General features: G+C 58.2%; 113 protein-coding genes and 2 pseudogenes (2 of these 115 running past the window's edge). 51 read left to right on the top strand and 64 right to left on the bottom strand.

Annotated elements, in window-relative coordinates:
- From HF327_RS13275 to chrA, 4 genes are all read left to right on the top strand, one after another.
- On the top strand, window positions 1-161 hold the 3' end of the coding sequence (locus tag HF327_RS13275) for a site-specific integrase (RefSeq protein WP_042438374.1). 832 nt of this gene lie to the left of the window's left edge; only the last 161 of its 993 coding nucleotides appear in the window; its start codon lies off the left edge, out of view; its stop codon occupies window positions 159-161.
- A 341-nt stretch (window positions 162-502) separates the two neighbouring features.
- Window positions 503-1,144 carry a LysE family translocator gene (locus HF327_RS13270; protein WP_198460619.1) on the top strand — a complete coding sequence of 214 codons (642 nt, stop codon included), beginning with the start codon at window positions 503-505 and terminating at the stop codon, window positions 1,142-1,144.
- Window positions 1,145-1,483: 339 nt separating this feature from the next.
- Window positions 1,484-1,813, top strand: a complete 330-nt coding sequence (locus tag HF327_RS13265; RefSeq protein WP_003052407.1) for a PadR family transcriptional regulator — start codon at window positions 1,484-1,486, stop codon at window positions 1,811-1,813.
- Window positions 1,810-3,039 (top strand): chromate efflux transporter, encoded by a 1,230-nt coding sequence (gene chrA, locus HF327_RS13260; RefSeq protein WP_046462827.1) that lies wholly within the window; start codon window positions 1,810-1,812, stop codon window positions 3,037-3,039. The genes HF327_RS13265 and chrA overlap by 4 nt, the downstream gene beginning before the upstream one ends.
- Before the next feature lie 647 nt (window positions 3,040-3,686).
- Here the strand turns inward: chrA and HF327_RS13255 are convergent.
- From HF327_RS13255 to guaB, 12 genes and pseudogenes are all read right to left on the bottom strand, one after another.
- Window positions 3,687-4,769, bottom strand: a complete 1,083-nt coding sequence (locus HF327_RS13255; RefSeq protein ID WP_328701821.1) for a hypothetical protein — start codon at window positions 4,767-4,769, stop codon at window positions 3,687-3,689.
- Window positions 4,770-5,180: 411 nt separating this feature from the next.
- Complete coding sequence (locus HF327_RS13250; protein ID WP_003074898.1) at window positions 5,181-6,266, bottom strand: hypothetical protein; 1,086 nt, start codon at window positions 6,264-6,266, stop codon at window positions 5,181-5,183.
- Entirely contained in the window at window positions 6,263-6,505 is a 243-nt protein-coding gene (locus HF327_RS13245; protein ID WP_042438310.1) for a helix-turn-helix transcriptional regulator, read from the bottom strand. The genes HF327_RS13250 and HF327_RS13245 overlap by 4 nt, the downstream gene beginning before the upstream one ends.
- 179 nt (window positions 6,506-6,684) lie before the next feature.
- Complete coding sequence (locus HF327_RS13240; protein ID WP_138983846.1) at window positions 6,685-7,356, bottom strand: hypothetical protein; 672 nt, start codon at window positions 7,354-7,356, stop codon at window positions 6,685-6,687.
- 10 nt (window positions 7,357-7,366) lie between these two features.
- Window positions 7,367-8,203: pseudogene (locus HF327_RS13235) on the bottom strand (tyrosine-type recombinase/integrase); the annotation flags it as partial.
- A gap of 36 nt (window positions 8,204-8,239) precedes the next feature.
- A protein-coding gene (locus HF327_RS13230; RefSeq protein ID WP_145914892.1) for an IS3 family transposase occupies window positions 8,240-9,327 on the bottom strand; the annotation gives its coding sequence in 2 pieces (ribosomal slippage) (window positions 8,240-9,075 and window positions 9,075-9,327; 1,089 coding nt in all).
- A 32-nt stretch (window positions 9,328-9,359) separates the two neighbouring features.
- A complete protein-coding gene (locus HF327_RS13225; protein WP_198460617.1) occupies window positions 9,360-9,887 on the bottom strand; it encodes an integrase arm-type DNA-binding domain-containing protein in 528 nt (175 codons plus the stop codon).
- Window positions 9,888-10,098: 211 nt separating this feature from the next.
- Complete coding sequence (guaA, locus tag HF327_RS13220) at window positions 10,099-11,715, bottom strand: glutamine-hydrolyzing GMP synthase (protein WP_198460616.1); 1,617 nt, start codon at window positions 11,713-11,715, stop codon at window positions 10,099-10,101.
- A gap of 32 nt (window positions 11,716-11,747) precedes the next feature.
- A complete protein-coding gene (locus HF327_RS13215) occupies window positions 11,748-12,188 on the bottom strand; it encodes a type II toxin-antitoxin system VapC family toxin (RefSeq protein ID WP_198460615.1) in 441 nt (146 codons plus the stop codon).
- The gene (locus tag HF327_RS13210; RefSeq protein WP_198460614.1) at window positions 12,185-12,445 is read right to left on the bottom strand and encodes a type II toxin-antitoxin system Phd/YefM family antitoxin; all 261 of its coding nucleotides are present in this window, start codon (window positions 12,443-12,445) and stop codon (window positions 12,185-12,187) included. The genes HF327_RS13215 and HF327_RS13210 overlap by 4 nt, the downstream gene beginning before the upstream one ends.
- Window positions 12,446-12,736: 291 nt before the next feature.
- Window positions 12,737-13,189: a DIP1984 family protein gene (locus HF327_RS13205; RefSeq protein WP_198460613.1), complete on the bottom strand. Its 453-nt coding sequence runs from the start codon at window positions 13,187-13,189 to the stop codon at window positions 12,737-12,739.
- Between the two features lie 68 nt (window positions 13,190-13,257).
- Complete coding sequence (gene guaB, locus HF327_RS13200) at window positions 13,258-14,733, bottom strand: IMP dehydrogenase (protein WP_198460612.1); 1,476 nt, start codon at window positions 14,731-14,733, stop codon at window positions 13,258-13,260.
- A gap of 98 nt (window positions 14,734-14,831) precedes the next feature.
- On the opposite strand from guaB, the gene HF327_RS13195 reads away from it, so the two are divergent.
- Window positions 14,832-15,350: a DUF4124 domain-containing protein gene (locus tag HF327_RS13195; protein ID WP_198460611.1), complete on the top strand. Its 519-nt coding sequence runs from the start codon at window positions 14,832-14,834 to the stop codon at window positions 15,348-15,350.
- Between the two features lie 62 nt (window positions 15,351-15,412).
- Here the strand turns inward: HF327_RS13195 and HF327_RS13190 are convergent, their stop codons facing one another.
- Together HF327_RS13190 and HF327_RS13185 are read right to left on the bottom strand one after the other, a co-directional pair.
- Window positions 15,413-15,766: an RnfH family protein gene (locus tag HF327_RS13190; RefSeq protein WP_198460610.1), complete on the bottom strand. Its 354-nt coding sequence runs from the start codon at window positions 15,764-15,766 to the stop codon at window positions 15,413-15,415.
- Window positions 15,759-16,211, bottom strand: coding sequence for a type II toxin-antitoxin system RatA family toxin (locus HF327_RS13185; RefSeq protein ID WP_198460609.1), 453 nt, complete (start codon window positions 16,209-16,211; stop codon window positions 15,759-15,761). The genes HF327_RS13190 and HF327_RS13185 overlap by 8 nt, the downstream gene beginning before the upstream one ends.
- Window positions 16,212-16,370: 159 nt before the next feature.
- Here HF327_RS13185 and smpB point away from each other — a divergent pair, with 159 nt between their 5' ends.
- Together smpB and HF327_RS13175 are read left to right on the top strand one after the other, a co-directional pair.
- Entirely contained in the window at window positions 16,371-16,844 is a 474-nt protein-coding gene (smpB, locus tag HF327_RS13180; RefSeq protein WP_198460608.1) for an SsrA-binding protein SmpB, read from the top strand.
- Between the two features lie 99 nt (window positions 16,845-16,943).
- On the top strand, window positions 16,944-17,330 hold the full coding sequence (locus HF327_RS13175) for a DUF4259 domain-containing protein (RefSeq protein ID WP_198460607.1): 387 nt from the start codon (window positions 16,944-16,946) through the stop codon (window positions 17,328-17,330).
- A gap of 57 nt (window positions 17,331-17,387) precedes the next feature.
- Here the strand turns inward: HF327_RS13175 and HF327_RS13170 are convergent, their stop codons facing one another.
- Window positions 17,388-17,696 (bottom strand): hypothetical protein, encoded by a 309-nt coding sequence (locus HF327_RS13170; RefSeq protein WP_236024177.1) that lies wholly within the window; start codon window positions 17,694-17,696, stop codon window positions 17,388-17,390.
- A gap of 206 nt (window positions 17,697-17,902) precedes the next feature.
- On the opposite strand from HF327_RS13170, the gene alaS reads away from it, so the two are divergent.
- On the top strand, window positions 17,903-20,527 hold the full coding sequence (gene alaS, locus HF327_RS13165) for an alanine--tRNA ligase (protein ID WP_198460606.1): 2,625 nt from the start codon (window positions 17,903-17,905) through the stop codon (window positions 20,525-20,527).
- Window positions 20,528-20,743: 216 nt separating this feature from the next.
- Here the strand turns inward: alaS and trmB are convergent, their stop codons facing one another.
- The 4 genes from trmB to HF327_RS13145 form a co-directional block, all read right to left on the bottom strand.
- Window positions 20,744-21,490, bottom strand: coding sequence for a tRNA (guanosine(46)-N7)-methyltransferase TrmB (gene trmB, locus HF327_RS13160; RefSeq protein WP_198460627.1), 747 nt, complete (start codon window positions 21,488-21,490; stop codon window positions 20,744-20,746).
- A gap of 29 nt (window positions 21,491-21,519) precedes the next feature.
- Window positions 21,520-22,584: a tRNA glutamyl-Q(34) synthetase GluQRS gene (gene gluQRS / locus HF327_RS13155; protein WP_198460605.1), complete on the bottom strand. Its 1,065-nt coding sequence runs from the start codon at window positions 22,582-22,584 to the stop codon at window positions 21,520-21,522.
- Window positions 22,585-22,617: 33 nt separating this feature from the next.
- Window positions 22,618-23,730: an NAD(P)/FAD-dependent oxidoreductase gene (locus HF327_RS13150; RefSeq protein WP_198460604.1), complete on the bottom strand. Its 1,113-nt coding sequence runs from the start codon at window positions 23,728-23,730 to the stop codon at window positions 22,618-22,620.
- A 133-nt stretch (window positions 23,731-23,863) separates the two neighbouring features.
- Window positions 23,864-24,802 carry a LysR family transcriptional regulator gene (locus tag HF327_RS13145; protein WP_198460603.1) on the bottom strand — a complete coding sequence of 313 codons (939 nt, stop codon included), beginning with the start codon at window positions 24,800-24,802 and terminating at the stop codon, window positions 23,864-23,866.
- A 124-nt stretch (window positions 24,803-24,926) separates the two neighbouring features.
- Between HF327_RS13145 and HF327_RS13140 the strand changes: the two genes are divergently transcribed.
- The 3 genes and pseudogenes from HF327_RS13140 to HF327_RS13130 all read left to right on the top strand — a co-directional run bounded on the left by HF327_RS13140 (window position 24,927) and on the right by HF327_RS13130 (window position 26,832).
- The gene (locus tag HF327_RS13140; RefSeq protein ID WP_198460602.1) at window positions 24,927-25,628 is read left to right on the top strand and encodes a pirin family protein; all 702 of its coding nucleotides are present in this window, start codon (window positions 24,927-24,929) and stop codon (window positions 25,626-25,628) included.
- A 70-nt stretch (window positions 25,629-25,698) separates the two neighbouring features.
- Window positions 25,699-26,107, top strand: a pseudogene (locus HF327_RS13135) (DoxX family protein).
- 170 nt (window positions 26,108-26,277) lie between these two features.
- Window positions 26,278-26,832 (top strand): flavodoxin family protein, encoded by a 555-nt coding sequence (locus HF327_RS13130; RefSeq protein WP_198460601.1) that lies wholly within the window; start codon window positions 26,278-26,280, stop codon window positions 26,830-26,832.
- A 137-nt stretch (window positions 26,833-26,969) separates the two neighbouring features.
- Here HF327_RS13130 and HF327_RS13125 read toward each other — a convergent pair whose 3' ends face one another.
- The 11 genes from HF327_RS13125 to HF327_RS13075 all read right to left on the bottom strand — a co-directional run bounded on the left by HF327_RS13125 (window position 26,970) and on the right by HF327_RS13075 (window position 39,930).
- Window positions 26,970-27,743 (bottom strand): sulfurtransferase, encoded by a 774-nt coding sequence (locus HF327_RS13125; RefSeq protein ID WP_198460600.1) that lies wholly within the window; start codon window positions 27,741-27,743, stop codon window positions 26,970-26,972.
- 50 nt (window positions 27,744-27,793) lie between these two features.
- Complete coding sequence (locus HF327_RS13120) at window positions 27,794-28,645, bottom strand: MinD/ParA family protein (protein WP_198460599.1); 852 nt, start codon at window positions 28,643-28,645, stop codon at window positions 27,794-27,796.
- A gap of 4 nt (window positions 28,646-28,649) precedes the next feature.
- Window positions 28,650-29,447, bottom strand: coding sequence for a GGDEF domain-containing protein (locus HF327_RS13115; protein ID WP_198460598.1), 798 nt, complete (start codon window positions 29,445-29,447; stop codon window positions 28,650-28,652).
- A gap of 79 nt (window positions 29,448-29,526) precedes the next feature.
- Window positions 29,527-31,203: a SulP family inorganic anion transporter gene (locus HF327_RS13110; RefSeq protein ID WP_198460597.1), complete on the bottom strand. Its 1,677-nt coding sequence runs from the start codon at window positions 31,201-31,203 to the stop codon at window positions 29,527-29,529.
- 147 nt (window positions 31,204-31,350) lie between these two features.
- The gene (locus HF327_RS13105; protein WP_198460596.1) at window positions 31,351-32,724 is read right to left on the bottom strand and encodes a DUF1329 domain-containing protein; all 1,374 of its coding nucleotides are present in this window, start codon (window positions 32,722-32,724) and stop codon (window positions 31,351-31,353) included.
- 178 nt (window positions 32,725-32,902) lie between these two features.
- Window positions 32,903-34,378, bottom strand: a complete 1,476-nt coding sequence (locus HF327_RS13100; protein ID WP_198460595.1) for an amino acid permease — start codon at window positions 34,376-34,378, stop codon at window positions 32,903-32,905.
- A 539-nt stretch (window positions 34,379-34,917) separates the two neighbouring features.
- Window positions 34,918-35,712, bottom strand: a complete 795-nt coding sequence (locus tag HF327_RS13095) for an ABC transporter ATP-binding protein (protein WP_198460594.1) — start codon at window positions 35,710-35,712, stop codon at window positions 34,918-34,920.
- A 24-nt stretch (window positions 35,713-35,736) separates the two neighbouring features.
- On the bottom strand, window positions 35,737-36,621 hold the full coding sequence (locus HF327_RS13090) for an ABC transporter permease (RefSeq protein WP_198460593.1): 885 nt from the start codon (window positions 36,619-36,621) through the stop codon (window positions 35,737-35,739).
- 120 nt (window positions 36,622-36,741) lie between these two features.
- Window positions 36,742-37,710: an ABC transporter substrate-binding protein gene (locus HF327_RS13085; RefSeq protein WP_198460592.1), complete on the bottom strand. Its 969-nt coding sequence runs from the start codon at window positions 37,708-37,710 to the stop codon at window positions 36,742-36,744.
- Window positions 37,711-37,952: 242 nt separating this feature from the next.
- Entirely contained in the window at window positions 37,953-38,189 is a 237-nt protein-coding gene (locus HF327_RS13080; RefSeq protein WP_198460591.1) for a hypothetical protein, read from the bottom strand.
- A gap of 37 nt (window positions 38,190-38,226) precedes the next feature.
- On the bottom strand, window positions 38,227-39,930 hold the full coding sequence (locus HF327_RS13075; RefSeq protein WP_198460590.1) for an electron transfer flavoprotein-ubiquinone oxidoreductase: 1,704 nt from the start codon (window positions 39,928-39,930) through the stop codon (window positions 38,227-38,229).
- A 260-nt stretch (window positions 39,931-40,190) separates the two neighbouring features.
- Between HF327_RS13075 and HF327_RS13070 the strand changes: the two genes are divergently transcribed.
- The 4 genes from HF327_RS13070 (at window position 40,191) to HF327_RS13055 (ending at window position 45,528) form a co-directional block, all read left to right on the top strand.
- A complete protein-coding gene (locus HF327_RS13070) occupies window positions 40,191-40,625 on the top strand; it encodes an acyl-CoA thioesterase (RefSeq protein ID WP_198460589.1) in 435 nt (144 codons plus the stop codon).
- A gap of 326 nt (window positions 40,626-40,951) precedes the next feature.
- Entirely contained in the window at window positions 40,952-42,235 is a 1,284-nt protein-coding gene (locus HF327_RS13065; RefSeq protein ID WP_198460588.1) for a dicarboxylate/amino acid:cation symporter, read from the top strand.
- Window positions 42,236-42,306: 71 nt separating this feature from the next.
- The gene (locus tag HF327_RS13060; protein ID WP_198460587.1) at window positions 42,307-44,190 is read left to right on the top strand and encodes an ATP-binding protein; all 1,884 of its coding nucleotides are present in this window, start codon (window positions 42,307-42,309) and stop codon (window positions 44,188-44,190) included.
- A 12-nt stretch (window positions 44,191-44,202) separates the two neighbouring features.
- Window positions 44,203-45,528, top strand: a complete 1,326-nt coding sequence (locus tag HF327_RS13055; RefSeq protein ID WP_198460586.1) for a sigma-54-dependent transcriptional regulator — start codon at window positions 44,203-44,205, stop codon at window positions 45,526-45,528.
- A 51-nt stretch (window positions 45,529-45,579) separates the two neighbouring features.
- Here the strand turns inward: HF327_RS13055 and HF327_RS22310 are convergent, their stop codons facing one another.
- Window positions 45,580-45,705 carry a hypothetical protein gene (locus HF327_RS22310; protein WP_268904697.1) on the bottom strand — a complete coding sequence of 42 codons (126 nt, stop codon included), beginning with the start codon at window positions 45,703-45,705 and terminating at the stop codon, window positions 45,580-45,582.
- A gap of 299 nt (window positions 45,706-46,004) precedes the next feature.
- Between HF327_RS22310 and HF327_RS13050 the strand changes: the two genes are divergently transcribed.
- Window positions 46,005-47,468: a DUF1254 domain-containing protein gene (locus HF327_RS13050; protein ID WP_198460585.1), complete on the top strand. Its 1,464-nt coding sequence runs from the start codon at window positions 46,005-46,007 to the stop codon at window positions 47,466-47,468.
- A gap of 195 nt (window positions 47,469-47,663) precedes the next feature.
- Here the strand turns inward: HF327_RS13050 and HF327_RS13045 are convergent, their stop codons facing one another.
- The 4 genes from HF327_RS13045 to HF327_RS13030 all read right to left on the bottom strand — a co-directional run bounded on the left by HF327_RS13045 (window position 47,664) and on the right by HF327_RS13030 (window position 51,200).
- Window positions 47,664-47,921, bottom strand: coding sequence for a hypothetical protein (locus HF327_RS13045; RefSeq protein WP_198460584.1), 258 nt, complete (start codon window positions 47,919-47,921; stop codon window positions 47,664-47,666).
- 13 nt (window positions 47,922-47,934) lie between these two features.
- Window positions 47,935-48,516: a peroxidase-related enzyme gene (locus HF327_RS13040; protein ID WP_198460583.1), complete on the bottom strand. Its 582-nt coding sequence runs from the start codon at window positions 48,514-48,516 to the stop codon at window positions 47,935-47,937.
- Window positions 48,517-48,719: 203 nt separating this feature from the next.
- A complete protein-coding gene (locus HF327_RS13035) occupies window positions 48,720-49,862 on the bottom strand; it encodes a winged helix-turn-helix domain-containing protein (protein WP_198460582.1) in 1,143 nt (380 codons plus the stop codon).
- Between the two features lie 102 nt (window positions 49,863-49,964).
- Window positions 49,965-51,200, bottom strand: a complete 1,236-nt coding sequence (locus tag HF327_RS13030; protein WP_198460581.1) for a lipase family protein — start codon at window positions 51,198-51,200, stop codon at window positions 49,965-49,967.
- Window positions 51,201-51,357: 157 nt separating this feature from the next.
- Between HF327_RS13030 and HF327_RS13025 the strand changes: the two genes are divergently transcribed.
- Window positions 51,358-51,864: a DUF6882 domain-containing protein gene (locus HF327_RS13025; protein ID WP_198460580.1), complete on the top strand. Its 507-nt coding sequence runs from the start codon at window positions 51,358-51,360 to the stop codon at window positions 51,862-51,864.
- Between the two features lie 48 nt (window positions 51,865-51,912).
- Here HF327_RS13025 and HF327_RS13020 read toward each other — a convergent pair whose 3' ends face one another.
- A complete protein-coding gene (locus HF327_RS13020; protein WP_198460579.1) occupies window positions 51,913-52,518 on the bottom strand; it encodes an IMPACT family protein in 606 nt (201 codons plus the stop codon).
- Between the two features lie 189 nt (window positions 52,519-52,707).
- Between HF327_RS13020 and HF327_RS13015 the strand changes: the two genes are divergently transcribed.
- The 6 genes from HF327_RS13015 (at window position 52,708) to HF327_RS12990 (ending at window position 59,582) form a co-directional block, all read left to right on the top strand.
- Window positions 52,708-52,875: a hypothetical protein gene (locus tag HF327_RS13015; protein WP_198460578.1), complete on the top strand. Its 168-nt coding sequence runs from the start codon at window positions 52,708-52,710 to the stop codon at window positions 52,873-52,875.
- A gap of 131 nt (window positions 52,876-53,006) precedes the next feature.
- Window positions 53,007-53,906: a helix-turn-helix transcriptional regulator gene (locus HF327_RS13010; protein WP_198460577.1), complete on the top strand. Its 900-nt coding sequence runs from the start codon at window positions 53,007-53,009 to the stop codon at window positions 53,904-53,906.
- Window positions 53,907-54,091: 185 nt separating this feature from the next.
- Window positions 54,092-55,789, top strand: coding sequence for an FAD-dependent monooxygenase (locus tag HF327_RS13005; protein ID WP_198460576.1), 1,698 nt, complete (start codon window positions 54,092-54,094; stop codon window positions 55,787-55,789).
- Between the two features lie 11 nt (window positions 55,790-55,800).
- Entirely contained in the window at window positions 55,801-55,992 is a 192-nt protein-coding gene (locus HF327_RS13000) for a DUF2783 domain-containing protein (RefSeq protein WP_198460575.1), read from the top strand.
- 220 nt (window positions 55,993-56,212) lie between these two features.
- A complete protein-coding gene (locus tag HF327_RS12995; RefSeq protein ID WP_198460574.1) occupies window positions 56,213-56,755 on the top strand; it encodes a PepSY domain-containing protein in 543 nt (180 codons plus the stop codon).
- Window positions 56,756-57,050: 295 nt separating this feature from the next.
- Window positions 57,051-59,582 (top strand): YgiQ family radical SAM protein, encoded by a 2,532-nt coding sequence (locus tag HF327_RS12990; RefSeq protein ID WP_198460573.1) that lies wholly within the window; start codon window positions 57,051-57,053, stop codon window positions 59,580-59,582.
- Window positions 59,583-59,670: 88 nt separating this feature from the next.
- Here HF327_RS12990 and HF327_RS12985 read toward each other — a convergent pair whose 3' ends face one another.
- From HF327_RS12985 to HF327_RS12975, 3 genes are all read right to left on the bottom strand, one after another.
- Window positions 59,671-62,139, bottom strand: coding sequence for a putative bifunctional diguanylate cyclase/phosphodiesterase (locus HF327_RS12985; RefSeq protein ID WP_198460572.1), 2,469 nt, complete (start codon window positions 62,137-62,139; stop codon window positions 59,671-59,673).
- A gap of 342 nt (window positions 62,140-62,481) precedes the next feature.
- Entirely contained in the window at window positions 62,482-63,042 is a 561-nt protein-coding gene (locus HF327_RS12980; protein WP_198460571.1) for an NUDIX hydrolase, read from the bottom strand.
- A 149-nt stretch (window positions 63,043-63,191) separates the two neighbouring features.
- Window positions 63,192-63,887, bottom strand: a complete 696-nt coding sequence (locus tag HF327_RS12975; RefSeq protein WP_198460570.1) for a fumarylacetoacetate hydrolase family protein — start codon at window positions 63,885-63,887, stop codon at window positions 63,192-63,194.
- 161 nt (window positions 63,888-64,048) lie between these two features.
- Here HF327_RS12975 and maiA point away from each other — a divergent pair, with 161 nt between their 5' ends.
- Window positions 64,049-64,714 carry a maleylacetoacetate isomerase gene (gene maiA / locus HF327_RS12970; RefSeq protein WP_198460569.1) on the top strand — a complete coding sequence of 222 codons (666 nt, stop codon included), beginning with the start codon at window positions 64,049-64,051 and terminating at the stop codon, window positions 64,712-64,714.
- A gap of 10 nt (window positions 64,715-64,724) precedes the next feature.
- Entirely contained in the window at window positions 64,725-65,645 is a 921-nt protein-coding gene (locus HF327_RS12965) for a polyphenol oxidase family protein (protein WP_236024175.1), read from the top strand.
- Here the strand turns inward: HF327_RS12965 and HF327_RS12960 are convergent.
- Window positions 65,562-65,888 (bottom strand): hypothetical protein, encoded by a 327-nt coding sequence (locus HF327_RS12960; protein WP_198460567.1) that lies wholly within the window; start codon window positions 65,886-65,888, stop codon window positions 65,562-65,564. The genes HF327_RS12965 and HF327_RS12960 overlap by 84 nt on opposite strands.
- A 203-nt stretch (window positions 65,889-66,091) precedes the next feature.
- Here HF327_RS12960 and HF327_RS12955 point away from each other — a divergent pair, with 203 nt between their 5' ends.
- The 3 genes from HF327_RS12955 to phbB all read left to right on the top strand — a co-directional run bounded on the left by HF327_RS12955 (window position 66,092) and on the right by phbB (window position 70,275).
- Entirely contained in the window at window positions 66,092-67,981 is a 1,890-nt protein-coding gene (locus tag HF327_RS12955) for a PHA/PHB synthase family protein (RefSeq protein WP_198460566.1), read from the top strand.
- Window positions 67,982-68,111: 130 nt separating this feature from the next.
- A complete protein-coding gene (locus HF327_RS12950) occupies window positions 68,112-69,293 on the top strand; it encodes an acetyl-CoA C-acetyltransferase (protein WP_198460565.1) in 1,182 nt (393 codons plus the stop codon).
- A gap of 244 nt (window positions 69,294-69,537) precedes the next feature.
- Window positions 69,538-70,275 carry an acetoacetyl-CoA reductase gene (phbB, locus tag HF327_RS12945; protein ID WP_198460564.1) on the top strand — a complete coding sequence of 246 codons (738 nt, stop codon included), beginning with the start codon at window positions 69,538-69,540 and terminating at the stop codon, window positions 70,273-70,275.
- Window positions 70,276-71,024: 749 nt separating this feature from the next.
- On the opposite strand, the gene HF327_RS12940 is transcribed toward phbB, so the two are convergent.
- Window positions 71,025-73,079 carry an ABC-F family ATP-binding cassette domain-containing protein gene (locus HF327_RS12940; protein WP_198460563.1) on the bottom strand — a complete coding sequence of 685 codons (2,055 nt, stop codon included), beginning with the start codon at window positions 73,077-73,079 and terminating at the stop codon, window positions 71,025-71,027.
- Between the two features lie 231 nt (window positions 73,080-73,310).
- On the opposite strand from HF327_RS12940, the gene HF327_RS12935 reads away from it, so the two are divergent.
- The gene (locus HF327_RS12935) at window positions 73,311-74,153 is read left to right on the top strand and encodes a ferritin-like domain-containing protein (protein ID WP_198460562.1); all 843 of its coding nucleotides are present in this window, start codon (window positions 73,311-73,313) and stop codon (window positions 74,151-74,153) included.
- Window positions 74,154-74,265: 112 nt separating this feature from the next.
- Here HF327_RS12935 and prmB read toward each other — a convergent pair whose 3' ends face one another.
- From prmB to dapC, 5 genes are all read right to left on the bottom strand, one after another.
- The gene (gene prmB / locus HF327_RS12930; protein ID WP_198460561.1) at window positions 74,266-75,204 is read right to left on the bottom strand and encodes a 50S ribosomal protein L3 N(5)-glutamine methyltransferase; all 939 of its coding nucleotides are present in this window, start codon (window positions 75,202-75,204) and stop codon (window positions 74,266-74,268) included.
- Window positions 75,201-76,415, bottom strand: a complete 1,215-nt coding sequence (gene dapE, locus HF327_RS12925) for a succinyl-diaminopimelate desuccinylase (protein ID WP_198460560.1) — start codon at window positions 76,413-76,415, stop codon at window positions 75,201-75,203. Before dapE ends, prmB begins: the two co-directional genes overlap by 4 nt.
- A gap of 66 nt (window positions 76,416-76,481) precedes the next feature.
- Complete coding sequence (locus HF327_RS12920; protein WP_198460559.1) at window positions 76,482-77,645, bottom strand: PilT/PilU family type 4a pilus ATPase; 1,164 nt, start codon at window positions 77,643-77,645, stop codon at window positions 76,482-76,484.
- A 166-nt stretch (window positions 77,646-77,811) separates the two neighbouring features.
- Window positions 77,812-78,645, bottom strand: a complete 834-nt coding sequence (gene dapD, locus HF327_RS12915) for a 2,3,4,5-tetrahydropyridine-2,6-dicarboxylate N-succinyltransferase (RefSeq protein ID WP_099737947.1) — start codon at window positions 78,643-78,645, stop codon at window positions 77,812-77,814.
- 82 nt (window positions 78,646-78,727) lie between these two features.
- Window positions 78,728-79,933, bottom strand: a complete 1,206-nt coding sequence (gene dapC, locus HF327_RS12910; RefSeq protein WP_198460558.1) for a succinyldiaminopimelate transaminase — start codon at window positions 79,931-79,933, stop codon at window positions 78,728-78,730.
- Between dapC and HF327_RS12905 the strand changes: the two genes are divergently transcribed.
- The gene (locus tag HF327_RS12905; protein ID WP_198460557.1) at window positions 79,932-80,156 is read left to right on the top strand and encodes a hypothetical protein; all 225 of its coding nucleotides are present in this window, start codon (window positions 79,932-79,934) and stop codon (window positions 80,154-80,156) included. The genes dapC and HF327_RS12905 overlap by 2 nt on opposite strands.
- A 26-nt stretch (window positions 80,157-80,182) precedes the next feature.
- On the opposite strand, the gene HF327_RS12900 is transcribed toward HF327_RS12905, so the two are convergent.
- The 3 genes from HF327_RS12900 to dusA form a co-directional block, all read right to left on the bottom strand.
- Complete coding sequence (locus HF327_RS12900) at window positions 80,183-80,857, bottom strand: RnfABCDGE type electron transport complex subunit B (RefSeq protein WP_198460556.1); 675 nt, start codon at window positions 80,855-80,857, stop codon at window positions 80,183-80,185.
- Window positions 80,858-80,874: 17 nt separating this feature from the next.
- Window positions 80,875-82,305 carry a polyhydroxyalkanoate depolymerase gene (locus HF327_RS12895; protein ID WP_198460555.1) on the bottom strand — a complete coding sequence of 477 codons (1,431 nt, stop codon included), beginning with the start codon at window positions 82,303-82,305 and terminating at the stop codon, window positions 80,875-80,877.
- Between the two features lie 179 nt (window positions 82,306-82,484).
- Window positions 82,485-83,495: a tRNA dihydrouridine(20/20a) synthase DusA gene (gene dusA / locus HF327_RS12890; protein ID WP_198460554.1), complete on the bottom strand. Its 1,011-nt coding sequence runs from the start codon at window positions 83,493-83,495 to the stop codon at window positions 82,485-82,487.
- 119 nt (window positions 83,496-83,614) lie between these two features.
- Here dusA and HF327_RS12885 point away from each other — a divergent pair, with 119 nt between their 5' ends.
- A complete protein-coding gene (locus tag HF327_RS12885; protein ID WP_198460553.1) occupies window positions 83,615-84,673 on the top strand; it encodes a site-specific integrase in 1,059 nt (352 codons plus the stop codon).
- Here the strand turns inward: HF327_RS12885 and HF327_RS12880 are convergent.
- From HF327_RS12880 to HF327_RS12820, 13 genes are all read right to left on the bottom strand, one after another.
- Complete coding sequence (locus tag HF327_RS12880) at window positions 84,661-84,915, bottom strand: pyocin activator PrtN family protein (protein ID WP_198460552.1); 255 nt, start codon at window positions 84,913-84,915, stop codon at window positions 84,661-84,663. The two genes, HF327_RS12885 and HF327_RS12880, sit on opposite strands and share 13 nt — an antisense overlap.
- Window positions 84,912-85,349, bottom strand: a complete 438-nt coding sequence (locus HF327_RS12875; RefSeq protein ID WP_206764418.1) for an ASCH domain-containing protein — start codon at window positions 85,347-85,349, stop codon at window positions 84,912-84,914. The genes HF327_RS12880 and HF327_RS12875 overlap by 4 nt, the downstream gene beginning before the upstream one ends.
- Window positions 85,350-85,352: 3 nt before the next feature.
- Window positions 85,353-87,518 (bottom strand): ParB/RepB/Spo0J family partition protein, encoded by a 2,166-nt coding sequence (locus HF327_RS12870; RefSeq protein ID WP_198460551.1) that lies wholly within the window; start codon window positions 87,516-87,518, stop codon window positions 85,353-85,355.
- The gene (locus HF327_RS12865) at window positions 87,518-87,742 is read right to left on the bottom strand and encodes a hypothetical protein (protein WP_198460550.1); all 225 of its coding nucleotides are present in this window, start codon (window positions 87,740-87,742) and stop codon (window positions 87,518-87,520) included. The genes HF327_RS12870 and HF327_RS12865 overlap by 1 nt, the downstream gene beginning before the upstream one ends.
- Window positions 87,739-88,026 carry a hypothetical protein gene (locus tag HF327_RS12860; RefSeq protein WP_198460549.1) on the bottom strand — a complete coding sequence of 96 codons (288 nt, stop codon included), beginning with the start codon at window positions 88,024-88,026 and terminating at the stop codon, window positions 87,739-87,741. Before HF327_RS12860 ends, HF327_RS12865 begins: the two co-directional genes overlap by 4 nt.
- Window positions 88,023-88,349 carry a hypothetical protein gene (locus HF327_RS12855; RefSeq protein WP_198460548.1) on the bottom strand — a complete coding sequence of 109 codons (327 nt, stop codon included), beginning with the start codon at window positions 88,347-88,349 and terminating at the stop codon, window positions 88,023-88,025. Before HF327_RS12855 ends, HF327_RS12860 begins: the two co-directional genes overlap by 4 nt.
- Window positions 88,349-88,528 carry a hypothetical protein gene (locus HF327_RS12850; RefSeq protein ID WP_198460547.1) on the bottom strand — a complete coding sequence of 60 codons (180 nt, stop codon included), beginning with the start codon at window positions 88,526-88,528 and terminating at the stop codon, window positions 88,349-88,351. The genes HF327_RS12855 and HF327_RS12850 overlap by 1 nt, the downstream gene beginning before the upstream one ends.
- Window positions 88,525-88,662 (bottom strand): hypothetical protein, encoded by a 138-nt coding sequence (locus tag HF327_RS12845; RefSeq protein ID WP_198460546.1) that lies wholly within the window; start codon window positions 88,660-88,662, stop codon window positions 88,525-88,527. The genes HF327_RS12850 and HF327_RS12845 overlap by 4 nt, the downstream gene beginning before the upstream one ends.
- A complete protein-coding gene (locus HF327_RS12840; RefSeq protein WP_198460545.1) occupies window positions 88,659-89,297 on the bottom strand; it encodes a hypothetical protein in 639 nt (212 codons plus the stop codon). Before HF327_RS12840 ends, HF327_RS12845 begins: the two co-directional genes overlap by 4 nt.
- Before the next feature lie 12 nt (window positions 89,298-89,309).
- Entirely contained in the window at window positions 89,310-90,038 is a 729-nt protein-coding gene (locus HF327_RS12835) for a hypothetical protein (RefSeq protein WP_198460544.1), read from the bottom strand.
- Entirely contained in the window at window positions 90,035-90,334 is a 300-nt protein-coding gene (locus HF327_RS12830; RefSeq protein WP_198460543.1) for a hypothetical protein, read from the bottom strand. The genes HF327_RS12835 and HF327_RS12830 overlap by 4 nt, the downstream gene beginning before the upstream one ends.
- Window positions 90,335-90,424: 90 nt before the next feature.
- Window positions 90,425-91,018 carry a hypothetical protein gene (locus tag HF327_RS12825; RefSeq protein WP_198460542.1) on the bottom strand — a complete coding sequence of 198 codons (594 nt, stop codon included), beginning with the start codon at window positions 91,016-91,018 and terminating at the stop codon, window positions 90,425-90,427.
- Window positions 91,019-91,096: 78 nt separating this feature from the next.
- A complete protein-coding gene (locus tag HF327_RS12820) occupies window positions 91,097-91,564 on the bottom strand; it encodes a hypothetical protein (protein WP_198460541.1) in 468 nt (155 codons plus the stop codon).
- 88 nt (window positions 91,565-91,652) lie between these two features.
- On the opposite strand from HF327_RS12820, the gene HF327_RS12815 reads away from it, so the two are divergent.
- Together HF327_RS12815 and HF327_RS12810 are read left to right on the top strand one after the other, a co-directional pair.
- Window positions 91,653-91,916 carry a transcriptional regulator gene (locus tag HF327_RS12815; protein ID WP_198460540.1) on the top strand — a complete coding sequence of 88 codons (264 nt, stop codon included), beginning with the start codon at window positions 91,653-91,655 and terminating at the stop codon, window positions 91,914-91,916.
- Entirely contained in the window at window positions 91,909-92,361 is a 453-nt protein-coding gene (locus HF327_RS12810) for a hypothetical protein (protein ID WP_198460539.1), read from the top strand. Before HF327_RS12815 ends, HF327_RS12810 begins: the two co-directional genes overlap by 8 nt.
- A 241-nt stretch (window positions 92,362-92,602) precedes the next feature.
- On the opposite strand, the gene HF327_RS12805 is transcribed toward HF327_RS12810, so the two are convergent.
- Window positions 92,603-92,830, bottom strand: a complete 228-nt coding sequence (locus tag HF327_RS12805; protein ID WP_198460538.1) for a hypothetical protein — start codon at window positions 92,828-92,830, stop codon at window positions 92,603-92,605.
- A gap of 376 nt (window positions 92,831-93,206) precedes the next feature.
- Here HF327_RS12805 and HF327_RS12800 point away from each other — a divergent pair, with 376 nt between their 5' ends.
- The 17 genes from HF327_RS12800 to HF327_RS12720 all read left to right on the top strand — a co-directional run bounded on the left by HF327_RS12800 (window position 93,207) and on the right by HF327_RS12720 (window position 107,949).
- Window positions 93,207-93,605: a hypothetical protein gene (locus tag HF327_RS12800; protein ID WP_198460537.1), complete on the top strand. Its 399-nt coding sequence runs from the start codon at window positions 93,207-93,209 to the stop codon at window positions 93,603-93,605.
- Complete coding sequence (locus tag HF327_RS12795; protein WP_198460536.1) at window positions 93,605-94,675, top strand: hypothetical protein; 1,071 nt, start codon at window positions 93,605-93,607, stop codon at window positions 94,673-94,675. The genes HF327_RS12800 and HF327_RS12795 overlap by 1 nt, the downstream gene beginning before the upstream one ends.
- Window positions 94,668-96,335: a primase-helicase family protein gene (locus tag HF327_RS12790; RefSeq protein WP_198460535.1), complete on the top strand. Its 1,668-nt coding sequence runs from the start codon at window positions 94,668-94,670 to the stop codon at window positions 96,333-96,335. The genes HF327_RS12795 and HF327_RS12790 overlap by 8 nt, the downstream gene beginning before the upstream one ends.
- A gap of 456 nt (window positions 96,336-96,791) precedes the next feature.
- The gene (locus HF327_RS12785; protein ID WP_198460534.1) at window positions 96,792-97,367 is read left to right on the top strand and encodes a hypothetical protein; all 576 of its coding nucleotides are present in this window, start codon (window positions 96,792-96,794) and stop codon (window positions 97,365-97,367) included.
- Window positions 97,364-99,562, top strand: coding sequence for a terminase gpA endonuclease subunit (locus HF327_RS12780; RefSeq protein WP_198460533.1), 2,199 nt, complete (start codon window positions 97,364-97,366; stop codon window positions 99,560-99,562). The genes HF327_RS12785 and HF327_RS12780 overlap by 4 nt, the downstream gene beginning before the upstream one ends.
- On the top strand, window positions 99,562-100,077 hold the full coding sequence (locus HF327_RS12775) for a hypothetical protein (RefSeq protein ID WP_198460532.1): 516 nt from the start codon (window positions 99,562-99,564) through the stop codon (window positions 100,075-100,077). Before HF327_RS12780 ends, HF327_RS12775 begins: the two co-directional genes overlap by 1 nt.
- Window positions 100,078-100,234: 157 nt before the next feature.
- A complete protein-coding gene (locus HF327_RS12770) occupies window positions 100,235-100,984 on the top strand; it encodes a hypothetical protein (RefSeq protein ID WP_198460531.1) in 750 nt (249 codons plus the stop codon).
- Entirely contained in the window at window positions 100,984-101,223 is a 240-nt protein-coding gene (locus tag HF327_RS12765) for a hypothetical protein (RefSeq protein WP_198460530.1), read from the top strand. Before HF327_RS12770 ends, HF327_RS12765 begins: the two co-directional genes overlap by 1 nt.
- Window position 101,224: 1 nt before the next feature.
- Window positions 101,225-102,835, top strand: coding sequence for a phage portal protein (locus HF327_RS12760; protein WP_198460529.1), 1,611 nt, complete (start codon window positions 101,225-101,227; stop codon window positions 102,833-102,835).
- Entirely contained in the window at window positions 102,832-103,125 is a 294-nt protein-coding gene (locus HF327_RS12755; RefSeq protein WP_198460528.1) for a hypothetical protein, read from the top strand. Before HF327_RS12760 ends, HF327_RS12755 begins: the two co-directional genes overlap by 4 nt.
- Complete coding sequence (locus HF327_RS12750; protein ID WP_198460527.1) at window positions 103,122-104,477, top strand: S49 family peptidase; 1,356 nt, start codon at window positions 103,122-103,124, stop codon at window positions 104,475-104,477. Before HF327_RS12755 ends, HF327_RS12750 begins: the two co-directional genes overlap by 4 nt.
- 30 nt (window positions 104,478-104,507) lie before the next feature.
- A complete protein-coding gene (locus HF327_RS12745) occupies window positions 104,508-104,864 on the top strand; it encodes a capsid cement protein (RefSeq protein WP_198460526.1) in 357 nt (118 codons plus the stop codon).
- Between the two features lie 37 nt (window positions 104,865-104,901).
- On the top strand, window positions 104,902-105,846 hold the full coding sequence (locus tag HF327_RS12740) for a major capsid protein (protein WP_198460525.1): 945 nt from the start codon (window positions 104,902-104,904) through the stop codon (window positions 105,844-105,846).
- A 3-nt stretch (window positions 105,847-105,849) separates the two neighbouring features.
- A complete protein-coding gene (locus tag HF327_RS12735; protein WP_198460524.1) occupies window positions 105,850-106,296 on the top strand; it encodes a hypothetical protein in 447 nt (148 codons plus the stop codon).
- A complete protein-coding gene (locus tag HF327_RS12730; RefSeq protein ID WP_198460523.1) occupies window positions 106,296-106,631 on the top strand; it encodes a hypothetical protein in 336 nt (111 codons plus the stop codon). The genes HF327_RS12735 and HF327_RS12730 overlap by 1 nt, the downstream gene beginning before the upstream one ends.
- Window positions 106,628-107,086: a hypothetical protein gene (locus HF327_RS12725; RefSeq protein WP_198460522.1), complete on the top strand. Its 459-nt coding sequence runs from the start codon at window positions 106,628-106,630 to the stop codon at window positions 107,084-107,086. Before HF327_RS12730 ends, HF327_RS12725 begins: the two co-directional genes overlap by 4 nt.
- A gap of 71 nt (window positions 107,087-107,157) precedes the next feature.
- Complete coding sequence (locus tag HF327_RS12720; protein ID WP_198460521.1) at window positions 107,158-107,949, top strand: phage tail tube protein; 792 nt, start codon at window positions 107,158-107,160, stop codon at window positions 107,947-107,949.
- Here HF327_RS12720 and HF327_RS12715 read toward each other — a convergent pair whose 3' ends face one another.
- Entirely contained in the window at window positions 107,950-108,132 is a 183-nt protein-coding gene (locus HF327_RS12715; RefSeq protein ID WP_198460520.1) for a hypothetical protein, read from the bottom strand. It lies immediately after the preceding gene.
- A 23-nt stretch (window positions 108,133-108,155) separates the two neighbouring features.
- Between HF327_RS12715 and HF327_RS12710 the strand changes: the two genes are divergently transcribed.
- Window positions 108,156-110,076 carry the 5' end (the start) of a tape measure protein gene (locus tag HF327_RS12710; RefSeq protein WP_198460519.1) on the top strand. 2,027 nt of this gene lie beyond the right edge of the window, so 1,921 of the gene's 3,948 nt are visible here — the first part of the coding sequence; its start codon is at window positions 108,156-108,158; its stop codon lies off the right edge, out of view.

The raw sequence follows: 110,076 nt of genomic DNA, 5'->3' as shown, positions 1-110,076 counted from the left end.
ACATCAGCGGCCACAGCTTGAGAGCTGGCTACTGCACCAGTGCAGCCGAACAAGGATTGCAGCCGTGGCAGATACGCGAGCAGACGGGGCACAAGTCAGATGTGACGCTGGTCAAGTACATACGCAGAACCACACAGCGGGCTATACCAAGCCTGCTTTGATGCGCCGTCCATCTGGTGTGAAGAACCTGCTCGCACAAGGCAACGGCAGCTGTGCAGCGATTGCGGAGGTTCATGTTGGCTGCCCGAACTGCCGGTTTCAGCCAGATAGCAGTCATCCCGAGTACATCGTCAGCTAATCCTCACTGGCTGGTTTCTGGTGTGTAGCTGACAGTGAGGGCAAGCAGCCAAGATGGAGCTCAAGGTCCGCTCTCATCTGATATGAAGGGGCGTTATCGACCCATAGCAGACATGCCAGTTAGATAAAAACGTGTTTCTCAGCACCAAGGACAAGGCTTAAGCACCGATTTGGTAGGCTCCAGCTTTGCATTTGAGATTTCTGCATGTTGGAAAGTTACGCTCTCTTTTTTACAGCCTCACTCTTGCTTCTTGTTGTGCCTGGACCAGATATGTTGGCCATCGTCAGCCGTGGCGTAAACATGGGAAAAAAAATGGCGTTTGTAACAACTATTGGCTATCTGATAGGGGACTTAATTCAGACGCTACTTGTTGCACTAGGTCTTGCCGCATTCCTTGCAGCACATCCAATGATGCTTGATATCTTGCGATTGGCTGGGGCGGCATATTTGGTTTATCTGGGGATAGCAAGCATTGTTCATCGCGGCACTCAGAGCCTGGGCCAACCAGGCACTTCACAAACAAACCACTGGGGACAGGTACTCCGCCAAAGCATCGTAGCCAGCGTAATAAATCCCAAAACTGCTTTATTTTTTATTGCATTCCTGCCGCAGTTCGTCAAGGCAGAGTTGGGGCATCCAACGCTTCAAATCTTAATGTTGGGCGTGCTATTTGCAGTGATAGCTTTTGCTGCATATGCACCTGTGGCTTGGTGTGCAGGCAGTCTAGGGCAATACTTGAATCGCTCCCCTCGTATCCAGCGCTGGTTACCTTGGGTATCTGGAAGCATCTTTATCGGCTTAGGGGTCACTCTAGCCTTCAATCCAAGCAACGTCTCAGAGAGCTAGTGGACGCATTAGGCATGTCTGCTTCTGGCCGACAGCGTGAGTTCAGTGTGCGCTCTGACAGCAGTCATTCGACTTGTGCTTAGGAATCGCTCGACAGGCCGCTATCGGCGGCCTGTACGAAGTGGTGCTCTCGGCCATTAGCAGTCTTTCAAAGTAGGGCCCCTGGGCAGAAGACCCTACCGTACCGTCCTAGTTACATCCAACTGATACAGCTCCAACTGCCAGCCTTAAGAAGCCAGACCTTAAAGCCCGCGTGATCTATCGGAAGAAGGGACATCGGCCAAACACACTAAGTGCTCATGCAAGAGTTATCATCGAATCTCGATATCGACATTCGATATGACAAAAAAACCAACACCAAACACACTAGAGCACCACGACCTTCTGTCCGGGTTTATTCGCCTGCATGTGCTGCACCATGCTGCCGAACAGGAAATTTATGGGCAATGGATGATCGACGAGCTAGCTCATCACGGCTACCGCCTGTCTCCTGGAACGCTCTACCCGATGCTGCACAAGATGGAGCGGGACGGCTACCTTGTCTCGCGGCAGGAGCGCGAAGGGCGCACGGTGCGCAAGCTCTACACGATCACGAGCAAGGGCAAAGAAGGCTTGGCGCTGGCCAAGGAGCGCATCCGGGAGTTCACCGGGGAGGCAATGCACAAATGACCGATTCCACCAACACCTTGTCGCACGAAACCACTCCCGCGCGGGGAACGACTGCCGAAGTCTTTGGCGCCTTTCTCAAACTAGGCCTGACCTCCTTTGGTGGACCCATCGCTCACCTAGGCTATTTCCGATCGGAGTTTGTCGAGCGCCGCCGCTGGCTGGATGACCGCAGCTATTCCGATCTGGTAGCCCTGTGCCAGTTCCTACCCGGACCGGCCAGCAGCCAAGTCGGAATGGCGCTGGGGCTAGGCCGCGCAGGCTGGTCTGGATTGCTGGCAGCCTGGGCGGGCTTTACTTTGCCGTCTGCTATTGCATTGATCCTGTTTGCCTTCGGCATCGCTGAATACCAGGGTCTGGCGCAGTCTGGCTGGGTACATGGACTCAAGGTTGTCGCCGTGGCCATCGTGGCGCAGGCTGTATGGGGTATGGCTAAGTCACTGTGTCCAGATCGACCCCGTGCTGCACTCGCAATTCTGGCAGCACTGCTGACCATGATCTTGCCCTCGGCGCTGGGACAGGTTGCCGCCATCGCGGTGGCGGGGTTGCTGGGATGGTGGCAATTAAAGATAGCTCAACCTGGCGGTGGCCAGGCACATAGCTACCCGGTTTCGCGCAAGCTGGGCATTGTTGCACTGCTGTTGTTTGCTGCACCGCTCGTCGGATTGCCATTGTGGGCAGCAGTCACGGGCTCGTCCACGATAGCTCTGCTGGAAGGGGTATATCGTTCCGGCGCACTGGTCTTCGGCGGTGGACACGTTGTCTTGCCACTGCTGCAAGCTGCGGTGGTGCCTAGCGGCATTGTGAGCAATGCCGACTTCTTGGCTGGCTACGGTGCAGCGCAGGCCGTGCCAGGACCATTGTTCACGTTCTCAGCCTACCTTGGCGCAGTCGCCTACGGCCCGCTGCATGGCTGGATTGGTGGTCTAGCGCTGCTGGCCACTATCTTTCTCCCCGCTTTTTTCATGCTCATAGGTGCGTTGCCATTCTGGGAAGGGCTGCGTCATCGCGCTGGCATTCAAACAGCCATGGCCGGCATCAACGCCGGGGTGGTAGGCATTCTGGTATCCGCCCTGTATGACCCGGTGTGGACGAGCGCGATCCATAGCAAGTCGGATTTTGGGCTGGCATTGCTGTCATTCGGGCTGCTGACTGTGGGGCGCGTTCCGCCAGCATTAGTGGTTCTGCTGGCCGGGCTGTCGGGCTGGGTCATGGCGATAGGCCTCTGAAACGTTCTTCACAGCAGACAGCCAAACAAGCCATGCCAACGTCGGCTCTGGGTCGACAGTTCTATTTCGACGCCTATGAAAGCAGTCACTCGGCCTAAGCCTGCTTTCAATGACGGCTTTGAAAGGTAGAGCGGACCTGCAATGACGAACCAGTGCAATGACGGCTTTCGTTGACAGCAGTCATTGCCCGTTTTGAGCTGAAAGACAGCAACCAGCCTAGAGCCGTCAGCCGCAGAAGCATCAACAGACAGCACCCCCCTAACGGAGCCGCTAACAACAAGCGGGGAAAACGACCACCGAATAATCGAGTCAACGCTAACCCACCCACCTATTGGTGCTTTCGTTTTCGACAAGACCGTCAAAAAACAGATGGGTCTTTTGGTTTCGGTCAACAGTCACTAATTGCACGCGAGATGACCACCATGGACCGACAGGACAGACCAACGCTCAAACCAGTTTTCGTCGCTTAGGTCAATGACGCTAGAAGCTGCCAGAACATTCGTGCCGCGTTTTTCTGCTATCGGCAATAGTGCGCGGCAATGCATATCAAAAGCGCTGCTGCACAGCAATAAAAATGGCCAGACAGCGCATGCCATCCAGCCATAGGATTCAGAGCAGCAACTATCCAGTTGCGCAACGCTGAGGCTCTACTTGCGGTTGTGGGGAGGCTCAAACGCAGCGGGCGGAAAAATTCTGGATTCCCGCAACGCTGCACAAGCCTGCTCCCACAGCTGCGCCGGCTGCCACCACGTAGCTTGGTGACTGCGCCAGTACTTGGGAACGCTGCGCGCGTACTCAGTGTGCTTGAACGCAGCCAGCGTGGCTTTCACGCCGTCTTGACGGCACATTGCCTGGAACGCTTTCTCGATGAGTGGAGGCAACTCGGAGCCAGCAGCAGATAGATCAGCGAAGCTAAAGCGCTCAAAGCGGTTGGTTTGCTGCGGCAGCTTCCACAAGGGAAGCCCCAGCATCTTCTTGCCACGCACTTCAACACGTGTGGTCTCGCAGCCGTTGATGGCTTTCTTGAGCTGTCTGATCCGGTTGGCTGTCAGCGGATCAGCGTTTGTGCCTGTGCTGCCTGTTCTTGCGATCTCCATGACCGCTGCATGTACGCGCTCAAGGTGCTTGTCATAGACAGTGGTTTGATAGTTGCTCTCGACGCTGCCAAAGTTGTAGCCTTCGATGATGCCCTTGGCGTTAACACGCTTACCGAACACCGTCATAAGTTGGCCGTTTTTGTACTGCACCAATACTTTGTCTAGGGCCAGGTACAGAATGTCGACAGCAACATGAAACACTTGGAGCAGCGGCTCACGCATCAAGCGGTTGTACTCACGGTGACCGATGATGCGACGCATGACCGCGTGAAGCTTTTCAACATCACCAGACTGCATTTTTGCGGGGTTGCATTCAATCCGTAGGCCGCATTTTTGGCGTACAGGGTCAACTGCCACGAGCTGAATTAGGGCATTACTTTTCCCATCAAACAGAACGTGGACATTGATGCAGTACTTAGGGCCTGCTAGAAAGGCCCATGCACAATTTCCAGCTTTGATCTCTGCTTTTACGTTGCTGAGGACGCTTTGATAGTCAGGGTGCTCGCGGTCATTGCTGCAGCGCCACTTCAGCTTCCATGCCAGACGATCCACGACAGGCATCAGGGGTTTGGGACGTAGTTTCATACCATTGCTTTTTGAACTTGGTGGACGAACTCGATGGCTGTCACGCACATCGATTGCATCTGGTGCATGGAGCTGTGGCCTGATCTCCGCCAGTTCGAGCGCTATGTCGCAGGCGTGCCCGCCGTAGCGGTTTGCGGGCGTGATGAGGCACAGAGCACCATGCTGTCGATGCTCAAGTTATTTACAGTTTTTGTTTGCGCTGAGTGCAGATGAGCACTGAACAGCGTTGGTGCACCGGATACAGCTTGCCTAGCCCGGTGGGGCTTGCGCCGTTTTGCCGAGCTGCTGTGATGGTGGTGGTGGGTAGCTCTATGCCGGTAGTAGTACAGCTATAGATCAGTACTCGTGCATATCTACATAGCTACAGCTATTGATTGCATACTTATTAGAGCTACCAGAAACATGGCTAGTCGAATGTGTTGGAACACTGATTGCACACAGAGCCCCAACACCAAGCTACTAACGATTTTTCTTCTTGGGTTTGGCGTCGTTGCGCGTGTTGCGCTCGTTGCGGCTGGCTCGTGCAACGGGTTTGACGCAATCCAAGTCGTCCAGATCATCACCGTCGTCATAGTCCTCGGACTCGGCAGTTTGATCATCGCCCGCAGAACCGGCGTCATCAGTGCCTTCGCTCTCAATGGGGTCCAGGCCGCATGCTTCAAGCCATTCGTCCAACATTCGAGCATCCCAACCCTTCGGCACGGAAGTAGAGACAAAGCTAAGCTTGCGGCTTACATTCGACTTATTGAGATTGACGATCTCGCCAATCTTCTCCAGGCTCCAATCGTCGGCTTTGAGAATTGCCATCAGCCGTGTTCTCAGGTCATCAGCAACGTAGGGGGTGATTTCAGATTCAAGACCATCATGACCCATCCGTATACAGCAGAGCACCTTGCCACTGGCTGGACTCAATGAACTCGCCAGTTGAGGACACGAGATTTCAAAGGCCTGCTCGTAGCCAGGGTTGGGATCACGTGGCGTGACCACGAAAATTTCGTTTGCGACAGATGAGTATTTATCACTGTCAACAACTCCTGGACAGAACATGATGACGCGAGTGTCATGCTCTTCGGCCATCCGATTCAGTTGCAGAAGGCCTCGAAAATCAGGCTCAGTACCTGAAGGCTGCGTCAGAAAAACATAGCCGCCAGACTTCAACGCCTTCAAATTGAGCAAGATGAAAACGGCTGCGGGACTGGTCCAATCCAAGACCGAAGAAGTCGCACGCTTCAAGAATTCGCACTTCTTGAGCTCCGATGCGATGAGGCCCAGTTTGGCACGAGTAGCGCTTAATTGTTCGAGTTGCCGTGCAGGCCCGCTATCCATGAAAAAAATGTTGTCGCGTTCAGGCGTAGGAACAGGCAAACACGACGATGCGTGAACCAGTGCCTTGACCATCGTTGCTTGACACAGAAGGGCTTGTCCGTCATTGATCGGCCCGACCATCAGTGTCACGCCAGATTTGAGGTCACAGTGCCCTGCTACAACCTGTGCCAAGGCACTCAGAATTTTTTCCTTTTTAAAGGGGAGGGTTTTGAGCTTCATGCCACACCGCCTTCTTGCTGACTGTCGCGTTTTGCGATGCAAGATTGAATGTAAGCGTCGATCTCGCTTGCTGGCCAGCCTTTCATACGCGGGCCAATCGGAACCCCCGGCGGAATTTTTCCAGCCTTAATGAAGGCATAGAAAGAACTGTTAGACATGCCCAGCAAACGCAGTACTTCACGCTTACGGAGCAGGGTTTCGCGCTTTTGTGCAAGCGCTTCTTGAATCAACTTCTGCATGGCTTTTTCCATCAATGCTATGAGCTTGCGATGGAGGCCAGGCGTCCCTGCTTGCATCCATCTGTATCGCGATGGATTAATTAGAAATTTAATGAAATAAAAAAAATACCGCAATTGCTGAAAAATAATCGCAATTGCGGTTGATTTTTTATTTTTTCAAGAAGTTGATTACTATATTTTTAGTTCATTATGTTATTCATCTTTTTAAACCACAATGCTAATGTTGAAGCACCTATAGGTATACTCGCATCCTTTTTTTTCACCCAATCTATAACAGCTTGAGGGCTGCGCTCTCCTTTTGAATTTCTATACTCTCCAACAGAATTTTCAAGTATCACGTCGAGAACATAAAGAACATTTTTCTCAAACTTTGCATTAGGTTCAAGAACAGGAGGGGCGGTGTCTAATTTCAATCCATTTCGCATCTCATGCATATCGACCCAATTTAATTTTTCAGCATATATGCAATACTCTGAGAGTTCAATATAATTTTCATTCGCCTTTTCTCCTGATTTCAAGTGATCTTCTACAACTCCTATTTCATACCCCATAAGAGTTGTCAGAATATCCATTCTATCTTTATATATTTGATAGCGATCAGGGGCGTGCTGTTTTAGAACACTCCTCACACTTGGGTGTGGCTCAATGTTCATCCCAAGCAAAGTAGCTTGCCATGGCCGAGCCAGTTTTCGTTGATACCAATGATCCCAGCGAGGCATTTTTAATGCATCTAATCCTGGTGGCGAGCTTTTTCGCTCTTCAAAAATAAAATCCTCAGAATCACGTTCAAGCGACAGCTGAAATCCATCAGGCGTATGCTTTAAAATATATATTTTTTCTTTGTTAGGCATTTTTATTCCATTAAATTTCCAGCTCAACGTTTGCAGCCAATATTTTTGCTTTGCGTACTATTTCACGCACACTCTCACCTTTACACCATGCATCAATCATGTCGGCCCATGCCTGTAGCATTACACGTCGCTGCTCCCCATATTCAGCTTTGTTGTAGATTCCGCGAATGCTCCCCTCCTCATGAGCTAGACATTTTTCAATCCAATCTCTATTGAAACCAGCTTCATTAAGTAGTGATGATGCTGTTCTTCTTAAATCATGAACTGTAAAATTTTCAAATTCTTCCCCTTGGGAATTTATTGATTTAACTGCTACTTCGATAACACGATTAAGTGTTGCATTGCTTATCGGCGTATTCATATCATAACGACCTGGATGAAGGTGGTTAGATGTTGAAAAGCAGGTTTTGAATGTAATAAGAATATCTTGTGCTTGATTGCTTAAATAAACTACATGCGCTTTTCCGGTCTTCATGCGCTCTTTGGGAATTGTCCAGGTCGCATTATCAAAATCAACCTCATCCCATGTGGAATTTATGAATTCGCCCTTGCGAACCATTGTCAACATGACGAAGCGTAAAGCTAGGCGGAGTGTTGCGGCAGTGGCTGTTGTATCTAAAGCTTCAAGAAATTTTCGTATTTCTCTTGGGCTTAGCGCACGATCTCTCGCTTTGAATGTCGCTATATCGCTGGGGCGAATGGCTTCCGCGGGGTTTGGCGCCGAAAATGACTTATCTTTTGCCGCCGCAAAGCGGTACACCAGCAAGACTATCTCGCGCACTTGAACAGCTGGTGCAGAAGCACCTTTTTCGCGAATGCTTTCGCAGTGTTTCATTAACTGCGCTGGTAATCCCCCCTTAAACCATTGCTCTGAGAAGTAGAGCTATGCGGCCATGGCAAGCCGCTGTTTGGGGGTGATGCCGCCCAATGCCATATTTGGGCGTTCATGGTTGTACCGCCACATCCATTGCGTGGCGTAATCTCGAACTTCATCAAGATTGCGCCAATGGTACTGCGACAGCCATTCATAGCGAACGGTCCTGTTGAAGCGCTCCACATAGGCATTTTGCTGAGGCTTGCCTGGCTGGATGTATTCCAAACGGATACCTTTGGCGCTCGCCCAGTTTTGCAGGGTTGCGCTGACGTATTCGGGCCCGTTGTCACAGCGAATCACTTGCGGCTTGCCACGCCACTGCATGATTTGCTCCAAGACCCGAATCACACGCTGCGCGGGCAATGAGAAGTCCACCTCAATACCCAGTGCTTCACGGTTGAAGTCATCAATGACGTTGAGCAGCCGGATACTGCGGCCATCTTCAAGCTGGTCATGCATAAAGTCCATTGACCAAACAACATCTGGGTTTGCTGGCACTGTCAGTGGCTCAGGTTTGGCACGCTCCAAGCGCTTGCGTGGCCGAATGCGCAAATTGAGCTCCAACTCCCGGTAAATCCGGTAAACCCGCTTGTGGTTCCATTTGAAGCCTCTGACGTTGCGCAAATACAGGAAGCACAAACCAAAGCCCCAATTGCGGTTGTTATCCGTCAGGCGCAGCAGCCACTGCGCAATCTCATCGTCCTCGATACAGCGCTGTGCCTTGTACCTGTAGCAGGCCTGACTAATTTGGAACGCTTGGCAAGCCAAGCGAATGCTCATCCCTCGGCGTATCACTGCAAGTTCTGCCATCTCGCGTCTGCGAGATGGCTTCACCACTTTTTTGCAAGCGCCTCCGCCACCACCTCTGCCTTGAGCTTTTCTTCGATGTACATCTTGCGCAGCCGGCGGTTCTCTTCTTCGAGCTCCTTCATACGAGCCATCAACGAGGCATCCATTCCGCCGAACTTGGCACGCCACTTGTAGAACGTAGCTGCACTGATGCCAAGTTCACGGCACAGCTCGGGCACAGCCAAGCCAGCCTCTGCACGCTTGAGCGCATCGATGATTTGGCTGTCTGTAAAACGTGACTTCTTCATAGTAGAGATTCTCCTTGCGAGGTCTCTACTTCTCAAGACGCTGGTTTTACGGGGGGATTACCCGCTGGCTTGATTTCGTCAAGCTTCAGCTTGCCAAAAGGGCCCTCCAGATAGCGTTTATAGACAGAGCGCCGCATGGCGATGGTCGAATCGGCCAAACGTGCACTGTTGTTGGGGTCCGCTTTGTCGGCGAAATAGCGCTCAGCCCAGCTTGAGAAAGTCAGCGCGTCTGCTGCTTCTTGTCGCTTTTCAACTTTGCTTCTGGATGGTGATTCACCCGCTTCGACGCTGCGTCTAGCTGTTGCAAGTAGCGCACGTGCTTCTGCCAGGGAAACGGATAGACCGAACTCAAGCTCGCTTGACTCACGGGAGGACTTTGATCCGAGAGACTCGTCATAGCGGCCAATGGTCAGCGTTTCACGTCTGCCATTGAGACGGTAGTCGTATCGGAACGACTTGGTTCCAGCAGGGGAGACCGAGACGTACATGCCGTCTCGGTCAGCAATTTTAAATGCCTTGTCTTTAGGGCGCAGTTTGCGCAGTTCTGTGTCTGTGAGCATGGCTGCCTTTCTTTAAAAACTTTACCGTCACAACACGTGTCGGTAAAGAAAAGCAGCGCCTCAGGAAATCACGGATTTACCGTCAAATTTGCCGTAAAACTATGTGGTTTTCGTTGCACCGTATAGGATTGCGAAAAACACTTAACTCTTTGAAATTCAAATAGTTATGCGAAATCCAAGACGCTGCTGGACGTCTTGGAATCACTGTAAATTATTCCCACTCGATGGTCGCTGGTGGCTTGGTGCTCACATCGTAGGTCACGCGGTTGATGCCGCGCACTTCGTTGATGATGCGCCCGGACACCTTCTTGAGCAGGCCGTAAGGCAGCTCGGCCCAGTCGGCGGTCATGAAGTCGCTGGTGACCACAGCGCGCAGGGCCACGACGTAGTCGTAGGTGCGGCCGTCGCCCATCACGCCCACGCTCTTGACGGGCAAGAACACCGTGAAGGCCTGGCTGGTCAGGTCGTACCAGCTTTTGCCAGTGGCTTCGTCGATCCAGTTGTTCAGCTCTTCGATGAAGATGGCGTCGGCGCGGCGCAGCAGGTCGGCGTATTCCTTCTTCACTTCACCCAGAATGCGCACACCCAGGCCTGGGCCGGGGAAGGGGTGGCGGTAAACCATGCCACGGGGGAGGCCCAGGGCCACACCCAGCTCGCGCACCTCGTCCTTGAACAGGTCGCGCAGGGGTTCCAGCAGCTTCAGGCCCAGTTGCTCAGGCAGACCGCCCACATTGTGGTGGCTCTTGATGACCACAGCCTTCTTGGATTTAGCGCCGCCGGACTCGATCACGTCGGGGTAAATCGTGCCCTGGGCCAGGAAGGTTGCGCCCTTGCTGCCGGCGTTGGCGGCCTTGAGCTTGGACGCTTCGGCCTTGAACACGTCCACAAACAGGCCGCCGATGATCTTGCGCTTGGCTTCGGGCTCGTTCACGCCGGCCAGCTTGCCCAGGAACAGGTCGGCGGCATCGACGCGGATGACCTTGGCGTGCAGCTTGCCTTCAAACATGTCCATGACCGCATCGCCCTCGTTCAGGCGCAGCAGGCCGTGGTCGACGAATACGCAGGTCAGCTGGTCGCCGATGGCGCGGTGGATCAAGGCTGCAGCGACGGAGGAATCCACGCCACCGGACAGACCCAGAATCACTTCCTCGTCACCCACTTGCTCGCGGATCTTGGCCACGGCTTCTTCGATGTAGTCGCCCATGATCCAGTCGGCTTGCGTGCCGCAGATGTCTTTGACAAAGCGGTTGAGCATGGCCGCGCCCTGCACGGTGTGCGTGACTTCGGGGTGGAACTGCACGGCGTAGTAGCGACGTGCTTCGTCGGCCATGCCGGCGATGGGGCACGATGGCGTGGAGGCCATGACCTTGAAGCCGGGTGGCAGCTCGGTGACCTTGTCGCCGTGGCTCATCCAGACCTTGAGCATGCCGTGACCTTCAGCCGTGGCGAAGTCTTCAATGCCTTCCAGCAGCTTGGTGTGGCCATGGGCGCGCACTTCGGCGTAGCCAAACTCACGGGTGTTGGAGCCTTCGACCTTGCCGCCCAGTTGGGTGGCCATGGTCTGCATGCCGTAGCAAATGCCCAGCACGGGCAGGTTCAGCTCGAACACGGCGTCTGGCGCGCGGTCGTCCACTTCGTAGACGGAGGCGTGGCTGCCGGACAGGATGATGCCCTTGAGCTTGCCGTCGGCGGCGAATTCGCGCACCCAGTCGCTGCTGACATCGCAGGGGTGCACTTCGCAGTACACATGGGCTTCGCGCACGCGGCGGGCAATCAGTTGGGTGACTTGCGAGCCGAAGTCCAGAATGAGAATCTTGTCGTGTTGCATGGTGTTCAAGGGCAAGAGGGTGACAAAAGGGATCAGAAATCTTCCGGTGCCAGCAACTGCACACCGCTTTTGCGGGCGGCAGCTATCTGGGCAGGGTCGAAAGTGGCTAAGGGCAGGCGCAGCGACTGCGCCAGCCACAGATAAGCGGCGTCGTAGGTGGGCAGGCCCGTGACCAGCGCCACATCCAGCACCGCCTTGTGCTGAGCGGGGGCCAGGTCGTGCAGCTCTACGCGGTGGCGTATGGCTTCCAGCACGCCCCACAGGCCTTCCACCGAGCTTTGCGGGATGCGGCCATTATTCACGCCCGAAGCAATCAGGTTGCCGCATTCCCACTGCCAGACATTGGGGGCGTGGGGGTCCACCTCATCGCGGCGGATGCGGGTGTAGAGGCGCTGGGTGTGTTCGCTTGCGTCATCGGGCAGCAGCCATGCAGCGGTGACGGAGGCATCGAGGATGAAAGCGCTGGCGATCATGCCTGGCTCCGGCCTGTATGGCGCAGATTCGCTATTGAATCAGTAGCTGCTTGCGCTTTTACTGTCTGCTGTAGAGCTGAAATTTGTTCTAACTCGCGTGCAATCTGCTCATCGGTAATGACGGGCTTGCGGCGTACGGGGAGCATGCGCACGACTTCTTTGCCGTGGCGCGTGATGCGCACTTCTTCGCCTTGCTCGACCATTTCGATCAGGGCGGAGAACCGTGTTTTCGCTTCGTAGATGCCGACAGATTGCATGGAGTGGAAATTGAAGAGGCTGAGCCGATATTTGAATCAGGCCAGATTTTAGCACTCTGACTAGAAATAAGAATTCTGGTCAAAATACTGTGGGTAAGGTGAGCGCTGCGTCAGTACAAGGTAGTGCGGGGTAATGTCTAACAGGTATGTAGTAAGCAGTAAGGGGCTGAATAGTCAGGTGGTTCTAGCACCAGCGTTGCCCGCCACGCTTTACATGAGAGACCAGCTTGTTTTCAACCTCCTGGTCTCACCGAGGTCTTTGCACTCGCCCGCAGCGCTCAAAAACGCAATCTAAATCTCAATGTGCCAGTTGGCTGCTTGAACGGTCACATTCACTTCGCGAATCTTGCGCGACAAATCATCGGCCTGCTTTTGCAAGCTGGCCACATCGATTTGGGCAATCCATTTGATTTCGCGCTGGCTGTAGCGGTCCACATCCTTGTGTGTTGCCGCAATGGCGGCGTTCAGCAGCGAATGCTGCGCAATCAAGGTATCGCGCAGTGCCAGTACATCGGCAAGCAGGCGGCCATCTGCCAGTCGGGTGGATTCGTTGGCGGCATTGATGGTGCGCACCAGTTTCTGCTGTTCTTCAAGCGCTGACGTTGCTTCAGCCAGCAAATCTTCCACTTTTTCTTTAGGCGTTTCGCCCTCTTGCACGATGGCGTTGCGGTTGATGCGCTCGCGCAGCGAGGCCAGCTTTTTATTCAGATCGGCTCTGAGCAACAAGGCTTCGGCAAGTTTCATGGGGGCCCCTGAAAAAACAATAGCAGGGTAGGCAATGCCGACCCTGCTGTGACTTGTCAATCGATCAATCAGTCAGCGCGGTAGTTAGGCGCTTCCTTGGTGATCTGCACATCATGCACGTGAGACTCACGGATGCCGGCAGCGGTGATCTCCACAAACTCGGCCTTCTCGTTCATCTCGGCAATCGTGGCGCAACCGCAGTAGCCCATGGAGGCGCGCACGCCGCCGGCCATTTGGTACACGATGGAAACCATGGAGCCCTTGTAAGGCACGCGGCCTTCAATGCCTTCGGGAACCAGCTTGTCGGCAGTAGGGTTTCCGGTAGACGATTCCTGGAAGTAACGGTCGGCAGAGCCTTGCTGCATGGCGCCAATGGAGCCCATGCCACGGTAGCTCTTGTACGAGCGGCCTTGGTACAGAATCACTTCACCGGGCGCTTCTTCGGTGCCTGCAAACATGCCGCCCATCATGATGGTGGATGCGCCAGCGGCCAGAGCCTTGGAGATATCACCAGAGAAGCGGATGCCGCCGTCACCGATCAAAGGCACGCCGGTGCCCTTCAGGGCTTGAGCCACGCCATCGATCGCCATGATCTGGGGTACGCCCACACCGGCCACGATGCGGGTGGTGCAGATGGAGCCAGGGCCGATGCCGACCTTGACAGCGTCAGCGCCTGCTTCGACCAGTGCCAGAGCCGCAGCGCCGGTGGCAATATTGCCGCCGATCACGTCGACTTGTGGGTAGTTCTGCTTGACCCAGCGCACGCGTTCAATCACGCCCTTGCTGTGGCCGTGGGCGGTGTCCACCACCAGCGCATCCACACCGGCTTTGACCAGCAGGTCCACACGTTCTTCCGTGCCAGCACCCACGCCGACGGCAGCGGCTACGCGCAGGCGGCCAGCGGCATCGCGTGCAGCGTTGGGGAAGGTGGTTTGCTTGTTGATGTCCTTGACGGTGATCAGGCCCTTGAGTTCAAAGGCATCGTTCACCACCAGAATACGTTCGAGCTTGTGCTTGTTCAGCAGCGCCTTGGCTTCAGCGGGCGTGGTACCGTCTTTTTCATTGACGGTAATCAGTTTCTCGCGGGGCGTCATGATCTGGCTGACCTTGACGTCGTAGCGCGTTTCAAAGCGCACGTCGCGGCTGGTCACAATGCCGACCACTTTGCCGCCGTCGCACACGGGAAAGCCCGAGATACCGCGTTCTTCCGACAGCTGCAATACTTGCAGCACGGTGTGCTCGGGGGTGATGACCACGGGGTCGTGCACCACACCGGATTCGTGGCGCTTGACCTTGGACACTTCAGCGGCTTGTTGCTCAGCTGTCATGTTCTTGTGGATCACGCCAATACCGCCTTCTTGCGCAATGGCAATGGCCAGGCGAGCTTCCGTCACCGTGTCCATGGCGGCAGACACCAGGGGCAGGTTCAGGCGAATATTGCGGGTGAATTGGGTGGCGAGAGTAACGTCCTTGGGCAGGACTTCGGAGTAGGCTGGGACGAGCAGAACGTCGTCGAAGGTCAGTGCTTTTCCGAGAAGGCGCATTGTGAAGGCTCCAAAAGAAAGATTGTAGCTGTGACTTGCCTCACAATGCTGGCTCGTGGCCCAGAACCCCTAACCACTGTCCAAGACTTATTGACTCCATGAATATCACCAAGTTCGCTTTGTTTGCTGCCCTTAGCTGCTGCTCCGTTTCCGCGATGGCGCAGTGGCAATGGATTGATGGGCAGGGGCGTAAAGTGTTCAGCGACAGGGCGCCACCTGCCGAAATTCCTGCCAAAAATGTTCTGCGCAGCCCGGGTGGTGCATCTTTGTCTAAAGCGACTGCGGTTCCTGACGCTGTACCTGCTCCAGCAGCGTTTGCCAAGCCTGCGGCCGATAAAGGCGTAGACAAGGGCCTTGAAGAGCAAAAGCGCAAGCAAGAGGAGCAGGAAGCGGCCAAAATTCAAGCAGAAAAAGTCAAAAAAGAAAAGGCACGCCTTGAGAACTGCAACCGTGCCAAGCAGGCCAAGGCGACGCTGACGTCGGGGCGCATGCTTTCCAACGTCAATGCGAATGGCGAACGGGGCTTCATGGATGAAGCATCGCGTGAAGCGGAGGTCAAGCGTGCTGATTCTGTGATCGCTTCTGAATGCGGGCCCGCGCCAGAGGGCGATCAGTAAGTTTTGAGAGACGCAATGTAAGAAGCACCTGTGAAAGGCGCTTCTTTTTTGGTAGCTGCTACCTAATATCCAGCCTTGGCTCCAGGCCTCTGGCGCTTGAAAAGTCCGCTGCTGCGTGCACCTTGGCGTGCAAAGCGCTCACGGCGCGCCACTTTGGGGTCCACAGTCAGGGGGCGGTAGATTTCAAGGCGGTCGCCGTTTTTCAGCAACTGCTCGGCACGCGCGGTCTTTCCCCAGATGCCAATCATGGCAGGGGCAAGTTGCTCAAGGTTTAATTCCAGCTCAGGAAGTCTGGCTGCTTCAGCCAAGGCTTGGGCCACAGTGCTGCCCGCAGGCAGTTGCAGGCTGGCTTCATGCGTGCTACCTGCTTGGGGTGAGGTGCAGATGGTGATCTGCAAATGGCCCAGCTCAGCCATAGACTTGCTCGGCGCGTTTGATGAAGGCGTCCACCATGGAGCCAGCGATGCGATCGAACACGGGGCCGATGATGGCGGCGACTGCGGCGTTGTCGAAACCGTAATCCAGTTGCAGCTCTACCTTGCAGGCGCGCTGGGATCCGTCGCCCACGGGGTGAAAGCGCCACTGGCCTTCAAGGCGGGAGAATGGGCCTTTGACCAGTCGCATGGCAACCTGTTTGCCACCGCTGTCCATGGTACTGTTCGTGTTGCGCGTCACAAAAGATTTGCGTAGCCCGCTGAACGAGATGCCGACCTCGGCGGTCATGCCTGTGGAGTCCTGTTCCAGAACCTTGGCATGATCGCACCAGGGCAGAAAATCGGCATAGTGGGCCACGTCCGTCACGAGGGCAAACATTTCTTCGGGGCTGTACCAGATCAGGACGGACTTGTTGACGTTTTTCATGAACAAAGAACAATCAGCATGGTGCAAGAGCAGGGAATTGGCGATCGCCAATGTCCTCAGTGATTCCATGCGAAACTAAAATCATCGCTCAGAGGCGAGACGGCAATCCAGTATTGTAGGGAGAGCTTTCATCTCCGGTCTGCCTGCAACTAATATTCCATGGCCAAGAAACCAGAAACATCGTCGCGCATTGCCGACAATAAAAAAGCAGCATTCAACTATTTCTTCGAGGAACGCCACGAGGCAGGAGTGGTCCTGCACGGTTGGGAAGTGAAGGCCTTGCGCGAAGGCAAGGTTCAGCTGACCGACGGCTATGTCCTCATTAAAGAGGGAGAGATGTACCTACTGGGTTGCCAGATCAACCCGTTGAAAACGGCTTCGACTCACGTCAACCCAGATAGTGCTCGCATTAAAAAGCTGCTGCTGAAAAAAGCGGATATCGAGCGCTTGACCATCAAAGTGGAGCAAAAAGGCTACACCCTGGTGCCGATCAACCTGCACTGGAAAAATGGTTATGTGAAGTGCGAGATTGCCCTGGCCAAGGGCAAGGCCGAGCACGACAAGCGTGACGTGATCAAGGACAGAGAAGGCAAGCGCGAGGTTGAGCGGGCCCTGAAAAGCCGCAATCGCTAAGCGTTGAAGGGCGCCCGAGCGTGCCCAGGCACGGTTTTGTCACGGAATTGACGTTGAAGCCCGCTATGTTGGCGGGCAATACTATCAAGGAGGCACACCATGGGGGTCTGGGCACACGGTAACTTCGACAACGACACGGCGCTGGACTGGCTGGGCGACATCACCGGCCAGTTGCTCGATGAAATCGCCGAGGCCATGGACTCGCCCGAATTGCTCGAAGCCGATGAGTTGGATGCCGATCTGGTGCCCTGCCGCATTGAGCTGCTGTGCGCCATGGCGGAAAAAGGCATGCCGCCGCAGTGGCCCGATGTGCAGTTGCTGGCACAGTGGAAGCAGATTTTCCTGCAGGCCTGGGACGCCAGCATTGACGAGCTGGAGCCTTCGGAAGACTACAAGCGCGAGCGCCGTGCCACGCTGGTGGCAACCTTTGATCGCATGCTGGCGCTGGCCCATCTGGCAGAAGAAGAGGGCGATACCGAGGAATAAGCGAAGAGCAGACGACGAATGAGCCGGGGCTGGTCGAGTCAGCCCCGTTACGCCAACTCAGGGGTTTTCGTTGTACTTTTGCTTGAAGGCCAGCTCCAGCCGGTCGCAGTCTTCCTGTGACTGAAACTCCTGGGTCTTGCGCTCGGCTTCAGGCTTGGCGATCTGCTTCCAGCAGATCTTGATGGTCTCGCTTTCCACCCAGCGCTGCTCGGCTTGCGGATCGTCCATGAATTTGCCGATCAGCATCAGCACGGCAAAGATGGCAACCGGCAGGGCGATCACCAGGGCAACCATGGGACTTTTCTTCGATGCGCTCTTCACGGAATTGGCAGCGTTGCTGCCTTCTGGGGAGGGTGTGGATGTCATAGAGGAGCTCCATTATCCGGATGTGGATGAAGCCTGGGTTAATGCAGCGCATGAAATCTGTCTATCGACATCAACGCCATAGCGCGGTACGGGTCTGCAGCCGCAAACCTATAATGTTTGGCTGATTTGCCTTTGCGCACGGTTTTGATCCAAAGCCGGGCCGTACTGATCGCAGGCGTCATGCTGGCGACTTCATACCAAACACCATGAGTACACCCACTTTTTCCGTAGCGGACATCCGCAAGACGTTCCTGGATTTTTACGCATCCAAGGGCCACGCCGTTGTCGCGTCCAGCTCTCTGGTTCCCGGCAATGACCCGACGCTGATGTTCACCAACTCGGGCATGGTGCAGTTCAAGGACGTGTTCCTCGGCTCGGACAAGCGCCCCTACAACCGCGCCACGTCGGTGCAGGCCTGCCTGCGCGCTGGCGGCAAGCACAACGATCTGGAGAACGTGGGTTACACCGCGCGTCACCACACTTTCTTTGAAATGCTGGGCAACTGGTCCTTTGGCGACTACTTCAAGAAAGAGTCGATCGAGTGGGGCTGGGAGCTGCTGACCAAGGTCTTTGGCCTGCCTGCTGAAAAGCTGCTGGCCACCGTCTACTACGAAGACGATGAAGCCTATGACATCTGGAAGAACGTCATCGGTCTGCCTGCAGAGCGCATCATCCGCATTGCCGACAACAAGGGCGGCAAGTACAAGAGCGATAACTTCTGGATGATGGCTGACACCGGTCCATGCGGTCCTTGCTCGGAAATCTTCTACGACCACGGCGAACACATTGCTGGCGGCCCTCCCGGCTCGCCGGATGAAGACGGCGACCGCTTCATCGAAATCTGGAACCATGTGTTCATGCAGTTCGACATGAAGGAAGACGGATCCGTAGTTAAGCTGCCCGCGCCTTGCGTGGACACCGGCATGGGTCTGGAGCGTCTGGCTGCCATCTTGCAGCATGTGCACAGCAACTATGAGATCGACCTGTTCCAGGCCCTGATCAAGGCTGCTGGTCGCGAAACGCACATCGAAGACCTGAGCACTCCATCGCTCAAGGTGATTGCTGACCATATTCGCGCAACCTCCTTCCTGGTGGCTGACGGTGTGATTCCTTCCAACGAAGGCCGTGGTTATGTGCAGCGCCGCATTATTCGCCGCGCGATTCGCCACGGTTACAAGCTGGGCCAGAAGACCCCGTTTTTCCACAAAATGGTGGCAGACCTGGTCGTGCAAATGGGCGATGCGTACCCCAAGCTCAAGGAGCAAGAAGCGCACATCACCAGCGTGCTGAAGGCCGAAGAAGAGCGCTTCTTCGAGACGCTGGCCAACGGCATGGAAATTCTGGACAGCGCGCTGGCCGGCGACGTCAAAGTGCTGCCAGGCGATGTGGCCTTCAAGCTGCACGATACCTACGGCTTCCCGCTCGACCTGTCCAACGACGTGGCGCGTGAGCGCGGCGTGACCGTGGACGAGGCCGGTTTCAAGGCTGCCATGGAGCACCAGAAGAGCACGGCCCGCGCTGCCGGCAAGTTCAAGATGGACCGCGCGCTGGAATACACGGGCGATGCCAATACTTTTGTCGGCTACGAAAAGCTGGCTGAAGCTGCAAAAATCGTAGCGCTGTATGCAGATGGTGTAAGCGTGAGCGAGCTGAAGGCTGGCCAAAACGGCGTCGTCGTGCTGGACACCACTCCGTTCTACGCTGAGTCCGGCGGTCAGGTGGGTGACCAGGGCGTGATCACGGCTGGCGATGCGCGCTTTGCGGTGGAAGACACGCTCAAGATCAAGGCCGATGTGTTCGGCCACCATGGCCAGTTGGAGTCTGGCAGCCTGAAGGTGGGCGATGCCGTTGAAGCACAGGTGGACACCGCCGTGCGCGCTGCCGTCATGCGCAATCACTCGGTCACCCACATCATGCACAAAGCCCTGCGCGAAGTGCTGGGCAGCCATGTGCAGCAAAAGGGCTCGCTGGTCAATGCCGACCGCACCCGTTTTGACTTTGCGCACAACAACCCCGTCACCGCAGAGCAGATCCTCGAAATTGAAGCCCGTGTGAACGCTGAAATTCTGGCCAACACCAGCACTGAAGCCCGCGTGATGGACATCGAAAGCGCACAGCAGACCGGCGCCATGATGCTGTTCGGCGAAAAGTACGGCGAAACCGTGCGCGTGCTCGACATTGGTTCCAGCCGCGAACTGTGCGGCGGCACCCACGTGCACCGCACGGGAGACATTGGCCTGTTCAAGGTAGTGGGCGAATCTGGCGTGGCCGCAGGCGTGCGCCGCATTGAAGCCATCACCGGTATCAACGCACTGGCCTATCTGCAGTCGCTGGAATCCACCGTCGATCAAGCTGCTGCTGCCTTCAAGGCACCTGCAGCCGAGCTGAACAACCGCATTGGTGGCGCTCTGGATCAGATCAAGGCACTGGAAAAAGAAATTGCTGCTTTGAAGGGCAAGCTGGCTTCCAATCAAGGCGACGAACTGGCGACGCAAGCGGCAGTGATCAACGGCGTGAAGGTTCTGGCGGCCAAGCTGGAAGGTGCCGATGCCAAGACCTTGCGCGACACCATGGACAAGCTCAAAGACAAGTTGGGTGCAGCCGTGATCGTGCTAGCTGCCGTCGATGGCGACAAGGTGCAACTGGCCGCAGGCGTGACCAAGGCAGAAACCGCCAAGGTCAAGGCGGGCGAGCTGGTGAACTTTGTGGCCCAGCAAGTGGGCGGCAAGGGCGGCGGCAAGCCTGACATGGCCATGGCTGGTGGTACTGACGCAGCGGCCGTGCCCGCAGCGCTGGCCAGCGTGCAAGCCTGGGTGACCGAGCGCCTGTAAGGCGAGCACCAAAAGGCAGTCCAGGCTGCCTGCCCCTAAGCAAAACGCTCCTCATTGAGGAGCGTTTTTTATGGCTTGGAGCGAAATCCTTGCGGCTGGCACTGACCAAGATCCGAGATGCCGAGCAAGAGCCGCCTCGCGGCGAAGGCATCGTCCCCCTTCCATAGCGCGAAGCGCGTAGAGAAAAGGGGAAGGCGCAGCGCGCCTCAGGGGGTATTAATTTTTCCTGAACACCAAGTCCCAGACACCATGGCCCAGGCGAATACCGCGGTTCTCAAACTTGGTCAGCGGGCGGTAGTCGGGCTTTTCAGTATAGGCTTCGGCCGTGTTCTGCAGTGTGGGCTCGGCGCTCAGCACTTCCAGAATCTGCACAGCATAGGGCTCCCAGTCGGTCGCGCAATGGATATAGCCACCGGGCTTGATGCGGGCGGCCAGCTTGGCGATCAGGGGGCTCTGAATCAGGCGGCGCTTGTTGTGCTTCTTCTTGTGCCAGGGGTCGGGGAAGAAGATGTGCACGCCATCAATCGATGCTTCTGGCAGCATGTTGTCGATGACTTCCACGGCATCGTGCTGCAGGATGCGGATGTTCGAGATATCTTGCTCGCCAATGCGCTTGAGCAGCGCGCCCACGCCGGGTTCGTGCACTTCGCAGCACAGGAAGTTGTCGTCAGGGCGCACGCGGGCGATATGGGCTGTGGCTTCACCCATGCCAAAGCCGATTTCAAGAATCAGCTTGCCATCGCGGCCGTAAGCAGCTGCGGCGTCCAGAGGCGCTTGCTGGTATTGCAGCAAAAAGCGTGGGCCCAGGTCTTCAAAAGCCTTGGCTTGACCAGTGGTGGTGCGGCCGGCGCGGCGTACAAAGCTTTTGATGACCTTGGGGTAGGCCACGCCTTCAGGCGCCTGGCCCTGGTCTTTGGGCGCTGGTGCTGCAGAAGCGTCAGCGGCGGGCACGTTGTCGGCCATATCGGAGGTAGGTGTTGGAATAGATGAAGTCACGGGGCAATATTGTAGGTTTGACGCCAGCAATTGACCCAGAAGCTCAGTGCCAAAGGCAAGGCGCTTGCGGGGCTTTCGTCATGGACGGGGGCGGTCATGGGCGCTTGTGGCAGGCCTAGCTGTATGGCGGCGTCGCTCAATGCGCGCAAGGGCTGGCTGACATCGACCGCAGGCGCACCATGTTGCTTGGAGAGTTTTTCACCGCTTTCCATAAACACGAGCGGCGTGTGCAGATAGCGCGGCTGGGGCAGGCCTAACGCGTGCTGCAGCAGCAACTGGCGCGGCGTGTTATCCGCCAGGTCTTCGCCGCGCACAACGTCGGTGATGCCTTGGTTTGCATCATCGACCACCACGGCCAGTTGATAGGCCCAGAGCCCGTCGGCACGGCGCAACACAAAGTCGCCCACGCTGGTCTGCACATTTTGCTGCTGGGCACCGAGCCTGCGATCAAGCCAGTGAAGCACGGGTGCATTGCATTCGAGTTGTTGTTGGCCGATTGCTATGGTTTGCGTAGCTGCTTGCGCTTGATTCGAAAGGGCTCGAGGGCTGTATTGATGTAAATCAGCAATCTGCTGCTCCAGCGCAAAGCGCCAGGCTCTCGCAGGTTTACCATGCAGGCCGCTGCGGCAGGTGCCGGGGTAGGGGCGCTCTACATGGCGTTCGTGCGTAAGTCCCTGGGCTTGCCAAGCGGCTTCAATGTCTTTGCGCGTGCAGCCGCAGGGGTAGGCCAGCTGGCAATTTTGTAGCTGCTGCAGTGCTTGCTCGTAAAGCGCATGGCGCTGCGACTGCCAGACCACGGGCGCATCGGAATGCAGGCCGCAGGCCGCCAGCTGGCGCAAAATTTCTTGATCGGCACCAACTTGGCAGCGTGGCGGGTCTATGTCTTCAATGCGAATCAGCCACTGGCCCTGGTGCGCACGGGCATCTAGCCAGCTGGCCAGTGCTGCGACCAGAGAACCTGCATGCAGCGGGCCGGTGGGTGATGGCGCAAATCTGCCGACATAGTGCCCTGAAGAAGAGGCGCTGTGAGAAGGAAAAGTGAGAGCGATGGCCGAAGTCATGAGGGACGCAATCTTACGCCCCTCATGTGGCTCTCAAACCAGTGCCAGAGCCATTTCCAGACCGGAGATAAAAGCGTCTTCCACCCGTGCACCTGTACACCAGTCGCCGCACAGGGCCAGGCCTGCTGATCGGTCATAGGCAAAGGACTGACCCAGCGGGGCCAGCGTCTGTGCGTTCTGCCAGAGATAGACGCTGGCATGGCGGGGAGCGACGCGAATGCCCGTGATCTCGCCAAAGGCCTTTTGCAGCTTGGAGAGCACGCGCGTGGCGTCGTCATGGCGGTGCTCGTTAGACCACAGCGGGTTGGCGTGAATTGTCCAGCGCTCGGTCTGTGCGCGACCGGGTTTGGAGGATTCGCGGGCCACCCATGAAATACGTTCATGCGTGCTGCGCGAGGCATTCCACTGCGGGCCCAGCGTGCTCAGGCCTGCCTGTGCGGCCATGGGGTAGGAGAGAGTCATGGCCCAGCAGGGTGCCATTTCGACGGTGGCCAGTGACTTGGCCAGCGCCGCGCCTTGCGGGGCGGTTTGCAGCAGTTGCAAGGCCACAGGGGCGGGCACGGCCAGCACCACGCAGTCAAAGCCATCGGCAATTTGCGGGCCGTGGTCTTCGGTGTCCAGCATCAAAGACCACTGGTGGTGGCTTTGGCCCTTGCCGTTGGCGATATGGTGGCTCATGGCCCGGACGGACTGACCCAGATGCAGCTTGCCGGCTTCCCACAGCGGTGTGGCCCATGCCAATGGCAGGGATTGCATGTCGGGTATGCCAACCCAATGGGTCTCACGCACGGGGGCGAGTTTGTCGATGCGGCGGCCGTGGGCGTTGCGCGTCTGTATGTTGTTCAGGCTCCAGGCGCGCAGATTGCCGGGCGTGGTGTCCAGCACTTTCTGAAAGCGGGGGTCGCGCACGGTGAAAAACTGGGCACCGATGTCAAAGCTGCCATAAGGACCGCTGACCGATCGCATGCGTCCACCGGCCTGTGTCAGGCGTTCGTAGACATGGACCTCGTGCCCGGCCTGTAGCAGCGTGCGGGCGCAGGCCAGGCCGGCGATACCCGCGCCTATGACGGCGATGCGCCGGGGCCGGGAGGTGGTTGAAGAAGAAGCAGAGGCCGTTGCGGAAGCAGGAGTACGGGAAGCGTTCATGTAAAAGCCTTTTCAACACCGTTTGACTTCTAGCGTAGCAGCTACTTTAAAGATAGCAAGTGCTGCTTGTGCTGAATTGTTGCAGCGCAATTCACTCTACATCGGCGCGCCGGGGCTGCAAGCAAGTCAGCACTTATTGGCGGTGATGGTTTTCCATAAGCGCCTTGCGCGTGGTGGGGCTTTCCAGCTGTGCCAGCCACCATTGCAGGGCGCGGCCGGGCGTGCGGTGAGATGCACCCTGCCAGGCGTAATGCAGGCGCAGATTGCGGCTTGCGCGCTGCACCTGGCGCGTGATGAGCAGGCCCGCATCGAGATAGGTCTGCACCATGCCACGTGGCAAAAAACCTGCGCCAATGCCGCGCACCTGGGCCTCGACCTTGGCGTGCATGCTGTCCACCGTCAGCACATCCTGCCCGCTGACAAGGCCGTAGCTGGTCTTGCTGCGCACGCCAGAATCTGCCACGGCAATCATGCGGTGCTGCAGCAACACTTCATCAGACAGCGGCTCATCGCACTGGGCCAGCGGGTGGTGCGGGGCCATGGCAAAGACAAAGTCCACCTCGCCCAGCTCGCGCGTTTGCAACTCGGAGACATTGCTGGTGTTGACTGCCACGCCAATGGCCAGATCGGCCTGGCCGCTGGTAAGCACCTCCAGCGTGCCGTTGAGAATGCCGTCTTTGAGCTTGAGGCTGGTGGGCGGGTTGAGGGCGTAGAAGGCCTCAACCAGCTCAAAGATGGGTGTGCGGGCCACGGCTCCGTCAATCACGAGGGTCAGCTGTGGCTCCCAGCCAGTGGCTACGCGCTTGACGCGGTGGGCTACGGCATCAATCTCCTGCAGCAGGCGCGCGCCCTCGTGCAGGAGGGTCTGACCGGCCTCGGTGGCCTGTGCATGGCGCGAGCTGCGGTCAAACAGCAGCACATCCAGTGCATCTTCAATCTGCCGCACCCGGTATGTCAGCGCACTGGGCACCAGGCCCAGAGAGCGAGCGGCAGCGGCAAAACTGCCGGTTTCAGCAATGGCCTGCAGCATGGCCAGGCTGTCGGGGGTGAGCACATCGCGGGAGCTGGGCATGGGGCGGTAGAGGGTTCAAAGAGTTTGAATGATGCCATCAACAGGCTTCAGCCACAGCGCGGGCGGCAACTTCTACAGTGGAGGCATACAGAAACAGAACCATCTGAACGAAAGGAAAAGCACCATGATGACTATGCGCAAATCCCAGGAACGCGGCTATGCCGACCACGGCTGGCTCAAGTCCTATCACAGCTTTTCGTTTGCCGGCTACCACGACCCACGGCATATGGGCTTTGGCAATTTGCGGGTGATCAATGAAGACCGTATTGCCCCTGGCACCGGCTTTGGCGCTCACGGCCACCGCGACATGGAAATCATCAGCTATGTGCTCGAAGGTGCGCTCTCGCACAAGGACAGCATGGGCAATGAAACCCCCATCCTGCCTGGCGAAGTGCAGCGCATGAGTGCCGGCTCTGGAGTGGTGCACAGCGAGCAGAACTACGCCCAAGACAAGACCACGCACTTTTTGCAGATCTGGCTGCTGCCCGCCCGCACCGGAATCGAACCAGGCTATGCCCAGAAGTCATTCAGCGAAGCGCAAAAACGCGGTCGCCTGTGTCTTGTGGCCTCGCCAGACGGTGCCGAAGGTTCGGTGACCCTGAATGCCGATGCGCGCTTGTTCGCCGGCCTGTTTGACGGCGCTGAATCTGCCGAAATGACGTTGCCCGCTGGGCGCAAGACCTATGTGCATCTGATTCGCGGGGAGTTGGACGTGAATGGACAAACCCTGACAAGCGGGGACGCTGCGCTTATTGAAAATGAGAAGCAGTTGCGCCTTGCCAACGGCCGGGCTGCGGAAGTTCTGGTGTTTGACCTGGAACCCTGAGGTTGCTCACCGCAGGGCTTGTGCAAAAGTAAACCAATGCGGCCCAGAGTCGCAAGGAATGGAGTGTGAAATGCTGAATCAACTGAAAAACCCGCTGGATCTGGTGGGCCGTATTCTGATTGCCTTGCTGTTTTTGCCGGCCGGCATTCAAAAAAATCAGTGGCTTTGCAGGCACTGTGGGCTATGCCACATCGGTGGGCATGCCCATGCCGACAGTCGCTGTCGGTCTGGGGCTGGTGATTGAAATTGCCGGTGGCCTGGCCATCTTGCTGGGTTGGCATACCCGTTGGGCAGCTTTGATTCTGGGCTTCTTCACGCTGGTAGCCAGCTTCTTTTTCCACAATTTCTGGGGTGTTCCTGCCGAGGCGGCCATGATGCAGCAGTTGCTGTTCTGGAAGAACATTGCTGTCGTCGGCGGTCTGCTCGGCTATGCAGCGCATGGCGCAGGTGCCTGGAGCGTGGATGGCCGCAAGGCTTAAATAGCGTTGTAGCCCAGATGCAGAGCGCGCAAGCAGCTATAAATTTGATACGCTAGTGCGCACGGTCAACAAGGCCCGCGGGTGAAAATCTGGCGGGCCTTGTTGCATACAGATTTACGCTGGCCGGGTGGTATGCCCGAGCCACTTCAAGTGAGCAAGAAAGAAAATTCATGAGCAATATCGTTGTGGTCTACCACTCGGGCTACGGTCATACCCAGCGCATGGCGCAATCTGTGGCGCAGGGCGCTGGCGCGCAACTGCTGGCCATTGATGCGGACGGCAATCTGCCTGAAGGTGGCTGGGAGCTGTTGGCAGCAGCCGATGCCATCGTGTTTGGTGCGCCGACCTATATGGGCGCACCGAGCTGGCAGTTCAAGAAATTTGCCGATGCCTCGTCCAAGGCCTGGTTTGTGCAGGCCTGGAAGGACAAGCTGTTCGCCGGTTTCACCAACAGCGCCAGTGTGCAGGGCGACAAGCAGGTCACGCTGGATTATTTCTACCATCTGTCCATGCAGCATGGCGGCGTGTGGGTGGGTCTGGGCCTGTTGCCGTCGAACACCAAGGCGGCACAACGCAACGATGTGAACTGGATGGGCAGCTTCAGCGGTGCCATGGCGCAGTCACCTTCGGATGCATCGGCCGGTGAAATGGCGGCGGGTGATCTGGAAACCGCACGCCAGTTTGGCGATCGCGTCGCCAAGGCAGCTGCACGCTGGGCCCAATAAGCTTTCATCCGCTATTTCATTCAAAGCGGCCAGCGCTTGTCATTCAAGGACTTCAGAGTGAAATAGCTATGAAGCCAAGTATGAACAGGCGCTGGCCGCTTTGTTTTTGATAGTGGTGTGCAGGGAGCTCGCGACTCTTATTCCATCAGGTGCTTTTTGATGGGGCGAGGGTGCACCAGATCCGTTCGCGCCAGATCGGTGCTCAGCGAGTCGCGGCCATCGAAGACAAAGCAGCCGCCGTCGTAGAACTTGCCATCGGTTTCCTCGAAGTATTTGAGGATGCCGCCCTCGAGCTGGTAGACGTTTTCAAGGCCTTCATCGCGCATCAGAATGGCGGCTTTTTCGCAGCGAATACCGCCTGTGCAGTAGCTGACCACGGTCTTGCCGGCAAATTCGGCCTTGTGCTCGCGCAGGGCAGGGGGGAATTCTGTGAACTTGGTCAGACGCCAGTCCACGGTACCGGCAAACGCGCCTTCGTCCACTTCGTAGTCGTTGCGTGTGTCCAGTGTCACCACTTCGCGGCCATCGTCGTCGTGGCCTTGCTCCAGCCAGCGCCGCAGCGTAGCGGGCGTAACCGATGGCGCGCGGCCATTGGCGGGTCGAATGGTGGGGTGGTCCATGCGAATGATTTCATTCTTGACCTTGACCAGCATCTTGCGAAATGGCACGGTCTCGGACCAGCTTTCCTTGGGTGCCAGGTCGGCAAAGCGCTCATCCTGGCGCAGTGCATCGACAAAGCGGTGGACGGCTTCGGCGGAGCCTGCCAGAAAGAAGTTGATGCCTTCTTCGGCCAGCAGCACCGTACCTTTGAGGTTCAGGGCTTGGGCGCGCTCATGCAGCGTCTCGCGTAGCTGAGCCGCATCGGGCAGGGGCGTGAATTTGTAGCAGGAGATGTTGAGTATGTCGGCCACGTCGGTATCCGGGTGCGGCCGCTCGGTGGCTGCGTCGAGGGTGACGCAGCTCAGACCGGGGCCGTCAGTGCTGCCTTGATTTTATTGGACAGCTGTGCCACTGCGAGAGAAGCGGGTGCTCCAGGCATGGATTGCAGCAGTAGCTGGCGGCGCATCACGGCTTCGCGCACGGCGGAGTCGACCGGAATATCGCCCCAGTGGGTAAGCTGTAGCGGCTCGCCGGACTCGGTGGTTACAAAACGGTTGAGCACCTGCTGCAGCTGGCTGGTGATGGCACGGCCATCGCCGGGGCGCTGTGCCTGGTTGATGACCAGGCGCACCTGCTGGCGCTTTTGCTGCAGTGCCAGCACCTTGATGGCGGCGTAAGCATCGGTCAGCGAGGTGGGCTCGGGCGTGGCCACGACCAGTACTTCGGTGGCCAAAGAGACCGAGAACAGCACGACATCAGAGATGCCTGCGCCGGTGTCGAGCAAGATGATGTCGTAGCGGGGGCGCAGCGTCTCGATGGTGCGCATGAACTGGGCGCGAATCTCGGGCGTCAGGCGCGAGTATTCGATCATTCCAGAGCCCGCCAGCAACACGGAGTAGCCGCCGGGCGTGGTCAGAATGGCTTCATCCAGCGTGGAGCGGCCCGTGAAGACGTCGTGCAGCGTGACCTTGGGATAGAGGTTGAGCACCACATCCAGGTTGGCAAGGCCCAGGTCTGCATCCAGCACCAATACATTGAAGCCGTGGCGCGTGAGGGCTGCAGCCAGATTGGCGGACACAAATGTTTTGCCTACACCGCCTTTGCCACTGGTGACAGCGATGATGTGGGCCAGTTTGGATCGGCTGGGCGCCCGTAATGCATCTTCCATGGAAATATGTGCGGGCAGTGTGGGGAGTGTGACCAAGGTATCCATCGTCTCAAGGCGTTATGACCTGGCGCTCGGCGTCGGTGTATACGTCTGGTGCTGTGTTGTGCACTGAGCCATTTTCCTCGAAGGTGGCGGTAGGTAAAGGGCTGAAAAGCAGGCTTTTTTCCTCGGCACTCACGGTACTGTCGGGTGGATCTTCCATGAATACGCAGTTGCGGCCCGCTGATTTGGCCAGATACAGCTGCCGGTCGGCACGTTCTGTCCATAGCTGGGTCGTGCTGCGAATCCATTGCTGTGCGTAGACACCGCCAATGCTCACAGTCATGTACAGGGTCTGGCCGGAGGAGATGCGGATGGGCGTGGACTCAATGGTTTGTCGCAGGCGTTCAGCCACTGCGTGGCCCTGATGGGCGGGGCAGGCAGGCAGAACAATGGCAAATTCTTCGCCGCCATAGCGGGACTGAGTGTCCATAGGGCGTATGCCTTCGGACAAGGTCTTCGCGACAGACTGCAGCACCATGTCGCCCGCGATGTGGCCATGCGTGTCATTGATCTGCTTGAAGTGATCAATGTCCAGCATGAGAAGCAGAGCCGTCTCGCCGGAGCGTGCCACGCGGTCCATTTCGCGCTCGATGACGGTGCGGAAATGGCGGCGGTTGGCAAGCCCCGTGAGGGGGTCGCGCAAAGACAGCTCGCACAGACCGTCAATCAGTGCTTGCAGGTAATGGGTGGGAGTGTCCGTGGGGAGGCGAATCTCGTCGCCGCCCGTGCGTGTCACCAGATTATGGGCGGTGGCAAGGCGCAGATCACGCAGAAACACGGATTGATGAGGTGCGGATGAAGTCACAACTTGCTATCAATGATGGCTATCAGTGTAGCAGTGCGCCTTGATTTTCTGTAACTGCAGGTTTATCCGTAGCGTTGATTTAGGTCAGCTTTGTGGGGAAATTGCCAAGGCTTTGCAAAAACTCGGCATCGGTTCGGTACAGCCTCACAGGGCTGCCTTTGCGGCCCAGCAGGCCTGCGCGCTGAAGGCGTTGCTCTGCGGGCAGCTTCAGGCCCACCACATGCAGCAAGCCACCGCGCAGAGCGACGAGCCGCTCCAGTCTGGCAAAAATTTCTACACCCGTAATGTCGATGCTGTTGATGGATTGCATCAGCAGTGCCAGGTCTTGGGTCTGGGGCGACTGCTGCAAGGCGTCGGCTGCATAGCGCTCAAGTGCGGTGGCGGTGGCAAAGTCCAGATCGGCATCCATGCGCAGGGCGATGAGTTGGGGCGCGAGCACCGGCAACTGCCAGAGTTGGCGGCTGCGCAGGCTGCCATCGGGGTGCAGGCCGACCTCAATAATACGCGGGTGCAGGTGCTGGTAAAGGTAGTAGGCCTGGCTGAGCATGATGCCGGCGAACACGCCCCAGTACATGCGTGGCGCGGTGGCAATCGTCAGCACCAGCGTAGCGACGCTGATGCAGGCCTCGACCCTGGAAATTTTGAACAGCTTGAGAATGGCGCTGGGCTTGACCAGATTGAGCACCGCCGTGATCACAATGGCTGCCAGCGCAGACTGGGGCACGTGGTATAGCCATGGAATAAACCAGAGCACCACCACAATCACCAGCAGAATGGAAAAGACATTGGCATAGCCCGTCTTGGCGCCCGCCAGCAGATTGACGGCTGAGCGTGAAAATGAGGCGCTGGTGGCAAAGCTGCCAAAAAGCCCGGCACTGATTTTGGACAGGCCCTGTGCAATCAAATCCTGATTCTCATTCCAGCGCGTACCGGCCTGCTGGTGCTCGACCTGCGCACTGGAGGCGGTTTCCAGAAAGCTGACCAGAGAAATGACCAGAACCGGCATGATGAGGCTGGCAAACTGCTCCCATTCCAGCATGCCAGGCCACTGAAAGTGCGGCAGACCGGCTGGCAGGTGGCCGATGACGGAGCCTCCGCCATCGGCAAACCCCGTCGCCCAACTAATGACACCGGTCAGCCCGATGATGAAAATGGCGGAGGGGAAGGCAGGACGCCATTTTTTGGCCAGCATCAGCAAGGCCATGCTGCACAGGCCGTAGGCGATGGATTGCCCGTTGAACAGATAAATAGAGGGCGAATGCCAGACGGTTCCCCAGTCCGAGCGCATGCCCAGCAGCGTGGGCAACTGTGACGCCAGAATCAGCAAAGCCGCCGCTTGCGTAAAGCCCGCCAGCACGGGCGAGGTGACGAGGTTGAGCAGCCAGCCCGCGCGCACCATGCCCAGACTCCACTGCAGCAGGCCCGAAAGAATGGCCATCCATGCGGCCAGAGCGACCCACTGGGCAGAACCTGGCTCGGCCATGCCCGTCAGCGATGCGCCAATCAGCAGCGCGCTGAGGGCCGTGGGCCCCACGCCCAGCCGGGGCGACGGGCTGAACAGCACGGCAATAGCCGCCGGAATGATGGAGGCGTAAATGCCCGTGATCAGCGGCATGCCGGCCAGTGCGGCATAGGCCACACCTTGCGGCAGCAGCATCAGGCCGACAGTCAGACCCGCCCAGAATTCACCGCGCAGCAGGGCGGATGTGGGTTTGGGCCAATTGAGAAAAGGGAGCCAGCGGGCCAAAGATTGCATGGGGGTCATTGTCCGCGAATGAAATCTCGCTAGACCCCTGAAGCTTAGCCGCTGATTGTTTTGATGAGATTAAAAAAGAGAGGCTCAAGGCCTCTCTTCCCACCTTTCGGTGTGGTGCGCGCAGTGGTTGAACCACCGGTCTATTTTTTAGTTACCCAGATTGCGAATCGCCTCGGGGGTGTACTGGCTGGGCTTGAGGTTGTCCTTGCCCAGAATCGGAGCCTTGGGGCGTTCCTGCACCAGATTCATGCTGACATAAGAGCCAGCATTCAAGTCGTAGTAGAACGAGGTGCCTGCATGCCACTTCTTGATGTCGTAGGCGTAGTAGTAGTTGATCTCGCCGTGCTGCCACAGCTGGCCGCGTGCATCGTAGAAGTCACCCGAGACGGCGTGGCCGGTATCTTCGTCAATGAACATCACGCGCTTGGAGTAAACGTGGCGGTAGCCGGGCTTGAGCTTGCCTTCCAGCACCCAGACGCGGCGCAACTCGTAACGGGTGTAGGCCGGGTTGGGGTGGCCGGGCTTGAGCAGGTCCGCGTACTTGATCTGCTGGTTGATGCGGAAGGTGTTCGCAGGGATGTACATCTCGCGCTTGCCTTGCATGGTCCACTCATAGCGCTCGGAGCCGCCGTTGAACAGGCGCTCTGAGTCGATGGTGGCCTTGCCGCTGGTGCCCGGGGAGGGCTGGTCATAGCCGAACTCGGGCAGTTGGCGCACGCGGCGGGTGCCGGGGTCATAGGCCCAGGCTAGGCGTTTGTCCGTGCCGAAGTTCATGGGCTCAATCGACAGAATTACACCCCCTTTTTCACGCTCGGGCAGCATGGAGAAGTTGGTCACATACGCATATTTGCCATCGTTGGGCTTGCCCAGGTTTTCCTTGGAGTCATAGCGGCTGAGCTGAATATAGCTGGTGCGGCCCCAGGCAATATCGCCACCCACGCCCACCAGCGCCATGTCACGCTCCACCTCTTCGGTACTGGCGCGGCTGGGGATCAGGTTGTTCCAGAACAGCTCAAGGCCAGTCTTGGGAATGGGGAAGGGCAGTGCACCCATGAACCCCTTGACGCCATTGCCTTCATTGACGACTTCGGCTTCCAGTGCGTTGCGCTTGATCACCGCGCAGATCTCGTCGTCATAACGGAAGTCGCGGTGACCCGGGTAGACGGGGATGCGCATGGTCGTGGGGAAGCGCTTGAGCAGCGCCTTCTGGCCATCGCTGAGCTTGTCTGCATACTGGGCCATATTGGCCGCCGTGATTTCTACGACCGGCTTTTCATTGGCGTAGATATCGGGCTGGAACTGGCCCACCGACTTGGTGAACTTCACACCGGGCGGTACACCCAGGATTTTTCCGGTAAAGGCGGGAATGCTGCCATCTGCATTACCTGCCTTGATGGCGCCGGTGCAGGTCAGCTCCTTGCCCAGCTTGTCGGCTTCTGCGGCGGGCACCTTGGCAAAGGCGGATCCGGCCATCAGACCCATGCACAGCATCAGGGCTGCGCTCATTTTTTTATCTTGCATCGCTCTCTTCCCCCCTCTAAAAATACATGCAGGTCGTTGCCTGTGATGGATGAATTCTGGGGATGTTTGTCATGACATGAATCGTCTGATAAGACTAATAAAAAGCTTCATATCTGTGTCAATAAAAAAGGCAGCACCGTTGCCGGAGCTGCCTTTGGGGGGAGAGTGCGGCTGAAAATCAATCCGAGCCGCGCAGATCCATCTCTTCGTATTTGACGATCTTTGTGCCCTTGATCCACTTGTAGCCAAACCAGATGGCCAGGAACAAGGGCAGGCCGATATAGGTAGCGATAGCTCCGATCCAGTCGATCTGGTCCTTGATCAGGTTTTCATAGTTCTGGCCCAGTGTGATGACCAGGCACAGCACAAAGGCAAAGATGGGACCGAAGGGGAAGGCCGCCGCCTTGTAAGGCAGCTGGTTCATGTCGAAGTTCTGCGCTTCGCAGCCCTTACGAAAGCGATAGTGGCTGATCGCAATGCCCAGCCAGGCCACAAAGCCGCACATGCCGGACAGGTTCAGCAGCCAGATATAGACCACTTCGGGGCTGAAGACATTGGTGAAGAAGCACATGGCGGCGATCAGCGTGGTGGCAATCAGAGCCATCACGGGTACCCCGCGCGAGTTCACCCGGGCAAACAGCTTGGGAGCCATGCCTTGTCTGGCCATGGCGTACAGCATGCGGGTCGAGGCATACATGCCCGAGTTACCGGCGGACAGCACAGAAGTCAGCACCACGGCATTCATCACGGCAGCTGCGCCGAGCAGACCCGCACGTTCAAACACCAGCGTGAAGGGGCTGACAGCGATGTCGCCCAGATCGTTGCGCAGCAGCTTGGGGTCGGTGTACGGAATCAGCATGCCGATGATGAGAATGGCGAAGACGTAGAACAGCAAAATGCGCCAGAACACCTTGCGCACGGCCTTGGGCACGTTCTTGCCCGGGTCTTCCGATTCGCCCGCTGCAATACCGATCAGCTCGGTACCCTGGAACGAAAATCCCACCACCATGGCCACGCCGATCAGCGCGGCAAAGCCGCCTGCAAAAGGCGCATCACCGGCGGTGAAGTTGGCGACATTGCCCCAGAATCCATCGGGCGCGCCGCCTTGCAAAATGCCAAAAATCATCAGCACACCAATGCCAATGAAGACTAGCACCGTGGTGACCTTGATGGCAGCGAACCAGAACTCCGACTCGCCAAAGCCTTTGGCTGAAAGAGCGTTGAGTCCAAACATCAGTGCCAGAAACAGGGCGCTCCAGAGCATGCCGTTGGTGCCAGGGAACCAATAGGCCATCACCAGCTGCGCGGCTACCAGGTCGACCGCAATGGTCACGGCCCAGTTGTACCAGTAGTTCCAGCCCAGGGCGAAGCCAAAGCCTTCGTCCACATACTTGGCACCATAGGTGGCAAACGAGCCGGACACGGGCATGTGTGCGGCCATTTCGCCCAGACTGGTCATCAAAAAGTAGACCATCAGGCCGACGACCATATAGGCCAGCAGGGCACCGCCAGGGCCGGCCTGAGAAATCGTCGCGCCCGAGGCCACGAAAAGGCCAGTGCCGATGGAGCCGCCGATGGCGATCATCGACATATGGCGGGCCTTGAGGGAACGGTGCAAGCCACCGTTGTCAGTTTTTGCTTGGCTATCGCTCATGAGAGATTCTGATTTTTGCAGCGCATGAAGCAGGTGGAAAGTGGCTTGCGTACAAGCCGTTGCTTCATGTGGTGATTTGCATTGTGATGTCCGGTTGAACCGGATATCAGCGCGGTCAGCGTGATGCGCGATGACATGCATCGTCCTCAGAGGCTGCCGACAGGGTGCCGATTGTGAGCGATTTGCGCCTGAACTGTGCAGCAGACTGGGCGGATGTTGGCGTTTGTCACCGGAATTGATGCCTAAGATGTTGATTTATATCGAGTAAATAAGCATTTTGCGGCTTTTTTAAATATCCTTAAACCTTCGTCAATTCGTCGTCTTTGTTGGAGGTGTCTTTGGCTGTTGAGGATCTTGGAGGCTGATATTTAGGCTGATTTATTGATCATTTCGTCAAATTTAAAAGTCAAATTGACTTTATTGTTGGACAATAGTTATTGGTCTTGATGTAAAAAAGCTGCCAGTGCTTGTGAATAAAGCGCTGGCAGCTTCTGTTTTGATAGCGATTTGCTCGCTGTGAAGTTCAATGTGCTGTTCGATCAGCTCAGCAGCAATGCATCATCCGACAGCTTTTCGCCGCGAACCTTCTCAAACATGTGTAGCAGGTCAGGCACATCCATCCTGGCGCGCTCTTCGCCGCTCACGTCCAGCACCACATTGCCTTGGTGCAGCATGACGGTGCGCGTGCCCACGTCGAGAGCCTGGCGCATGCTGTGCGTGACCATCATGGTGGTCAGTTTGGTTTCCTGCACGATGCGGTCGGTCAGTCGCAGCACAAAATCCGCGGTGCGGGGGTCCAGCGCCGCCGTATGCTCATCGAGCAGCAGAATGCGCGAGGGCTGCAGCGCAGCCATCAGCAGGCTCACGGCCTGACGCTGACCGCCAGACAGCAGGCCGATGCGATCGGACAGGCGATTTTCCAGGCCCAGCCCCAGCGTTGACAGGCGTTCGCGGTACAGGTCGCGGTTGGCGGCCTTCACGGCCTTGGACAGTCCGCGGAAGTTGCCACGCTCATGTGCCAGCGCCATGTTTTCTTCGATGGACAGGTCTTCGCAGGTACCGGCCATAGGGTCCTGAAACACGCGGGCGACCTGCTTGGAGCGGGACCAGACGGGCATGCGCGTCATGTCGATGCCGGCGATTTCAATCTTGCCTTTGTCCACGCTCTGATCGCCCGAGACGCAGTTCAAGAATGTGGACTTGCCCGCGCCATTGGAGCCGATGACGGTGACAAACTGGCCATCAGGAATGGACAGCGACAGGCCGCGCAGGGCGCGCGTCTCAATCGGCGTGCCGGGGTTGAAGGTGAGTTCGAGGTTCTGTGCGTTCAGCATGGTGTTCTCCGCAGTCCTTCTTCTTTATTTGCGCTTGCTCAGCTTTTTCTTGATTTGCGGAATGATCAGAGCGATGGTGACCAGCACCGCCGTCACCAAGTTTAAGTCCTGCGCCTTCAGGCCAATCGCGTCGATATTGAGCGCGGCGGCGATGAAGAAGCGGTAGACCACGGCGCCAATCACCACGGCCAGGGTTGCCCAGATGATCTTGCGCGAAGGCAGAATGGTTTCGCCCACGATCACTGCAGCCAGACCAATCACGATGGTGCCGATGCCCATGGAGATGTCAGAGCCGCCCTGTGTCTGCACAAACAGCGCGCCAGCCAGACCGACGAGGCCGTTGGAAATCGCCATGCCCAGCAAAATCATGGCACCGGTGTTGACGCCCTGTGCACGTGCCATGCGGGCGTTAGAGCCCGTGGAGCGAATGGCCAGACCACGTTCGGTGGCAAAGAACCAGTCCAGCGCCAGCTTGGCCACGATGACAAAGCCCAGCAAGATGATGGGGCGCATCACATAGTCTTCAATGTTGTCAGGCTGCAGCATGGTGAACAGCGTGGGCTCATTGATCAGCGGCACATTGGGGCCGCCCATGACGCGCAGATTGATCGAGTACAGGCCAATCATCATCAGGATAGAGGCCAGCAGATCCATGATTTTGAGCTTAACGTTGAGCCAGCCCGTGATGAAGCCTGCGACAGCACCTGCAGCCGTTCCGGCCAGCGTGGCCAGCCAGGGGTTGGTGCCTGTGGAAATCAGAATGGCGCAGACGGCACCACCCAGAGGGAAGCTGCCATCCACCGTCAGATCGGGGAAGCGCAGCAACCGAAAAGAGATGAAGACGCCCAGCGCCACCAGGCTGAAGATCAGGCCAATTTCAATGGCACCGAGAATGGAAAATAAAGACATAGAGGAAGCGACAGGCGCGGCAGACGTCTAAAAAAATCGGCAGGGCCATGTCGCCACGGCACCTGCCGCTGTGCTGGCGCTACAAGCCATGGGGCTGCAGCGCAAGTCACAGACCGGGATTTACTTGACCACGGTGGCTGCAGCCTTGACCAGAGCGTCAGACAGCTTCACGCCTTGCTTTTCAGCAGCGCCGGGGTTCACGAACAGTTCCATCTTGGTGGAAACTTCGGGCTTGATATCGCCAGCCTTCTCGCCCTTCAGGATACGCACGACCATGCGGCCGGTCTGCTCGCCCAGATCGCGGTAGTTGATGCCGTAGGCCGCCACAGCACCGCGCTTGACGGAGTCAGTGTCCGAAGCCACCAGAGGAATCTTGGCGTCCTGGCCGACCTTGACTAGCGACTCATAGGCTGACACCACGTTGTTGTCGGTGTTGGTATAGATCACATCGACCTTGCCCACCAGCGAGCGGGCGGCGCTGGAAACGTCCACCGAACGGGGAGCTGCTGCGGTCACCAGTGTCCAGCCCAGCTTGGGCAGCAGGGCCTGCAGTTCCTTCACGACCACGGCGGAGTTGGCTTCACCGGGGTTGTAGACCATGCCGATGCGCTTGGCATTGGGCACGACCTGTTTGACCAGATCCATCTGCTTGTCCAGAGCCAGCAGGTCGGACACACCGGTGACGTTGTTCTTGGAAGCTTCCCAGCTAGGCACCAGCTTGGCTGCTACGGGGTCTGTGACGGCGGAGAACACCACGGGCACTGTCTTGGTCGAGGCGATTACGGCCTGAGCGGAAGGCGTAGCGATGGCGACGATGGCATCAGGCTTGTCACCCACAAACTTGCGGGCGATCTGCGCTGCGGTGCCGGTGTTGCCTTGAGCGCTCTGGTATTGCCACTTCAGGCTCTTGCCTTCTTCGTAACCGGCGGCCTTCAGGGCGTCCTTGACGCCATCACGCACTGCATCCAGAGCAGGGTGCTCAACAATGGCGGTCACGGCCACGGACTTGGTGTCGGCGGCGTAGGCGCCCGTCATGGCGGAAATTGCCAGGGCCAGTGCGCCCATGCGTGCCAAGGACAGCTGCTTCATGTGTATCTCCAGCGTTTGTTGTAAGTTTCAGATGAATTAAGGCTGCAGTGCTTGAAGACACAGCGCCTCGCGGGAAAGTCTACTTCACGGACCTGCCTGTCTTCTCGCTTGCGATAACCCTGTTTATCCCTATACGTGGATTGCGAAAAAATGGCATGAAAGCTGCGCAAAGCGCTAAATGATTAGATTAAGAGTGCGGTAATCAAGTTGAATTGCGCGCAATATTGCGTCGATCATGCCTTCTATGGCTTTATTTTCTGCATTTTTCCTGCGCTGAAGGTGATCTGGCTGCTGAAATATTCGCGGAAGGCCTGAATTTGAAGATTGCCTTGTAGTGCATTCATAACTGCAGCAAGCAGCGAGCGCTGCGGTTTGGGCTGAATGTAAAACTTTGGCCAGCCAGCGCCTTGGCCGCATGTAAATCCGTCGTTTGATCTGCTTTGAATCCTGTTTGGGCATAAAAAAGCCTGCATAGGCATGACCCGTGCAGGCTCTTTCGATGAAATCCAGAGCAGCTTACATGCCTGAATAGTTAGGGCCGCCACCACCTTCTGGCGTCACCCAGACGATGTTCTGGGTCGGGTCCTTGATGTCGCAGGTCTTGCAGTGCACGCAGTTCTGGGCGTTGATCTGCAGGCGCTGCTTGCCAGCGTCGGAAGCATCTTCCACAAACTCGTATACGCCAGCGGGGCAGTAACGCTGCTCGGGGCCGGCAAATTTGGTCAGATTCACATTGACGGGGACGCTAGCATCTTTGAGCGTCAGGTGCGCTGGCTGGTTCTCCGCATGGTTGGTGCTGCTGATGAACACGCTGGAGAGGCGGTCAAAAGTCAGCTTGCCATCGGGCTTGGGGTATTCGATGGGGGTGCATTCGGCAGCGGGCTTTAGGTAAGCATGGTCGGGCTTGTTGCGGTGCAGCGTCCAAGGAATGTTGCCGCGCAGCACAAACTGCTCCAGGCCGTTCATGATCGAAGCGGTGGTCAGACCCTTCTTGAACCAGGCCTTGAAGTTACGTGCCTTCCACAGCTCTTCATACAGCCAGCTGTTTTCAAACGCATGGGTGTAGGCGTTGAGTTCGTCGTGCTGGCGACCCGCCACCAGCGCGGCATAGGCGGCTTCAGCGGCCAGCATGCCCGTCTTGATGGCAGCGTGGCTGCCTTTGATGCGACTGACGTTGAGGAAGCCGGCTTCACAGCCCACCAGTGCACCACCGGGGAACACAAAGCGGGGCAGGCTGGAGATGCCGCCAGCTGTGATGGCGCGGGCACCGTAGGAGATGCGCTTGCCGGGCTTGATGCCCTTGGCTTCGTCGCCTTCCAGGTAGTAGCGGATGTTGGGGTGGGTCTTCCAGCGCTGCATTTCCTCGAAAGGAGACAGATAGGGGTTGGAATAATCCAGACCCGTGATGAAGCCCAGCGTGACCAGATTGTCTTCCAGGTGGTACAGGAAGGCACCGCCATAGGTGTCGCTCTTCATGGGCCAGCCGGCGGTGTGCAGCACCATGCCGGGCTTGTGGCGTGCGGGGTCGATTTCCCACAGTTCCTTGATGCCCAGACCATAAGTCTGTGGGTCGCGGTTAGCGTCCAGCGAGTACTTGGTGATGATCTGCTTGCCCAGATGGCCACGTGCGCCTTCGGCAAAAATCGTGTACTTGCCGTGCAGTTCCATGCCCAGTTGGAAGTCGCCTGTGGGCTCGCCTTCCTTGCTGATGCCCATATTGCCGGTGGCCACACCCTTGACCGAGCCATCTTCGTTGTAGAGCACTTCAGCGGCGGTGAAGCCGGGAAAAATTTCCACGCCCAGCGCTTCAGCCTGCTCGGCCAGCCACTTGGTGACAAAGCCCAGGCGCACGATGTAGTTGCCTTCGTTGTGAAAGCACTTGGGCAGCAGCCAGTTGGGTGTTCGCAGCGAAGCCTTCTCGCCCAGGAACACCATGGCGTCCTCGGTCACGGGCTGGTTCAGGGGCGCGCCCTTTTCCTTCCAGTCGGGGATCAGCTCGCTCAGCGCGCGGGGGTCCATGATGGCACCCGACAAAGTGTGTGCGCCGGGTTCGGAGCCTTTTTCCAGAACGACAACTGAAACATCCTGACCTTTTTCAGCAGCCAGCTGCTTGAGGCGGATGGCGGTGGCTAGGCCGCCGGGGCCTCCGCCAACCACCACCACGTCATATTCCATGGCCTCGCGCGGGCCGTATTGGGCCAGGATTTCATCGTTCGTCATCGGGATAGTCTCGCTTGAATATTGAATGGGAAAACTAGCTTGCGCGGCTTTGCTTATGTCCTGTCACAAATGCCGCGATGCGGGCGATTCTATGCTGAGCGCTTCCCATGGCCGTGCAGAGAAGGTGACAGCGTATCAATCTGTATTGCGGCAAAGTCCATAGGCTAGTGCTCGCCCCTGTGGGTGCCATCCTCCAAAGAAACTAGAGCAGGATGACTATGAGCCACCTGCCGACACCGTTATTCAGGAGTGCCAGAGTCATGAGAATTGAGCTACCCGAGCAAAAAACGTGGGTCTATGAAACGCGCTTTGGCGTGCGCTGGGGCGATATGGATGCCATGGGCCACGTGAACAATGCCCAGTACTTTCGCTACCTGGAAACAGCACGCATTGACTGGATGAGCGGCTTTGGCCTCAAGCCAGGACTGAACCGGGAAGGTCAGGGTCAAGGCCCGGTAGTCGTCAACGCTTTCTGCAATTTTTATCAGCAACTTGCCTATCCGGATGAGGTGCTTCTCAAAATGTTCGTGAGTGATCCCGCTCGCACCACTTTTGAAACCTGGGCCACGATGGAGCGGGTGGCCCAGCCCGGTGTGGTCTGCGCAGCAGGCGGCGGTACGGTGATCTGGGTAGACTTTTCAAAGCAGAAAGCGACGGATTTGCCAGACTGGATTCGAAGCAAGGTCGGCGGCTAAGCCTGTTCGGAAATCCGTATGAATACAGTGGCTGTGTTCGGAAAATCGGCCAATGTTATGCAAAAAAGTATGATGAAAATAATTAAATCAAAGGTTTAGAAGGCGATATTTCATTGGCACGGTATGTGCTTTAAGACAGCCAGGCCGCGTGCGCGGTTGTGAGATGACAGGAGTGTGGTGCTTGTATGGCTGATAAGGAGTCGGCCAGGCAAGCGTCCAACTCTTGTTGTCGCTAGCAAAACTTCGGACTCGAACGGGGCGCTTCAGCCGCTTTATGGGCCGGGCTTTTGCCAGCAGTGAAGACAACACATACCAAGAATCCAAGAATGAAATCCAATCGCCTGACCATCATGGTTTTGCTGGCTATGGTCCTGGGCGTTGTGGTGGGCTATCTGGTCCACGCCAACGCTGCGAGCCCCGAGGCTGCCAAAGAGATCGCAAGCTATCTCGGCATACTCACCGACGTGTTTTTGCGCATGATCAAGATGATCATTGCGCCCCTGGTGTTCGCCACGCTGGTGGCTGGCCTTGCCAATATGGGCGACGCCCAGTCCGTGGGCCGTGTGGGTGGCCGCGCTTTGGGCTGGTTTATCGGCGCGTCCGTGTGTTCGCTGTTTCTGGGCCTGTTTTTTGCCAATGTGCTCAAGCCTGGCTATGGCCTGCATGTGGAATTACCGACCAGCGCTGAGGGGCTGGGGCTCAAGACTTCGGCCTTGAACTTCAAGGATTTCATCACCCACGTCTTCCCCAAGAACATTTTTGAGGCCATGGCGGCCAATGAAGTGCTGCAAATCCTTGTGTTTGCGCTGTTCTTCGGCATTGCTCTGGGGTATTTGAACCACCAGAAAAAGCACATGCTGGTGGACCTGATGGAAGAAACCTCGCACGTCATGCTGCGCGTGACCGAGTACGTGATGCGCTTTGCACCGCTGGGCGTGTTTGGCTCGGTGGCAGGCACCATCGCCACCCATGGCCTGGGCATGCTGATGGTGTTCGGCAAGTTCCTGCTGGGTTTCTACATTGCGCTGGCCGCGCTGTGGCTGCTGCTCATTGGTGCCGGCTATCTGGTGCTGGGCAAGGACGTGTTCCGCCTGCTGTCGCTGATTCGCGGCCCTGTGCTGGTGGGCTTTTTCACTGCCAGTAGTGAATCGACCCTGCCAAAGCTCATGGAGCAGCTGGAGAAATTCGGCATCAAGCCCCGCATTACCGGCTTTGTGCTGCCGCTGGGCTACTCGTTCAATCTTGATGGCTCGATGATTTACACCACCTTCCTGGCCATCTTTATTGCACAGGCCTATGGCATTGAGATGTCGCTGGCCGCGCAGTTCACCATGCTCGCGGTGCTGATGATCTCCAGCAAGGGGATTGCCGGTGTGCCACGCGCATCGCTGGTGGTGGTGGCGGCTGTTCTGCCTATGTTCGGTTTACCGGAAGCCGGCATCTTGCTGATTCTGGGTATCGACCATTTCCTGGATATGGGCCGCACGCTAACCAATGTGCTGGGTAACGCCATTGCCACCGCAGTGGTTGCCAAATGGGAAGGTGACGAGGGCGATGAGCCTGCGTCGGATGACGCTGCGCTGCCTCTGGCGCAAGCCAGCCACGCCTGAGTCTGATTCGCCCTGTGCGCTGGTGCCGGGATAGGTGCCTCAGGTGCCAGATAGCGCAGGGCGCTGCTACCATGGCTTGCACCATGCTCGCTTTTTTGCCATCCCGCCTGCGCGCCAGCCTACTGATCCTGCTTTGGCTGGCGGCAAGCAGTCTGGGTGGCTGGCTGGGTTATCAGGCTTTTGTGCGAGCGGGGCTGGAGACCGTGGCCACCGCAGGCAACAACCGGCTTGACCGGTATGTGGTCAGCCTGCAGCGAGAAATCGACAAATTCGCCTTTCTGCCCGATGTGGCGGCGCTGCAGCCCGAGGTTAAGGCTCTGCTGAAGTCGCCGGGCGATGCGCTGCTGCAATCCAGCGCCAACCTCTATCTGCAAGAGCTCAACCGCCGTGCAGGCACGCTGACCGTCTATCTGATTGGCCAGGATGGCCATGTGCTGGCTGCCAGCAACTGGCAGCGTGCCGACAGCTATGTGGGTGAAGATCTCAGCTTCAGGCCCTATGTACAGCAGGCACTGCGCGAGGGGCGTGGTCGTTACTTCGGCATTGGCACCACGCGTGGCGAGCCGGGCTACTACCTCACCACAACGCTTGGACAGGGTGCCCAGCAGGGGGTGGTCGTGGTCAAGGTCGGGCTGGCGCAGCTTGAAGAGTCCTGGGCCAGTGTGGAGTCTCCGGTGCTGGTCAGCGATGAAAACAGCGTGGTCATCCTTAGCAACGTTCCGGCCTGGCGCTTTGCCGCCTTGCAGCCGCTGGATGAAGAGCGGCGCAGCGCGCTGGAAGCTTCGCAAAAATATAACCGCCTGAGCCTGAACCCGCTGGGCTGGCAGACCTTGAAGCCTTTGAGTAGCGACGACGCTTTCAAGCAAGTGCGCATTGAGGCCGCCAAGGCTGCATCCGCGGACCAGCGCACAGGGCGCTTTCTGCTCCAGTCGCGCCCGCTGGCGGGCACGCCCTGGCAGATCACCGTGCTATCGCCATTGACGGCGGCACTGCAACTGGCGACCAGTCGCGCCTGGGTTGCGGGGGTGCTCATTGCCTTGGCCTTGCTGCTGGCGGCCTTGCTCTACCAGCGCCGCAAGCATGTGCGTGAGCAACTGGCGGCGCAACAAGCACTGAAGCAGGCCAACGAAGCGCTGGAGCACAAGGTGCAGCAGCGCACCGCTGACTTGCAAACTGCCAACCAGTCGCTACAGCAAGAAGTGGCAGAGCGCATTCAGGCCGAAGCCACGCTGCGCGCCGCGCAAGATGAGCTGGTGCAGGCGGGCAAGCTGGCCGTGATTGGGCAGCTTTCGACCGAAGTGGCACATGAGCTGAACCAGCCGCTGGCCGCTTTGCGGGCGTTGGCCGGCAACAGCCAGCGGTTTCTGGAGCGTGGCCAGCCCGAGATGGTGCAAAGCAATCTGCAGCGCATGGCCGATCTGGCCGACCGCATGGGCCAGATGACCGGCCAGTTACGCAACTTTGCGCGCAAATCAGTGGGTCAGCCCCAGCCTGTCGATCTGGAGAAGGTGATTGACGGCGCTTTGGCCCTGCTGGAGTCGCGCATTGCTCGCGCGGGTGCTGCTGTGCTCCGCCAGCCGTCGATGCCGGGTTTGCGGGCCAACTGTGACCCCAATCGCGTGCAGCAAGTGCTAGTCAATCTGATCAGCAATGCGCTGGATGCCATGCAGGGCGGCAGCCAGCACCCTATCGAGATAGCGTGCCTGCAGACCGGCGACTGGGCGCAGATTACCGTGCGGGACCATGGCCCTGGCTTGAGCGAGCAGGTGCTGCCGCATCTGTTCGAGCCGTTTTTCACCACCAAGCCTGAAAGTCAGGGGCTGGGCCTGGGTCTGTCACTGTCAGCCGATATTGCGCGGGCCAGTGGCGGCAGCCTGACGGGCGGCAACCATCCCGAAGGCGGGGCCATCTTCACGCTGAGCCTGCCGTTAGTGGATACTCTGCCGCTTTCCTGATTGCCGCCGCCCATGAATCACACCCTCCAAGTCCTGATCGTTGAAGACGATGCCGATGTCGCCATGGCCTGCGAGCAGACTTTGCGACTGGAGGGCATGGAGTGCAGCTGCGTAGCTACGGCTGAGCTGGCGCAGCAGCGCTTGTCGGCGGGCTTCGCGGGCGTGGTGGTCAGCGACATTCGCCTGCCGCAGATGAGCGGGCTGGAACTGCTTGGCGTCATCCATGCCATGGATGCTGAACTACCGGTGATCCTCATCACCGGCCATGGAGATATTTCCATGGCCGTGCAGGCCATGAAAGACGGAGCCGCCGATTTTCTGGAAAAGCCCTTTGCTCCCGAGCGTCTCGTCAAGACCGTGAGCCGAGCCCTGGAGCGCCGTCGACTGGTGCTGGAAGTGCGCAGCCTGCGCCAGCAACTGCAAAACCGAGATGTCGTGCAGCACCAGTTGCTGGGTCAGTCCCTGCCCATGCAGCAGTTGCGGCGAACGGTGCAGAGCCTGGCGGCCAGCGAGGCCGATGTGCTGGTTTGGGGTGAAACCGGCACCGGCAAAGAGCGCGTGGCGCGCAGCCTGCATGAAGCCAGTCGGCGCAAGAGTGGCAACTTTGTTGCCGTCAACTGCGGCGGTTTGCCTGAGACTCTCTTCGACAGCGAAATGTTCGGCAGCGAAGCCGGTGCTTTTACCGGCGCAGGCAAAAAACGCATTGGCAAGATCGAATATGCTAGCGGCGGCACGCTGTTTCTCGACGAAATCGAGAGCATGCCCATGGCCATGCAGATCAAGCTGCTGCGCGTGCTGCAAGAGCGCGTACTGGAGCGGCTGGGCTCCAACGCCAGCATAGCGCTGGATTGCCGCGTCATCGCCGCCACCAAGGTCGATTTACTTGAACTCAGTCGCCAAGGGCTGTTTCGCGCCGATCTGTATTACCGCCTCAACGTCGTCACCGTCACGCTGCCCACGCTGCGCGAGCGCCGCGAAGACATTCCCCGCCTGTTTGAATACTTTGCCCTGCAAGCCGCCGGGCGCCACCAAAGGCCGGTGGCCGAGCTGACTCCCCAGCGCCTGCAAACGCTGATGGCCCATGGCTGGCCGGGCAACGTGCGCGAGCTGCGCAACATGGCTGAGCGAATGACGCTGGGAATTGAGATGGGGCTGGGCGAGGCGGTGGCTGGCCCTGATTCGCAGAGTTCACTATCCGCCACCGTTGAATCCATAGAGCGCGCCCTGATCGCCGAAGCCCTGCGCGCCCATGATGGAAACCTGAGTCGTACAGCCGCGGCGCTGAATACGCCCAAGAGCACATTGCACGACAAGATTCGCAAATACGACTTAGGTTGAAAGTGGCCGTAGCGCTTGTATATCAAGCGCAAACAGCTACTTTTTTGATAGTCAGTCAATGTCCTCATCCGGCATGGGCGACAACTCGAACTGCGGGCCGATGAAGATTGCTGCGTCATACAGGGCCTGTAGCGGCGCAGGGGTGGCTATGGAATGGAGTGCAGTGGTGTCTGGCATCGCCGCATTGGAGCAACGCGGCGCTTGCCGACTGCATGAGTTCTTTAAAGAATGAACTAAAAAGGCTTCCAGAGCTTGATGGATAAGCGATAGAAGCTATGTTTTTTGATAGTTGTTTCAATGCGGCTCAGGGTTTTCCGCCAAACAGCCTTTGTTGACGATCCATCCTTCAAACGGAGGATGCGGATTTATTTCAATGAAAAAATACTGTCTTGGATTAATTTTAAAGAGTCTTTAGCATTTGAATTGGCTTTTGGAATTGATTCAATTAAAAATCAAATTGGAGACAGATAATTAATATGAATTCCGCCGTTTTTTATGATCAAGTTTTTGCCAAAAAAGAGGAGGCTAACAAATCAAAATTAGCAGCTCGCATGCGAAAATTCAATGCGATTTTGGTTTCAAGTTTTTCTGTTTTTTTGACGCAGGCGCTCATTCCTAGTACCGCTTTGGGTGCTGTGAAAGAGAAAGGTGTAGATGCTGCTTTAATAGAAGAAGCGTATAATTATATTTACCCATCGTATGCGCTTTCAACATTCCGCTGGAATGCTTTAAATGAGACCGGCGGTAGAACCAGTACCAAGCTTAATCAATTCGTCCATCAGCGTTCAATGACAACGCCTGCTGATACATGGGCGGCAAGCCCTCTGGTGGACTGTCTTTATTCAACCGCGTGGCTGGATTTATCTGCAGGCCCTGTCATCATTGAAACACCCGATACCGGTGATCGTTACTATGTACTGACGCTGATTGATTATTTCAGCGGCACCTTCAATTACGCAGGAGCAAGAACCACGGGGACTGCGGCGCAAAAGTACATGGTGGTTGCGCCCGACTGGCAAGGCACAGTACCAGAGGGCGTGAAGCTCGTGCGCTCACCTACTAAGGATGTATACATCAACCTGCGGGTTGCGATTGATGGAGTCGCCGATCAAGCTGCCGCGAATGCCGTGCAAGACGGTTTCTTGCTGAAGCAGCCGGAAGGCGGGGTTAGTTCAAGGCCTGCATCCATTAAACCGATTCCCGAGAGCATTGAAAATTACTTCGTTATGGTGAATCAGGCGCTTGCCTTTAATCCGGCGCCTGATCGAGATAAAGAAGTGATGAGCCGCCTGCGTACGGTAGGAATATGTGGTGCAGATTGCAAGTGGGAGAATCTTTCTGAAAGCGTGCGTGATGCCTGGCGCGCTAACTTCAAGCGCTTGACCCATCAGTTTGACCAAGCCCTCAACAGGCCGACCACAGGAAGTCCGAACTGGATTAACTATGCGCGCCCTGGATCAAAGATGGGAACTGCAGAGCGTTCAGATTTTTCTATGAGAGCCAGAGAAATTTCGCGGGGATTGGCTATGTTGGGGCTTTCCACGGATGAGGCTTCTTACTCTGCAGCAGGTTATGGCACAGACGGTCAGGCACTCGTCGGGTCAAAGAAATACAAACTTCATATTCCGGCTGGAGGCATTCCAGCGAAGGTCTTCTGGTCGGTGACGTTGTATGAATTCAAGGATGACAGCCAATTCCTGACGCCGAATCCTATTAACCGTCACCTTGTTAGCAGTAAGACACGAGATTTTGTGCGGAATGCTGATGGTTCCATGGATGTCTGGGTCCAATCTACGCCGCCAGAGGGCGAAAAAATCTCGAACTGGCTGCCTTCCCCGGCAAATGGCGAAAGATTCTGGTTTATCGCGCGCAGTTATGGGCCAAAGCCTGAAGTCAAGGATGGAACGTTCAGCCTTCCTTATGTTGAAACACTCCAGTAATTGGCGGGTTTGATCTGGTGGTGAATACTGCTTTTGCGAGTATTCAGAAGAAAAGCTGTCAGCGCTTGGTGGATAAGCGCTGGCAGCTATGATTTTTGATGCGTTAAGTTCGCCAAATTTTAGTGAAGGGGCTGGCGCAGGTTTTGCAGCAGCACAAGGCCTCGCCAGCTTTGCCAGAGTCCAAAGAGCACAGATTCACAGCAGGCCCTCGATACCCGTCATATGCATAAAGCACCAGGTGCTCAAGACGCAGAGGGGGAGTTCACCGAGCAGATTTGCGATGCCGCCCGTATAGCTTTGCAGCATGAAGATCGAAAAAATGGTGTCTGGCATGCGATTTGCGACATTGCTGAATCCCAGTGCATTGGCCAGCAGATAAAGCCCAAGCGCCAGCAGCGGAGCCAGCGCAATGGCGATCAGGGCGTAACCGGCGTTGGTGATCAGCCGGTTCATCTTCGAAAAAATTTCAGGCTTTTTTCTCGCGCGGCACGCGGCCCATCAGATAGAACTCGGGGTTGGGTGTCATGCCGGCAAAGCTGGCCATGCGGTTGGAGAGTCCGAAGAACGCCGTGATGGCGGCAATGTCCCAGATGTCTTCATCGTCAAAACCGTGGGGGTAGAGCGCTTCGTAGTCGGCGTCGTCAATCTCTTGGCTGCGCTGGCAGACCTTCATCGCAAAGTCCAGCATGGCGCGCTCGCGAGGGCTGATGTCGGCCTTGCGGTAGTTGACCGCGACCTGGTCGGCAATCAGCGGCTTTTTCTCGTAGATGCGCAAGATGGCACCGTGGGCCACCACGCAGTACAGACACTGGTTGGCGGCGCTGGTGGTGGTGACGATCATCTCGCGCTCGCCCTTGGTCAGGCTGCCTTCTTCCTTGAGCATCAAGGCATCGTGATAGGCAAAAAAGGCGCGCCATTCGGCCGGGCGGCGGGCGAAAGCCAGAAATACATTGGGCACAAAGCCGGATTTTTGCTGCACCTCGGTAATGCGCTGCTGGATGTCTTCGGGCAGATTGCTCAGGTCGGGAAAGGGGTAGCGGTTTTTCATGCGTCTTGTCTCCTTGGCGGTGTCTTGACTCTTTGCTCCACGGATCAAGCATGGCATGAGTGGGCGCGCGAAAGCTGTCGTTTGCGTTGCAGATGCTGCTATCTGATTGGTTTTGGCTTCCAGAGCTTGTGTATCAAGCGCTGGAAGCTATCAAATTGGGAGTTTTTCTGCAGCCCTGGGATGCAGGGTAAAAGCATTGCCCCTCATTGCCGGACCTGATTGCAGCCGCAAAACAGTGCCAGTTCATGAAAGGCTTGATTCAACTTCTCTGTAAATCGCGCGTCGGCGGTAATGGCCGTCTCCAGATGCAAGCTCAGCACGTCCAGCCGTTTGGTAGTCCGGTTGGCCTTGCAGTCCACTCGGCCCACAAAGCGCCCGCGCCACAGAACAGGCAGGCAAAAGTAGCCGTAGATGCGCTTGGCGGCGGGCGTGTAGCTCTCCAGCCGGTAGTTGAAGCCAAACAGCTGCTGCAACCGGTCGCGGTGAATGACGGCGTTGTCGAAAGGGGAGAGCAGTTGCACCTTGTCCGCTGGTTTGCGGTGGCTGCTGGGTGCCAGTGCAGAGGGCTGGAGATAGGTATCAGGCTGCGCCGAATCCGTGAGGCTTATCAGATGGCCTGCTGCAACTTGAGCATCCAGCAATTCACGCACGGCAGCACGCAGCGCCTTACCTGTGCGCAGGTGCACGAGTTGCGTCCAGGTCACCACGCCATGGGCGCGCAGGGCTTGCTCCAGCAGATGGGCGGCCATTTCTTGCACGCTGGGCTCGCTTAAGTCTGTATCGGCAGGCAGCAATTGCTCGGGCAGCACATAGATTTTTTCCATGCCTTTGCGCTCGCGGATCATGACATCGCCTTGCATGAAGAGCTTGTCCAGCGCGCGGCGGCCCGGGCCTTGATTCCACCATGCGCCTTGGTTGCGGTCCTTGAGGTCGCGGCTGCGCAGTTCGCCCTCGCCGCGCACGCGGGCCAGGATCTCGGCCATCAGCTTAGGCTCTACGCTCTTGAAGTACGGACTCTCACCGCGCTGGAAGGTCTGCATGCGCGGCAAGGCAAAGCGGTAGTCGCGCATGGGCAGGTAGGCGGCTGCGTGAAACCAGTATTCAAAAATCTGCCCCTGCGTGCAGAGCTGGTTGAGATGCTCAGGGGCATAGCCGGGCACCCGGCTCCAGAGCACATGGTGGTGGGCGCGCTCGATGACGGACAGAGTGTCAATCTGCACATAGCCCAGATGCTCTATGGCGCGCAGCGTTCCATCCAGTCCGCTGCCAAAGGCGGATTGAGCGCCTAGCCCTTGCTGTGAAAGCGCCAGCTGCTGTAAAAAAGTGAGCGCAATGGGGTGGGGCACGGCAGTGTTTGGGTGGCTGAAAGCATTTAACTGTATATAAATACAGTTATTTATGCAATCCCGTGAAATCGAGCCCTAATCGTGTCCCGAAGGCCTGCGTGCTTATCGGGAGGCCGTTGCGTGCGCGCGGCAATTGCCTTTGACTGCCTCCCCCTGAATCAGCTTGCGCGCAAACAGGCGCGAGTCCTGAAAGGAGCGGTTGACGGTCTGGGAGTGGTCGAGCCCGGGATAGGTATGCGCTTCGACGATGCTGCCTGCCTCGCAGCTTTGCTCGACCAGATCTTGCTGGAACTGTGTGGGCGCATCCACATCGGCTCCACCTATGCCCAGAAAGACGGGCGCGGCAAGTTTGAGGGTGGGGAATTTGCCCTGGTTGAAGGGCTTGGCGTAGTAGCTCATGAAGTCCGTCTTGAAGGTATTGGTCCAACTGAGCTGCTCGTTTTTCACCACGTCGAACATGGGCTGCACGCAGGTGGTCTCGGCGGCTTTCATGGCGGCAAGGCCCTTGTCGCTCAGCACGGACTGGGCGGGCAGGCTGGGGTCGGACTGGTTGGCGACGGCGGCGATATAGAGGATGTAGGCGATGGAGGTGTCCACGCGCTCTTGCTCGGCACGGCTGGCGCGGTATTGAATTTTGCCGTCTTTGGTGAGCTTGCCGGAATGGGGCGTGCCGGTGGCAACCGTGCCCAGAATCTTCAGCTCTGGCGCATAAGCCGAAGCAAAGCCTGCCGTGGCAAAGGCGGCTGCCGCGCCCTGAGACTGGCCGACGATGACGATTTTTTCGCTCAGTTGTAATGCCTTGTTACTCAGCGCTGCACGCAGGGAGTCAAGCGTGGAGTGGGCCGCCGCACGGCTGTTCAGATAGGCGTGGGGGCCGGGCGTGCCAAGGCCTTGATAGTCGGTGGCGACGATGGCATAGCCTTCTTTGAGCCAGCTGTTGAGGTACTCGGCATCGCGCTCAGAGCGCGGGTTGCGTGATGGGGCGCAGTTGTCGCCAATCCCCACTGTGCCGTGGGCCCAGGCCACCACAGGCCAGCCGCCCGCAGGCGCTGTGCCCTTGGGCAGAAATACCGCGCCGGACGTGACAAGCTGGCCTGCCTTGGCTGGGTCTGCGGCCATTCCATCGGTGGATGAGTACCAGATGGCATGGGCGCTGGCGGCGTCAGCCAGGCTGAAGGCTTGCGCCAACGGCTCCATGGCCAGCATGTGGCCCGGTGTTTGAGGGCTGACTTGCTGGGCAAAGGCGGCGGGGACGGTACTGGCAGCCAGCAGGCTCAGGGCGGCCATGGCGTGGCGCAGGGGCTTCGGTGGCGTCACTCTCGTGGGGGCAGGGGTCATGAATCAGTCTCCGTGTGGTTGTCATGCGCTGGAGCAGTCTGTGGCGGGCCGAGTGGGCGCTGAATCGTCCGAATGAAGTGGGTAGAAACGCAGAGGCTGGCTTCATGACCGACGCACTTGCCCGACAATGCAGCCCATTGACAGCAAGGGATATGCGATGAGCGAACAAGGAAAACCTTCAGCAGAACAGACCACTGACTGGGCCGCCTGGAGCCGCGAGGCCGTTGAAATGATGCAGGCCCGTAATGCCGAATGGCCCCAGCAATTGGGCCTGCAGGCCAACCCCAAGTACCGCTGGGACCTGGACCGGGCCTTGCTGGAGCTGCAAGGCCCGTTGCACGAGGTGATCGCCACCATCTGCCTGGTAGGGACCAGCAGCGAGGAAGAAGGCAGCTTTGTCTGGAGCTGGGCCAATGAGGCGATTCCCCGTCAGCATGGCGAAGCGCTGGAGGTAGTGCATGACTTTGGGCGTGAAAACCATTTGTCGCTGTTGACAACGGCCCGTATTCCCGGCGGTCGCCCCGAGGCGCTGGAATGCCTGTGCATCGCCGCCCGCCTGCAGCGTGCCGTGGGCACGTTTATTGATCAGCAAGGCGATGTGACGCTGTACTTCACGCTGCTGCATTTGCAGGCGGCGGTTGATCAGTCCTCGCTGGTGAATTGAGACCTGCTAGAAGCAGGCGTGGGGGCAGGGTGGGTTGCAGGCTTCGCGTCAGTCTTCAAGCGCGTCTGGCTTGATCCACCCGATACGCCCCTGACCGCTTTCGTTGAGCGCGCTGACGAAGGCGTCTGCAGTCGATTGCGGCATCTGCAGCTTGAACGTGACTACGCTGCCATGATCCACCTGCAGCAACTCGGCACCGTCCGCAGCATCCACCATGCGGCGAATCAACCCCTCCAGCGGATAAGGGGCTGTGCACTGCAATATCTGCATGCGCTGAATAGTGACTTTTTCGGCCTGCAGCAGCGCTTGCGCTACCGCATCGGTATAGGCGCGCACCAGCCCGCCAGCGCCCAGTTTGATGCCGCCAAAGTAACGCACCACAGTGGCCAGCACGCCTTCAAGGTCCTGATGGCGCAGCACATCCAGCATGGGGCGGCCTGCGGTGCCGCTGGGCTCACCGTCATCGACAGCGGCGGATTGCCCACCCGCCAGCAAGGCCCAGCAAACATGGGCAGCGCCCGGGTGCTGGCGCCACAGCGCATCGACCACAGCCTGCGCACTGGCCCGGTCCGTCATCGGCTGCACACAACCGATGAAACGGCTTTTCTTGATGATCAGTTCACTGGAGGCAGGGGCACGAAGAGTCTGAGGCATAGCGTGCGGCAGCATAACCGCAAAGATTGGGTCGCTTGCCGATACGGCGCAGTTTGCTGGATTGCTTCAGTCATGACGCTTTAATGACACGACGACGCGGCTTGTGGGGTTTGATCGACAGTGGTGTTAATCCGGTTCCTACAAGCTGGCGCAGCTCCCATGATTAAGCTACTTGCAAAGGAGGCGGTCATGAACATTCCCCAGCCACAGACCCTGAGCGAACACACGTTTGGCCATGAGCATTTCACCCCTCCGCCCCTGGCGCAGGAGTTGCTGGAGGCTCAGCCCCTGCAGGCCAGCACGCCTGAAGATGAATGGGACCTGCTGCAACGCATACGCAATGTAGGCGAGTGGTAAGCCACTGAACTCCTCTGAACTGAGGCATCCGGCAAACCGGCTGATCCCTGCAAGGATCGCCGGTTTTTTGCATCTGCAGTCACGCACCGGCTTGTGCAGTCAGAATCACGGCCTCTGCCTGTTTTCCGACCATGATTGCCTCGACCACATCGTTTGCTGATCCTTCCCACTGGATGCTGCTGCCCGCCGCTGCGCAGACGGCGGTGTTGCCTGTGGCGCTGGCCGATGTGACGGCGATGCTGGAGAAGGTGGGGCGGAGCAGCTTGAGTGGTGGCAGCAGCGATGCGGTGGCGGAACAGATCTTGCATTTACTCGGTCGCCAAGTACCACTGGCCCAATGCACCATTTTTTCATTTCAAGGCATGGCGCGGCCGCGCGTGGTGGGCATGGGCGACAGAGCGCGAACAGGTGCGCTGCCCATGATCTCGCAGGACTACAGTGAGCGCTTTTACCGGCTGGATGGCTCGCAGCGCATTATGAAAACGGAGCTGGCGCGGCTGGCCAAAGACCCGCATGCCAAGCCACGTGTGTGGTTGCACCGTCAAGCCCCGGAAGATGTGCGGCACCCCGAATACCGCCATGTGTGCTACACCCAGCCGCACATTGCCGAGCGGCTGTCGCTGCTGATGCTGCAGGAAAACGCGCGCTGGCTGTCCGTCAACCTGTACCGGGGTGAAGAGCATGGCCGCTTTGATGCTGCCGCCATTGCACAGATTGAAGCCTTTGCGCCGCTGGTCATGCAGGCCATGCGGCTGCATGACGCGGGGCAGACGCTGCAGGATGACTTGGTTGGGCTCGTGCTGGCCCGGCTGCAGCGTCGTTTTGAGCAGCTGACGCCGCGTGACCTGGATGTTGTCAGGGCGCTGGCGCAGGGGCTTGATGCAGAGGCGCTGGCACAGCGGCTGGGCATTACCGTCAGCAGTGCACGCACCTATGTAAAGCGAGTCTGCGCCAAGCTGGGCGTACAAGGCCAGAGAGAGCTATTTGCCTTGCTGATGGAGCCGGCGGACGCCGTAAACTCTCATTTTTGATAGCTTCCTGCGCTTATTTTTAAAGGGCTAGGGGCTTTTTTTGTTTGAAATGGTGTGGACACAAGAACATGTCCTCATTTGGTGACATGGGCGGGCTGCCGCTTTTCTACACTGCATCTCAAAGCCAGTGACTTGGGTGCCGAGTGCGCTGGCCGGATCAAAACAGCGCCCCGGAGACAAAAAACATGCATCAGCCTTACGCCGAGCCACGCCGCTCCATTTATTACCAGTACCAGGTTCACAAACCGTGGCTGGCGTCTCAGCATCCGGGTGAGCAGAACCACCCCGTGGTCATTGTCGGCACCGGCCCTGTGGGCCTGACCACGGCACTGGAAATGGCGCGCCACGGCCAACGCTGTGTGGTGCTTGAATCGGAGCTGCAGGTATCAGAAGGCAGCCGCGCCATTGTGTTTACGCGCCGCTCCATGGAAATTTTGCAGCAGGTGGGCGTGGCTCATCGCGTGACCGAAACCGGCTTGCCCTGGTGCTACGGCAACAGCATTTACCGCGGCCAGCGTGTGTACCGCATGGAAAATGCCCGAGTCGATGACGACCGCTTCTTCCCCATGATCAATCTGCAACAGCAGTTTCTGGAGGAATATCTGGTCGAAGCCGTGGAAGCCAACCCACTGATCGAGGTGCGCTGGGGCAATCGTGTCAACAAGGTCGAACAGAAAGGCGAGCAGGCGTTTGTCGAAGTCGATACGCCGGAAGGCCTATATGAGCTGCGCGCTGATTGGCTGGTAGCCTGTGATGGCGCGCGTTCGGGTATCCGCACAGCCATGAATCTGCTAATGGAAGGCGCGTCTTACGAAGGCCGCTTTGTGATTGCCGATATCCGCATCGACCTGCCGCTGCCCACCGAGCGTCTGGCATTTTTCGACCCCACGTGGAATCCCGGCAACACCATCCTTATGCACCGCGAGCCGCACGGTATCTGGCGTGTGGACTATCAGTTACCTGCGGGTGAAGACCCCGAAGACGCACTCAAACCCGAGTCGCTCAAGGCGCGCATTGATGCCCAGCTGGAGATGATCGGCTTTGGCGGCACGCCCTGGGAGATGGATTGGAGCTCGGTCTATTCGGCCCGCGCGCTGACCTTGCCGAACTATGTACACGGCTCGGTGATTTTTGCGGGCGATGCGGCCCACATGCTGCCCATTTTTGGCGTGCGCGGTGCCAATACCGGGTTTCAGGATGCGCAGGCGCTGGGCTGGCGGCTGGCGCTGGTGGCAAAGGGTGCGGCCAGCCGCAAGCTGCTGGACAGCTATAGCAGCGAGCGCGTGGGTGCAGCCCGCGAGATTGTGGAGGAAGCAGGCAAGAGCACGCGCTTCATGGCACCGCCCACGCGCGGTTTCAGGCTGCTGCGCGATGCCGTGCTGTCTCTGTCGCTGAGCCAGCCCTTTGTCGGCCCGCTCTACCACTGGCGCACCTCGCGCCCGCATGAGTATGCCCAGTCTCCGCTTAACAGCGTGGGTGACGATAACCTGCTTTTCAAAGCTGGCCCCGCCCACGGCGCACCGCCCGTCAATGTGCGCTTTGCGCCAGACAGCTATCTGCTCGACCAGCTGGGCGGCGGGTTTGACCTGCTGTACTTCACCGACGGCACAGCCATCCCGGCCGAGCTGCGTGCCGTGATCGATGGCATCAAAGCACGCCGCATTGGCGTGCGACTGATTGCGGTAAGCAGCCAGAACGTGGCCGCTATTGATGGTGCCGATGTGGTACTGGATGACAGCGAAGGCCGCTGCCGCACCCGCTACGGCGTGATGGCCAACGGCGCAGCCTACCTGCTGCGCCCCGATCAGCATGTCTGCGCGCGCTGGATGGCGCTGGACGCCAATCGCCTGCAAGCTGCATTCAAAGCCGCTTTGCCCGCCTGAGGAGAATCACCATGAACACTACAAACACTCTGGATATCGCTGGCCTTGAAACCGTATACGACCAGCTGGCCACCGCCATTGACACCGTGGGCGCTGAAAAATCGGAGCTGCTGCTGGTCAAGCTGGCGCTGCTGGCCGCCAATGAGTTGGGTAATGCTGGTCGGTTTGCTGAAATGCTGGCCGCTGCCCAGCGTGACTTGTAGCCTTCACTGGCTTGAACCAGAGGCCCGCCTATGGCGGGCCTTTTGCTTGAGAGGGCTTCGGTGGTTTCTTCGAGCCTGGAAATTCGAGGCATGATGGTTCGGATGCTTGATTCAGTACAAGCTGTCCCTAGATAAAAAGCCTAGGATATGTCTATGGCTGGCAGAACCTGCCGGCGCATCGGACATTGAAGACTGTTAACCAACCAGTAGGAGTCGAGTCATGAATCCATTTCGCGTAGTCGCTCTTTCCGCCGCTTTGTCGCTGTCTGCAGCCGCATTGCCCGCTCTGGCTAAATCCGGGGCTGAATGGCAAGCCCTCACCAGTCAGGCCAGTTTGTCCCTGGAGCAGGCCATTGAAAAGGCCGCCCAAACGGTACCGGGCAAACCTGTGGAAGCCGAGTTGGACAGGGATGGTCATGGCCAGCAGGGAGCGGGTTTGCATTACGAAGTCAAGCTGCTGACCCCGGCGAATGAAGAGGTGGATGTGCATGTCAATGCCACCAACGGCGAGGCGGCCCTGTACAAGAACAAGGGTAAGGCCAAGAACAAGGATGTGAAGCGGGTCGGCGAAGCCAAGGTGTCCTTGATTCAGGCCATTGCTGCGGCGACCGCCCATACGGCTGGCAAGGCTGTGGAAGCAGATCTGGACTCCGACTGGGGCAAGACCAGCTATAGCGTCAAGGTGCTGCAGGCGGATGGCCAAGTCATGAAGATCAAGCTCGATGCCCTGACCGGTCAGGTCACGGGTAGCAAGAAGGACTGACTGGTCTTGAACCGGTAGCGAGACCGGGCTGCCAATCTGCTCTGGCGGCCTGGTCTTTGCTGACTGCGCCATCAGGGTGGATCGGTTTTGCGCTATTAATATATTAGTGCGTGGCGATTTCCTAGAAACAGTTTTGAATACCTAAGCGTGGAAATCGCGCCAATACATGGCGCGTAGTGCTATGAATTACATAGTTCGCTAGCGGCGATTGCAAGACCTTGCCCGTGCAAGGCTGGGCCATGAAAAGTACACTGGCGGGCTCTTTCCCGTACAGGCTTACAGCCCACAAATCCACATGAACGCCCCGGTTGACGTTTCCTTTTTCCAGCGCGATGCCAAGCCGCTGACCAGCTACAAACCGTACTGGGCCAAGCGTTTCGGTGTGGCCAAATTTCTGCCGACCACGCGCGCGGAAATGGAGCAGCTCGGTTGGGACAGTTGCGACATTATTTTGGTGACGGGCGACGCCTATGTGGACCACCCCAGTTTTGGCATGGCCGTCATCGGCCGCGTGCTGGAGGCGCAAGGCTTTCGCGTGGGCATCATCGCCCAGCCCGAGTGGAATAGCGCCGAAGCCTTTAAGACACTGGGCAAGCCCAATCTGTTCTGGGGCGTGACGTCCGGCAATATGGATTCGATGATCAACCGTTACACGGCTGATCGCAAAATTCGCTCCGACGACGCCTACACGCCCGGCGATGTGGGCGGCAAGCGCCCGGATCGCGCCGCCATCGTCTACAGCCAGCGCTGCCGCGAGGCTTACAAAGATGTGCCCATCGTGCTGGGCGGCATTGAAGGTTCGCTGCGCCGTATCGCCCATTACGACTACTGGAGCGACAAGGTTCGCCGCTCCATCGTGGTGGATAGCAAGTGCGACATCTTGCTGTATGGCAACGCCGAGCGTGCGTTGGTCGAAGTGGCTCACCGTATTGCTGCACGCGAGCCGGTCGAGCAAATTACCGATGTGCGTGGCACGGCCTTCTTCCGCCGCGCTTCTGAGGAAGGTTGGTTCGAAGTCGATTCGACCACCGTGGACGAGCTGGGCGAGGTCGAACCCCACATCAACCCCTATATGACAACCAGCGAGCAGGCCGAGGCACAAGGCCAGAGCTGCTCCAAGGACGACGCCGAAAAAGCACAAGGACAACAAGCACAGGAGGCCATGGGCCCCGCATGCTCCAGCGGCCAGAACAAGGCGGGAGGTGCATCGGTCGCCAACGTGCAGCCGATTCAGTTCGTGCCCAATCTGTCGCTGCGCAGCAAATCCAAGCTGCCTCCGCGTGATCGCACCGTGCTGCGTCTGCCCAGCTACGAAGAAGTCAAGAGCGACCCGGTTCTGTACGCCCACGCCAACCGTGTGCTGCACCTGGAAACCAACCCTGGCAATGCCCGCGCATTGGTGCAAGCCCATGGCGAAGGCGCGACCGCACGCGATGTGTGGATGAACCCACCCCCCATCCCGCTCACAACCGCTGAGATGGATTGGGTGTTTGGCCTGCCGTACGCTCGCAGCCCACATCCGAGCTATGCCGACGAAAACGGCAGCCACGATGGCACGACCAAGATTCCCGCGTGGGAGATGATTCGCACTTCGGTCAACATCATGCGCGGCTGCTTTGGCGGCTGCACCTTCTGCTCGATCACCGAGCATGAGGGCCGCATCATCCAGAGCCGCTCGGAAGACTCCATCATCCATGAGCTGGAAGAGATCCGCGACAAGGTCAAGGGCTTCACCGGCACCATCTCTGACTTGGGGGGGCCCACAGCCAATATGTATCGCCTGGGCTGCAAGAGTCCGACGATTGAAGCTGCCTGCCGCAAGCCTAGTTGCGTATTCCCCGGCATCTGCCCGAACCTGCATACTGACCACGCGCCACTTATCAAGATCTATCGCCGTGCGCGCAAGCTACCCGGTATCAAGAAAATTTTGATTGGCTCCGGTCTGCGTTATGACTTGGCCGTCAAGTCGCCCGAGTACATCAAGGAGCTGGTGCAGCACCATGTGGGCGGCTACCTGAAGATTGCGCCTGAGCACACAGAAGCTGGGCCGCTGAACAAAATGATGAAGCCGGGCATCGGCAGCTATGAAAAGTTCAAACAGCTGTTTGAAAAATTCAGTGAAGAAGCCGGTAAGAAGCAGTTTCTGATTCCTTACTTCATCGCCGCTCACCCCGGCACCAGCGATGAAGACATGATGAATCTGGCCATCTGGCTGAAGAAAAACGGTTTCCGCGCTGATCAGGTGCAGACCTTCTACCCCAGCCCCATGGCCACGGCTACGGCCATGTACCACTCTGGCCGCAATACCCTGACTAAGGTGCGTCGCCAGATGCGTGACGAACAGGAAGAGCGCGTGGATATCGTGCGCGGTGAAAAGCGCCGCCGCTTGCATAAGGCCTTCTTGCGCTACCACGATCCAAACAACTGGCCCATGCTGCGTGACGCACTCAAGCACATGGGGCGCGCCGACCTGATTGGTAACGGCAAGCAGCATCTGATTCCGACCTTCCAGCCTTTGGTGGACGGCAGCTATCAGAGCGCTCGTAAGAAAAATAGCACCGGCAGCACTGCTGGTGTGGGCTACACCACCAATAAGGATGGCAAGGCGGTGGCAGTCCGTCGCCGCACGCAGGAAAACAACGAGCCGCAAGGTGATGTGCGTTTCCGCACTGCAGCGCCTAAGCCGGGCAAGATGCTGAGCCAGCACACAGGCCTGCCCCCGCGTGCGGGTGTCACTGGCAAGGCCAAGTCGGCTTTCAAGGCTGCAACTAAACCTGTAGCGAAATCTGGCAATTCTTCTGCTCAGACATCGCGCAAGCCGCGCTGATTGGGGCGGACGCCCACAAAACAAAAACGACGTATAAGCGTCGTTTTTTTTGCATTTTGAAGAGCGGATCTTCAGTAGATTGGTCGTGCTAGCTTAAAGCCAGTGTGCCGCACCACTGAGGCAGCTGGTTTTCTTGTGTGGGGGCAAAGTACGCGGCGGTCATAGGCTTGGGGCGGGCAATGGCATAGCCCTGTACATAGTCCACGCCCATGCGCATCAAGGCCTCAGCAATTTCGCGGCTTTCGACGAATTCGGCGACAGTCTTTTTGCCCAGCGTCTGACCGATGCGGTTGATCATCTCCACCATGGCATAGTCGCCCTTGTCCTGGAGCATGTCGCGCACAAAGCCGCCGTCGATCTTGAGATAGTCCACAGGCAGCTGTTTCAGATAGGTCAGCGATGACATGCCCACACCAAAATCATCCAGCGCAAAGCGGCAGCCCATGGCACGAAGGGCCTGAATCAGCCGGGTTGCATTGCTGAGGTTGCCAATGGCGCTGGTTTCGGTAATTTCAAAACACAATATATCGGGCGGAATGTTGTGCTCCACCATCTGGGCTTTGATGAATTCCAGCAAGTTTTCATCGTCCAGACTGGCGCCTGATAAGTTGATGGAGCAGGTGTCGATCACCTTGGCGTAGACCGGCTGCTGGGACAGTGTCTGCAGTGACTGGGAGATGACCCAGCGATCGATCGCTGGCATGAGGCCATAGCGCTCTGCCGCAGGAATAAAGGTGCCGGGTGCGAGAATCTGCCCGTTTTCATCGCGCAGGCGCAGCAATACTTCAAAGTGCATGCCACGGTGTTTGTTGCTTTGCTTGCTGGTCTGCAGCGGGGCAATGTTCTGGGCATATAGGCAAAAGCGATCTTCATCAAGTGCGGAGCGAATGCGTGTGGCCCATTCCATTTCGCTGACGTAGCGGCTGAGGATACCGTCTTCGGCAGTGTAGAAAAAGACCTTGTTGCGTCCGCGTTCCTTGGCTTGATAGCAGGCCATATCGGCCATGCGCAGCAGATCGGACGCGTTGGCTGAGTCGCCGGGAATATGCACGACGCCAATCGAAAAGCCGGTGCGCAGCGTTTTTTCCCCCCAGGTGATTTGCAGCTGCTGAGCGGCTGTGCGCAGTTTTTCGGCAATCGAGGAGACATGGGAAGGCGGGCAGTTTTCCAGCAGCACGGCAAACTCATCGCCGCCCATGCGTGCCAGGCAATCGGTTTCGCGAAGATTGTGCTGCAGCATTCGTGAGACTTCGCACAGCACCTCATCACCGGCGGAGTGGCCGCTGGTCTCATTGATGAGCTTGAATTGGTCGAGATCGATATAGAGCAGGGCGCAGGGCTTGACCTGGTGCAGCCCTTGCGTCAGCAGCTTTTGCAGATGGCGCTCAAACTCACCGCGGTTTTCCAGACCGGTCAGCGTGTCGTGGCGTGAGTTCCATGACAACTGGTCCATGTATTGCTGCTCGCGCGATACGTCACGCAGCACGAAGACGGCACCTGTGGCGTTGCCTTCGTGCTGCATGGTGGAGCCCAGCACCTTGACTGGAACGATGCTGTGATCGGTGCGGCGCACCCAGTGGGTTTGCTCATCACGCACGATTGTGGTTTCGCCCATCAGCTGGTTCAAAAGGGATTCGCTGTTGAAGGATGAGTCTGTGGTGTAGAACTGCAGCACCATCTTGATGGGCCTGCCGATATAGCTCTGCTTTTGTAGACCCAGCAACCCGATGGCGGCGGGGTTGATGTAGTTGACAACACCTTTTTGATCGGTGGTGATGACGGCATCGCCCAGTGCCGCCAGTGTGGTTTCGGCGCGCTCTTTTTCGGTGTTCATACCGATTTCCATTTGCTCGCGCAGCTGTACCAGTCTCCAGGTGTTCCAGACCCACAGGCCTACTAAAAGCAGTGCCAGGCTGCCATTGAGCGCGACCAGCAGCACAACCATGGAGCGCGAGCTTTTGCCTAAAGAATCGCTGAAGGCACGGGTGAGGGCGCTCACTCCTTGGTTGATGAGATCAATCTCTCGTTTCCAGGTGTTGATGGCTTGCGGGGTGACGCTGCCAACCTCGTAACTCTGTTTGATTTCACGGGCCAGCGCGTCAAGCTGCTCCAGGTACTGGTCCCCCATGGTCCAGTAGGCCACGGGTTCTTGCACCCAGCGGAAGTAGCGAAAGGTGCGCAGCAGCCAGATTAGGCTGTTGACATCATCGGGATGATTTTGACCCTGCTCTATGCCTTTGCGCGCCAGGTCAAGGCGCAGCGGCGTGTTGTAGAGGGCATTGCGTGCATCGGCGTCACCGCGAGGGACGAGTAAAGCCTTTTCATAACGCGCTAGATCGGCTGAGTTGCCTTCGTCAGCATAGCGGGAGAGAGAGTAAATCGCATCCTTTTGCGCCTTGGACCAGAGGCTCTCGCCGTTGACAAAGCCGCGCACGGCTGAAAGCAGATAAAAGCTGCAACTGGCGCTGAGCATCAGGATCAGCACCAGGAGCGTAACGGCCCAGATGCGCTGCAGCAGTTTTTGAGACTTCAGTGTGGGGCTTATGGATGCCTTCATGACGCCTCATTGAATGGGTTAGCTTTGAATGAAAAAATCAGACATTACAGAGGTGGCTGGCATTGATTGACTGCGCTGAATCAAAAGACCGAGATACCTAATATCTATAACCGGCCAATAACTCCCCGGAACCCTTTAAATGACCCAAGTCTCATGTGTAGAGACTCTTGAAACATCAAAAATAATGCAGGCTAATCAGTCGGCAAAATGTATGAATAAGTAATTTTTAGCCTGCAAAAGTGAATTTCACGTAAGACAAATGCTCTAGTTTTCCCAAGACTGTGCATAAGAGTTGCGCATTCAACCTGTGAATTAGATGTGCTTCACCGTGCTGTTTGCTCTTTAAGCAAGGTCGATGGCGTGCACTTGGGGTTGCTCCAGCAGGCCTGCTTTGCGGTCAGCAAAGAAGCGCTCCAGCGTGACTTTGACTGTTCTAAAGGCAATGTTTTCCCAAGGAATGTCAGCTTCGGAAAACAACTGGGCTTCCATGGTCTCGGGGCCGGGGTAGAACTGCGCGCTTTTGAGGCGGGCCAGGTAGAAGAAATGCACCTGACCGACTTGCGGCACGTTGATGATGGAGAACAGCTTGCCCATCTCGATATCGGCACCGGCTTCTTCATCGGTTTCACGCTGAGCGCCACCGGCGGTGGTTTCGGCCAGTTCCATAAAGCCAGCAGGTAAGGTCCATTTGCCCCGGCGCGGCTCGATGTTGCGCATGCACAGAAGCACGCGGCCGTCGTCCATGACTGGCAGGGTGCCGACGACGTTGAGCGGATTTTCGTAGTGGATGGTGTTGCACGCCGGGCAAACAGCACGCTCGCGCGTGTCCCCATCGTCAGGAACGCGGTAGGTGACTGCGGTGCCGCAGTTGCGGCAGAACTTGATGGGGTTGCGGAAAATCATTTCGCAACTATAAGCAAATCAGACCGCTAGCGCAGGTGGATTCTGCGCAATCAGCTATTAAAAAGGGAGTCAAACCGTTGACTCGGTTGACTCCCTTGGTGTGCAAGACACGCTAAATGCTGGAGCACTCAGCCGCATGCTCAGATTTTTCAGGCGATATGTACCTTGATGGGAGACAGACCGGTCACAGCGCCTTCCAGCACATCGCCCTTGACCACAGCGGCCACGCCTTCGGGGGTGCCGGTCATGATCAGGTCGCCGGGCTGCAGTTCCCAGGCGGCTGACAGATGCTCGATGGTTTCGGCAATGTTCCAGATCAGCTTGTTGATATGGCTGCGCTGGTGGTCTGCACCGTTGACCTGCAAAGAAATTTCGGCATTGACGATGTCACAGGCCTGATCTGCAGGCGTGATGGCGCCGATGGGGGCTGACTGCTCGAATGCCTTGCCAATGCACCATGGGCGGCCCTGCTTCTTCATTTCGTTTTGCAGGTCGCGGCGTGTCATGTCCAGGCCCACGGCGTAGCCATAGATGTACTGCAGTGCGTCGGCGGCCTTGATGTTCTTGCCAGCCTTGCCAATGGCAACGACCAGTTCGATTTCGTGGTGCAGGTTCTGCGTCAGCGTGGGGTAGGCGATCTGCGCGGTGCTGTCCGCATCTACCGGCACGGCGGCATCGGCAGGCTTCATGAAGAAGAAGGGCGGCTCGCGGCCAGTAAAGCCCATCTCCTTGGCGTGATCCTCATAGTTGCGGCCCACGCAGTAGATACGGTGGATGGGAAAACGCTCGCCACGGCCCACAACAGGCAGACTGGTAACGGCAGGGGGATTGAACACGTAACTCATGAAGTCCTCTACAGGAAAACGCGCTGAAATCAGCATGGCTTGATGTGGCAAACAGTGTGCCACGGCGCTGGTCGGGCAGATGCCTGGCGTATGTCGGCTATTACGTATGCGGCCCTCAACAGCCTTGTTGCTGCCGCGGCTCGCGCTATGCTGCATAGATCATGAAGCTGCATACCTACTTTCGCTCATCCGCCTCGTATCGCGTGCGCATTGCGCTGCAACTCAAAGGCCTGCCTTATGAATCTGTGCCCGTGCACTTAGTGCGCGGCGAGCAAAAGGCGCAGGCCTATGCAGCCCATGTGGGCGATGCGCTGGTGCCGGCACTAGTCACAGACGAGGGGCACTGGCTGACTCAGTCCATGGCCATCATCGAATATCTCGATGAGACCCATGCCGAAACGCCGTTGCTGCCGGGCGATGCGCTAGGCCGAGCCCATGTGCGGGCGCTGGCACAGATGGTGGCTTGCGAGATTCACCCGCTCAACAATCTGCGCGTGCTCAAGTATCTGGTACACAAGGTTGGCGTGAGCGATGAAGTCAAGACGGAGTGGTACGCCCACTGGGCGCGTTCAGGGCTGGAAGCTTTTGAGCGTCAGCTGGCGCTGCTGGATGCGGAGCGCCAGGTTGCTGGCCTGCCTGCCTCGCTGTTTTGCTGGGGCGGCACACCGACGCTGGCTGAGTGCTGCCTGATTCCGCAAATCTATAACGCCCAGCGTTTCAACATCAATCTGGATGGATTGCCGCGCCTGATGGGCGTGATGGAGCGTTGCAATGCGCTGCCCGCCTTTCAGCAGGCTCATCCATCGACCTGCCCTGATGCGGAGTGATCGGCGAGCCATGACGGACAAGCAAAACCACCCAGAATGCACAGAGGCATGGCCAGAGTCATGGCTGATTCCTGACTGGCCCCCTGTGCCGGGTGTGCATGCTGTCTGTACTTCCCGTGAGGGCGGGGTGAGCCAGGAGCCCTGGGGCAGCATGAACCTGGGCGACCATGTGAGTGATGATCCAGCTCATGTACACCGCAACCGCGAGCTGTTCAGCGCCGCCATCCAGTCGCAGACCCCCGGTGCCAGCACCGCATTTTTGCAGCAGGTGCATGGTGTGGATGTGCTGGCGCTGGATGCAAGCAACATCGCCCACTCTAATGGTGCAGCGTTTGATGCCTGTGTGACGGACGACGCTGGCGTGGTCTGCACCATCATGGTGGCAGACTGCCTGCCGGTGCTGCTGGCCCATGACTCGGGGCTGATCGTGGGTGCGGCCCATGCTGGCTGGCGCGGGCTGGCGGGTATGCCGCCTTCAAGAGCCACGGCTGATGGTCCCTTGGCAGGGGGCGTGCTGGAGAGTCTTTTTGAGTCTTTTTGCCAGAAAGTGCAAGCGCAGAAAGCGCTACCAGCTATTAAAAAAGAAGTGAGTCAGATTGCGGCCCACACGCAGGTCTGGCTAGGTCCTTGCATTGGTCCTGAGTTTTTTGAGGTGGGCGCTGAAGTCCGCGACATCTTTGTGTCCCATGACCCCGCTGCTGCCCAATGTTTTGTACCTATATCAGGACTTAATACCAAATATTTGGCCAATTTGCCGCTACTTGCACATCAACGGCTTAAGGCATTGGGCATGACTGCCATCTTTGGCAACGATGGCGGAAAGCCCTGGTGCACGGTCAGCAATGCATCACGTTTCTTCTCGCACCGGCGCGATGCGGGGCGTTTGGGAAGCAGCGGGCGACTGGCCGCCAGCATCTGGCGAGATGCCTGATTGAGAGCCTGGATTGGCACTTGCTGTGGCCTGCGCTGCAGCTAGTGCTTCCTGCTCCTGCAGGGCTTTGATACGGCGCTTGCGGCCCGGGGTTCCCAGGATATAGAGCAGGATGGAAAGCGGCAGCAGACCATAAAGCAGCAAGGTAAAAAACGCACCCAGCAGGGTGCCGCCGGGGCTGGCCGCTTCGGCAATTGTCATCATCACGACAACGTACATCCAGGCGATTGCAACGAGGTACATGGAGCTCCCATAAAGCACCAGCCCTGAAACGGGTGCATGTGTTGTTTGTGTCAAAACGGCTTCATATCGGCGAAATGCCAAAAATTCTCGTCAGAACTGACTGGCGCATAGGTGACAATCCCGCCGTGTGAGCCGTATTGCAGATTCCGCAAGCGTCCCTGACCCTGAGATCGCCGGTCGCTTGCCTTGATGAGGATGTAAGCATGAATTTTGACCCGAGCTGGGGCCAAGCAGGCCAATCTATTCAACAATTCTGGCAGGAGCAGTGGGGCAAAAGCCTCCAGACGCTTCAGCAATTGCAGGCAAGCGCCCCTGCAGGCCTGGCCAGCATGCCCGGTCTGGGTGGTGTGCCCCAGTCATGGGGCGGGATGATGGAAGCGCTGAAATCTGCCATGCCGCAAACGGCGGGCGCTGCCGGTCAGTCGGTGCAGTTTGACGCCCCCAAGCTGCAAAGCTTGCAGCAGGAATATGTCAAAGCTTTTCAGTCTTTGAGCGACGCTCAGACGATACAGGCCATGCTGGCCAAAGACAAGCGCTTTTCCAAGCCCGAGTGGAGCGCCAACCCCGTAGCAGCCATGGCCGCGGCCAACTATCTGCTGGGAAGCCGCATGCTGACCGGCATGGCCGAAGCCGTGCAGGGTGACGACAAAACCCGCAGCCGCGTGCGCTTTGCCGTAGAGCAATGGGTGGCTGCCATGGCACCCAGCAATTTTCTGGCGCTGAATGCGGATGCACTGAACAAGATTGTCGAGACCAAGGGCGAGAGTCTGGCTCAGGGGATTTCGAATCTACTGGCTGACATGCGTCAAGGCCATGTTTCGATGACGGACGAGAGTTTGTTCACCGTGGGCAAGAACGTGGCTACGACCGAAGGCGCGGTGGTGTTTGAGAACGAGCTGTTCCAACTCATCGAATACAAGCCGCTGACGACCAAGGTCTATGAAAAGCCGTTCTTGATGGTGCCCCCTTGCATCAACAAGTTCTACATTCTGGATCTGCAGCCTGACAACTCCGTCATTCGCTACGCGGTCAGCGAAGGGCATCACACGTTTGTGGTCAGCTGGCGCAACCCAGACGAGAGTCTGAGCGGCGCGACCTGGGACGATTACATCGAGAACGGCGTGCTTAAGGCCGTCAGCACGGTGCAGGACATTTGCGCTGTGCCGCAAATCAACGTGCTGGGCTTTTGCGTGGGCGGCACCATGCTGACCACGGCCATGGCGGTGCTGACAGCACGCTATACCCGTGAGCATGGTCAGCCTGCAGTCAAGCCCACTCGTAGCCGCAGCGCTGCGGCCAAGACGACCAGCAAGACCACGGTTAAAACCGAGGTCACACCTTTCCCGGTGGCCAGCATGACGCTGCTGACCACGCTGCTCGACTTTAGTGACACCGGTATTCTTGATATCTTTATCGACGAAAACATGGTGCGCCTGCGCGAGATGCAAATGGGCAAGGGTGGCTTGATGAAGGGCCAGGACATGGCCTCGACCTTCAGCTTTCTGCGCCCCAATGATCTGGTCTGGAACTATGTGGTGGGTAACTACCTCAAGGGCGAGACACCGCCTCCGTTCGACCTGCTGTACTGGAATAGCGACTCGACCAATTTGCCTGGTCCGTTCTACGCCTGGTATCTGCGCAACCTCTATCTGGAAAACAATTTGACCAAGTCCGGCGCGCTGACGGTGTGCGGCGAGACGGTGGACATCAGCGCGGTCAAGCTGCCTGTTTATGTGTATGGCTCGCGTGAAGACCATATCGTGCCGGTGAGCACGGCCTATGCCTCGACCCAGGTACTGGGTGGCGACCTGCGCTTTGTCATGGGGGCTTCGGGCCACATTGCAGGCGTGATCAACCCGCCTGCCAAGAACAAGCGCAGTCACTGGTTGCGTGAGGATGGTGAATTCCCGGCGACGTTTGACGACTGGACGGAAGGGGCGACGGAGTACCCTGGCAGCTGGTGGACGGACTGGAGCGCCTGGCTGGGCAGCCATGCAGGCAAGCAAGTCGCGGCCCCCAAGAACTATGGTCGTGCCAAAGCCTATGCCGCGATCGAAGATGCGCCGGGTCGCTACGTTTTGGCCAAAGTTTGAAGGCGCTACGGCTTCATGCCACAGTGCTGCAATAGCACTGTGGTAGATAAGAGGATGCGGGTTTTGCGATGAACAAAAAGCGGCCCGCAGCATGCATCACTTGTAAGAAACCTAGAAAGGTTCGTCAGCAATGGAAGACATCGTTATCGTTTCCGCCGTGCGTACGGCGGTGGGCAAGTTTGGTGGCTCTTTGGCCAAGATTCCTGCAACCCAGCTGGGTGCAACCGTGATTACCGAAGCCTTGGCGCGCGCCAATGTGGACAAGGATCAAGTGGGCGAAGTCATCATGGGCCAGGTGCTCACGGCTGGCGTGGGCCAGAACCCCGCTCGCCAGGCCATGATGGCTGCTGGCATTGCCAAGGAAACGCCTGCGCTGACGATCAATGCCGTTTGCGGCTCTGGTTTGAAAGCCGTGATGCTGGCCGCGCAGGCTGTGGCCACGGGCGACAGCGAAATTGTGGTGGCCGGTGGTCAGGAAAACATGAGCCTGTCTCCCCACGCCGTGCCCGGTTCGCGTGATGGACAGCGCATGGGCGACTGGAAGATGGTCGACACAATGATCGTCGACGGCCTGTGGGACGTCTACAACCAGTACCACATGGGCATTACCGCTGAGAACGTTGCCAAGGAAAAGAGCGTTAGCCGCGAGCAGCAAGATGCGCTGGCGCTGGCCAGCCAGCAAAAAGCGGCGGCTGCGCAGGACGCAGGCAAGTTTAAGAGCGAAATTGTTCCTGTGGTGATTCCCCAGCGCAAGGGCGACCCTGTTGTTTTTGATGCGGACGAATACATCAACCGCAAGACCAATGCCGATGTGCTGGCCACGTTGCGCCCCGCCTTCGACAAGGCCGGCTCGGTTACAGCAGGCAATGCATCCGGTCTGAACGACGGCGCAGCTGCGGTGGTGGTGATGACTGCTGCCAAGGCCAAGGCTTTAGGCCTGAAGCCTCTGGCTAAGATCGTCTCGTACGCCACCAGCGGCCTGGCTCCTGAAGTCATGGGGCTGGGTCCCATCTATGCCGCCCGCAAGGCGCTGGATCGCGCCGGCTGGAAGGCTGCCGATGTGGACCTGTTCGAGCTGAACGAAGCTTTTGCTGCTCAGGCCTGCGCCGTGAACAACGAGCTGGGTCTGGACAAGTCCAAGGTCAACGTCAACGGCGGTGCGATCGCCATTGGTCACCCTATCGGCGCATCTGGCTGCCGCATTCTGGTGACTTTGTTGCATGAGATGCAGCGCAGCGGCGCTAAGAAGGGCTTGGCGGGTCTGTGCATTGGCGGCGGCATGGGCGTCGCCATGGCTGTCGAAGCCTGCTAACCCTGTTTGAGAGCACGCCAGCTGGCGTGGTCTGAGCTGCCCGCTAACGGTCACTTAGTATCTACCTAAGGGAAGATCACGAGGCAAAAAAAGCTGTTGCGGGCGCATTCGGACGAACCACGTTGCATACTGGAATGGCCAGCGTGCAGGGTGTGTGGCGTCCATGGCGATAAACAAAAACTAAGAATGTTTATTGCCAATAGTGATCGTGAAATAACCATTGATTGATTGACAGGAGAGATGAATGGGTCAGAAAGTAGCGTACGTCACAGGTGGCATGGGCGGCATCGGGACCGCAATCTGCCAGCGTTTGCACAAAGACGGCTTCAAGGTCATCGCGGGCTGCGGCCCATCGCGTGATGCCGAGAAGTGGTTGAAAGAGCAAGCGGATTTGGGATACACGTTTTATGCGTCGGTCGGCAACGTAGGGGACTGGGAGTCCACCGTTGAAGCCTTTGAAAAGACCAAGGCCGAGCATGGAAACATTGATGTGCTGGTGAACAACGCGGGTATCACACGTGACCGCATGTTCATCAAGATGACTCCAGACGACTGGAAGCAAGTCATTGAAACCAACCTGAACTCCATGTTCAACGTCACCAAGCAAGTGGTGGCAGACATGTCGGAAAAGGGCTGGGGTCGCATCATCAACATCAGCTCGGTCAACGGCGCCAAGGGCCAGGCCGGTCAGACCAACTACTCGGCAGCCAAGGCCGGCATGCATGGCTTCACCATGGCGCTGGCGCAAGAGCTGGCGACCAAGGGTGTGACAGTGAATACGGTCAGCCCCGGCTATATCGGTACCGACATGGTCAAGGCCATTCGCCCCGATGTGCTGGACAAGATCGTGTCGGGCGTGCCCGTCAAGCGTCTGGGTGAGCCTTCTGAAATCGCCTCGATTATTTCGTGGCTGGCTTCAGATGAAGGTGGTTATTCCACCGGTGCAGACTTCTCCGTCAACGGCGGCCTGCACATGCACTAAGCCTTTTCAGGCATTGAACAAAAAGGAGCTTCGGCTCCTTTTTTTGTAGCTGCTTGCGCTGGTTATGTAAGCGCTAGAGGTCTAAAAGACTTAAATGCGGTGAATCAGATGCAGAAATGACAAAACCCGCAGAAATGATTCTTGCGGGTTTTGGCGGTTGTGCCACGTTGAGGTGGCTTGCAGAGCGGCAGTGAGGCTTGTGTTTCAGTGGCCTGTCAGTGCCGACTGCCTTGGCACCTGGCTGCAATAGTCAGCGCAAAAATGCGCCGTATTGCTGATGAGCGCTTAGCGCTTGCGATCGCGTTCGTCTTCGGGCCAGATGTTCATGATGTTGAGGATTTGCATGGGAAAGTTCTCCTGTATGCCTGTACAACGCTTGATAGATTCAGCTGGTTGACAGCTTTTGAAAATTTTTTAAATTATTTTTTCAAAGCGGGAATCACGCTGCGGAAGGGGCACGCTTGCGATCGCGTTCATCCCAAGGCCAAGCCATCAAGGACATAGCTACGGCAGCCTTTGCGGGCAGTGCTTGGGCGGTGTCGGTCACAGTGTTGGTCATTGCAGTTCACTCCTTTACGTGTTCAACGCGTGGTTCTGACTGCTGGTTGACAGCAAGCTGAATTAATTAAGCAAGTAAATGAAACCTGCGTTTAGTGATGTTTTTTGAATCATTAAAAAAATAGCGGCCTTCCTATGACTTGCATAGGTTGGCCGCTATTTTTAGGTCTGCAGGCTAAGGCTGCAGGTGCTTAGCAAACTTCGGTAGCCAGAGCCTCGATTTGTTCCGACAGCTCCAGCCAGCGCTCTTCCAGCTGCTCGATTTCGCCATTCACATTGCTCAGCAGCTTGCCGGCTTCGACGATATCGCCAGCGGGCAGGCCGGAGGTGGCCAGCTTTTCTTCCAGCGTGTTGCGCTGGGTGTTGAGCTGGGGCAGTTTTTTATCGATTTGTTCCAGCTCTTTCTTGAAGGGCTTGGTCTTGTCGGCTAGCTGCTGGCGCGCGGCGGCGGCCAGGCGGCGGGCTTCCTTGGGGTCAGCCATTGCGGCGGTTGCGCCTGCAGCGATAGCAATTGCTTCTACTTTAGGCGTTTCAACCGCTTGCACGACTGGAGCTACGGGCTCTGGAGCCTGAACTTCCGCAGGCTTTTCAGTGCGGGCATTGTTCTCTGCCTGACGGGCTTCCTCGCGTAGGCGCTTGGATTCGTCCAGCAGGTAGCGCTGGTAGTCGTCCAGCGTGCCATCGAAGGGACCCACAACGCCGCGGCCGACCATCCAGAAGTCTTCACAGACCGAGCGCAGCAGCGAACGGTCGTGGGATACCAGCATGACGGTGCCGTCAAAGTCGTTGATCGCCATTGCCAGCGCTTCGCGGGTGGCCAAGTCCAGGTGGTTGGTAGGTTCGTCAAGCAGCAGCAGGTTGGGGCGCTGCCAGACGATCATGGCCAGCACCAGGCGGGCTTTTTCGCCACCGCTCATGCTGCCCACGGCCTGTTTGACCATGTCGCCGCTGAAGTTGAAGGTGCCTAGCCAGGTGCGCAGATCTTGCTCGCGGCTGGCGGCAGGTGCTGCAGCGCCGAGTTCGCGGGCCAGACGGATCATGTGCTCCAGTGGATTTTCGCTGGGGCGCAGCACGTCCAGTTCTTGCTGGGCAAAGTAGCCAATGTTCAGGCCCTTGCCTTCGGTCACTTCACCGGCCAGCTGTTTCATCTCGCGGGCAATGGTCTTGACCAAGGTCGACTTACCCTGACCGTTGGCACCCAAAATACCGATGCGCTGACCGGCCAGCACCGAGCGGTTGACGCCGCGCAGGATGGTGGTCTGATTGCCTTCTTCATCGGTGTAACCAAAAGAGGCATCGCTGATGGCCAGCATGGGGTTGGGCAAGCTCGCTGGCTCTTTGAACTCGAAGGTGAATTCGGCTTCGGCCAGCACAGGGCCGATTTTTTCCATGCGCTCGAGCTGCTTGACCCGGCTTTGCGCCTGCTTGGCTTTGCTGGCCTTGGCCTTGAAGCGGTCAATAAACTTCTGCAGGTGGGCCATCTTCTCTTGCTGCTTGGCAAAGCTGGCGGCTTGCAGCTCCAGCTGCTGGGCACGCAGCTCTTCAAAGCGCGAGTAATTGCCGCCGTAGCGGTTGATCTGGCCGCCCTGAATTTGCAGGGTGACGTTGGTGATGGCGTCCAGGAACTCGCGGTCGTGGCTGATGACGATCATCGTGCCGCTGTAGCGCTTGAGCCAGGCTTCCAGCCAGACCAGAGCGTCCAAGTCCAAGTGGTTGGTTGGTTCGTCCAGCAGCAAGAGGTCGCTAGGCGCCATGAGCGCGCGGGCCAGTTGCAGGCGCATGCGCCAGCCGCCCGAGAAACTGTTGACGGGGTGGCTCAGCTCGGAGACCTTGAAGCCCAGACCCAGAATCAGCGCTTGGGCGCGTGCTTCCGCATCATGGGCACCGGCATCGCCCAAGTCGATATAGGCTTGGGCGATTTCCATGCCGTCTTCAGACGCTTCAGCTGCGGCAAGCTTGGCATTGAGCTCGGCCAAGCGTGTGTCGCCATCCAGCACAAACTGGGTAGCGGACTCGTCCGTCTCGGGCATGTGCTGGGCCACCTGGGCCATGCGCCATTGCGGGGGGATGAAGAAATCACCACCGTCTTCGCTGATGCTGCCGTTGAGCAGAGCAAACAGGCTGGACTTACCCGCACCGTTACGGCCGACGAGGCCCACGGATTCTCCCGGGTTGATGGTGGTGCTAACCTGGTCGAGCAGGACTTTGGTGCCGCGGCGCAGCGTGATGTTCTTGAGGCTGATCATGACTGGGGCTGATTATCCCAGTGATTGGATGTCAGCTTGCGGCCCCGTGAAATAAGCTGCCGTGATAAAGGCAGTGCTCAGCCGTCGATTTCGCAGGTACAAAGCCAGCAATAAAGCGTAGCTCAAATTGTTATTAGCCTGTAATGTCGGTGAAATCTGACGCAATAGAGGTGCTTGTCTTGTCAAGATCGCGTATCTTTTAGCCCGTTACAGCTCTGGGTTCAGCAACGAATGCAGCAAAACGTGTCATACACACCAAAGACCGCCGCACATTGGCGCGTCGAGGACATAGACTTTTCAGCCATTGATCGCACACTGGTTGCGGACAATGAAGATTTGTTCTTCTTGCTGATGAGTGCCTCGTTCATCGAAACAGGCTCAGATACCTATGCAGCGAATCTGGCCGAACATTACGCGGCCTGGCCTGAGATTGCGGACTGGCTCACCACCCAGTGGGAAGCGGAGGAGTTGCAGCACGGCAGAGCCTTGCGGGCCTATGTAGAGGCGGTGTGGCCCGCATTCCCTTGGCAGCAGGCCTATGACAGTTTTTTTGCCGAGTATTCGCAGCTGTGCACCATGGAAGAGCTCTATCCCGATCAGCGGCTTGAACTGGTAGCGCGCTGCGTGGTGGAGACCAGCACCACGGCTTACTACCATACGCTGCGCGATTTGAGTGACGAGCCGGTGCTGAGTCAGATGCTGGGGCATATTCGCAATGACGAGGTGAATCACTTCAAGCACTTTCTCAAGTTCTTCAAAGAGATGCAGGACGAATCCCCGGTGGGGCGCGCACGCATTGCCAGGGCGCTGTATGGGCGGCTCAAGGAGCTGCGCGATAGCGATACGGAGATTGCGCTGCGCCATGTTTGGGCGCACAAGGGGCAGTATTTTTCCGCTACAACGGGTCTCTTGGAAGAGAGGGCGCAACATATTTACGAGCTGATCAGCAGCCGCCTGCCAGCGGATCTGGCGGTGCGTATGTTGCTCAAGCCCATGCTGCTGCCGCAACGGGTGGAGGGGCTGATACGAACACCTATCTCGAAATTGGCGACGCGGGTGCTGGCACACGGTTAAGCGCTGCTGATCGTCATCAACGAGCTACATGTAAAAGGCCCGGTACCTCTGGCGAGTCCGGGCCTTTGGTTGCGTCTGATACCGCTATTTTGATAGCTGCAAGTGCTTATTTTTATTGCGGTAGAGCATTATTTGACCAGTGGCGCAGCGCTTCTTCGGTAATCAGCAGCACTTGCTCGTCGCCCGAGCTGGTATCGAGCCAGAAGATGGGTAGGTCTGGGAAGGCGGCTTCAAAGAACGGCTTTTCGTTGCCAATTTCCAGAATCACCACGGCGTCCTTGTTCAGACGCGCGGGCAGGTCTTGCAGCAGCTGGCGAATGAAGTCCATGCCATCTGTGCCACCGGCCAGGGCCAGTTCAGGCTCGGCCAGGTATTCGGCGGGCAGCTTGCCCATGCTGTCGGAGTTGACGTAAGGCGGGTTGCACAGCACCAGATCCCATGGGCCGGGCACGGCGCTCAGACCGTTGCTTTCCAGTAGGGTCACGCGCTCTTGCAGCCCATGCTTGTCGACGTTGATACGGGCCACAGCCAGTGCGTCGGTCGAGATGTCGGCACCTGTGACTTGTACATCGGGGTAGGCCATGGCGGCCAGACAGGCCAGCGAGCCGTTGCCGGTGCACAGGTCCAGCACTTGGGTGGTTTTGTCGCTCAGCCAGTCGTCGATGCTGCCGTCAGCCAGCAGCTCGGCAATAAAGCTGCGCGGGACGATGGAGCGCTCATCGACGTAGAAGGGGACGCCGACCAGCCAGGCTTCATTGGTCAGATAGGCGGCAGGCTTGCGCGTGCGGATGCGCTCCTCAAAAAGTGTAGCTATCTGCGCTTGCTGCTCTGGCGTTACGGCCTGACTGGATACGGATTCTGGCGCGCCGGGCGTGAGTTCGCTGTCCACTGGCAGCGCCAGCTTCCAGAGAACCAACCATGCGGCTTCGTCTTCGGCCGTGGCTGTGCCATGGCCAAAGGCCACGCCAGCCGCAGTCAGCGCCTGCGCGCCGCTGGCAATCAGTTCGGCAATGGTGTTGCCGGTGATGGCGGGGGAGGAGCTTGCGTTCATGGGGTGGTCGCTGCGTTGGGCGCGGTGGTGGTTTGCTGGCACTGAAGTTGTTCCAGCGTCTTGCGGTAAATGTTCTTGAGCGGCTCGATATCGGCCACAGCAATGTTTTCGTCGATTTTGTGGATGCTGGCGTTGGGCGGGCCCACTTCGATGACCTGCGCGCAGATTTGCGCGATGAAGCGACCGTCGCTGGTGCCGCCGGTGGTGGACAGCTCGGTATCCAGACCGGTTTCATCCTTGATGGCGGCTTGCACGGCCTTCACCAGTGTGCCGGGGGTGGTCAGGAAGGGCTGGCCGCCAATGGTCCAGACCAGCGAGTATTCAACGCCGTGGCGTTCCAGTACTTCATGCACGCGCTGCTGCAGAGAGTCCGCACTGGACTCGGTACAGAAGCGGAAGTTGAAGTCGATGACCACATGGCCGGGGATTACATTGCTTGCGCCTGTGCCGCCGTGGATGTTGCTGATCTGCCAGCTGGTGGGCGGAAAGAAGTCATTGCCACGGTCCCAGACGGTGGCAGCCAGCTCGGCCAGCGCGGGCAGGGCTTCGTGAATGGGGTTGCGTGCCAGTTGTGGATAGGCGATATGGCCTTGTACGCCGTTCACAGTGAGCTTGCCGCTCATGGTGCCGCGGCGGCCGTTCTTGATCATGTCACCGGTACGCTTGACGGAAGTGGGCTCGCCCACAATGCACCAATCCAGGCGCTCGCCGCGCTTGCGCAGTTCTTCAACCACGACCTTGGTGCCGTCAATGGAAGGGCCTTCCTCATCGCTGGTCAGCAGCAGTGCGATGTCGAATGCGGGCTCAGGCGTGCCCTTGAGGAACTCTTCCAGCGCCACGACAAAGGCGGCGATGGAGGTTTTCATGTCGCTGGCGCCCCGGCCGTAGAGGCGGCCATTGCGGTGTGTGGGCACAAATGGCGGGCTGTTCCATTCCTTGAGCGGGCCGGGTGGTACCACATCGGTATGGCCGGCAAACACGAGCACGGGTCTATCCGTTTCGATAGCGCCTTGCGCAGATGTTGTTTGCGCTGAAGCATGTTTTGCCCATAGGTTTTGCACGCGGAAGTCGGCGGGGCCGCTGTCCAGCCGCTCACAGGCAAAGCCCATGGGTTTCAGGGCATCGGTCAGCAGCTCAAGGCAGCCGGCATCTTCGGGGGTGACAGAAGGCAGGCTGATGAGCTGCTCGGTCAGTTGCAGGGTCCGGGACATGGGATTGGGGCTTCAAACTAAAACAATGTCAGGACTGCTGGCGCTGACTGCAGGGGCAGTGCAAGGTCAGGCGGTTTTGACATCGAGGGTGATTTCCGTGAAAGACGGCTGATCGTCTTCGTCGGGCAGCATCACATCGGTGACGACCATGGGGCTGACTGGTGCGCGGCTGGAATCATTATCCATACGCCACATCAGATTGGTAGGCGAGTCGGCATAGGACAGCGCTTCATTGCGCTCGATTGTGCCATTGCGCACCAAGGTCGCCAGCGCTTCTTCAAAGGTTTGTGAGCCTTCGGCCATGGATTTTTCCATGGATTCCTTCACGCCGCCAAAGTCACCCTTCTGAATCATGTCGCTGATGAGCTTGGTGTTGAGCATGACTTCTACCGCCGGCACGCGCGTGTGGTTGATGGAACGCACCAGACGCTGGGAGATCACGGCCTTGAGCGAGGCTGCCAGCTCACCCAGCATAGAGGGGCGCACTTCTTCCGGGAAGAAGGACAGGATACGGTTGAGCGCGTGGTAGCTGTTGTTGGCGTGCAGCGTGGCCAGACACAGATGGCCGGACTGGGCATAGGCCAGTGCGGCGGACATGGTCTCGCGGTCGCGAATTTCGCCGATCAGGATCACATCGGGTGCCTGGCGCAGCGCATTCTTGAGCGCGGTTGCCAGTGTGGCGGTATCGGTGCCGACTTCGCGCTGGTTGACGATAGATTTTTTGCTGCGGAACTGAAACTCGATGGGGTCTTCCACCGTCAGGATATGACCCGAGAGCTTTTCGTTGCGCTCTTCAATCATGGAGGCCAGCGTGGTGCTCTTGCCCGAGCCTGTGGCACCCACAACCAGGATCAGACCGCGCTTTTCCATGACCAAACTACTGACGACGGGCGGCAGGTTCAGGCTGTCGCGCGAGGGAATCTGATACGAGATAAAACGAATGACCACGGCATAGCTGCCGCGCTGGCGCATGGCGCTGATACGGAAACGGCCCACGTCCTGCAAGGGAATGGCCATATTCAGCTCGCCCGTCTGCTTGAGCTCCTCAATGGCTTCGGCGCTGACGACCTCGGCCAGCAGGGCCAGAGGAGCGTCAACCGGCAGTTCCTGGTTGTTGATGGGAACGCTGATGCCGTTGATCTTGATCATGGCTGGCGCCCGGGCCGACAGATATACGTCGGACGCCTTTTTGTCAGCCATCAGACGCAGAATTTTTTCCATGGTGCTCATTTTTTCCTCATCCCTTTACGCCGCTTGTACGCAGGCCCCTTAGTGTGCGCATGTTAGCGCCTTGTTATGCGAGGCGTGAGGGGCACTGGCCCGAGCCGTGATTTGGCGCATGAAAAAAGCCTGCGCGCTTTGAGGGCGGGCAGGCTTGTTCTCACGGAGTTATGAATCAGTCGCGCAGCAGGTCGTTGATGCTGGTCTTGGAGCGGGTTTGTGCATCCACGCGCTTGACGATGATGGCGGCGTACATGGAGTAGTCCTTGCCATCCTTGGTTTGCTTGGGGATGTTGCCGCTGACCACCACCGAGCCGCTAGGCACGCGTCCGTAGCTGATTTCACCGGTTTCGCGGTTGAACAGAGGCGTGGACTGACCGATGTACACGCCCATGCCCAGCACCGAGTTTTCTTCCACGATCACGCCTTCCACCACTTCGGAGCGCGCGCCGATAAAGCAGTTGTCTTCAATGATGGTGGGGTTGGCTTGCAGGGGTTCCAGCACGCCGCCCAGGCCCACGCCACCGGACAGGTGCACGTTTTTGCCCACTTGTGCGCAGGAGCCCACGGTGGCCCATGTATCGACCATGGTGCCTTCGTCCACATAGGCGCCGATGTTCACATAGGAAGGCATCAGAATCGCGCCTTTGGCGATGAAGGAGCCGCGACGGGCCACGGCTGGGGGCACCACGCGCACGCCGGTAGCGGCGATCTGGGCTTCAGTCATGCCTTCAAACTTGGTGGGGACCTTGTCGAAGAAGTTCAGCGCGCCGCCGTTGATCAGTGCGTTGTCTTTGAGGCGGAAGGACAGCAGCACGGCCTTCTTGATCCACTGGTGCACAGTCCACTGGCCCACGCCTTCGCGGGTCGCTACGCGCAGCTTGCCGTCGTTGAGTTCGGCAATCACGTGTTCCACGGCATCTGCCACTTCCTTGGAGGCGGAGGAAGGCGAGACATTGGCACGGTTGTCCCAAGCGGTGTCGATGATGGATTGCAGTTGTTGCGTCATGATTTTTTCGGTCAAAGATCGAAAGTTGAGGTGAATCGTTGAGTCATAAAAGGCCTGCGGGGGCAGGCCTTGTGAGGGAGTATTAGCGTGTACGGGCTTCAATGAATTGGGCAATGCGCTGAGCGGCTTCCAGACATTCTGCCGTTTCTGCCACCAGTGCCATGCGGATACGGTTGGCACCGGGGTTGAAGCCATTGGCTTCGCGGGCCAGATAACTGCCGGGTAAAACCGTAACACCTGTATGAATATACAGCTCTTTGGCGAATTGCGCATCATCCATGCCCAATTCGGTGGGAATACCTGCCCACAGGTAGAAGCTGGCGTCGGGCAGCTTCACATCCATGACCCTGGAGAGCACAGGCGTGACTTGCGCAAATTTTTCGCGGTACAGGCGGCGGTTTTCCTGCACATGGGCCTCGTCGTTCCACGCGGCTACGGATGCCGTCTGCACGACGGGGCTCATGGCACCGCCGTGGTAGGTTCGATAGAGCAAGAAGGATTTGAGCAGGGCGGCATCACCCGCCACAAAGCCGCTGCGCAGGCCAGGTACATTGCTGCGCTTGGACAGGCTGGTGAACATCACCAGATTCTTGAAATCATGGCGGCCCAGCTTTTTCGCCGCTTCCAGTCCGCCCAGCGGAGCTTCTTCCTGAAAGTAAATCTCGCTATAGCACTCGTCGCTGGCAATGACAAAGCCGTGCTTGTCAGACAGGGCAAACAGCTTTTCCCATTCAGACAGAGGCATCACCGCGCCCGTGGGGTTGCCGGGCGAGCAGACAAAAATCAACTGCGTGTTCTGCCACACATCCTCGGGTACGGCATCCCAGTTCACGGCAAAGTTACGCGATGCATCGCTGGCTGCGTAGAAAGGTGTGGCACCGGCCAGCAGCGTTGCGCCTTCATAGATTTGATAGAAGGGGTTGGGGCAGATGACGCGGGCACCGGGCTGGGTGTTGTCCACCACCACTTGCGTGAAGGCAAACAATGCCTCACGTGATCCATTGACGGGCAGCACCTGCGTGGCTGCATTGAGCTCAATACCGTAGCGCTGATTGGCCCACTTTGCACAGGCTTCGCGCAGCACAGGCATACCGGCGGTGGCGGGGTAAACCGACAGACCCTGTAGTTCGCTGCTCAGCGCCTGCTCAATAAACGCAGGCGTAGCGTGGCGCGGCTCACCAATCCCCAGACTGATGGGGCGCACACCTGCAGGAGGCTGTACGGAGGCAAACAGCTGGCGAAGGCGTTCAAACGGATAGGGTTGGAGTCGCGAGAGCAGGGGGTTCATGGATGCACATTATGGGCTGATGCCATTTCCGCATGGAAAATCAGGGCAGATAAGTGCCGGGTTTGCCGCTTTTCGTCGTCACTTTTTGTATTTTTCGTCGAAAGTGATGGCGAAAAGCCCGCTATCAAGGCAAAAAGTCAGATGCTTACGACAAAAGAAATGGGGTGTGAGTCAGCAGTCCAAAGGTATGAAGACTCATCAATTGATAGCTGCTAGCGCTTGATAGATAAGCGCTAGAGCCTGTTTTTATCAAAGACCGGCGCGCTGGGCTTTTGCCTTGGCCAAAATGGCGGCAATCGTCGCTTTTTTATCAGCCGCTGGCGCTGCGGGCTGCGGTGTATCTGTCGTGGCTTCAGTCACGGGTGCAAGGGCGGTGGTGCGAACGGGGGCGTTGGCCTTGCGGCCCGTGCGCTGCAGGTGGGCGCTGTAGCGATCGCGGGCATGGGCGGCCTGTGCGGAGCTCCATGCATCCCAGCCTGTGGCCTCGTCGCTCGCATTGATGAGCTCAATACAGTCCACGGGGCAGACGGGAATGCAGAGTTCGCATCCGGTGCAATGCTCGGTAATGACGGTGTGCATGCGCTTGTTGGCACCCAGAATGGCATCGGTAGGGCACGCCTTGATGCAGAGCGTGCAGCCAATGCACCAGGCTTCGTCAATGACGGCCAGTGTGCGTGGTGCATCGATGCCATGTTCGGCGCTCAATGGGATTTCGCTTTGGCCTGTGATGATCGAAAGGCGGCGAACGCCTTCCTGGCCGCCCGGTGGGCATTGATTGATGGGGGCTTCACCACTGGCAATGGCACCGGCATACGACGCGCAGTCGGGGTAACCGCAGCGCGTACATTGAGTCTGGGGCAGGGCTGCATCAATGTTCGCAGCCAGTGCTTGAAGCGGGGAGGCTGCGGACAGTGATGCGTTCATGCTGGTCTGTTAAGCCTTTAGGCCCTGGCGCGATGGTTGTTGCGCTGTTTAGGGGCGGGGGCGCTATTTTGACCTGTTTTTTCCGGCTTGGCCGGCTCGTAGTTTTCCATCAGGCTTTCAGGCGTGGGCGCATCGTCGCTCACACTGCTCAGGTGGCCTGCAGCGCTGGCGGCTGTGGCGGCTGCCGGCTGGTGGGAGTGGATGAAGGCCTGGACCTGCGGGTACACCGTCTTGCGCCAGCGGCTGCCGCTGAAGATACCGTAGTGGCCAGCGCCTTGCACTTCAATATGCTGGCGTGCCGATTCTTTGATGCCTGAGCACAGATCATGCGCAGCACGGGTCTGGCCGGACCCGGAGATATCGTCCAGCTCGCCCTCCACGGTCAGCAGCGCGGTGTTCTTGATATCTTGTGGGCGCACCAGTTCGGGCTGGCCTTGCTCGTTGCGTACATTCCAGGTGCCGTTGACCAGCTTGTATTCCTGGAACACCGTGGCGATGGTTTCGAGGTAGTAGTCCGCATCCATGTCCAGTACGGCGTTGTACTCGTCGTAGAACTTGCGGTGGTGCTCGGCACTGGCTTCGTCGCCCTTGATCAAATCCTTGAAGTAGTCGTAATGGCTGTTGGCATGGCGGTCGGGATTCATGGCCACAAAGCCCGAATACTGCAAGAAGCCGGGGTAGACGCGGCGGCCTGCGCCAGGGTAGTTGTTGGGCACTTCGTAGATGACGTTGCTCTCAAACCATTCAAAGCTGCGCGTTTCCGCCAGATTGTTCACGGCCGTGGGCGAGCGGCGGGCATCGATAGGGCCGCCCATCATGGTCATGGACAAAGGCGTGCTCTCGCCGCGACTGGCCATGAGCGATACCGCTGCCAGCACGGGCACGGTGGGCTGGCAGACGCTGACCACGTGGCACTGACCATAGCGGCCCTGCAGGTAGCGAATGAACTCCTGCACATAGTTCACATAGTCGTCAAGGTGGAACTCACCGTCGGACAATGGCACGGTACGCGCATTCTTCCAGTCAGTGATGTAGACCTTGTGGCCGCTGAGCATGCTTTGCACGGTGTCGCGCAGCAAGGTAGCGTAGTGACCGGAGAGGGGCGCGACGATCAGCACCACGGGCTGGCTGAGCATGGCTTCCAGCGTATGCGGGTCATCAGAGAAGCGCTTGAAGCGGCGCAGTTCGCAAAATGGCTTGTCGACTTCCACGCGCTCGCGGATGGTTACATCAACGCCATCGACTTCGACGTTGTGCAAATCGAACTGAGGCTTTTCATAATCTTTGCCCAGTCGATACACGAGATTGAAACCCGCCGCCATACGCTGGGCCATGGGCACCTTGCTGAAGACGGAATGCGGATTGTTGTAAAACTTGGAGGCGGCTTGGGCAAAGTCTGCAAATGGCTCGACCATTGCGCGTTGCATTTCGTAGATCTGATAGAGCATGTGGCACTTTTGCGGTTATGTTGCAGTGCAATATAACAGCGACAGTTGACAAGCGAAGTAGTAAATTGACTTCTCATGCTTCATCTGATGGCAATGCACAACGCGGGCTTTCGTGCCACTTGCATGAAAGAAAAAAGCTGACACTGTCAGCTTCTTCCGGTAATGGTTTCAGTGGGTGCTCAGTCCGTTTCGCCGGGCTTGGTGCGGGCCAGCTTCATCACTTCATGAGGCGGCTGGGTTTTCATGCGGTGATCGCTCCAGACTTGACGCCAGCGGCGTGCGCCGGCCAAACCATTGCGCAAGCCCAGCATGTGACGGGCAATTGAATACCAGTTCGTACCATGCTCGCGCGCTTCGCACTCCATATAGAGCACCATCTGCTCCTCAATGGCTTCACGTGTGCGCTCCTTGCTCTCATCCTGATAGTAAAGGCCGTCCCAAGAGGCCATCCACCAAGGGTTGTGATAGGCCTCGCGGCCTACCATCACACCATCAACCAGCCCGAGTTGCTGTTGTACCACTTCGTCGGTCTTGATGCCGCCATTGACAGCAATCGTCAGGGCCGGGAAGTCGCGCTTGAGCTGGGCCACTATTTCATAGCGCAACGGCGGGACTTCGCGGTTTTCCTTGGGCGACAGGCCTTTGAGCCATGCATTACGGGCGTGAACCACAAACACATTGCAGCCTGCTTCAGCCACGGTGCCGACAAAGTCACGCACAAAGTCATAGCTTTCAATCTTGTCAATGCCGATGCGGTGCTTGACGGTCACAGGCACAGAAACAACATCGACCATGGCCTTGACGCAATCGGCCACCAAAGAGGCTTCATTCATCAAGCAAGCCCCAAACGCGCCGCGCTGCACACGCTCGCTAGGGCAGCCGCAGTTGAGGTTGATCTCGTCATAGCCCCACTGCTCGCCCAGACGCGCGCTGTGCGCCAGATCGCCAGGCTCAGATCCGCCCAGCTGTAGCGCAACAGGGTGCTCTTGTGCTTCAAAACGCAGGTGGCGAGCCACATCGCCATGTACTAGTGCGCCGGTTGTCACCATCTCGGTGTAGAGCAAGGTGTGTTGGCTGAGCAGTCGGTGAAAGTAGCGGCAGTGTTTATCTGTCCAGTCCATCATTGGCGCAACTGACATGCGCCACATGCTGCTATCTTGTTGATTTGTTTGTGTTATTTGCTTGTTCATGGCTTCAAAATGCCTGTCCGTAGCACCGATATAGCACCCCAAAACACCCCGAAAAACCCCCTGTTTCGCCTAGCGGTGCTACAGTGAGTGCTACGCCAAAGGCTTGTAGCACTGACATCATGGGAACTATTTCAAAGAGGAAACGTGCGGACGGCACGGAGGCTTACACGGCGCAGATTCGCCTTAAAGAAAACGGCGTAATTGTGCACACAGAAGCTCAAACTTTCACAAAGAAGGCTTTGGCCCAGGCCTGGCTGACCAAGCGTGAAGCCAGCTTGCAAGAGGCCAGAGCCCGTGGGGAGTTGGGGCGAAATAAAGTGACGGTGGGCGATCTGCTGGATTACTACGTGCAGCAAGCCAAAGGTGTGACAGTGTGGGGGCGCTCCAAGACCTCAGATATCAAGCGGTTGAGAGAAGGAGGGCTGGCTAGCAAAGACGCGCGCTTGTTGACGACTGCTGATTTGATTGAGTACGCCAAGCGTCGTCGCGTGGTTGATGGTGCTGGACCAGCAACTGTGCTTAACGACATTGTGTGGCTGCGTCAGGCATTCTTATCTGGACATGCTATGTTTGACATTGCTCAGCCGTTGGCCGCAGTGACCGCTGCCAAGCAAGAGTTGTTGCGCACCAAGACGATCTCTAAGCCTGTGCAGCGCAAGCGCCGGTTAAACAAGGTGGAAGAGGAAGAGCTGCATGCTTATTTCGGAAGCCGAGATAATCGTGCGCAAATACCGATGGCAGTTATTTTTAGCTTTGCTCTTTTATCTGCACGGCGACAGGAAGAAATATGCCGCTTGAAATGGGTGGATGTGGATTTTGATAAGCGGATTGGTTGGCTTGATGATGTAAAGCACCCAACGCAAAAAACAGGAAATCGGCGCGACTTTCGTATCTTGAAAGAGGCCTTGGAGATCATCCAGCTGCAACCGCGAACTAGCGAATATGTGTTTCCGTACAACCCTAAGAGCGTTGGTTCGGCGTTTACCCGAGCTTGCCAAGTTTTGGGTTTGGAAGACTTGCATTTTCACGACTTGCGCCATGAGGCGACAAGCCGCTTGTTTGAGCGCGGGTATAGCATTCAAGAGGTTGCGCAGTTCACATTGCATGAATCGTGGGCAACATTGAAGCGCTACACGCATTTAAAGGCTGAGAACGTCCCCGAGCGTCAAGCAGTGTGAATACGATGCCAGTCGTTTTCTGCTTCGATTTTTTTCCTGTCGATGTATTCGGCCAGCTTGATTGCATCTACCAGCCAAGGGCTACGTGAACCGCCTAACTTATATGTAGGCACTGGCAAATCCTGGCGGCATGCGCGCTCATTTGCTTTTTTTGGCTCCATTCCGAAGAAGTCTTTGCAGACCTTATCCAGTGGAATATTGACGTCGCCGAATTTGGCCAGCAATGCGAAGTGCGTGTTCATGTGGTGGCCCTCTCTTCTTTCACATGAGCAAGTCGCTGCTCTTCGCCTGAAAACACATCGTTGGGCACGTTGAAGAACTGGAGCTTTCCCTTCCAGGGGTGAAAAGGGATTGGGCGGCTGTCGCGCAGCACAAAGCCCCAGCTGCCTTCCTGCTTCCACTTCGAGCTGGACTCCTGCACGCAGCCGACCACATGCGTCCAGCCGACAAACCCGCCGCGCTGCAGATCTTCAAAGGCGGGAAGGTCTGCGGGCAGCAGGCCCATGCCGTCCAGCTCCTGCACGACCTGGTCGTAGTAGGCGCGGGTCATGGTCAGACCTGCGTGGATGAGCAGGCGGCCGCGAAAGTTGGTGGGCCAGTCGCGGTTTTCTATGTCTTTGTGGCCGTTGACGATGAGCCAGGCCCAGGGCTGGCGAATGCTCAGTGCGGGGATCATTTCTTAGGCCTCGCTTTCTTCCAGTGCCTGGATTTCGGTGTAATCGGCGCTCGGCTGCCAGCGCATAGCGGCGTCCATGTCATCTAGCGATACGTGGGGGTCTTGCGGCAGCTCCAGCCACCAGGTGCGGTCTCCCATCTTTTCGGTGATGTATGCGATCCGGTCTTTGGTGGGCAGCAACTGGCCGCCGGGGCCGCGCAGATCTCGCAGAATGCGAACCTTCTGCAGCTCCTGAAAGCCGTTGGTTTGCTGGGCTTCAGCAGCCTGCATGGCCTTGGCGATAGCCGCGCTGGCTTCCTGTTGCTTGACCTTGGGCTCGGGCTTCTTGCCTGTGGACTTGGCCGGTGTCTTGCCTGCGCGCTGTGCGGCTTCGGTCTTCATCTCGACTTGCACCTGGTTCTGTATGCCTTCCAGGTGGAATTCGGCCAGGTTCTGCAGCTCTTCTAGGTAGTAGAAGACGGTGGGCTTGTCGGTCCTCAGGTCCTGGGTGCAGACCATCTGCATGATGGTGATCAACTTGGCTGGTAGCGGCGCTTCTGAGGCGTTGGACAGCGCTTCAGAAAGCGCATCGTCGTAGTACTTGTCATCGGCGATGTCAAAGATGGCCATCAACTGCGCCTTGGGGACGTCTGCGGCCAGCTTTTCCAGCACATGCAGCGAGATCCACGATGGCAGGTAGTCCACGGCCTCATCAGGGCATGTGGCCAGCCCGGCGATCGTGGCTGTGACAGCCCTCTCACGCCAGCGGCGTTCGTATTCGGCCTGCAGCGTGGCGCGGTCGGGCGCGGGGGCTTGTGCTTCCTTGCCCTTGGGCTTGTCCGCCTTGGGTGCTGTCTTGGCTTCCTGTGCCTTTTCCTGCACTGCCTCGCTGGCGGCGTGCACGGGCACGGCTTCGGTAAAGCTGCCACTGGGGGTCTCGATCAGCACCACGCGGCTGGCGGGGACTTCCTGGCCCAGCACCTGGCGAGTTTCGGCCTTGCTGCCCTGGCTCGCCTTGTCCAGCGCGATATAGCCGCGCATGGAGCCAGTCTCAGTCGGCATGATGTCGCGCGCTGCCTTGCCGCTGATGATCTGGCGACCGGCTTGCACGGCGTCGGCCTTCACGCGGGCTAGGTGGGCCTCTTTCTTTTCGGCAAAGCAGGTGGTGTCGGTGCAGGCGTCCGGGCCTTGCTTGTCCCACAGCTCGGGCGTGGCACCTGTGCGCTTGGGGCAGTGGGTGCAGGCACCGGCCTGGGGGCAGAGCAGGGCGTCCGTCAGGTCGAACGGAGCCTTGTCCAGCTCGGTCATGTAGTTGCGGCGGGCAAGGTCTTGCGCGCTGCGCAGACTCATGGTGCCGCCGTCTGCACCGCCTGTCAGCACACGCTCGGTAAATTCTTCCTGCATGGCTAGCGTGGGGCGCTGCAGCACCAGCAGTGCCAGGCTGCGGGGCATGCGGCCTTCCTTCAGCGCGGCCATGGCCTTGGGTGACAGCGACAGCAGGCGCAGCGTCTCATAGACATGGCTGCGGCCCTTGCCAATGGCATCTGCGGCGGCTTCGCGGGTCAGGCTGAACTCTTCAATCAGGCGATGCAGGCCATGGGCTTCCTCCAGCGGGTTCAGGTCTTGGCGGTGCAGATTCTCGATCAGCTGGATCTGCAGCGCCTCCAGCCCTTCGGCGTTGCGCAGCAGGTAGGGAATGGTGCGCAGCCCGGCAATGGCCGCAGCGCGCCAGCGGCGCTCGCCCGCGATGATTTCATAGGCGGCCTTACGCGTTTCGGGGTTCTCGAAGGTGTCCTGCAGTCGTTCATGCGGCAGCTTGCGCACGATGATGGGCTGCAGCACGCCATAGGCCTTAATGGTGGCGGCCAGCGCGTGCAGCTCGTCGTTCTCGACCACGGTGCGGTTGGTGCGGCTGGGCGCAAACTGGTGCAGCGCGGCCTGGGGCTGCTCGGCTTCGCCTGCCGTGGCCTTGAGCTGGGGCATGACGCCGTCCAGCGTCATCAGCGTGAAATCGGCCATCGGCAGGTTGACCAGTGCGCCGTCGCAGTCCAGTTGGTACTGGCGGCCGTTGGGCGTCTTGCCCACCACCTTGGCTTTTAGGCCCGCCTGCGGAAGCGGGTTGCCCTTGTTGGTGGTTGCGTCCTGATTGATGACGACTTCGCGGTCGATTAGTGGGTCTTTGGTTGCCATTACTTGGCTCCCTTCATTTGCTTGATGGCTGCAGCGGCAGCGGCGCGGCGGGCCTCGACCTGGTCGGCGGGCAGCTCTGTGTAATGCGGGCAGTGGCTCTCGGCGCTGACAAAGCGCCAGCTCACCTTCAGGCGCTTGCAGCTGGCATAGCCCTGCTGCAGCATGCGCGGCGGTGTGGATTCGGGTTGCCAAAGCTGGCAGCTCTTGCAGCGCCCGGTGCTCATTGCTGGCTGTCCTTGCGGTGGGTGCGCTGGCCCATCAGCACGCTTGGCAGGCGCAAGGCGTCCGTCGCTCCAGCGCGGGTGCTTTGCATCAGCTCGCCGCCGGTATAGGTTTCGCGGGTCGTTCCGTTGCGAATGGGGGCTGTTGCCACCTGCAGGCGCTCTTCCTGGCGGCGCTGGTGCAAGGCCTTGGCGCTGGGCTCGGGCTTTGCCAGCGGCGACTGGCCGCGCTTGCTGGCACCAAAATGGGCGGCCATGTTGATGGGCTTTAGGTTGCTGCGGCTCATGAGTGAATGTCCTTGCGCTCGGGCGTAGAGGGTTCAAAGGCAATGTGGTGGGCTGTGCAGTCCAGGCGCTGGCGTGCAAAGCGTGGGTCAGTGGCATACAGCTCGGCCTGCTTGCCCTTGAGCTGGCGGGCCAGATGGCTTGCCGCGTGGTGGCTGGCCGGACTTTTGTTGGGATAGGTGTGAATGGCGCGCACCAACTGCTGGCCGGGTGCTGCCAGCTTGATTTCGAGCTGGGCGTGGCCGGTGGTCGTGGTGCGACAAATGCAGTCCGTCACCACGCCCTTGATGCGCAGCTGCATGTCGGCGGTGGCTGAGGTGTCCATCACAGGCACCCCCAGCGCAGGCAGATATAGAGCGAAGCCCAGAAGGGTGCTGTGACCGTCAGGGCCAGCAGCAGCGCAAGCGCGGCAGTCATGCCCAGCACTACGCGGCGCTGGCGGCGCAACTCTTGCGCGTTAGCAGTGTCGTACCGAGTGATGAAGTGAGTAGGGCGGCTGTTCATGGCTGCACCGGCTTTGCTTGGGCGCTGTGGATGCCAAAGAGGCACTGAGCCAGGAGGATGGCCACGCAGGCCGAGGTGTACTCGCCGTAATAGGGGCGAGCGCCAGGGCGCAGGACTTTGTAGAGCTGGGTCATACGGCCTCCAATGCGTCAGAGACCTGGTGAGCCTTCAAGATGTTCTTTAGTCCGATGGCACGCTCAAGACGCTGAGAGAAGGACAGCAAAAGGTCATCGCTCTTTGTCAGCCTTAGATGATTTTTGGCCTGGACAACAAACCATCGACGATCACAAGAGTCACCCAAAAAGTCCACAGACCCCGAGGAAAAGACGATGTTCATGCGGTTGACGCATGTAGCGTCGAGGCAGCTCTCGCGTTTGATCTGCACGTATGGCGCAGAGATCAGATCCTTGATGATGGCTTTGGTCGAACGCTTGCGTTCAGTTCTCGCATCCAAATCGGTGCCGTCATGAAAAATTGAAAGCAGTTGCGTGTGAGGTGTGAAAGCGGAATAGGGGTCGTGCAGACGTTGTGTAAATACACGAGTGGCGGCGTGGTGGTACACGTCTTCAAGAATCTCCGCCAGCAAGTGAGATCCGCTTTGCACATAGCCATTGAGCAGCAGACCTTTGCGCAGCTTGGTGCCGGGGTGCTGGAGCGGTATTGCCATCCAGTCCAGTAGTTGCTGAGTGATGACTTCATTGCCGCAAGCAAGTTGGCGTATCAGGCCCTGAATTGCGTTTTCATGATCGGGAAGAGAGGTGCGGGTCATGCTGGGCCTCGTTCAGAGTGAAGCGGATGAGTTGGTGGATTCGGTGCTTAGTACAGGCGTCTGTACGTCGCTGCAGGCGGCGATGCTGGCGCGCTCTTGGCGCACGTCCTCGAGGGCGGATTCGGCGGACTTGAGGACAGGAGGCAGAGAGAACTGGTTTGGCCTGCCCGCCTCGTGCCATTCCCTAGGGCGGATCAGGTTTTCCAGCTCCTCCAGCCGCAGCGTGGTGGTGGCGACGTTGTCATCCAGGAAGCTCGTTCCATCCCACGCGGGAAGAGAGTCAAAGAACCAAATGCAGCTCACAGCCTCGGCGTTGTCGGGGTGGCGCAGTTCGGCTATTTGGGCCTCGGTGCCGTAAACCAGTACAGGGCGCTCGTCTTGCCATCCGAGGGATGACCACTGGGGGAAGATTTCGGAATCCCCTGCGCCCACCCGAACATAGTCATCGGTCACGTAGGCAGACATGGCGTGCGTGCCATCCATCAGCCAGGCGCAGAAATGGCCTGGCTGGCTGATGCAGTGGCTCATTGCTTTCAGGATTTCGCCTGCCTGTTCGGGGCTTGAGACAGGGGTGTCTCTGGGGCGTGTGCCGTGGTGGCCACACTGCCATTCGTAAAAGCGCAGCACCAGCTGCTGCGCTGCTTTGAACTCGGCGTACTGGGCCAGTTTGTGCTGGGTCTCTTCCAGTACCTTGTCGAGCTTGGTCGTGTCGACCTGGACGGTGAGTGGAGTGCTGCTCATGGCTGCACCCCCGGCTCTTGGGGTTTGATCGCAGCGTCGGCGTCGGGCTGACCAGGCTCAAACTGAAAGAGCTTTTTAGTTGCCCAAGAATCGCTGATGTTGCTGTTGGCGATGCGGCAGGCCATCTGCACGCGCAGGGTATCGATTGCAATCAGCGTGACCTGGATCTGGGTGCGCAGCTTGGTCAGCAGCTCGGTGACTGCGGGCTGCTGAGCTGCGTCGTCTTTAAAGCTGGCGACGAATTGCTCGGCTTCTTGTAGCGCCTCCAGCTGCGCTACCAATGGATTCAAATGCATAAAACCTCCGCAACCCGGTATGGGTTCGGAGGTATATTACTAATTGGTAATTAGTTTTGCAATACCAAATGGTAATTTATTTGTTCGCAGCTACGTTCCTGCATCAATAGGTTTAGGACACATGGCGCGGTCCATCTGGAAAGCTTCATAGTGTTTGCTTGCAGACTCGAACTTCTCTTGAGCGAGAACGTCACCAAGTTTCGCGGGGTTCTGCATGAAGACAAGGATGCCGTCGATCGTGAAATCCATGCCAGATATCAGTTCAGTCTTGCCATGTTCTAAGCAGGGCGGAACAGTCAGTTCTTTTGCGTCACGCCTTATCGCTTGCAGAGTAGCCAGCGGCCCAGAAAGGGCCATGCGACTAGTACTTCCAGCAACATTGCGGGCGTCTTGCCAGCGTGCGTAAGTGTCATCAACAGATTTCAGCGAGGTTGCCAGCGGGTCAGGGCGCTTGGCAGCAGCAAGCGCAGCCTGTTTTTCCAAGGCCTGTCGCTCTTCTTCGGCCCGCTTTGCTTTGGCCTCTTCTTCAGCTCGTTGTGATACGAGTCCGCTTTGTCTGGCGTCACGCTCGGCACTGCGACTTCGTTCTTTGACAAAAATGGCTATGCCCATGGCAAGAACAAGCGCAATCAGTACAACTGCGACAAGGCTGCGCCCACCTTCATTGCGATATCGCTGATTCACTTTTCCCTCTTCAATTCTTATGGTTTTATGCCGCCCAGCGTCCGTGGGTGAGACGGAAATTGGTAAATGCGTGCAGCTTTAAGCTGCGGCACTTTTATCAATGTTTGTCTCCACGCGGCGCTCCCACTTGATGATGGTTGACTCAAGCATTTCCTCCATGTCATTGAGTGCGTCGGTGAATTTCTGCTCGCCTAGGTTGCGCCGGAGCGCTGTAAGTCGTTCAGGTGTGACTTTTTTAAATGGCCAATTACCTGACTTGACTGATTCTTTCTCAGGGGTGATCTGGGGTAAGTGGGCGAAAGAGCTTATCTCGTTGGCATCCAAGTACCCGATAGGCATCCGAGACTGCCGTTCAAGAGCACGAGCGCGCTTTTCCCCAAAGGATTTGCTCCGTAGTAGTCCTGATAGTTCACCTTGATTAATTTGCCTTTCGCCATCGTTGGTGGAGGCGATGAAAAGCTTCTGGGACCCGTCACAGTTCGTGTCGATCCAGAGCTTGAGCCTGCGGCGTCGGTTTGCGACGACTGGGTCTTCGGTATCACTCATAACGACACCGATTCTCATGAGGCATTACCGTTAAGTAAAACACCAAAAAGTATTTACTTTGAATTACTAAATGGTAATATGCAGGCCTATGAAGCAACTCACCATTTACCTTAACGGATTGACCAAGCAAGAGCAGGCCGATTTCGCTGGGCGATGTGGCACTACTGTCGGGTACATGCGCAAGGTTTGTTCTTTGGGTGGGTTGCTGCGCGAAAAGGTTTGCGCACTGGCCGAAGCGCACTCGGCTGGTGCAGTTACGCGTAAGGATCTTCGCCCAGATGACTGGACGGAAATTTGGCCCGAGCTTCAGGCCAAGCAAGCAATCACAACCACGGAGACCACCAATGTCTAAATCCCAAAAGCCAACACCCATGCCCAGCGCAGTGCAAGCAGGCGCTATCGACGCGTTTACTGAGTGGCGGCAAAGCAAGAAGTTTGTAGTGGGCGGGCCGTTGCTTTCACGCAAGGGGCTGAAGGCCAGTGCGCGAGCGCTGAGGCAGCGCATTGCGCCTGAGACAGTAAAGGGCTGCGTTACGCGCCGTGCTTCCATGGCTGGCCTTGCGGCATTGCTGTGGTCTGCAGCAATGCCGGTGAAGGCGCAGCAGATTGTCGTTGTGAACGGCGTGGAGCTGGTGTTTCTGTCTGACGAGTTGCAGCCGCTGGTGCTGGACCTTACTGCTCTCGCGCTACCACAACAGCGATCACTGGCGGGTCTTGCTGAAAAAACTCTATCAGCTGAACAACTCTCACAGGTACTGGAGCTTTGGAGACGGGGTCGACGAGGAATGGCCGGGTGATGACCTCGTTTTCCTCTGGCAGGGTTGAGCCGTCCCAAAGCCCATCGATGTAAGTAATTCGACCTTGGTCTGCCGGGTGGGCAGCCCATTGGACCCTTGTGTTGCTGGGTATCAATTTCACCAATTTTGTCTCCTGTGAGGTTTGTGATGGATGTGACTTTTTCTGCGTTCGCTGACGACTTTGAGGCTCGGTACAGCGGCTGGCGTGAGTCCAAGCGGTTTGTTGTTGCCGCTCCGGCAATCAGCTGGCCGCAGCCGTTGCCGCTCTGTGCAGGTCGAGTAGCAGGGTCTCGGTCGCCAGATCGCCGCGCTTCTCTTCCAGTTTGGCTAGGCGCGCCAGATCGTTGGCAAAAGCTGTTTGCTTGTCTTCTGGCAGTTGTCGCACGGTTGCGAACACAAGCGCGCCGAGGGCGTTGACGATGGCGTTCATTGATTCGGCGTTCATTGGAATTTGGGTTTCGTTGCTCAAGGGTTCCTCCTGTTTTGATTTCGTGGGTACCTCGGGGCGTAGTGCCTCCGAGGGCATTGTCCGTCACCAGGCAGCTGTGCCTGGTGGCGGTTTTTTTGCGTGGATCACTCGGGTTGGTGTGCATGGGTCGCAGTTTTGCCCCACTGCAACGGAAAGTCATTCCGACACGTTCCGATTTTTTCGGAACGCGTCGGAACCCTTTGCCTATAGAGCACGAATTTCGTGTCCCATTTTTCGTGACGCAAATCAAGGTTTTGCTATGCCTTTTTGCGTCGTGTTCGGCTTGCAGCTTGCGTTTGCGGGCATTTCGTGGGTGTTCCGACAAATTCGGAACCCGTCGGAACCTGTCGGCGCTCACTTACAAGAGGGCTAGACGATGGATATCGGCCTGGATTACGAGGATGAACTGGACGCCGCGCGTGAGGCGGTGCGCCATGCGGGTGGGCCTAAAAAGGTGGGGCCGCAGATGTTTCCTGATAAGTCGGTGGACGCTGCTGCGCGCTATTTGATGGATGCCTTGAACCCTGCCCGTGCCGAGCGCCTGATGCCGTCACAGGTGCTGATGCTGATGCGGATGTCGCGTGAGGCGGGCTTTCATGGCTTTGCGACCTGGTGGATGCGTCAGGCTGGCTACCAGGCACCAGTGCCAATTGCGCCGGTGTCTGAGGCTGCTGTGATAGCGGACAGGATCGGCGTGCTGGTCCCGCAGCTGCAGGGTCTGCTGGTGCAGGCGCAGCGTCTGCAGCAGGCCAATCTGAAGGATGGGTCGGTCTGATGGAGAACTACCAGAAGGTGCTGGACCAGATGGCGGTCTTTGGGATCGAGCTGCGCGATAAAGATTTAGCTCAACTGCCCTACAAGATTGACAGCGGCAAGCGGGTGACATGCGGCAAGGGCGGCAAGGATTGGTACAAGCTGTACTTGTTCCAGCCCAGAAATACCAGCAAGAAATGGGTGACGGGCACCTTTGGCACCTACCGCAACGGTGGTGCCTGGTGCAAGGTGGAGCAGGACTGGGCAGAACTGAGCCAGGCCGAACGCGACCGCATGGTGGCAGAGCGTGAGGCCGCAAAAGCGGCTGCTGCGATCGAGCGCGCCAAAGAAATTGCGAACGCCAGTGCAGATGCCCTGACGATATGGCGCAAGGCTGTGCCCACACAGACCACGCTATACCTGGAACGCAAGCAGGTCATCGGTGAGACCTGCCGCATGCTCGATCAGAGCCTGACGCTGCGCTGGCCTGCCCAGCGCAAGGGCGAGGATGACACGGTGTGGACGCTGCCCGCCGGCACGCTGGTGCTGCCGCTGATGCGCTACGACATGCCGCGCGCCGAGGCGATGCGGGGCGTGCAGTTCATCAAGCCTGACGGCTCCAAGATTTACCTGCGCCAGTTTGACAAGCCGGGCTGCTGCATTCGCCTGGGTGAGGTCAATGCCGACACGGCGTTGATGCTGGTGGTGGAGGGCTATGCCACGGGCGGCACGGCCCGCCGCGCCACGGCCTACGCCTGGCCCGTTTTCGTGGCCATGGATGCCGGCAACCTGGCCCATGTGGTGCCGCTGCTGCGCGAGCTGTATCCCGATGTCCGCATGCTGATCCTGGCTGACGACGATTACCGCACGCGTGACAAGCGCACAGGCCAGCTGAATAACCCCGGTCGCACGGCTGCAAAGGCCGTGGCCCGCAAGACGGAGCGCTGCGATTTCGTCTGGCCTATTTTCAATCCCACGAACCGTGGTCCCAAGGACACGGACTTTAACGACCTGCATGTCCTGGAGGGGCTGGGCGCGGTGAGCGACCAGCTGATGGGCGTGATTCAGGAAATAACCAAGCACCATGGCTGATAACGATACAGAGTTGAATGATGGCGGAGCGTTCGCGCCACCGCCGCCTGCGACCGCAGAGTCGCAGGCGTTGCCTGCCCCCGACGCGAATGCGTCGCTGGATGGGTCTTCTGCTGCGGGCGAATCTGCAGCTGGCTCAGTTGTGCACGTTGACTTTCATGCGGGAGTGCGTGTGCCGCCGGAGGCCGGCTCACCCCCGCCACCCGCCCCCCCGAAGAAGAGCGCTACTGCGCTTAAGAAAGGGGACGGGGGGGCAGAGGTGTCCGCTGCGGATGGCGCTGACAAGCCCGTACAGGGCCGTAAGAAGGAAAAGACCATTGACTGGGGCAAGTTCAACCATCTGGTTGAAAACTTTGCTCTGCTCTATGGCACAGACACGGTCTGGGATGACTCCGAGCGCATGATCATGAAGATCAGCAACATGGGACATGCCCATGGCAGCCAGTTGGTGGCGATGTGGAAGTCCAGCGAGAAGCGCCGCACGATTCGCGCTGACGAGCTGGTGTTCGACCCGACGATGAAGTGCGACACCGATCAGGTCATCAACATGTATGAGGGCATGGCGATGGTGCCGAAGAAGGGCAACGTCAACCCGATGCTGGATCTGATCAGCTTTCTGGTGAGTCGGGCCACGCCGGATGAGGCTGAGACCAGCGTGGTGATGGAGTGGCTGATTCGCTGGCTGGCGTACCCGCTGCAGCACCCTGGGGCCAAGATGCGGTCGTCCGTGGTAATGCATGGCGACGAAGGTGCCGGCAAGAACTTTCTGTTTGAGACGGTGGTGCAGATCTACGGTAAGTACGCCAGCATCGTTGGCCAGGATGAGCTGGAAGACAAGTTCAACGATTGGCGCAGCTGCAAGCAGTTTGTGGTGGGCGATGAAATCATGAGCCGCTCCGAGCTGGTGCACAACAAGAACCGGCTGAAGGCGCTGATCACGTCGCCCACGGTGCAGATCAACTCTAAGCACCAGATCCGGCGCGAAGAGAAGAACCACATGAATATCGTGTTTCTCTCGAATGAAACGCAGCCTCTGGCCCTCGATAACACGGACCGACGCTACCTGGTCGTGTACACGCCCAAGGCTAAGGAAGATCAGTACTACATCGACCTGGGCGAGTGGCGGGACAACGGCGGGGTTGAGGCCTTCTATGAGTACTTGCTGACTTATCCCTTGGACGGATTCAGCCCTTACACCAAGCCGCCCATGACCGAGGCCAAGGGCAATCTAATCGGACTCAATCGCAAGAGTCCTGAGCGATTCTGGGCTGAATGGTCTGATGGTGAGCTGGACCTGCCGTATCGCGCCTGCTCACGCGCTCAGGCCTACAGGGCTTATCTCAAGTGGTGCCAGCGCACAGGGGAGAGGTTCCCAGACAACGAGACAAAGTTCTCAAGCACGCTCACGCGCTTCTCAGACACGATGAACTCACCCGCCCGGATCAAGGTCATGAACGTGGCGCAGCCTGGGTTTGCAAGAAAGTCCCATCGCATGCTGCTGGTGACCGAGCCTAACTTTGGTGAGGGCGATAGCAAGATGACCGAGGGCGCGTGGGCCACGAAGGCCGTTGAATCGTTTGAGGTCGAGGTGCGCAAGTACCTGGGCTACGGGACTGGCTCCCCGGCCCCTGACTCTGCAGCAGCAGAAGGGAATGAATAAGGCATGGACTCGATGAAGCGTTACAGCGTTACAGCTAGCCGTAACTCGCAAACCCAGCATTGGCGCGGTTTGTTACGAGGTTACGCCGTTACGACCACTGCGCGTATGTATGTGCAGGCGTGCGCAGATGCGCACACACATGGGCATGTGTGCGGGAGCGATGTATGCGTAACGTCGTAACGTCGTAACAAGCTAGGCGTGGTGCGGGTTGGGTGGTTACGCGCGCCCGTAACGCTGTAACCACTTTGTTTATTTATTAAAAAAGAAAAGGAAAAGAGAGATGAAACGAACCCAGCTTGCGACGGCTATGACAGCCGGCTCCGTGGCAACGGCCTTGTCTTCCCCCCTTGTAGGTACTCCTGGCGCTTGGATTCATGAGGGTAATTCGGCCCCCGCGCGGACGCTAGTCGACGGTCTGGGGAAAAGTGAACGAACTGGTGAACGCTGGGAGGCAAAGTGAACGGTCGAATCAATCTCATCTCTCAAGCGGAATACGCCCGCCGCCGTGGTGTCGCCAAGTCCGCAGTGGCGAAGGCGGTGAAAGAAGGCCGCATTACCTTGATCGATGGAAAGATCGACCCTGCAGTGGCCGATATCCAATGGGCTCAGAACACCCGCGCTCGGGCTGATGCGGGCCGTCCAGCAAGCGAGCAGGTGGAAGGAATGGGCGATGCGCCCCAGGCTGCAAATAATGCGTCACAGGCCCCGGATTCGGCCTCTACCGCCAAAGATGACTACCAGGCTCTGCGCGTGCGCCGTGAAATGGCTGCGGTGGAGCGCGAGGAGCGTGAAAACGCCAAGGATGCAGGCCTATTGGTCGAAAAAAGTGCCGCCCGTCGCGGCACCTTCGACGCCTTTCGTGCATTGCGTGATGACGTCATGAATGCGCCCCAGCGCGCTGCTCCGCGCGTCATCGGCCTAGCTGACACCCGCGAGATTGAGCACGTATTCCGCGAAGAGCTGCGCAAGGCCTTTGAGATCGCGGAGAAGCGACTGCAGGCGCTACTGCCCATGACCCTGGAGGCTAAATGAATCTTGCAGACGGTTACTCGCTCATGCTGGAGGCCGCAATTGAGGCTTCGCGCCCTGATCCTGAGCTGCGTTGTGACGAATGGGCAGAGCAGTACATGGTCTTGCCCAAGAGTGGCCCGCAGCCTGGTCCATTCCGATTTGATCGCAGCTATCCGGCCAGGCGTGTGCATCAAGTGCTGTCTCCCAATCATCCTGCAAAGCGCGTGGTGGCTAAGGTGGCCTCCCAGATGTTCAAGACTCAGACGGCCCTCAATTGGATTGGTTCGCTGATGCATCGTAGGCCGCGCAATATCCTTGCGCTGGAGCCTACAGACACCCTCGTCAAGCGCTTTTCAGCGCGCGTATCCACGATGATCCGCAGCGTGCCGGAGCTGCGCGAACGTGTTGCAGCAGCCAAGAGCCGCGATTCACGCAACACCACCCAGGCAAAGGATTTTCTGGGTGATGCAACGCTTTACATGAATACCGCAGGCTCTGCGGCCAACTTGGCAGAAGTCTCCGCGCCCTATATCTACATAGACGAGATCGATCGCCTGGATCTCGACGTCGACGGCGAAGGCGACCCTGTCGAGCTGGCCGAGGCCCGCGCCACGCAATACGCCAACGATTGCAAGTTTCTGTACACATCCAGCCCAGGCATTGAAGGCTTTTCCAAGATCGACACCCTCTATGAGATGGGAACCAAGGAAAAGTACTTTGTTCCATGCCCGCATGACGACTGCGGACATTTGCACTCGCTGGAGATGGAACACTTTCGCTATGCGCGGGATGAAGAGACCGGCTTCATGGATCGTGCTTGGTTTGTCTGCCCAGAGTGTGGCACTGACATTGATGAGCGGCACAAGGTCACCATGCTGCCTGATGAGGCTGCAGGCGGCTTGGCTCGCTGGGTGGCAACTGCAAAGGGGGATGGAGAAACTGTCAGCTTCACACTGTCTGCCTTCTACATGCCCATTGGTGCCATTACCTGGCTGTCTCTGGCCCGTCAGTTGGCCCGTGCGCGTGACCGGTTGAAGCGTGGTGATCACGAAGCCATGCAGGTGTTCTACAACACACGTCTGGGCTTGAGCTACAAGAATAGCGAGTCGACCACCACCGCCGAACAGTTGCGCCGTCGTGCCGAAGATTACCCCATGCGCGTGCTGCCCGATGCGGCACTGGTGGCGACCATGGCTGTCGATACCCAGCCCAATCGTCTGGAGGTGCAAATTGAGGCGTGGGGGCCTGGAATGGAGCACTGGGTGATCGATTACATCGTCCTCAATGGTTCACCCACTGAAAGTGCAGACGTTCCTGGCAGCGTTTGGCATCGCCTGGACACGATCCGACGGACACCCTTGCTGCACGCCAGCGGCAGGCTGATCATGTTGAGTGCCTACGGTATTGACTCTGGCGGTGCCAACACTCAAGACGTTTACAACTACGGCCAGGCGCGCAAGGCTCTGAATTGCGTGGTACTCCATGGCTCTAGCCGCCCCAATCGCCCCATCATGGGTAGCGCACCCAGCAAGGTGGACATTGACTGGGGTGGAGAGAAAGTCAAGGGCGGTGTGGAGCTGTGGACTGTGGGCACCGACGTCGCCAAAGATTGGCTCAGCAACCGCATGCAGCTCACTGAAGGGGGTGGTGCAATGCACTTCCAGCTAGATCTACCCCCCGAGTGGTTCGACATGATGGTCGTGGAGCAACCCCATACCAAGTGGCGCAAGGGACGTCCAGTGCGCGAATGGGTCAAGCCCAACGGCGCGCGTAACGAGGCCTGGGACGTTTCCGTCTACAACCTGGCTTTGGCGCACCAGCTCGGTCTACAGAAGTGGTCTGCATTGGACTGGAAGCGTTTGCGTGACAAGCTGATCCCTCCCAATCTTGATCTGTTTGCCGTTGCTCCGCAGCCTGCACCCGTCTTCGATTCCGTACCGGCACCCGTTCTTGCCCCGGCACCAGAGCCCGCGCCGGTGGTCGACATCGCGCCCGCTGCGCCTGTGCAGCCTGAACGAATACCCACTCCAGAGCCTGAACCTACGGCGCAGACCGTACAGGCGTCTGTACCCCCGCCGATGCAACCCCCGGCCAGCGAGCCAGCCGCTCCAGCCCCCGTTGCTCCAGCTCCAGCGCCACAGGCCCCGGTGCCCGTGGCAACAGCCATCAACCGCCCTTTTGTGGGGCGTCGCATACTTTCGAGAGGGATACGCTAGTGACAGATAACAACCTTTATGACCCTGTTGCTCTGCGCCTGGCAGCCGCTGCGCCGCAGAACCACGACCCAGATCCAGAAGCAACCCAAGAGCAGCAGGATCTCGATAACCTTTGCGAGCGATGGGTCGCCTGGAAGTCAACGCGCCGCTTCTACGCGCCGCCGTCGAATATGGGCTCCATACTTGGTCAGCTCAGCGGGTCTCGGACTCGAGCGCTCAAGACGGACGGCCCGGACGCGTTCTGCAGTGCAGAGCTGGCAGCGTTTCACATCGCTTATTCCAGTCAACCGGATGCGCTGGATAAGCGTGTATTCGACCTCTACTATGTGCATCGTGTCGCACCCATCAAGACTGCGGCGGCGGCACTCAAAATCAGCCGCAGCCACTTCTACCTGGTGCTTAGTGACTTTCGCAAGCGGGTGCACGCGGCTGCGAAAAACGTACTTGCTGTCAATCTTCAAAAGGCGGCAGAGATGTCAAGCGCTAAATTGTCAGCTCCAGATAAGACACTTTAGTCCTCGACTTGATAAGACACTTTGCCCCAAAATTCGTGTTAATTCAGGTAGGTCTAAAAATTCCGCCTGAGACGAAACAAGCTCCGCAGCCGCCTGCAAAACAGGCTGAGCCCCCGCACTCCGAAAGGAGCCGGGGGCTTTTTCTTGGAAGATCCAGATGCTCAACATCTCACGCACGGGCCAGTCTCTCGCAGACATGGCAGACCAAGTGCGAGGGGTGCCCGCGCGCCTGATTCCTTATGCGACGGCCACTGCGCTGACGCGCTGCGCCAAGCAGGCACAGACGGACGATCTTCCCCAGGCCATGCGCAAGGCCTTCGACAATCCGACTAGCTACACCCTGAATGCGCTGCGCATTGAGCCTGCCACCAAGAACAAGCTCAGTGCCCGCGTTCTGGTCAAGACCAAGGCCATGACCAGCGGCAACGCGCAGGAACGCTATCTGCAGCCTGAGGTAGAGGGTGGTCAACGTGGCTCCAAGCGCATGGAGAACGCGCTGCGCTACGCCGGCGTACTGAGTGAAGGGCAGTTTGTGGTGCCTGGTGCAGCGACATCGCTGGATGCCAACGGCAACGTCAAGGGGGCAGACATTCGCACCATCCTCAAGGCGTTGAAGAACCTCAAAGCGGTCAGCGCCACACGCAGCCGCAGCGGCCAGCGTCTTGCCAAGGGTCGCCAGCTCGCCAATCAGCTGTTTGTCGGCAAGCCTCAGGGTGGCAATCGCCCAGACGGCATCTGGCGGCGCGAGGGAAAGCGGCTGCGCCCCTTGTTCGTGTTCACCAACGCGGTTCCCACCTACCGCCCCCGCCTGGACTTCTCAGGTGTAGTGCAGGGCGTGGCGCGCAAGCAGTTCCCGGCTGAGTTTGCCAAGGCCGTAGCCTCCATGAAATCGAAAGGACGCTGGTAATGAGCGCCGAAGAACTCCAAAACTGGAAAGGCCGCCTGACCAGCTATCTGGCAGCCGAAAAACGCATTCTGGACTCGCAGGAATACCAGATTGGCCAAGGTTCGGCTGCCCGCCGTAATCGCCGGGCCGAGCTGGAGCAGGTACAGAACGGCATCCGCGAGTGCCAACAAAAGATTGGTCAACTGCAGGCTGCTAGTTCGCCGCGCGGTCGCCGCATCATCCGTTTGCGCCCGTTCTGATATGCAACAGACTATCCTTGATCGCGCCATCGCAAGCGTTGCACCAGGCTGGGCCGCGCAACGCGCTAAGAGCAGAGTCCAGATCGCACTATCTGAGCAGGTCAACTTGGCTGCAGGCGAAGGCCTCAAGGCCATGGGGGCAGGTGACAGCAACGAGACTGTCTCTCGCTCGAGCCGCTGGTGGAACCCGTTCCCGCGCGACGCCCGTGCTGACACGATGAGCAAGCTGCCGTTGCAGCGTGGTGCTTCGCGCGAGCTGGCCCGCACATCGCCGATAGCAGTGGGGGCAATCAACACCAATATTGATCGCGTTGTCGGCACCGGCCTTGCCCTGGTTGCCCAGCCTGCGCTGGCTGTGCTGGGGTGGACGCCTGAGCGAGCTTTGGCTTGGCGCGCCAAGGCGCATCAGGAATTCAGCCTTTGGGCAGATAGCACCGACTGCGACCTCGAAGGCTCCCTCAACTTTTACCAGTTGCAGGCGCTTGTGCTGCGCAGCACGCTGGAATCAGGCGACTGCTTCAGCAATCTGCCTGATGGGGAGCGAACCGCCACCCAGCCCTATGCGCTGCGTATCCAGGTTCTTGAGGCTGACCGCGTTGGCAACCCTCTAGGAGCTATGGACACGCCCGCCATGGCCGGTGGCATACGGCTGAATGCCAGTGGTGCTCCTGAGGCTTATCACATCTACGACCAGCACCCTGGCTCACTCGCGGGCATCAAAGGTGGAGCATTTAAAGGACAGTGGGTGGAACGCCTGGGCGCTCGCTCTCGCAGACGCCGCGTGCTGCATCACTTTCGCAAGCTGCGCCCTGGCTCGGTACGCGGTACGCCCTACCTGGCTCCCATCATTGATTGCATCAAACAGATCGCGCGCTACACAGAGGCGGAGATCATGGCCGCAGTCGTCACGTCTTACCTGACCGTATTTATTGAGACGCCTAATGCCACGCCCTCTGGGGTGTTTCAGGGTGAAACGGCTCAGGAAGAAGCGTCCGGCGAGATCGGCCTGGGCATGGGTACTGTGGTCGGGCTTGCACCAGGCGAGAAAGCAAACACTTTCAACCCATCTCGGCCCAATCCCAACTTCGAGCCCTTCATCCTGGCGGTCATCAAACAGATGGGCATGGCACTAAGCCTGCCTTACGAGTTGCTGGTCAAGCAGTTCAATGCCAGTTACTCGGCCAGCAAGGCTGCGCTGCTCGATGCCTGGGTCTACTTCCGCAGTGTGCGCTACTGGCTGTCGCAGTCTTTTTGCCAGCCGGTTTTTGAAACTTGGATGGCTGAGGCTGTCTCTCTTGGACGTATCGAGGCCCCCGGTTTCTTTGCTGATCCACTGATGCGCTGGGCCTATACCCGTGCCGCCTGGCCTGGTGATTCGATGGGCTCTATCAATCCCAAGGATGAAGTGGCTGCTTATGTGGTGGCGATCGAGGCCCGCCTCATGACCCACGAGCGTGCGGAGTGGGAGCTGTGGGGGTCGAGCTGGGAAGACACCTATCCGCAGAAGAAGTCCGAACAGGACCGAATGCGTGCCGATGGAATCCTACCTGTGCCGAAGGCCGGCGCACCCGCACCGCAGCAGAAAAAACCACCCGAGGAGCCTCAGACATGAGCGACATCATGCAGCGCCGCCGCGTTGCCTTCGATCCCACCATCAACCTGGGTCATGTTTTGACCTTTGTCGGTTTCATGATCGCGGGCTTTTCGGCCTATAGCACGCTGGACAAGCGCGTCACGCTGATTGAGTCACAGATCGTCGCCAACTCCACGCATGTGCGCGACCAGGACGGTCGGCTCAAGGACACCCTCTCTGATATCCGCGCCGATGTCAAAGAGCTTCAGCGTACTTTTAATTTCATTAGCCGCAGCAGCGGCACCACCACTTCACAGGCAGCACCATGAACCTGCGCGATTTAATCCAGGGCGCGTGGGCGCTTGAGCCCGCCATGCTTAGCGAGATTCAGGCCATCTACGAGACCCATCTGCGCGGCGACAAGATCGACCTGGCTGGGGTAGAGGCCCGTCTGGGGCGACCGCTTTCCAATGAGCAGCAGGAATACGAGGTCAACCCGGACGGCGTAGCGGTACTGCAGCTGTCTGGCGTGATGGCCCCCAAGGCCAATTTGTTTGCCCGCGTTTCAGGCGGCATCAGCACCCAGGTGGCAGCTCGCCAGATCGAAAGCGCCATGGTTGACCAGCGCGTCAAGGGTATGGTCCTGGTGCTGAATTCGCCGGGTGGCAACGTCCTCGGCGTGCCGGAGTTGGCCCAGACCATCTTTGAAGCCGCTGCGCAGAAGCCACTTGTGGCGTTCTCGGACGAACAAATCCTGAGTGCCGGTTATTGGGCGGCCAGCGCGGCCAACGGCGTCTACATCAGCTCCAACGTGGTGACCATCGGCTCCATCGGCGTGGTGATGGATCGCAGCTATGAGCCCGGCTCCAGCAAACGCCAGGAGTCTGTGGCCGCTGGCAAATACAAGCGCATGGTGAATGCGTCAGAGCCTTTGTCCAAGGAAGCCCGCGCCGAGGTGCAGGCCGATGTGGACTATGTCTACACCTTGTTCGTTGATGACGTGGCGCGCTTTCGCGGCGCTACCAGCGAGCAGGTACTCGATCACATGGCCGATGGCCGTGTTTTCCGTGGTCAGAACGCGATGAATGCGGGCCTGGTGGACGGTGTTTCCACCTTGGACGACCTGGTCGCGCGCATGGCTGCAAATCCTTCCCAGTTTGCCGAGCGCCGCAAAGCGGTGTTTGCGCTGGGAAAACCGTCCCCAAGCGCCGGTGCTGCGCCCAAAGACACAACCCCTAAACGTGAGGTGAAAACCATGGGTGATCCCAATGCAACCCCCATCACGCGTGCGTCTTTGGAACAAGACCACGCGCCTTTGTTCGCGCAGATCAGCGCTGAGTTCCTGACCTTGGGTGCCACGCAAGAGCGTGAGCGCATCCAGGCAGTTCTGGCTGTGGGTGAAGGCTTGCCCGGTCACGGCGAGCTGCTGGCAGGCCTGGCCTTTGACGGAAAAACCTCGGCTGAGCAGGCCGGCATGGCCGTGCTGACGGCAGAAAAGTCTGCGCGCGCTGCGGCTGTGGCCGGTCACCAAGCGGATGCGCCGCCTGCGCAAAAGCCCAGTACTGCGCCCGCCGACAAGGGCAAGACGCAAGCCCAACAGGTGGCAGAGGCTCAGGCCTACGTCAAGGAAAACGGCGGAACCTTGGTTGCTGCCTACAAGGAGCTGGGCTACGCCCGCTAAGCGCCGAAACGATTTCAAAGGAGCATCAACATGCAATCGAGCTATTCCATTCTGGCGCTCACCGTGGCCGCCGGCGGCCCATTGGTGGCAGAGCGCCTGGTCACCCAGCTGGGTGTTTATCCGGCAGCCGGTGGCGCAGCGTTTGGTGTCACCCGTACCAATGCAGCCACCAAGGGCGACCTGGTGCCTGTGGACGTGCAGGGCACCTCAATCGTCGAAGCCGGTGCTGTCGTGGCACTCGATCAACCACTGATGGCAGATGCCGAGGGTCGTGTCGTGCCGCTGACCGCCGGCAAGGTCGGTGTCGGTCGCGCCATGGGTGCGGCCACCGCCTCGGGTGACCGGATCGAAGTGCTGCTGATCCCTACCGCCCAGGTAGCCGCCTGACTTCAGGCCAGCGCTGTCCAACTTTAGGAGAAACAATATGCCTCAAATGACTCCAGGCGAAGCCGCCGTCATCGATCTCATCCTCACTTCGGTTGCGCGTGGCTATGGCTCGCCCAATGCCAAGATTGCCGATGTCCTGTTTCCGCGCGTCAGTGTGGACTCTCGATCCGGCAAGATTTTGTCCTTTGGGCCAGATAGCTTCCGGCTGGTGAATTCGGCCCGTGCCCCTGGTACCAACACCAAGCGCGTCCAGTTTGGGTATGCTTCTGGTAACTATGGCCTGGTGGATCATCGCCTTGAAGGTCTGGTGCCAGTAGAAACCGAAGAAGAAGCCCAGGTTGTACCGGGTATCGACTTGGGTAGCCATGCCGTCAATACGGTTCAGGACGTCATGGCCAATGAGCGCGAAAAAATCGCTGCGGATCTGGCGCGCAATGCGGCCAATTACGATGCGCAGCATAAGGAAGCGTTGTCGGGGTCCGACTTCTGGACGGCAAGCACCAGCAATCCCTTTGACCAGATCAATGAAGGCCGCGAGGCCATCCGCAAGAGCACGGGTAAAAAGCCCAACTCTCTGGTGCTGGGCCCCACCGCATTGCTGGCCTTGCGCAATCACCCCAAGGTGATGGACCGCGTCAGCATTGCGGCAGACCGCGTGCCAGCCACGCTGGAGCAGCTGCAGCGCCTGCTTGAGATTGAGCGCATCGTTGAAGGTGAGGCCACTTACTACGACGACAAGCTGGGTTTTGTGGATATGTGGGGTGACGACGCGATTTTGGCGTTCACGACACCGGCCGCCATGCAGCAGCGTGGCTCGCCCAACTATGGCTACACCTACCAGCTCAAGGACCGCCCCATGGTTGAAGCCCCCTATATGGACCGCAATGCCAACTCGTGGATCTATCCGGTGAGTGATGCCTACCAGCCTGCGCTGGTGGGGGCCACTGCGGGCTACCTGATTCAGAACGCTGGAAAGAAGTAAGCCATGCCCAAGTACAAGACCGTTGAAATCGTGCGCCTTGATGGCAAGCGCTTACCCGTCGACTCCGTGGTGGAGTTGTCGGAGCAGGATGCCAAGGATCTGGGCGACGCGGTGGTGCCGCAGTCTTCAGCGAGTGGCGATCTGCAGGCCAGTGTCCAACCCGATGAGCGCCTGCAGGCTGAGATCCGCGCCCGCGAGCAGGCAGAAGCGCGGGTCGAGGCAGCTCAATCCGCGCTGCTTGAGCTGCAAAACCAGCTCGATGCTGAAGTTCGTGCCCGTGAAGAAACGGAAGCACGTGCTCAGGCCGAAGCCAAGGCACGCGCCGAGGCTGCGGAGAAGGCGCTGGTCGGAGCCTCGGCCCGTGCTGAAACCGCTGAGAAAGCGCTGGCTGATTCTGCTTCTGCTGCCGATGGCAAGGCCGGCAAGGGCAAAACGGCTCCGCTGGTCTGATGCTGGACCTCGAACACGACATGCAGGCCGTCTTCTATGGCCCGGACTTCGCGCTGCAGCTCAAGCGCGTTCGTCCTGGCGTGGAAGACCTCCAGTTCCAGGGCATTGTGGGTATGACCGACAGGGAGGCGCTGGAGGGCCATGCGACGGCGACATCGCGCACCCTCCAGTGCCCTGGCCTGGTGGATCTTCGTGCCGACGATGTCGTGCAACTGCTGGAGGCTGCTCCCCAGCTCGGTCTGGCCGAAGGGGGCAAGCTCCGGGTGCTTGACGTGCCGGAGCGCGTCAACGATGGCGCTGAGCTGGTGGTGCTGCTTGGGAGTACTCGGTCATGAGCAATGCTGCAGACAAGTGTCCCAACGGCGTGCCCTTTGAGCTGGGCCGGATCTTGATCGATGCACTGAGAGCAGATTCTGGCCTGGCTGGGGTCTCGGTCCTGGACAACCCCGAGCGTGCAAGTGCCTTGGCGGATGGTGAGCGTCTTGTGTTCCTGGAAGAGCAGCGGGACGTGCCTCTGGACGATCCCGGTCAGGTGCAGCAGCGCATCTATCACTTCAGCGTGGGCGTGATTGCCCGCACTGAGAGTGCCCGCTTACAAGCGCATGGCGACTACCGCCTGGTTAAGCGCATTTTGCGTAATGACTGCATGAAGCTGATCACGGCTGCAGGCGTTCGTCTCGATGGCAAAGGTTTGCTGGAGGGTGAAGTCCGGTACCGGCTGGAGAACATCGATGTCGGTGGCTCCTTGGTGCTAGGCGCGTTTTCGATCGAGTACCGCGACCCGAGTTGATCTCGGGCTTTTGTTAGCTATTCGCCCGCCCGTGCAAGCACCGGCGGGCTTTTTGTTGAAAGGACACGCAAATGTCTCAAGCCTCTACCGCACGCGCCATTCTGGGCGCAGGCCTAGTGAATCTGGATCTCTGGAATACCGTCACCCAGAAATATGACGGTTTTGGCGATGCTCTCGATTCCGATAAGTTCGAGATCAAGCCCAACTTTGAAGAGAAGACTTCCGAGTCCCGCTCCCATCTGGACTACGGTCAGGCCCGCGCCTCGGTCATTCTGGCTAAGCCCACGGAAATCACGATTGAGCTGTCGGCGGGCGACACCAAGGCTCTGGCTATGCAGTTCCAGGGCATTGTGGAAAAACTCGCTCAGCCGACAGGCGCGACAACAGCTGACGGTGTTGACTTCACGGTCACAGATCTTGACATCTGGCTGCCTTTTGGTAAGCGCAATCTCTTTGGTGAAGCAGACCTGGTCGTGAAAAATGAAGCGGGCACCGAGACCTTGGTGCTGGGCGCGCACTACGAGGTGAACTACTTGCGCGGCGAGTTTCGCTTTCTGGCCGTCGAGGGGGGCGTCGCAAAGGGTGCCAAGGTCAAGATCGAAGCCAAGTGGGGCGCGGTCGACGGCAAGAAGATCCTGGGCGGTCGCGTGACTCAGGTGCGTTGCCGAGCCCGATTTGACGGCAAGAACATGGTCAATGGCGAGGTCGTGGAGGCCGATGTCCATGAATGCGTGCTGGGCTCCAACAACGGTTTTGACTTCCTGGGCAGTGACTTCAGCGCCATTACCTTGACCGGCAAGATCGTCACCCCCAAGGGCATGACCGAGGGCTACGAGATCCGCTTCCCCGGCGTTTCTGCCTGATCAGCGCTTGCGTACAGGCGTCTGTACCAAGCCCATGAGTAGCAGTGCGGGCCATCCAACCACCACGGTGGCGATGGCCCCGGCCCCCAGGGCCATCATGCGATCGGACTCCAGCAGCAGGCCCAGCAGGGCCAGCGGTAAGCCGACGCACACCAAGACTACACACCAAAGCAATCCGTTCATTTCTCCATCTCCTGAGGCATTAAATGGCTGACCCCAAGATCAAATATGACATTGAGGCTGCAGTCAAGGGGGCTGCTGACGCCGATGATCTTGCAAAGGCCATGCGCAACGTCGGGGATGTGCTCGAAGGCGACCTCAAGCAAGGGGCTGCTGACGCTGCCGCCGCGCTCGATGCGCTGGGTTCCAAGCAGCGGGCGCTGCGCGGCTTTGGCGAGTTGCGGGTCGAAACACAGAGCCTGACGCGCCAGCTCGACGCCTCTGTGTCGGTCGTGGATCGACTGGGCCGCGAGCTGGAAGACTCTTCGACCAAGGCCAAGGCACTGGGCGTGGCTGAAGCGACGGCCAGCCAGTCGGTGCTTTCTGCCCAGCAGGCCCTGGTGTTGAAAAAGACCGCGCTGCGCAGCCTGCGCGATGAAACCACCTCTACAGGCAAGCGCACCGAGGAATACCGCAACACGGTGGACGGCCTCAAAACGGGCATCGCTGCGGCCACCAAGGAACTGAAGACCCAGCAGAGCGCTCAGGACAGCGCCGCCCGAGCTGCACGCCAGGGCGTGAATGCCGAAGCTGCGCTGCGCAAGGAATACGAAACAGCCATCGGCGCATCGGCCAGGCTGTCTGCCGAGCTGGGCCGCAAGAACATGGCGCTGCAGCAGACCCGCAGTGCGCTCGAAGGCATGGGCATGAGCACCAGTAGCCTGGCCCAGCAGGAAAAATCTCTGCAGGCGGCTGTCGCCCAGGCCCGCGCCGAGATCGTGGCCCTGGTGCCCGCGTACCAGCAGGCGGCCAATGCCTCGACCGCGTCCACGCAAGTCCAGGCGCAGAACCAGCGCACGCTGCGCGAGGGCATGACCTCGATCAGCGTGCAGCTGCAGCGCGTCCAGAACATCGCCACAGCGGCTCTCGCCGGCAGCTACTTTGGTGGAATGATCAAAGGCCTGGCGAACACTGCCGACGCCTATACGAATCTGGAGGATCGCGTCCGCCTGGCTACCGGTGCCGGCGCACAGTTTGAAAAGGGTCTGGCCGGTGTGCAGACCGTAGCCCTCAAGACCAATACAGGGCTGGAGGAAACGGGCAATCTGTTTGCTCGTCTGAAGAAAGCCTCGGAAGAGGGCGGCATGGCCGCTGTCCAGGCGCAGGAGCGCGCCCTCGGCCTGGCTGCCACCATCAACCAGGCCACGCAGTTGTCGGGCGCTTCAGCGGCCTCGTCTCAGGCGGCGCTGACGCAGCTGATACAGGGCCTGCAGTCTGGTGTGCTGCGCGGCGAAGAATTCAACTCCGTCATGGAGCAGGCTCCGCGCCTGGCGCAGGCCCTAGCCAATGGACTGGGAGTCACAACGGGCGAGCTGCGCAAGCTGGCCGGCGAAGGCTTTCTCACAGCGGAAACCGTCATGCGTGCCCTGGAGAACCAATCTCAGGTCGTGGCGCGCGAGTTTGAGAGCCTGCGCCCCACGGTTGGCCGTGCGCTGCAGAACCTCACCACCCAGTGGACGGTCTATGTGGGTGAGTCCAACAAAGGGCTGCTGAGCACGGAAAGCGCCGCCAAGGTGATCAACGCCCTGGCCCAGAATCTGGATCTGGTCGTCGGCACTCTGACGGCGGCAGGCAAGGCCTGGGCAGCCATCAAGATTTCCGGCCTGGTGGCCGACTTCGCGCGCTGGGCGACCAGCACCCTGGCGGCCACAAAAGAGCTGGAAGTCAATACTGCTGCAGCTGCGCGTAATACGGTCGCTCAGCAGGCCAACACGGCTGCCAGTGCCCAGAACACGGTGGCTCAGGCCAGCAACACAGCTGCGACCACGGCCAACACGGTAGCCCGCGCAGCCAACGCCAAGGCCTGGGGCGATATCGGTGCGTTCACCCGTGCTGCCGGTGCTGCACAGGGGGTAGCCACTGCCGCCACTACGGCCAACACCGCGGCGGTCGCAGCCAATGCGGCTC

The organism is Comamonas suwonensis, from assembly GCF_012844455.2.
In the GTDB taxonomy this organism is placed as follows: domain Bacteria; phylum Pseudomonadota; class Gammaproteobacteria; order Burkholderiales; family Burkholderiaceae_C; genus Comamonas; species Comamonas suwonensis.
The sequence above is the reverse complement of the archived record's forward strand: the minus strand, read 5'-3'. Positions and strand labels throughout refer to the sequence as shown.

What these genes read in the sequence shown, in the direction of transcription:
- HF327_RS12835 (WP_198460544.1), bottom strand. Translation starts at nt 90,038, where the DNA reads ATGAGCAGCACTCCACTCACCGTCCAGGTCGACACGACCAAGCTCGAC.
- HF327_RS12765 (WP_198460530.1), top strand. Translation starts at nt 100,984, where the DNA reads ATGAGCGCCGAAGAACTCCAAAACTGGAAAGGCCGCCTGACCAGCTAT.
- prmB (WP_198460561.1), bottom strand. Translation starts at nt 75,204, where the DNA reads ATGAACGCAAGCTCCTCCCCCGCCATCACCGGCAACACCATTGCCGAA.
- HF327_RS13105 (WP_198460596.1), bottom strand. Translation starts at nt 32,724, where the DNA reads ATGCAAGATAAAAAAATGAGCGCAGCCCTGATGCTGTGCATGGGTCTG.
- HF327_RS13000 (WP_198460575.1), top strand. Translation starts at nt 55,801, where the DNA reads ATGAACACTACAAACACTCTGGATATCGCTGGCCTTGAAACCGTATAC.
- HF327_RS12790 (WP_198460535.1), top strand. Translation starts at nt 94,668, where the DNA reads ATGGCTGATAACGATACAGAGTTGAATGATGGCGGAGCGTTCGCGCCA.
- HF327_RS12845 (WP_198460546.1), bottom strand. Translation starts at nt 88,662, where the DNA reads ATGACCCAGCTCTACAAAGTCCTGCGCCCTGGCGCTCGCCCCTATTAC.
- HF327_RS12810 (WP_198460539.1), top strand. Translation starts at nt 91,909, where the DNA reads ATGTCTAAATCCCAAAAGCCAACACCCATGCCCAGCGCAGTGCAAGCA.
- HF327_RS12870 (WP_198460551.1), bottom strand. Translation starts at nt 87,518, where the DNA reads ATGGCAACCAAAGACCCACTAATCGACCGCGAAGTCGTCATCAATCAG.
- HF327_RS12860 (WP_198460549.1), bottom strand. Translation starts at nt 88,026, where the DNA reads ATGAGCCGCAGCAACCTAAAGCCCATCAACATGGCCGCCCATTTTGGT.
- HF327_RS12830 (WP_198460543.1), bottom strand. Translation starts at nt 90,334, where the DNA reads ATGCATTTGAATCCATTGGTAGCGCAGCTGGAGGCGCTACAAGAAGCC.
- HF327_RS13050 (WP_198460585.1), top strand. Translation starts at nt 46,005, where the DNA reads ATGAATTCCGCCGTTTTTTATGATCAAGTTTTTGCCAAAAAAGAGGAG.
- HF327_RS12715 (WP_198460520.1), bottom strand. Translation starts at nt 108,132, where the DNA reads ATGAACGGATTGCTTTGGTGTGTAGTCTTGGTGTGCGTCGGCTTACCG.
- HF327_RS12820 (WP_198460541.1), bottom strand. Translation starts at nt 91,564, where the DNA reads ATGAGTGATACCGAAGACCCAGTCGTCGCAAACCGACGCCGCAGGCTC.
- HF327_RS12995 (WP_198460574.1), top strand. Translation starts at nt 56,213, where the DNA reads ATGAATCCATTTCGCGTAGTCGCTCTTTCCGCCGCTTTGTCGCTGTCT.
- HF327_RS12990 (WP_198460573.1), top strand. Translation starts at nt 57,051, where the DNA reads ATGAACGCCCCGGTTGACGTTTCCTTTTTCCAGCGCGATGCCAAGCCG.
- HF327_RS12725 (WP_198460522.1), top strand. Translation starts at nt 106,628, where the DNA reads ATGAGCAATGCTGCAGACAAGTGTCCCAACGGCGTGCCCTTTGAGCTG.
- alaS (WP_198460606.1), top strand. Translation starts at nt 17,903, where the DNA reads ATGAGTACACCCACTTTTTCCGTAGCGGACATCCGCAAGACGTTCCTG.
- HF327_RS13075 (WP_198460590.1), bottom strand. Translation starts at nt 39,930, where the DNA reads ATGACGAACGATGAAATCCTGGCCCAATACGGCCCGCGCGAGGCCATG.
- HF327_RS13090 (WP_198460593.1), bottom strand. Translation starts at nt 36,621, where the DNA reads ATGTCTTTATTTTCCATTCTCGGTGCCATTGAAATTGGCCTGATCTTC.
- HF327_RS13095 (WP_198460594.1), bottom strand. Translation starts at nt 35,712, where the DNA reads ATGCTGAACGCACAGAACCTCGAACTCACCTTCAACCCCGGCACGCCG.
- HF327_RS22310 (WP_268904697.1), bottom strand. Translation starts at nt 45,705, where the DNA reads ATGCCAGACACCACTGCACTCCATTCCATAGCCACCCCTGCGCCGCTA.
- HF327_RS13250 (WP_003074898.1), bottom strand. Translation starts at nt 6,266, where the DNA reads ATGAAGCTCAAAACCCTCCCCTTTAAAAAGGAAAAAATTCTGAGTGCC.
- HF327_RS13040 (WP_198460583.1), bottom strand. Translation starts at nt 48,516, where the DNA reads ATGAAAAACCGCTACCCCTTTCCCGACCTGAGCAATCTGCCCGAAGAC.
- gluQRS (WP_198460605.1), bottom strand. Translation starts at nt 22,584, where the DNA reads ATGACTTCGGCCATCGCTCTCACTTTTCCTTCTCACAGCGCCTCTTCT.
- HF327_RS12935 (WP_198460562.1), top strand. Translation starts at nt 73,311, where the DNA reads ATGCAGCAAAACGTGTCATACACACCAAAGACCGCCGCACATTGGCGC.
- dapE (WP_198460560.1), bottom strand. Translation starts at nt 76,415, where the DNA reads ATGTCCCGGACCCTGCAACTGACCGAGCAGCTCATCAGCCTGCCTTCT.
- HF327_RS13270 (WP_198460619.1), top strand. Translation starts at nt 503, where the DNA reads ATGTTGGAAAGTTACGCTCTCTTTTTTACAGCCTCACTCTTGCTTCTT.
- HF327_RS12735 (WP_198460524.1), top strand. Translation starts at nt 105,850, where the DNA reads ATGCCCAAGTACAAGACCGTTGAAATCGTGCGCCTTGATGGCAAGCGC.
- HF327_RS12780 (WP_198460533.1), top strand. Translation starts at nt 97,364, where the DNA reads ATGAATCTTGCAGACGGTTACTCGCTCATGCTGGAGGCCGCAATTGAG.
- dapD (WP_099737947.1), bottom strand. Translation starts at nt 78,645, where the DNA reads ATGACGCAACAACTGCAATCCATCATCGACACCGCTTGGGACAACCGT.
- HF327_RS12760 (WP_198460529.1), top strand. Translation starts at nt 101,225, where the DNA reads ATGCAACAGACTATCCTTGATCGCGCCATCGCAAGCGTTGCACCAGGC.
- HF327_RS13085 (WP_198460592.1), bottom strand. Translation starts at nt 37,710, where the DNA reads ATGAAGCAGCTGTCCTTGGCACGCATGGGCGCACTGGCCCTGGCAATT.
- HF327_RS12895 (WP_198460555.1), bottom strand. Translation starts at nt 82,305, where the DNA reads ATGCTCTATCAGATCTACGAAATGCAACGCGCAATGGTCGAGCCATTT.
- dapC (WP_198460558.1), bottom strand. Translation starts at nt 79,933, where the DNA reads ATGAACCCCCTGCTCTCGCGACTCCAACCCTATCCGTTTGAACGCCTT.
- trmB (WP_198460627.1), bottom strand. Translation starts at nt 21,490, where the DNA reads ATGGCCGACAACGTGCCCGCCGCTGACGCTTCTGCAGCACCAGCGCCC.
- smpB (WP_198460608.1), top strand. Translation starts at nt 16,371, where the DNA reads ATGGCCAAGAAACCAGAAACATCGTCGCGCATTGCCGACAATAAAAAA.
- HF327_RS12730 (WP_198460523.1), top strand. Translation starts at nt 106,296, where the DNA reads ATGCTGGACCTCGAACACGACATGCAGGCCGTCTTCTATGGCCCGGAC.
- HF327_RS13175 (WP_198460607.1), top strand. Translation starts at nt 16,944, where the DNA reads ATGGGGGTCTGGGCACACGGTAACTTCGACAACGACACGGCGCTGGAC.
- HF327_RS13110 (WP_198460597.1), bottom strand. Translation starts at nt 31,203, where the DNA reads ATGCAATCTTTGGCCCGCTGGCTCCCTTTTCTCAATTGGCCCAAACCC.
- HF327_RS12940 (WP_198460563.1), bottom strand. Translation starts at nt 73,079, where the DNA reads ATGATCAGCCTCAAGAACATCACGCTGCGCCGCGGCACCAAAGTCCTG.
- HF327_RS13140 (WP_198460602.1), top strand. Translation starts at nt 24,927, where the DNA reads ATGATGACTATGCGCAAATCCCAGGAACGCGGCTATGCCGACCACGGC.
- HF327_RS13080 (WP_198460591.1), bottom strand. Translation starts at nt 38,189, where the DNA reads ATGCCTATGCAGGCTTTTTTATGCCCAAACAGGATTCAAAGCAGATCA.
- HF327_RS13190 (WP_198460610.1), bottom strand. Translation starts at nt 15,766, where the DNA reads ATGGCTGAGCTGGGCCATTTGCAGATCACCATCTGCACCTCACCCCAA.
- HF327_RS12920 (WP_198460559.1), bottom strand. Translation starts at nt 77,645, where the DNA reads ATGAGCACCATGGAAAAAATTCTGCGTCTGATGGCTGACAAAAAGGCG.
- HF327_RS12980 (WP_198460571.1), bottom strand. Translation starts at nt 63,042, where the DNA reads ATGATTTTCCGCAACCCCATCAAGTTCTGCCGCAACTGCGGCACCGCA.
- HF327_RS13210 (WP_198460614.1), bottom strand. Translation starts at nt 12,445, where the DNA reads ATGCAATCTGTCGGCATCTACGAAGCGAAAACACGGTTCTCCGCCCTG.
- HF327_RS12815 (WP_198460540.1), top strand. Translation starts at nt 91,653, where the DNA reads ATGAAGCAACTCACCATTTACCTTAACGGATTGACCAAGCAAGAGCAG.
- HF327_RS13195 (WP_198460611.1), top strand. Translation starts at nt 14,832, where the DNA reads ATGAATATCACCAAGTTCGCTTTGTTTGCTGCCCTTAGCTGCTGCTCC.
- HF327_RS13130 (WP_198460601.1), top strand. Translation starts at nt 26,278, where the DNA reads ATGAGCAATATCGTTGTGGTCTACCACTCGGGCTACGGTCATACCCAG.
- HF327_RS12905 (WP_198460557.1), top strand. Translation starts at nt 79,932, where the DNA reads ATGGATGCACATTATGGGCTGATGCCATTTCCGCATGGAAAATCAGGG.
- HF327_RS13240 (WP_138983846.1), bottom strand. Translation starts at nt 7,356, where the DNA reads ATGCCTAACAAAGAAAAAATATATATTTTAAAGCATACGCCTGATGGA.
- HF327_RS12965 (WP_236024175.1), top strand. Translation starts at nt 64,725, where the DNA reads ATGACGGACAAGCAAAACCACCCAGAATGCACAGAGGCATGGCCAGAG.
- HF327_RS13055 (WP_198460586.1), top strand. Translation starts at nt 44,203, where the DNA reads ATGAATCACACCCTCCAAGTCCTGATCGTTGAAGACGATGCCGATGTC.
- HF327_RS13065 (WP_198460588.1), top strand. Translation starts at nt 40,952, where the DNA reads ATGAAATCCAATCGCCTGACCATCATGGTTTTGCTGGCTATGGTCCTG.
- HF327_RS12740 (WP_198460525.1), top strand. Translation starts at nt 104,902, where the DNA reads ATGCCTCAAATGACTCCAGGCGAAGCCGCCGTCATCGATCTCATCCTC.
- HF327_RS12950 (WP_198460565.1), top strand. Translation starts at nt 68,112, where the DNA reads ATGGAAGACATCGTTATCGTTTCCGCCGTGCGTACGGCGGTGGGCAAG.
- HF327_RS12795 (WP_198460536.1), top strand. Translation starts at nt 93,605, where the DNA reads ATGGAGAACTACCAGAAGGTGCTGGACCAGATGGCGGTCTTTGGGATC.
- HF327_RS13060 (WP_198460587.1), top strand. Translation starts at nt 42,307, where the DNA reads ATGGCTTGCACCATGCTCGCTTTTTTGCCATCCCGCCTGCGCGCCAGC.
- HF327_RS13170 (WP_236024177.1), bottom strand. Translation starts at nt 17,696, where the DNA reads ATGACATCCACACCCTCCCCAGAAGGCAGCAACGCTGCCAATTCCGTG.
- HF327_RS13005 (WP_198460576.1), top strand. Translation starts at nt 54,092, where the DNA reads ATGCATCAGCCTTACGCCGAGCCACGCCGCTCCATTTATTACCAGTAC.
- HF327_RS12975 (WP_198460570.1), bottom strand. Translation starts at nt 63,887, where the DNA reads ATGAGTTACGTGTTCAATCCCCCTGCCGTTACCAGTCTGCCTGTTGTG.
- guaA (WP_198460616.1), bottom strand. Translation starts at nt 11,715, where the DNA reads ATGCAACACGACAAGATTCTCATTCTGGACTTCGGCTCGCAAGTCACC.
- HF327_RS12875 (WP_206764418.1), bottom strand. Translation starts at nt 85,349, where the DNA reads ATGATCCCCGCACTGAGCATTCGCCAGCCCTGGGCCTGGCTCATCGTC.
- HF327_RS13120 (WP_198460599.1), bottom strand. Translation starts at nt 28,645, where the DNA reads ATGGATACCTTGGTCACACTCCCCACACTGCCCGCACATATTTCCATG.
- HF327_RS12800 (WP_198460537.1), top strand. Translation starts at nt 93,207, where the DNA reads ATGGATATCGGCCTGGATTACGAGGATGAACTGGACGCCGCGCGTGAG.
- HF327_RS12955 (WP_198460566.1), top strand. Translation starts at nt 66,092, where the DNA reads ATGAATTTTGACCCGAGCTGGGGCCAAGCAGGCCAATCTATTCAACAA.
- HF327_RS13225 (WP_198460617.1), bottom strand. Translation starts at nt 9,887, where the DNA reads ATGCTCACAGACACAGAACTGCGCAAACTGCGCCCTAAAGACAAGGCA.
- HF327_RS12960 (WP_198460567.1), bottom strand. Translation starts at nt 65,888, where the DNA reads ATGTACCTCGTTGCAATCGCCTGGATGTACGTTGTCGTGATGATGACA.
- HF327_RS12900 (WP_198460556.1), bottom strand. Translation starts at nt 80,857, where the DNA reads ATGAACGCATCACTGTCCGCAGCCTCCCCGCTTCAAGCACTGGCTGCG.
- HF327_RS13015 (WP_198460578.1), top strand. Translation starts at nt 52,708, where the DNA reads ATGAACATTCCCCAGCCACAGACCCTGAGCGAACACACGTTTGGCCAT.
- HF327_RS13100 (WP_198460595.1), bottom strand. Translation starts at nt 34,378, where the DNA reads ATGAGCGATAGCCAAGCAAAAACTGACAACGGTGGCTTGCACCGTTCC.
- HF327_RS12885 (WP_198460553.1), top strand. Translation starts at nt 83,615, where the DNA reads ATGGGAACTATTTCAAAGAGGAAACGTGCGGACGGCACGGAGGCTTAC.
- HF327_RS12755 (WP_198460528.1), top strand. Translation starts at nt 102,832, where the DNA reads ATGAGCGACATCATGCAGCGCCGCCGCGTTGCCTTCGATCCCACCATC.
- HF327_RS13045 (WP_198460584.1), bottom strand. Translation starts at nt 47,921, where the DNA reads ATGAACCGGCTGATCACCAACGCCGGTTACGCCCTGATCGCCATTGCG.
- HF327_RS13070 (WP_198460589.1), top strand. Translation starts at nt 40,191, where the DNA reads ATGAGAATTGAGCTACCCGAGCAAAAAACGTGGGTCTATGAAACGCGC.
- maiA (WP_198460569.1), top strand. Translation starts at nt 64,049, where the DNA reads ATGAAGCTGCATACCTACTTTCGCTCATCCGCCTCGTATCGCGTGCGC.
- chrA (WP_046462827.1), top strand. Translation starts at nt 1,810, where the DNA reads ATGACCGATTCCACCAACACCTTGTCGCACGAAACCACTCCCGCGCGG.
- guaB (WP_198460612.1), bottom strand. Translation starts at nt 14,733, where the DNA reads ATGCGCCTTCTCGGAAAAGCACTGACCTTCGACGACGTTCTGCTCGTC.
- HF327_RS13145 (WP_198460603.1), bottom strand. Translation starts at nt 24,802, where the DNA reads ATGCCCAGCTCCCGCGATGTGCTCACCCCCGACAGCCTGGCCATGCTG.
- HF327_RS13215 (WP_198460615.1), bottom strand. Translation starts at nt 12,188, where the DNA reads ATGATCGCCAGCGCTTTCATCCTCGATGCCTCCGTCACCGCTGCATGG.
- dusA (WP_198460554.1), bottom strand. Translation starts at nt 83,495, where the DNA reads ATGAACAAGCAAATAACACAAACAAATCAACAAGATAGCAGCATGTGG.
- HF327_RS13025 (WP_198460580.1), top strand. Translation starts at nt 51,358, where the DNA reads ATGAGCGAACAAGGAAAACCTTCAGCAGAACAGACCACTGACTGGGCC.
- HF327_RS12750 (WP_198460527.1), top strand. Translation starts at nt 103,122, where the DNA reads ATGAACCTGCGCGATTTAATCCAGGGCGCGTGGGCGCTTGAGCCCGCC.
- HF327_RS12855 (WP_198460548.1), bottom strand. Translation starts at nt 88,349, where the DNA reads ATGGACACCTCAGCCACCGCCGACATGCAGCTGCGCATCAAGGGCGTG.
- phbB (WP_198460564.1), top strand. Translation starts at nt 69,538, where the DNA reads ATGGGTCAGAAAGTAGCGTACGTCACAGGTGGCATGGGCGGCATCGGG.
- HF327_RS13150 (WP_198460604.1), bottom strand. Translation starts at nt 23,730, where the DNA reads ATGAACGCTTCCCGTACTCCTGCTTCCGCAACGGCCTCTGCTTCTTCT.
- HF327_RS12745 (WP_198460526.1), top strand. Translation starts at nt 104,508, where the DNA reads ATGCAATCGAGCTATTCCATTCTGGCGCTCACCGTGGCCGCCGGCGGC.
- HF327_RS12840 (WP_198460545.1), bottom strand. Translation starts at nt 89,297, where the DNA reads ATGACCCGCACCTCTCTTCCCGATCATGAAAACGCAATTCAGGGCCTG.
- HF327_RS13265 (WP_003052407.1), top strand. Translation starts at nt 1,484, where the DNA reads ATGACAAAAAAACCAACACCAAACACACTAGAGCACCACGACCTTCTG.
- HF327_RS13245 (WP_042438310.1), bottom strand. Translation starts at nt 6,505, where the DNA reads ATGCAGAAGTTGATTCAAGAAGCGCTTGCACAAAAGCGCGAAACCCTG.
- HF327_RS13010 (WP_198460577.1), top strand. Translation starts at nt 53,007, where the DNA reads ATGATTGCCTCGACCACATCGTTTGCTGATCCTTCCCACTGGATGCTG.
- HF327_RS13020 (WP_198460579.1), bottom strand. Translation starts at nt 52,518, where the DNA reads ATGCCTCAGACTCTTCGTGCCCCTGCCTCCAGTGAACTGATCATCAAG.
- HF327_RS13205 (WP_198460613.1), bottom strand. Translation starts at nt 13,189, where the DNA reads ATGAAACTTGCCGAAGCCTTGTTGCTCAGAGCCGATCTGAATAAAAAG.
- HF327_RS12850 (WP_198460547.1), bottom strand. Translation starts at nt 88,528, where the DNA reads ATGAACAGCCGCCCTACTCACTTCATCACTCGGTACGACACTGCTAAC.
- HF327_RS12880 (WP_198460552.1), bottom strand. Translation starts at nt 84,915, where the DNA reads ATGAACACGCACTTCGCATTGCTGGCCAAATTCGGCGACGTCAATATT.
- HF327_RS12720 (WP_198460521.1), top strand. Translation starts at nt 107,158, where the DNA reads ATGTCTCAAGCCTCTACCGCACGCGCCATTCTGGGCGCAGGCCTAGTG.
- HF327_RS12770 (WP_198460531.1), top strand. Translation starts at nt 100,235, where the DNA reads ATGCTCAACATCTCACGCACGGGCCAGTCTCTCGCAGACATGGCAGAC.
- HF327_RS13030 (WP_198460581.1), bottom strand. Translation starts at nt 51,200, where the DNA reads ATGACCCCTGCCCCCACGAGAGTGACGCCACCGAAGCCCCTGCGCCAC.
- HF327_RS13185 (WP_198460609.1), bottom strand. Translation starts at nt 16,211, where the DNA reads ATGAAAAACGTCAACAAGTCCGTCCTGATCTGGTACAGCCCCGAAGAA.
- HF327_RS12865 (WP_198460550.1), bottom strand. Translation starts at nt 87,742, where the DNA reads ATGAGCACCGGGCGCTGCAAGAGCTGCCAGCTTTGGCAACCCGAATCC.
- HF327_RS12985 (WP_198460572.1), bottom strand. Translation starts at nt 62,139, where the DNA reads ATGAAGGCATCCATAAGCCCCACACTGAAGTCTCAAAAACTGCTGCAG.